Origin of the sequence: Klebsiella sp. 141153, assembly GCF_032601995.1 — a bacterium.
In the GTDB taxonomy this organism is placed as follows: Bacteria; Pseudomonadota; Gammaproteobacteria; order Enterobacterales; family Enterobacteriaceae; genus Klebsiella; species Klebsiella aerogenes.
The window spans coordinates 1-115,343 of the sequence record NZ_JAQIRJ010000011.1 but is presented as its reverse complement, the minus strand read 5'-3'; the positions used below and the strand labels follow the sequence as shown (position 1 = coordinate 115,343).

Annotated in this window: 100 protein-coding genes (1 of these 100 running past the window's edge); 55 read left to right on the top strand and 45 right to left on the bottom strand. The window is 55.9% G+C overall.

What is annotated here, in order from left to right; translation table 11 throughout:
• Together secA and mutT are read left to right on the top strand one after the other, a co-directional pair.
• Positions 1 to 2,331: the 3' portion of a preprotein translocase subunit SecA gene (secA, locus tag PGS10_RS19880; protein WP_316423376.1), read on the top strand. Its footprint begins 375 nt before the window's first position; only the last 2,331 of its 2,706 coding nucleotides appear in the window; its start codon lies beyond the left edge, outside the window; it ends in the stop codon at positions 2,329 to 2,331.
• A gap of 60 nt (positions 2,332 to 2,391) precedes the next feature.
• Positions 2,392 to 2,784 (top strand): 8-oxo-dGTP diphosphatase MutT, encoded by a 393-nt coding sequence (gene mutT / locus PGS10_RS19875; RefSeq protein ID WP_045390019.1) that lies wholly within the window; start codon positions 2,392 to 2,394, stop codon positions 2,782 to 2,784.
• A 67-nt stretch (positions 2,785 to 2,851) separates the two neighbouring features.
• On the opposite strand, the gene yacG is transcribed toward mutT, so the two are convergent.
• The 3 genes from yacG to coaE are packed head-to-tail and all read right to left on the bottom strand — an operon-like array spanning position 2,852 to position 4,419.
• A complete protein-coding gene (gene yacG / locus PGS10_RS19870; RefSeq protein WP_015368237.1) occupies positions 2,852 to 3,046 on the bottom strand; it encodes a DNA gyrase inhibitor YacG in 195 nt (64 codons plus the stop codon).
• A 9-nt stretch (positions 3,047 to 3,055) separates the two neighbouring features.
• The gene (zapD, locus tag PGS10_RS19865; protein ID WP_032709885.1) at positions 3,056 to 3,799 is read right to left on the bottom strand and encodes a cell division protein ZapD; all 744 of its coding nucleotides are present in this window, start codon (positions 3,797 to 3,799) and stop codon (positions 3,056 to 3,058) included.
• Complete coding sequence (gene coaE, locus PGS10_RS19860) at positions 3,799 to 4,419, bottom strand: dephospho-CoA kinase (protein WP_045390022.1); 621 nt, start codon at positions 4,417 to 4,419, stop codon at positions 3,799 to 3,801. Before coaE ends, zapD begins: the two co-directional genes overlap by 1 nt.
• A 337-nt stretch (positions 4,420 to 4,756) precedes the next feature.
• Between coaE and PGS10_RS19855 the strand changes: the two genes are divergently transcribed.
• Positions 4,757 to 5,800, top strand: a complete 1,044-nt coding sequence (locus PGS10_RS19855) for a GMP reductase (protein WP_047042678.1) — start codon at positions 4,757 to 4,759, stop codon at positions 5,798 to 5,800.
• A gap of 30 nt (positions 5,801 to 5,830) precedes the next feature.
• On the opposite strand, the gene hofC is transcribed toward PGS10_RS19855, so the two are convergent.
• The 4 genes from hofC to nadC all read right to left on the bottom strand — a co-directional run bounded on the left by hofC (position 5,831) and on the right by nadC (position 9,927).
• Positions 5,831 to 7,036 (bottom strand): protein transport protein HofC, encoded by a 1,206-nt coding sequence (gene hofC / locus PGS10_RS19850; protein ID WP_047078138.1) that lies wholly within the window; start codon positions 7,034 to 7,036, stop codon positions 5,831 to 5,833.
• Positions 7,026 to 8,411 carry a type II secretion system protein GspE gene (gspE, locus tag PGS10_RS19845; RefSeq protein WP_316423375.1) on the bottom strand — a complete coding sequence of 462 codons (1,386 nt, stop codon included), beginning with the start codon at positions 8,409 to 8,411 and terminating at the stop codon, positions 7,026 to 7,028. The genes hofC and gspE overlap by 11 nt, the downstream gene beginning before the upstream one ends.
• Before the next feature lie 10 nt (positions 8,412 to 8,421).
• Complete coding sequence (gene ppdD, locus PGS10_RS19840) at positions 8,422 to 8,853, bottom strand: prepilin peptidase-dependent pilin (RefSeq protein ID WP_020079603.1); 432 nt, start codon at positions 8,851 to 8,853, stop codon at positions 8,422 to 8,424.
• A 180-nt stretch (positions 8,854 to 9,033) separates the two neighbouring features.
• Positions 9,034 to 9,927, bottom strand: a complete 894-nt coding sequence (gene nadC, locus PGS10_RS19835; RefSeq protein ID WP_015368230.1) for a carboxylating nicotinate-nucleotide diphosphorylase — start codon at positions 9,925 to 9,927, stop codon at positions 9,034 to 9,036.
• 137 nt (positions 9,928 to 10,064) lie between these two features.
• Between nadC and ampD the strand changes: the two genes are divergently transcribed.
• Together ampD and ampE are read left to right on the top strand one after the other, a co-directional pair.
• Positions 10,065 to 10,628 carry a 1,6-anhydro-N-acetylmuramyl-L-alanine amidase AmpD gene (gene ampD, locus PGS10_RS19830; protein WP_047042669.1) on the top strand — a complete coding sequence of 188 codons (564 nt, stop codon included), beginning with the start codon at positions 10,065 to 10,067 and terminating at the stop codon, positions 10,626 to 10,628.
• A complete protein-coding gene (ampE, locus tag PGS10_RS19825) occupies positions 10,625 to 11,479 on the top strand; it encodes a beta-lactamase regulator AmpE (protein ID WP_047050168.1) in 855 nt (284 codons plus the stop codon). Before ampD ends, ampE begins: the two co-directional genes overlap by 4 nt.
• A 177-nt stretch (positions 11,480 to 11,656) precedes the next feature.
• Here the strand turns inward: ampE and PGS10_RS19820 are convergent, their stop codons facing one another.
• The 3 genes from PGS10_RS19820 to aroP form a co-directional block, all read right to left on the bottom strand.
• Positions 11,657 to 12,607 (bottom strand): glycoside hydrolase family 43 protein, encoded by a 951-nt coding sequence (locus PGS10_RS19820; protein WP_316423374.1) that lies wholly within the window; start codon positions 12,605 to 12,607, stop codon positions 11,657 to 11,659.
• Positions 12,607 to 14,013, bottom strand: coding sequence for a glycoside-pentoside-hexuronide (GPH):cation symporter (locus tag PGS10_RS19815; protein ID WP_015704413.1), 1,407 nt, complete (start codon positions 14,011 to 14,013; stop codon positions 12,607 to 12,609). The genes PGS10_RS19820 and PGS10_RS19815 overlap by 1 nt, the downstream gene beginning before the upstream one ends.
• Positions 14,014 to 14,184: 171 nt before the next feature.
• On the bottom strand, positions 14,185 to 15,558 hold the full coding sequence (gene aroP, locus PGS10_RS19810; protein ID WP_161801884.1) for an aromatic amino acid transporter AroP: 1,374 nt from the start codon (positions 15,556 to 15,558) through the stop codon (positions 14,185 to 14,187).
• A 645-nt stretch (positions 15,559 to 16,203) separates the two neighbouring features.
• Here aroP and pdhR point away from each other — a divergent pair.
• The 5 genes from pdhR to PGS10_RS19785 all read left to right on the top strand — a co-directional run bounded on the left by pdhR (position 16,204) and on the right by PGS10_RS19785 (position 23,769).
• Complete coding sequence (pdhR, locus tag PGS10_RS19805) at positions 16,204 to 16,983, top strand: pyruvate dehydrogenase complex transcriptional repressor PdhR (protein WP_015368223.1); 780 nt, start codon at positions 16,204 to 16,206, stop codon at positions 16,981 to 16,983.
• A 140-nt stretch (positions 16,984 to 17,123) separates the two neighbouring features.
• Complete coding sequence (aceE, locus tag PGS10_RS19800) at positions 17,124 to 19,787, top strand: pyruvate dehydrogenase (acetyl-transferring), homodimeric type (RefSeq protein ID WP_015368222.1); 2,664 nt, start codon at positions 17,124 to 17,126, stop codon at positions 19,785 to 19,787.
• A gap of 14 nt (positions 19,788 to 19,801) precedes the next feature.
• Positions 19,802 to 21,688, top strand: coding sequence for a pyruvate dehydrogenase complex dihydrolipoyllysine-residue acetyltransferase (aceF, locus tag PGS10_RS19795; RefSeq protein WP_047042662.1), 1,887 nt, complete (start codon positions 19,802 to 19,804; stop codon positions 21,686 to 21,688).
• Between the two features lie 206 nt (positions 21,689 to 21,894).
• The gene (gene lpdA, locus PGS10_RS19790) at positions 21,895 to 23,319 is read left to right on the top strand and encodes a dihydrolipoyl dehydrogenase (protein WP_015368220.1); all 1,425 of its coding nucleotides are present in this window, start codon (positions 21,895 to 21,897) and stop codon (positions 23,317 to 23,319) included.
• A gap of 165 nt (positions 23,320 to 23,484) precedes the next feature.
• Positions 23,485 to 23,769, top strand: a complete 285-nt coding sequence (locus tag PGS10_RS19785) for a hypothetical protein (RefSeq protein ID WP_045390053.1) — start codon at positions 23,485 to 23,487, stop codon at positions 23,767 to 23,769.
• Positions 23,770 to 23,813: 44 nt separating this feature from the next.
• Here the strand turns inward: PGS10_RS19785 and PGS10_RS19780 are convergent, their stop codons facing one another.
• A complete protein-coding gene (locus PGS10_RS19780) occupies positions 23,814 to 24,620 on the bottom strand; it encodes a DUF2950 family protein (RefSeq protein WP_316423373.1) in 807 nt (268 codons plus the stop codon).
• Between the two features lie 10 nt (positions 24,621 to 24,630).
• The gene (locus PGS10_RS19775; RefSeq protein WP_316423372.1) at positions 24,631 to 26,277 is read right to left on the bottom strand and encodes a DUF3300 domain-containing protein; all 1,647 of its coding nucleotides are present in this window, start codon (positions 26,275 to 26,277) and stop codon (positions 24,631 to 24,633) included.
• A 355-nt stretch (positions 26,278 to 26,632) separates the two neighbouring features.
• Here PGS10_RS19775 and acnB point away from each other — a divergent pair, with 355 nt between their 5' ends.
• Together acnB and yacL are read left to right on the top strand one after the other, a co-directional pair.
• Positions 26,633 to 29,230 carry a bifunctional aconitate hydratase 2/2-methylisocitrate dehydratase gene (gene acnB / locus PGS10_RS19770; protein WP_072201386.1) on the top strand — a complete coding sequence of 866 codons (2,598 nt, stop codon included), beginning with the start codon at positions 26,633 to 26,635 and terminating at the stop codon, positions 29,228 to 29,230.
• Between the two features lie 186 nt (positions 29,231 to 29,416).
• Positions 29,417 to 29,779 carry a protein YacL gene (gene yacL, locus PGS10_RS19765; RefSeq protein WP_015368214.1) on the top strand — a complete coding sequence of 121 codons (363 nt, stop codon included), beginning with the start codon at positions 29,417 to 29,419 and terminating at the stop codon, positions 29,777 to 29,779.
• A gap of 72 nt (positions 29,780 to 29,851) precedes the next feature.
• On the opposite strand, the gene speD is transcribed toward yacL, so the two are convergent.
• The 5 genes from speD to PGS10_RS19740 form a co-directional block, all read right to left on the bottom strand.
• Positions 29,852 to 30,646: an adenosylmethionine decarboxylase gene (speD, locus tag PGS10_RS19760; RefSeq protein WP_015368213.1), complete on the bottom strand. Its 795-nt coding sequence runs from the start codon at positions 30,644 to 30,646 to the stop codon at positions 29,852 to 29,854.
• Positions 30,647 to 30,670: 24 nt separating this feature from the next.
• Positions 30,671 to 31,531, bottom strand: coding sequence for a polyamine aminopropyltransferase (speE, locus tag PGS10_RS19755; protein WP_045390062.1), 861 nt, complete (start codon positions 31,529 to 31,531; stop codon positions 30,671 to 30,673).
• A 122-nt stretch (positions 31,532 to 31,653) separates the two neighbouring features.
• Positions 31,654 to 32,937 carry an FKBP-type peptidyl-prolyl cis-trans isomerase gene (locus PGS10_RS19750; protein WP_063413995.1) on the bottom strand — a complete coding sequence of 428 codons (1,284 nt, stop codon included), beginning with the start codon at positions 32,935 to 32,937 and terminating at the stop codon, positions 31,654 to 31,656.
• An 8-nt stretch (positions 32,938 to 32,945) separates the two neighbouring features.
• On the bottom strand, positions 32,946 to 33,359 hold the full coding sequence (locus PGS10_RS19745) for a hypothetical protein (RefSeq protein WP_045390068.1): 414 nt from the start codon (positions 33,357 to 33,359) through the stop codon (positions 32,946 to 32,948).
• Between the two features lie 261 nt (positions 33,360 to 33,620).
• Positions 33,621 to 33,968 (bottom strand): YacC family pilotin-like protein, encoded by a 348-nt coding sequence (locus tag PGS10_RS19740; RefSeq protein ID WP_015704423.1) that lies wholly within the window; start codon positions 33,966 to 33,968, stop codon positions 33,621 to 33,623.
• Positions 33,969 to 34,113: 145 nt separating this feature from the next.
• On the opposite strand from PGS10_RS19740, the gene cueO reads away from it, so the two are divergent.
• Positions 34,114 to 35,715, top strand: a complete 1,602-nt coding sequence (gene cueO / locus PGS10_RS19735) for a multicopper oxidase CueO (protein WP_316423371.1) — start codon at positions 34,114 to 34,116, stop codon at positions 35,713 to 35,715.
• Between the two features lie 75 nt (positions 35,716 to 35,790).
• On the opposite strand, the gene PGS10_RS19730 is transcribed toward cueO, so the two are convergent.
• Positions 35,791 to 38,181, bottom strand: a complete 2,391-nt coding sequence (locus tag PGS10_RS19730) for a glucose/quinate/shikimate family membrane-bound PQQ-dependent dehydrogenase (protein ID WP_045390074.1) — start codon at positions 38,179 to 38,181, stop codon at positions 35,791 to 35,793.
• Between the two features lie 78 nt (positions 38,182 to 38,259).
• Between PGS10_RS19730 and PGS10_RS19725 the strand changes: the two genes are divergently transcribed.
• The gene (locus PGS10_RS19725; protein ID WP_161801955.1) at positions 38,260 to 38,364 is read left to right on the top strand and encodes a hypothetical protein; all 105 of its coding nucleotides are present in this window, start codon (positions 38,260 to 38,262) and stop codon (positions 38,362 to 38,364) included.
• 19 nt (positions 38,365 to 38,383) lie between these two features.
• Positions 38,384 to 38,920 carry a hypoxanthine phosphoribosyltransferase gene (gene hpt / locus PGS10_RS19720; RefSeq protein ID WP_015368206.1) on the top strand — a complete coding sequence of 179 codons (537 nt, stop codon included), beginning with the start codon at positions 38,384 to 38,386 and terminating at the stop codon, positions 38,918 to 38,920.
• A 57-nt stretch (positions 38,921 to 38,977) separates the two neighbouring features.
• Here hpt and can read toward each other — a convergent pair whose 3' ends face one another.
• Positions 38,978 to 39,640, bottom strand: a complete 663-nt coding sequence (can, locus tag PGS10_RS19715; RefSeq protein ID WP_045390077.1) for a carbonate dehydratase — start codon at positions 39,638 to 39,640, stop codon at positions 38,978 to 38,980.
• A gap of 106 nt (positions 39,641 to 39,746) precedes the next feature.
• Between can and PGS10_RS19710 the strand changes: the two genes are divergently transcribed.
• The 4 genes from PGS10_RS19710 (at position 39,747) to PGS10_RS19695 (ending at position 43,313) form a co-directional block, all read left to right on the top strand.
• On the top strand, positions 39,747 to 40,673 hold the full coding sequence (locus tag PGS10_RS19710; protein WP_015368204.1) for an ABC transporter ATP-binding protein: 927 nt from the start codon (positions 39,747 to 39,749) through the stop codon (positions 40,671 to 40,673).
• The gene (locus PGS10_RS19705) at positions 40,670 to 41,440 is read left to right on the top strand and encodes an ABC transporter permease (RefSeq protein WP_045390083.1); all 771 of its coding nucleotides are present in this window, start codon (positions 40,670 to 40,672) and stop codon (positions 41,438 to 41,440) included. Before PGS10_RS19710 ends, PGS10_RS19705 begins: the two co-directional genes overlap by 4 nt.
• A 122-nt stretch (positions 41,441 to 41,562) precedes the next feature.
• Positions 41,563 to 42,003: a PTS sugar transporter subunit IIA gene (locus PGS10_RS19700; protein ID WP_015368202.1), complete on the top strand. Its 441-nt coding sequence runs from the start codon at positions 41,563 to 41,565 to the stop codon at positions 42,001 to 42,003.
• Between the two features lie 56 nt (positions 42,004 to 42,059).
• Complete coding sequence (locus PGS10_RS19695; RefSeq protein WP_045390088.1) at positions 42,060 to 43,313, top strand: polysaccharide deacetylase family protein; 1,254 nt, start codon at positions 42,060 to 42,062, stop codon at positions 43,311 to 43,313.
• Between the two features lie 34 nt (positions 43,314 to 43,347).
• Here PGS10_RS19695 and panD read toward each other — a convergent pair whose 3' ends face one another.
• The 9 genes from panD to thpR all read right to left on the bottom strand — a co-directional run bounded on the left by panD (position 43,348) and on the right by thpR (position 50,393).
• On the bottom strand, positions 43,348 to 43,728 hold the full coding sequence (gene panD / locus PGS10_RS19690) for an aspartate 1-decarboxylase (RefSeq protein WP_015368200.1): 381 nt from the start codon (positions 43,726 to 43,728) through the stop codon (positions 43,348 to 43,350).
• 80 nt (positions 43,729 to 43,808) lie between these two features.
• Entirely contained in the window at positions 43,809 to 44,663 is an 855-nt protein-coding gene (gene panC / locus PGS10_RS19685; protein ID WP_045390090.1) for a pantoate--beta-alanine ligase, read from the bottom strand.
• 11 nt (positions 44,664 to 44,674) lie between these two features.
• Positions 44,675 to 45,466, bottom strand: coding sequence for a 3-methyl-2-oxobutanoate hydroxymethyltransferase (gene panB, locus PGS10_RS19680; protein WP_047042642.1), 792 nt, complete (start codon positions 45,464 to 45,466; stop codon positions 44,675 to 44,677).
• 120 nt (positions 45,467 to 45,586) lie between these two features.
• Positions 45,587 to 46,066, bottom strand: coding sequence for a 2-amino-4-hydroxy-6-hydroxymethyldihydropteridine diphosphokinase (gene folK, locus PGS10_RS19675; protein WP_045390092.1), 480 nt, complete (start codon positions 46,064 to 46,066; stop codon positions 45,587 to 45,589).
• Positions 46,063 to 47,460: a polynucleotide adenylyltransferase PcnB gene (gene pcnB / locus PGS10_RS19670; RefSeq protein ID WP_072056452.1), complete on the bottom strand. Its 1,398-nt coding sequence runs from the start codon at positions 47,458 to 47,460 to the stop codon at positions 46,063 to 46,065. The genes folK and pcnB overlap by 4 nt, the downstream gene beginning before the upstream one ends.
• Before the next feature lie 119 nt (positions 47,461 to 47,579).
• Positions 47,580 to 48,461 carry a tRNA glutamyl-Q(34) synthetase GluQRS gene (gluQRS, locus tag PGS10_RS19665; RefSeq protein WP_047078124.1) on the bottom strand — a complete coding sequence of 294 codons (882 nt, stop codon included), beginning with the start codon at positions 48,459 to 48,461 and terminating at the stop codon, positions 47,580 to 47,582.
• A 60-nt stretch (positions 48,462 to 48,521) separates the two neighbouring features.
• Positions 48,522 to 48,977, bottom strand: a complete 456-nt coding sequence (gene dksA / locus PGS10_RS19660) for an RNA polymerase-binding protein DksA (RefSeq protein ID WP_007373199.1) — start codon at positions 48,975 to 48,977, stop codon at positions 48,522 to 48,524.
• Positions 48,978 to 49,140: 163 nt separating this feature from the next.
• Positions 49,141 to 49,857 carry a DNA/RNA nuclease SfsA gene (gene sfsA, locus PGS10_RS19655; RefSeq protein WP_045390098.1) on the bottom strand — a complete coding sequence of 239 codons (717 nt, stop codon included), beginning with the start codon at positions 49,855 to 49,857 and terminating at the stop codon, positions 49,141 to 49,143.
• Positions 49,857 to 50,393 (bottom strand): RNA 2',3'-cyclic phosphodiesterase, encoded by a 537-nt coding sequence (gene thpR / locus PGS10_RS19650; protein WP_047078123.1) that lies wholly within the window; start codon positions 50,391 to 50,393, stop codon positions 49,857 to 49,859. Before thpR ends, sfsA begins: the two co-directional genes overlap by 1 nt.
• 72 nt (positions 50,394 to 50,465) lie before the next feature.
• On the opposite strand from thpR, the gene hrpB reads away from it, so the two are divergent.
• The 6 genes from hrpB (at position 50,466) to fhuB (ending at position 61,983) form a co-directional block, all read left to right on the top strand.
• Positions 50,466 to 52,895 (top strand): ATP-dependent helicase HrpB, encoded by a 2,430-nt coding sequence (gene hrpB / locus PGS10_RS19645; RefSeq protein WP_063414002.1) that lies wholly within the window; start codon positions 50,466 to 50,468, stop codon positions 52,893 to 52,895.
• Between the two features lie 370 nt (positions 52,896 to 53,265).
• Positions 53,266 to 55,818 carry a bifunctional glycosyl transferase/transpeptidase gene (gene mrcB, locus PGS10_RS19640; protein ID WP_045390106.1) on the top strand — a complete coding sequence of 851 codons (2,553 nt, stop codon included), beginning with the start codon at positions 53,266 to 53,268 and terminating at the stop codon, positions 55,816 to 55,818.
• Positions 55,819 to 56,060: 242 nt separating this feature from the next.
• Positions 56,061 to 58,271, top strand: a complete 2,211-nt coding sequence (gene fhuA / locus PGS10_RS19635; RefSeq protein ID WP_045390109.1) for a ferrichrome porin FhuA — start codon at positions 56,061 to 56,063, stop codon at positions 58,269 to 58,271.
• A 45-nt stretch (positions 58,272 to 58,316) separates the two neighbouring features.
• Complete coding sequence (gene fhuC / locus PGS10_RS19630; RefSeq protein WP_045390112.1) at positions 58,317 to 59,114, top strand: Fe3+-hydroxamate ABC transporter ATP-binding protein FhuC; 798 nt, start codon at positions 58,317 to 58,319, stop codon at positions 59,112 to 59,114.
• Positions 59,114 to 60,004: a Fe(3+)-hydroxamate ABC transporter substrate-binding protein FhuD gene (fhuD, locus tag PGS10_RS19625; protein WP_316423368.1), complete on the top strand. Its 891-nt coding sequence runs from the start codon at positions 59,114 to 59,116 to the stop codon at positions 60,002 to 60,004. Before fhuC ends, fhuD begins: the two co-directional genes overlap by 1 nt.
• Positions 60,001 to 61,983, top strand: a complete 1,983-nt coding sequence (fhuB, locus tag PGS10_RS19620) for a Fe(3+)-hydroxamate ABC transporter permease FhuB (protein ID WP_316423367.1) — start codon at positions 60,001 to 60,003, stop codon at positions 61,981 to 61,983. The genes fhuD and fhuB overlap by 4 nt, the downstream gene beginning before the upstream one ends.
• Before the next feature lie 310 nt (positions 61,984 to 62,293).
• Here fhuB and hemL read toward each other — a convergent pair whose 3' ends face one another.
• Complete coding sequence (hemL, locus tag PGS10_RS19615) at positions 62,294 to 63,574, bottom strand: glutamate-1-semialdehyde 2,1-aminomutase (RefSeq protein ID WP_045376565.1); 1,281 nt, start codon at positions 63,572 to 63,574, stop codon at positions 62,294 to 62,296.
• Positions 63,575 to 63,753: 179 nt separating this feature from the next.
• Here hemL and clcA point away from each other — a divergent pair, with 179 nt between their 5' ends.
• Both clcA and erpA read left to right on the top strand, forming a co-directional pair.
• Positions 63,754 to 65,172 (top strand): H(+)/Cl(-) exchange transporter ClcA, encoded by a 1,419-nt coding sequence (clcA, locus tag PGS10_RS19610; RefSeq protein WP_072251481.1) that lies wholly within the window; start codon positions 63,754 to 63,756, stop codon positions 65,170 to 65,172.
• 81 nt (positions 65,173 to 65,253) lie between these two features.
• On the top strand, positions 65,254 to 65,598 hold the full coding sequence (erpA, locus tag PGS10_RS19605; protein ID WP_008807363.1) for an iron-sulfur cluster insertion protein ErpA: 345 nt from the start codon (positions 65,254 to 65,256) through the stop codon (positions 65,596 to 65,598).
• 78 nt (positions 65,599 to 65,676) lie between these two features.
• On the opposite strand, the gene PGS10_RS19600 is transcribed toward erpA, so the two are convergent.
• The 3 genes from PGS10_RS19600 to mtnN are packed head-to-tail and all read right to left on the bottom strand — an operon-like array spanning position 65,677 to position 67,829.
• Positions 65,677 to 66,303, bottom strand: a complete 627-nt coding sequence (locus PGS10_RS19600; protein ID WP_032709911.1) for a TRIC cation channel family protein — start codon at positions 66,301 to 66,303, stop codon at positions 65,677 to 65,679.
• A gap of 34 nt (positions 66,304 to 66,337) precedes the next feature.
• On the bottom strand, positions 66,338 to 67,138 hold the full coding sequence (btuF, locus tag PGS10_RS19595) for a vitamin B12 ABC transporter substrate-binding protein BtuF (RefSeq protein WP_047046976.1): 801 nt from the start codon (positions 67,136 to 67,138) through the stop codon (positions 66,338 to 66,340).
• Positions 67,131 to 67,829 (bottom strand): 5'-methylthioadenosine/S-adenosylhomocysteine nucleosidase, encoded by a 699-nt coding sequence (gene mtnN, locus PGS10_RS19590; RefSeq protein ID WP_015704439.1) that lies wholly within the window; start codon positions 67,827 to 67,829, stop codon positions 67,131 to 67,133. Before mtnN ends, btuF begins: the two co-directional genes overlap by 8 nt.
• An 83-nt stretch (positions 67,830 to 67,912) precedes the next feature.
• Between mtnN and dgt the strand changes: the two genes are divergently transcribed.
• From dgt to PGS10_RS19575, 3 genes are all read left to right on the top strand, one after another.
• A complete protein-coding gene (gene dgt / locus PGS10_RS19585) occupies positions 67,913 to 69,427 on the top strand; it encodes a dGTPase (RefSeq protein ID WP_045390125.1) in 1,515 nt (504 codons plus the stop codon).
• Between the two features lie 141 nt (positions 69,428 to 69,568).
• Positions 69,569 to 71,002: a serine endoprotease DegP gene (gene degP / locus PGS10_RS19580; protein ID WP_045390127.1), complete on the top strand. Its 1,434-nt coding sequence runs from the start codon at positions 69,569 to 69,571 to the stop codon at positions 71,000 to 71,002.
• A 175-nt stretch (positions 71,003 to 71,177) separates the two neighbouring features.
• A complete protein-coding gene (locus tag PGS10_RS19575) occupies positions 71,178 to 72,335 on the top strand; it encodes a CdaR family transcriptional regulator (protein WP_045390129.1) in 1,158 nt (385 codons plus the stop codon).
• 37 nt (positions 72,336 to 72,372) lie between these two features.
• On the opposite strand, the gene PGS10_RS19570 is transcribed toward PGS10_RS19575, so the two are convergent.
• The 5 genes from PGS10_RS19570 to map all read right to left on the bottom strand — a co-directional run bounded on the left by PGS10_RS19570 (position 72,373) and on the right by map (position 80,423).
• Entirely contained in the window at positions 72,373 to 75,360 is a 2,988-nt protein-coding gene (locus tag PGS10_RS19570; protein ID WP_316423366.1) for a putative mucin/carbohydrate-binding domain-containing protein, read from the bottom strand.
• 197 nt (positions 75,361 to 75,557) lie between these two features.
• Positions 75,558 to 75,944: a DUF3461 family protein gene (locus PGS10_RS19565; RefSeq protein ID WP_015368173.1), complete on the bottom strand. Its 387-nt coding sequence runs from the start codon at positions 75,942 to 75,944 to the stop codon at positions 75,558 to 75,560.
• Between the two features lie 107 nt (positions 75,945 to 76,051).
• The gene (gene dapD / locus PGS10_RS19560; protein WP_015368172.1) at positions 76,052 to 76,876 is read right to left on the bottom strand and encodes a 2,3,4,5-tetrahydropyridine-2,6-dicarboxylate N-succinyltransferase; all 825 of its coding nucleotides are present in this window, start codon (positions 76,874 to 76,876) and stop codon (positions 76,052 to 76,054) included.
• Between the two features lie 31 nt (positions 76,877 to 76,907).
• A complete protein-coding gene (gene glnD / locus PGS10_RS19555; protein ID WP_316423365.1) occupies positions 76,908 to 79,571 on the bottom strand; it encodes a bifunctional uridylyltransferase/uridylyl-removing protein GlnD in 2,664 nt (887 codons plus the stop codon).
• Between the two features lie 57 nt (positions 79,572 to 79,628).
• Positions 79,629 to 80,423, bottom strand: a complete 795-nt coding sequence (gene map, locus PGS10_RS19550) for a type I methionyl aminopeptidase (protein ID WP_045390135.1) — start codon at positions 80,421 to 80,423, stop codon at positions 79,629 to 79,631.
• Between the two features lie 322 nt (positions 80,424 to 80,745).
• On the opposite strand from map, the gene rpsB reads away from it, so the two are divergent.
• The 21 genes from rpsB (at position 80,746) to tilS (ending at position 106,391) form a co-directional block, all read left to right on the top strand.
• Positions 80,746 to 81,471, top strand: coding sequence for a 30S ribosomal protein S2 (gene rpsB / locus PGS10_RS19545; RefSeq protein ID WP_004858107.1), 726 nt, complete (start codon positions 80,746 to 80,748; stop codon positions 81,469 to 81,471).
• Between the two features lie 119 nt (positions 81,472 to 81,590).
• Positions 81,591 to 82,442, top strand: coding sequence for a translation elongation factor Ts (tsf, locus tag PGS10_RS19540; protein ID WP_015368168.1), 852 nt, complete (start codon positions 81,591 to 81,593; stop codon positions 82,440 to 82,442).
• A gap of 150 nt (positions 82,443 to 82,592) precedes the next feature.
• Complete coding sequence (gene pyrH, locus PGS10_RS19535; protein WP_004098747.1) at positions 82,593 to 83,318, top strand: UMP kinase; 726 nt, start codon at positions 82,593 to 82,595, stop codon at positions 83,316 to 83,318.
• Positions 83,319 to 83,468: 150 nt separating this feature from the next.
• Complete coding sequence (gene frr / locus PGS10_RS19530) at positions 83,469 to 84,026, top strand: ribosome recycling factor (protein WP_015368165.1); 558 nt, start codon at positions 83,469 to 83,471, stop codon at positions 84,024 to 84,026.
• Positions 84,027 to 84,255: 229 nt separating this feature from the next.
• Positions 84,256 to 85,440: a 1-deoxy-D-xylulose-5-phosphate reductoisomerase gene (ispC, locus tag PGS10_RS19525; protein WP_045390136.1), complete on the top strand. Its 1,185-nt coding sequence runs from the start codon at positions 84,256 to 84,258 to the stop codon at positions 85,438 to 85,440.
• 266 nt (positions 85,441 to 85,706) lie between these two features.
• Positions 85,707 to 86,468: a (2E,6E)-farnesyl-diphosphate-specific ditrans,polycis-undecaprenyl-diphosphate synthase gene (gene ispU / locus PGS10_RS19520; RefSeq protein WP_045390181.1), complete on the top strand. Its 762-nt coding sequence runs from the start codon at positions 85,707 to 85,709 to the stop codon at positions 86,466 to 86,468.
• A 12-nt stretch (positions 86,469 to 86,480) separates the two neighbouring features.
• Entirely contained in the window at positions 86,481 to 87,338 is an 858-nt protein-coding gene (gene cdsA, locus PGS10_RS19515) for a phosphatidate cytidylyltransferase (RefSeq protein ID WP_045390139.1), read from the top strand.
• Between the two features lie 11 nt (positions 87,339 to 87,349).
• Positions 87,350 to 88,702: a sigma E protease regulator RseP gene (gene rseP, locus PGS10_RS19510; RefSeq protein ID WP_045390141.1), complete on the top strand. Its 1,353-nt coding sequence runs from the start codon at positions 87,350 to 87,352 to the stop codon at positions 88,700 to 88,702.
• A 31-nt stretch (positions 88,703 to 88,733) separates the two neighbouring features.
• Positions 88,734 to 91,151, top strand: coding sequence for an outer membrane protein assembly factor BamA (gene bamA, locus PGS10_RS19505; RefSeq protein ID WP_045390143.1), 2,418 nt, complete (start codon positions 88,734 to 88,736; stop codon positions 91,149 to 91,151).
• A gap of 122 nt (positions 91,152 to 91,273) precedes the next feature.
• Positions 91,274 to 91,759 carry a molecular chaperone Skp gene (gene skp, locus PGS10_RS19500; RefSeq protein WP_045390145.1) on the top strand — a complete coding sequence of 162 codons (486 nt, stop codon included), beginning with the start codon at positions 91,274 to 91,276 and terminating at the stop codon, positions 91,757 to 91,759.
• A gap of 3 nt (positions 91,760 to 91,762) precedes the next feature.
• Complete coding sequence (gene lpxD / locus PGS10_RS19495; RefSeq protein WP_045390147.1) at positions 91,763 to 92,788, top strand: UDP-3-O-(3-hydroxymyristoyl)glucosamine N-acyltransferase; 1,026 nt, start codon at positions 91,763 to 91,765, stop codon at positions 92,786 to 92,788.
• A 105-nt stretch (positions 92,789 to 92,893) separates the two neighbouring features.
• A complete protein-coding gene (gene fabZ, locus PGS10_RS19490) occupies positions 92,894 to 93,349 on the top strand; it encodes a 3-hydroxyacyl-ACP dehydratase FabZ (RefSeq protein ID WP_004145858.1) in 456 nt (151 codons plus the stop codon).
• Positions 93,350 to 93,352: 3 nt separating this feature from the next.
• On the top strand, positions 93,353 to 94,141 hold the full coding sequence (gene lpxA, locus PGS10_RS19485; RefSeq protein WP_316423363.1) for an acyl-ACP--UDP-N-acetylglucosamine O-acyltransferase: 789 nt from the start codon (positions 93,353 to 93,355) through the stop codon (positions 94,139 to 94,141).
• Positions 94,141 to 95,289, top strand: a complete 1,149-nt coding sequence (lpxB, locus tag PGS10_RS19480) for a lipid-A-disaccharide synthase (protein ID WP_316423362.1) — start codon at positions 94,141 to 94,143, stop codon at positions 95,287 to 95,289. The genes lpxA and lpxB overlap by 1 nt, the downstream gene beginning before the upstream one ends.
• Complete coding sequence (gene rnhB / locus PGS10_RS19475) at positions 95,286 to 95,885, top strand: ribonuclease HII (RefSeq protein ID WP_015368153.1); 600 nt, start codon at positions 95,286 to 95,288, stop codon at positions 95,883 to 95,885. The genes lpxB and rnhB overlap by 4 nt, the downstream gene beginning before the upstream one ends.
• 17 nt (positions 95,886 to 95,902) lie before the next feature.
• On the top strand, positions 95,903 to 99,385 hold the full coding sequence (gene dnaE, locus PGS10_RS19470) for a DNA polymerase III subunit alpha (RefSeq protein ID WP_045390151.1): 3,483 nt from the start codon (positions 95,903 to 95,905) through the stop codon (positions 99,383 to 99,385).
• A gap of 12 nt (positions 99,386 to 99,397) precedes the next feature.
• The gene (gene accA, locus PGS10_RS19465; RefSeq protein WP_045390153.1) at positions 99,398 to 100,357 is read left to right on the top strand and encodes an acetyl-CoA carboxylase carboxyl transferase subunit alpha; all 960 of its coding nucleotides are present in this window, start codon (positions 99,398 to 99,400) and stop codon (positions 100,355 to 100,357) included.
• Between the two features lie 191 nt (positions 100,358 to 100,548).
• Positions 100,549 to 102,330, top strand: a complete 1,782-nt coding sequence (locus PGS10_RS19460; RefSeq protein ID WP_047078116.1) for a chitinase — start codon at positions 100,549 to 100,551, stop codon at positions 102,328 to 102,330.
• Between the two features lie 100 nt (positions 102,331 to 102,430).
• Complete coding sequence (locus tag PGS10_RS19455; RefSeq protein ID WP_045390157.1) at positions 102,431 to 104,569, top strand: lysine decarboxylase LdcC; 2,139 nt, start codon at positions 102,431 to 102,433, stop codon at positions 104,567 to 104,569.
• 62 nt (positions 104,570 to 104,631) lie between these two features.
• Positions 104,632 to 105,021 carry a VOC family protein gene (locus PGS10_RS19450; protein ID WP_015704453.1) on the top strand — a complete coding sequence of 130 codons (390 nt, stop codon included), beginning with the start codon at positions 104,632 to 104,634 and terminating at the stop codon, positions 105,019 to 105,021.
• A gap of 68 nt (positions 105,022 to 105,089) precedes the next feature.
• Positions 105,090 to 106,391, top strand: a complete 1,302-nt coding sequence (gene tilS / locus PGS10_RS19445) for a tRNA lysidine(34) synthetase TilS (protein ID WP_047078115.1) — start codon at positions 105,090 to 105,092, stop codon at positions 106,389 to 106,391.
• Positions 106,392 to 106,406: 15 nt separating this feature from the next.
• Here the strand turns inward: tilS and rof are convergent, their stop codons facing one another.
• Positions 106,407 to 106,667, bottom strand: coding sequence for a Rho-binding antiterminator (gene rof, locus PGS10_RS19440; RefSeq protein WP_045390162.1), 261 nt, complete (start codon positions 106,665 to 106,667; stop codon positions 106,407 to 106,409).
• Positions 106,654 to 106,854 carry a YaeP family protein gene (locus PGS10_RS19435; protein ID WP_015368145.1) on the bottom strand — a complete coding sequence of 67 codons (201 nt, stop codon included), beginning with the start codon at positions 106,852 to 106,854 and terminating at the stop codon, positions 106,654 to 106,656. The genes rof and PGS10_RS19435 overlap by 14 nt, the downstream gene beginning before the upstream one ends.
• Before the next feature lie 196 nt (positions 106,855 to 107,050).
• Between PGS10_RS19435 and PGS10_RS19430 the strand changes: the two genes are divergently transcribed.
• Genes PGS10_RS19430 through nlpE form a run of 3 tightly spaced genes read left to right on the top strand, consistent with a single transcriptional unit; the run spans position 107,051 to position 108,747 of the window.
• Positions 107,051 to 107,596: a YaeQ family protein gene (locus PGS10_RS19430; protein ID WP_045390165.1), complete on the top strand. Its 546-nt coding sequence runs from the start codon at positions 107,051 to 107,053 to the stop codon at positions 107,594 to 107,596.
• Positions 107,593 to 108,006 (top strand): alternative ribosome rescue aminoacyl-tRNA hydrolase ArfB, encoded by a 414-nt coding sequence (gene arfB, locus PGS10_RS19425; protein ID WP_045390167.1) that lies wholly within the window; start codon positions 107,593 to 107,595, stop codon positions 108,004 to 108,006. Before PGS10_RS19430 ends, arfB begins: the two co-directional genes overlap by 4 nt.
• A gap of 42 nt (positions 108,007 to 108,048) precedes the next feature.
• Positions 108,049 to 108,747, top strand: coding sequence for an envelope stress response activation lipoprotein NlpE (nlpE, locus tag PGS10_RS19420; protein WP_080957228.1), 699 nt, complete (start codon positions 108,049 to 108,051; stop codon positions 108,745 to 108,747).
• 62 nt (positions 108,748 to 108,809) lie between these two features.
• Here the strand turns inward: nlpE and proS are convergent, their stop codons facing one another.
• The 6 genes from proS to metN form a co-directional block, all read right to left on the bottom strand.
• Positions 108,810 to 110,528, bottom strand: a complete 1,719-nt coding sequence (gene proS / locus PGS10_RS19415) for a proline--tRNA ligase (protein WP_047065175.1) — start codon at positions 110,526 to 110,528, stop codon at positions 108,810 to 108,812.
• A 112-nt stretch (positions 110,529 to 110,640) separates the two neighbouring features.
• Positions 110,641 to 111,348: a tRNA (N6-threonylcarbamoyladenosine(37)-N6)-methyltransferase TrmO gene (gene tsaA, locus PGS10_RS19410; protein ID WP_316423361.1), complete on the bottom strand. Its 708-nt coding sequence runs from the start codon at positions 111,346 to 111,348 to the stop codon at positions 110,641 to 110,643.
• Positions 111,345 to 111,752 (bottom strand): Rcs stress response system protein RcsF, encoded by a 408-nt coding sequence (rcsF, locus tag PGS10_RS19405; protein ID WP_015704458.1) that lies wholly within the window; start codon positions 111,750 to 111,752, stop codon positions 111,345 to 111,347. The genes tsaA and rcsF overlap by 4 nt, the downstream gene beginning before the upstream one ends.
• A gap of 107 nt (positions 111,753 to 111,859) precedes the next feature.
• Positions 111,860 to 112,675: a methionine ABC transporter substrate-binding lipoprotein MetQ gene (metQ, locus tag PGS10_RS19400; protein WP_015368138.1), complete on the bottom strand. Its 816-nt coding sequence runs from the start codon at positions 112,673 to 112,675 to the stop codon at positions 111,860 to 111,862.
• Between the two features lie 43 nt (positions 112,676 to 112,718).
• On the bottom strand, positions 112,719 to 113,372 hold the full coding sequence (locus PGS10_RS19395; protein WP_045390177.1) for a methionine ABC transporter permease MetI: 654 nt from the start codon (positions 113,370 to 113,372) through the stop codon (positions 112,719 to 112,721).
• The gene (gene metN / locus PGS10_RS19390; RefSeq protein WP_045390179.1) at positions 113,365 to 114,396 is read right to left on the bottom strand and encodes a methionine ABC transporter ATP-binding protein MetN; all 1,032 of its coding nucleotides are present in this window, start codon (positions 114,394 to 114,396) and stop codon (positions 113,365 to 113,367) included. The genes PGS10_RS19395 and metN overlap by 8 nt, the downstream gene beginning before the upstream one ends.
• A gap of 188 nt (positions 114,397 to 114,584) precedes the next feature.
• Between metN and gmhB the strand changes: the two genes are divergently transcribed.
• Positions 114,585 to 115,151, top strand: coding sequence for a D-glycero-beta-D-manno-heptose 1,7-bisphosphate 7-phosphatase (gmhB, locus tag PGS10_RS19385; protein ID WP_047047013.1), 567 nt, complete (start codon positions 114,585 to 114,587; stop codon positions 115,149 to 115,151).
• Positions 115,152 to 115,343: the final 192 nt, after the last annotated feature.

The window sequence follows — 115,343 nt, the reverse complement described above, 5'->3', positions numbered from 1 at the left end:
GTTCACGTCGTTACCGTCAACGACTATCTGGCGCAGCGTGACGCCGAAAACAACCGTCCGCTGTTCGAATTCCTCGGTATGAGCGTGGGCATCAATATGTCCGGCCTGCCTGCGCCGGCGAAGCGTGAAGCCTACGCGGCCGACATCACCTACGGTACCAACAACGAATACGGCTTCGATTATCTGCGCGATAACATGGCGTTCAGTCCGGAAGAGCGCGTACAGCGTAAACTGCACTATGCGCTGGTGGATGAGGTGGACTCCATCCTGATCGACGAAGCGCGTACCCCGCTTATCATTTCCGGCCCGGCTGAAGACAGCTCCGAAATGTATCGCAAGGTGAACAAAATTATTCCGCACCTGATCCGCCAGGAAAAGGAAGACTCCGACACCTTTACCGGTGAAGGCCACTTCTCCGTGGATGAGAAAGCTCGCCAGGTTAACCTGACCGAACGCGGTCTGGTATTGATCGAAGAGCTGCTGGTGCAGGAAGGCATCATGGAGGAAGGCGAATCGCTGTATTCTCCGACCAACATCATGCTGATGCACCATGTTACCGCCGCGCTGCGCGCCCACGCGCTGTTTACCCGCGACGTTGACTACATCGTGAAAGATGGCGAAGTCATCATCGTCGATGAACACACCGGCCGTACGATGCAGGGGCGTCGCTGGTCCGATGGCCTGCACCAGGCGGTAGAAGCCAAAGAAGGCGTGGAGATCCAGAACGAGAACCAGACTCTGGCATCCATCACCTTCCAGAACTACTTCCGTCTGTACGAGAAGCTGGCGGGGATGACCGGTACCGCGGATACCGAAGCCTTTGAATTCAGCTCCATCTATAAACTGGATACCGTTGTCGTCCCGACTAACCGTCCGATGATCCGTAAGGATATGGCGGATCTGGTCTATATGACCGAAGCGGAAAAAATTCAGGCGATTATCGAAGATATTAAAGATCGTACCGCCGCCGGTCAGCCGGTGCTGGTCGGTACTATCTCAATCGAAAAATCTGAAGTGGTTTCCCGCGAACTGACGAAAGCCGGCATCAAGCACAACGTCCTGAACGCCAAGTTCCACGCCAGTGAAGCGGATATCGTCGCCCAGGCGGGTTATCCGGCTGCGGTCACCATCGCTACCAACATGGCGGGTCGTGGTACCGATATTATGCTCGGTGGTAGCTGGCAGGCAGAAGTCGCCGCGCTGGAAAATCCAACGCCTGAGCAGATTGAAAAAATCAAAGCTGACTGGCAGGTGCGCCACGATGCGGTACTGGCCGCAGGCGGTCTGCACATCATTGGTACCGAGCGTCATGAATCCCGCCGTATCGATAACCAGCTGCGTGGCCGTGCTGGCCGTCAGGGTGATGCCGGTTCTTCCCGCTTCTACCTGTCGATGGAAGATGCCCTGATGCGTATCTTCGCCTCCGATCGCGTATCCGGCATGATGCGTAAACTGGGGATGAAGCCGGGCGAAGCTATCGAGCACCCGTGGGTGACCAAAGCGATTGCTAACGCTCAGCGTAAAGTGGAAAGCCGCAACTTCGATATCCGTAAACAGCTGCTGGAATATGATGACGTCGCCAACGATCAGCGTCGCGCTATTTACACCCAGCGTAACGAGCTGCTGGATATCTCCGACGTGAGCGAAACCATCAACAGCATCCGCGAAGATGTCTTCAAAGCCACTATCGATGCGCACATTCCGCCGCAGTCGCTGGAAGAGATGTGGGATATCGAAGGCCTGCAGGAACGTCTGAAAAACGACTTCGACCTTGATCTGCCAATCAAAGAGTGGCTGGATAAAGAGCCGGAGCTGCACGAAGAGACCCTGCGCGAACGTATTCTGCAGAACGCGGTAGAAACCTACCAGCGTAAAGAAGAAGTGGTTGGCGCCGAAATGATGCGTCACTTCGAGAAAGGCGTCATGCTGCAAACGCTGGATTCCCTGTGGAAAGAGCACCTGGCGGCGATGGACTACCTGCGCCAGGGTATTCATCTGCGCGGCTATGCGCAGAAAGATCCGAAGCAGGAGTACAAGCGCGAATCCTTCTCAATGTTCGCAGCCATGCTCGAATCGCTGAAGTATGAAGTCATCAGCACCCTGAGCAAGGTACAGGTGCGGATGCCGGAAGAAGTCGAAGAGATGGAACAGCAACGTCGCGAAGAGGCAGAGCGTCTCGCGCAGATGCAGCAGCTGAGCCACCAGGATGACGATACTCTGGCTGCCGCTTCGCTGGCGGAACAGACCGGCGACCGTAAAGTTGGCCGTAACGATCCGTGCCCGTGCGGTTCCGGTAAAAAATATAAACAGTGCCACGGCCGTCTGAGCTAAGGGCTGATAAAAAGCAAACCAGGGCGCAGATTTCTGCGCCTTTTTTATGGAGCTGATTCAATGAAAAAACTGCAAATCGCCGTCGGGATAATTCGCAATCCGCAAGGCGAAATTTTTATTACCCAGCGTGCCGCAGACGCGCATATGGCTAATAAACTGGAATTCCCCGGCGGCAAAATAGAATCAGGTGAGACGCCGGAACAGGCGCTGGTACGTGAACTGCAGGAAGAGGTCGGGATTACGGTGACGACGTCCACGTTGTTCGACAAACTGGATTATCAGTTCCCTGACCGCCATATCACGCTATGGTTCTTCCTGGTGGAAAACTGGCAAGGCGAGCCGTGGGGCAAAGAAGGGCAACCGGGGCAGTGGATGGCGCAGCAGGCGCTGGATCCGCAGGCATTTCCGCCGGCGAACGAGCCGATTATCAATAAACTTATTACGCTTGCCTGAGCGCCGTGCAACCCGGCGCCAGCCTGAAATGCTAATCCGGATCGTCCCGGATTAGCGATAGGGAAGGTTACTGCTGCGGCTCGCTCCAGTCATCGCTATCAGACAAGTCGCCGGAACTGGGTATACGTTTCTCTTCCGCCGCCCACTCGCCAAGATCGATAAGCTGGCAACGCTTCGAGCAAAACGGGCGAAACGGGCTTTGTTCGCTCCAGACGACGTTTTTACCGCAGGTTGGGCAGTTAACGATAGTCTCTTCTGACATAGTATCTCCTTAGCAACAAGCCAGTTCAAAATCAAAGCGTTCCGGAACGATGCCATGCTCGCTGTCCAGCGGCAGGAAACGGATAGCGAAGCGGCTTTTATGGCCGGAAATTTGCGGATACAGCTGGCTTGCGAGATCCAGGCGCAGGCGCAGCAGATCGGCATCGTCGCCGTTATCCTGATAAAAGCCATTGAGGCTGGTTTGCTTACGGAAAGGCGCAGAGTTACGAATCAAATCAAGGATCAGCTCCAGCGACTGCATCAGCGGCGTCAGGCTCGCTAACCATCTCGCCACCTGCTCATCACGATATTCCTGCGGCATATGCAGCCAGATATGTAGCGTTGGTAAATCAAAGCCGCAACAGCCGCCGGGGATGCTCAGACGCTGGCGCACCAGGCCAATCAATCGATCTTCACGAAGAAACTGGCCAATGCGCGGAGCGGAAATCAAGGTGCTGCCGGACTGTTTAAGCTGCTGACGCAGAGCATCAATACGCTGCTGGTCGACACCGGGCACTTCGGCCCAGGTTTGTAATTTCCGCTGTTGTCGCTCCAGCTCTTTCAGCAGATCGGTACGCACTTCACCGCGTTCCAGCACGTCCAGGAGATCGCCGGTATTGCGGAAAAAATGGAGGGCGTCCGCGTAGCTGGCGATGGTGGGGCGAGAAGAGAGCTGCTGAAATAAAAATTCAATGCGCAGCCAGGTGCGCATTTTCTCATTGAGCGGATGTTCGAAGAGAACAGGGGTATGCATTACGATTTTTCCTGTGAGGCGGCCTGCGATGCCAGCATTAAATACTTTTCGTGCAGGCGGGCGACGTGGGATGCGACGGCATCCGCGGAGCCCATGTTTTCAATAACATCATCCGCTGCGGCAAGACGCTGTTCGCGCGTCGCCTGGGCGGCAAGAATATGTTCAGCGTGTTCGCGACTGACCCCATCGCGGCGCATGGTGCGCTCGATTTGCGTCTCTTTCGGCACATCGACAACCAGCACGCGATCGGCTTTATCGGTCAGGCGGTTTTCGACCAGCAAGGGTACGACCCAGAGGAGATAAGGCGAGGTTGAGGCCTGCATCTGACGGCGCGTTTCTTGCTGAATCAGCGGATGCAGCAGCGCGTTAAGCCAGGCCTTGTCCTCGCTATGAGCAAAAATACGCTCGCGCAAGCGGCGGCGATTCAGGCAGCCATCGTCGTTGATCATCTGTGGACCAAATCTTTCGGCGATGGCGAGCAGGGCAGGTGTACCGGGTTCTACAACCTGGCGCGCAATAATATCGGCGTCGATAACGGTTACGCCCAGGTGAGCAAATTCGTCGGCAACGGTACTTTTACCGCTACCGATGCCGCCTGTTAACGCTACCGTATACCCCATACACTTCAATCCCGATGTCACATTATTGTTCAAAACCCTGGCGATTCACCACGCCCGTCAGGCGCCGGGGATAGCTTAATCGAGATTTTGCTAAATCGAAAAAGTATCCATAATGTGAATCGTTACTTTCTTTATATATGAAAATCAATTGGTTAAAAATGATGCACTGGTAAGGAAAGCACACGAGCGTGTTTTTCGCTATTCACCAGGTAAATTTAAACGATTGTAGCGTAAAAAAAGTGAAAATCGCAGTCTTGCGCGGCTATGATTCGTGCGTATGATAGCGTCACTGGAGTTGTGCTCTCACATTAATGCAATTAACCCCAGGAATTCGCACATGCGTATTGAAGAAGATCTGAAGCTAGGTTTTAAAGACGTTCTTATCCGCCCGAAGCGCTCTACCCTCAAAAGCCGTTCTGATGTTCAGCTGGAACGTGAATTCACCTTTAAGCATTCAGGCCAGACCTGGTCCGGCGTACCGATTATCGCTGCTAACATGGATACCGTCGGCACCTTCAGCATGGCGAAAGCCCTGTCCGCTTTTGGAATTCTGACCGCCGTGCACAAGCACTACAGCGTTGAAGAATGGCAGGCGTTTGTGCAGAGCGAATCCGCAGAAGTGCTGCAGCATGTGATGGTGTCCACCGGCACCTCTGACGCGGACTTTGAAAAAACTCAGCAGATCCTGGCGCAGAATCCGCAACTGAACTTTGTGTGCATCGACGTGGCTAACGGCTACTCTGAGCACTTTGTTCAGTTCGTGGCGAAAGCCCGCGCCGCCTGGCCGCAAAAAACCATTATTGCCGGCAACGTAGTGACCGGTGAGATGTGTGAAGAACTGATTCTTTCCGGCGCTGATATCGTTAAAGTCGGCATCGGCCCTGGCTCCGTCTGTACTACCCGCGTGAAAACCGGCGTTGGCTACCCGCAGCTGTCTGCGGTGATTGAATGCGCCGATGCCGCGCACGGTCTCGGCGGCCAGATCATCAGCGATGGCGGCTGTACTATGCCGGGCGATGTCGCGAAAGCTTTTGGCGGCGGCGCCGATTTCGTGATGCTCGGCGGGATGCTGGCGGGCCACGAAGAGAGCGGCGGTACCGTGGTTGAAGAGAACGGCGAAAAATTCATGCTGTTTTACGGTATGAGCTCTGAATCGGCGATGACTCGCCACGTCGGCGGCGTCGCGAAGTACCGCGCGGCGGAAGGCAAAACCGTTAAGCTGCCGCTGCGCGGCCCGGTTGATAATACCGCGCGCGACATCCTCGGCGGCCTGCGTTCAGCATGCACCTATGTCGGCGCTTCCCGCCTGAAAGAGCTGACCAAACGCACAACCTTTATCCGCGTCCAGGAACAAGAGAACCGCGTGTTCAACAGCCTGTAAGGACGATGGCTGGCGCTTTAGCGCCAGCCATTAACTTCCCATCCCGCCGAGCGCGTCTCCCAAATGAAAAATGGGGAGATACATCGCTACCACCAGTACGCCAACGATCGTTCCGGTCACCGCCAGCAGTAATGGCTCCAGCAGCGTCGCCAGATTATCCGCCTGTTGATGAGTTTGCTCGCTATGATGGCGCGCCAGGTTATCGAGCATCGTATCCAGCGCTCCCGATGCCTCGCCGGTACGAATGAGCTGCAGACACAGTAAGGTGAATCCGCCGCAATTCGTTAGCGCCTGCCAGATTGGTTGGCCGTGGATGATATCTGCGCGCGCCTGTGCAATCCGCTGCCGCCACAGCGGGCACCCCATGGTTTCCTCCACGCTCTCCAGCCCTTGTACAAAGCTGATGCCCGCGCTTTGGGTCAGTGAAAGAATGGTAAATATCTGGCTCAGCTGTTGGCCGTTGATTAGCCGACCGGCAATCGGAATCGCGTGTAGTAACTTTTGCCTTAACAGCAGCCAGCGTGGCCGATGCCGGGCCAGTCGGTTGAGAAATAGCGGAATAGCAAAAAGCGGCGGCAGCAACGGCCAGTAGCGGGCCAACGCATCGCCGATGTGAATGACCATTTGCGTCAGCAAGGGGAGCGGTGTATTGAAGGTCCGATAGATAGCGGTGAATTCCGGCAGCACGAAAAACAACATTGCCATGACCACCGCCAGCGCCAAAGTCAGAATCACCATTGGGTAGCGCAGCGCCTTCTTTACCTTTTTTGTCAGACGCTGCTGTTCCTGCTGCTGTAGCGCGAGCTGAAAGCAGCAGCGTTCCAGCTTACCGGTGAGCTCGCCGGTGCGGATCATCGCCAGATAGAGCGGCGGAAAGACCCGCGGCCATTGCGTCAGGGCGCTGGAGAGAGAAACACCCTGCGCCAGTTCCTGCGCCAGCATTCGCAGCAGCGCCTGCCACTGTTTGTACGGCTGTTGTTGGGCCAGCAGCTCCAGCCCTTCGGCCAACGGTAAGCCAGCCTGCAGCAGCGTGGCAAGCTGGCGGATAATCTCGCAGCTATAGCGCGGACGCCACAGTGAACCCTGTACCGTTTGGCGCCGCAGCGCCAGCAGCAGTATCCGCTGCTGTTCCAGTGATGCCAGCGCCTGTGCGCGCGTCTCTTGCCAGAGTGCCCCTTCGCACGGCATTCCTTGCTTATCCATCCCGCGCCACTGCCAAAGCTGCTTAGTCGCCATGTGGGATCCCCAGAACGCGCACGACTTCTTCCAGGCTGGTCAACCCGCGCTCCACCGCGTCACAGCCGCTTTCAAACAGCGTCATCATGCCAGCTTCGCGGGCCAGCGTTTCGATTTCCGCCGCGCTGAGATCGCGATTAATGGCCTCGCGTAGCGCGCTATCCACCGGCAGCAGTTCGAATAAGGCCAGGCGGCCGTAGTAACCGTGGTAGCACTGCGGACAGCCAACCGCCAGCCAGCCGGGCAATGGGCGTGGCCAAAGACTGTGCGGCACTTCGGTAGGGCGGCCGCCATCGCGCCGGCAGTGGGGACACAGTTTTCGCACCAGCCGCTGGGCGACCACCAGCGAAAGCGCTGAGGAGATCATCCAGCGCGCCACGCCCATTTGTTGCAGGCGAATCAACGTTTCGCTGGTGGAGTTAGTATGTAATGTAGAGAGCACCAGATGCCCGGTTTGTGCGGCCTTAATGGCGATTTCCGCGGTCTCGGCATCGCGAATTTCTCCGACCATGACGATGTCCGGATCCTGACGCAGTAGCGCCCGCAGGACGCTCTGAAAGGTGAGGCCGGATCGCGGATTGATCTGCGTTTGGTTGAGACCGATTAGCGGGATCTCCAGCGGATCTTCCACGCTGCAGATATTAACCTCTTCGCGATTCCGCGCCTGCAGCGCGCTATACAGGGTGACGGTTTTGCCGCTACCTGTCGGCCCGGTAACCAGTAGCAACCCCTGCGGCTGGTTCAATGCGGCGCGGAAAAAAGCAAGCTGACGAGAGGAGAGCCCCAGAGCTTCCAGATCCAGCGCCTGCTCCACCTGGTGTAATAAACGCAGGACGATTTTCTCCCCGCCGCGGCAGGGGAGGGTTGCAATGCGAAAGGAGACCGTGCGCCCGGCCAGCGTCAGAGTGAACTGTCCATCCTGCGGTAGACGATGCTCGGCAATATCGAGGTTGCCCAGCACCTTAAGCCGTGCGGCCATTGGCGCAGCCAGCGCGGCCTCAAGTAACGGCAGGGCATGCAACACGCCATCGACACGCAGGCGTATCCGCAGCTGTTTTTCCGCCGGCTCAATATGAATATCAGAGGCACGCTGGCGCAGCGCCTGCTCCAGAATTTGATTCAGCAGATCGGTTACGCCCCGGGTGTTACCCGTGGCGGACTCTGATGCTGACTGTTGCGCCTCGTGCTGATGCTTATCCATTCGATCCTGGCTCCAGCATTCAATATCGATACGCTTTTGGGTAGCGAAGCGCAGCGCTTCCATCAGTTCTGGCGCCGGCGTATCCACGACGGCGATAACGATGGTCTGCTCATCGCTCTTCAATAAAATGGCGTGATGGCGCTGACAGAGTGAGAGTAGCTGTTCGCTTTTCATGGCTGTCACCTCAGTTAAAGCGGAAGACATCTTCGCAGGCCTGCTTTAGCGCGCTGTCATCGCCGATGGCGCAGACGCGCTGCCAGCCGGTGATGCCGTTGGCATTATCCCAGGAAGGGGTCAGGGTGACGGCCAGTCCGTTCAGACTCTCCTGCCCGGTCAGGGTGACCACGCCCTGGGCGACGCTCATCGCCGATACATAGCGGGTAGTCGACGGCGAGGGAATACCGTTGCTGCCGCCATCGCAGCTGGTTAGTCCGCCGTGGTCCAACGCGCACAGTTCTATTGCCGTACGGTAGGGCACAAAGGTTTGCAGCATATCGGTGAGGGCGGCTTTGCGTAGGTAGTTCTGGTAGGCGGGAATGCCGATGGCGCTGAGGATGGCGATAATGCCGATAACCACCATTAATTCGATCAGGGTAAAACCACGTTGCTTATCCATAAGTCACTCCTTGTTGGTTGTGGGGTGACTTTGGCGCGATTACGTTGCGGCGGCGAGGAGGAAAAATACGCTTAGGATGCAGGCATCCAGCTTTTCGGTAGTGCTTTCAAAGATGCATGCGAAGCGTGCGAGGCGTCTCGCAAAAATAGCCCCGATACCCGGTGGATATCGGGTAGAGAATTAACGAAAACGCATGGACAGGTCGAGCGCCCGCACGTGCTTAGTGAGTGCGCCGACGGAAATATAGTCAACGCCGGTTTCCGCGAATTCGCGAATGGTATCGAAGGTGACGTTGCCGGAGACTTCCAGCGCCGCCTGGCCGTTGGTACGTTTCACCGCCTCGCGCATCAGGTCGGTGGTGAAATTGTCGAGCATGATGATATCAGCGCCGGCTTTTAACGCTTCGTCCAGCTCATCCAGCGTTTCGACTTCGACTTCCACCGGTACGTCCGGATGCAGCCAGAAGGCTTTTTCCACCGCCTGGCGTACCGAACCGGAGGCAATGATGTGGTTTTCTTTGATCAGGAAAGCGTCAAAGAGGCCCAGACGGTGGTTCGCGCCGCCGCCGCACAGCACCGCATACTTCAGCGCGGTACGCAGGCCTGGTAACGTTTTACGCGTATCAAGCAGCTGCGTTTTGGTGCCTTTGAGCAGGTCGACGTAGCGGCGCACTTCGCTTGCTACCCCAGAGAGGGTCTGCACGAAATTTAGCGCGGTGCGCTCGCCGGTCAGCAGCACCCGCGACGGGCCATCCAGTTCGAACAGCGGCTGATCGGCTTTAACCGTATCGCCGTCAGCCACGTGCCAGGTGATGCTGACATCGTCGCCGGCAAGCTGAATGAAAACTTCTTCTACCCAACGCTTACCGCAGAATACCCCATCTTCGCGGGTGATGACGACGGCGTGAGAGCGCGCGTCCGACGGCAATAATTGCGCGCTAATATCGTTGTTAGCGTCAACTTCGCCGCCCAGATCTTCGCGTAGTGATTGCGCGACGGCGTCGGTAATATCGAGATTAATACGTTCCAGCAGCGCGTCACGGCGGCGGTCGGGGCTGTAGCGACGAGGCGTCATGATAAAGCTCCAGATAGATAAGATTCAGAAGTGGGAAACATGCTAACCTGAACCACGTTTCTGTACCACACATACCCAATGGATTTCGCGTCGCCTGTGGGGCCGCCGGGATCCACGTTTGCGAAAGGAGATTCCCCATGCAGTTGAATGGCGGATGGCTGGTGGGCGCGCGTCGGGTGCCTTCGCCGCATCACGATTGCCGTCCGGACGATGAAAACCCTTCTTTACTGGTGGTACACAATATCAGCCTGCCGCCGGGGGAGTTTGGCGGCCCGTGGATTGACGCGCTATTTACCGGTACGTTGGATGCCGACGCGCATCCTTACTTCGCCGGGATTGCTCATCTGCGCGTTTCGGCGCATTGTCTGATTCGCCGCGATGGCGAAATAGTCCAATATGTGCCCTTTGATAAGCGCGCATGGCATGCGGGCGTCTCAAGCTATCACGGCCGCGAGCGCTGCAATGATTTTTCGATAGGCATTGAGCTGGAAGGGACGGATACTCAGGCCTACACCGAGGCGCAGTACCAGCAGCTAGCGGCGATTACCCGGGCGCTTATCCAGCGTTATCCTGGTATTGCTGATAATATTACCGGCCATTGCGATATCGCGCCGGTACGCAAAACGGATCCCGGCCCGGCCTTTGATTGGGCAAAATACCGCGGTATGTTGGCCGCATCGTCACATAAGGAGATACCATGACGTTGTTTACTACGCTGCTGGTTCTCATCGCCGAGCGTCTGTTCAAGCTTGGCGAGCACTGGCAGCTCGATCATCGCCTGGAGGTACTGTTCCGCCGCGTGAAGCATTTCTCGCTGTTCGGCACCGTGCTGATGACCGTCGTCGCGGTGGCGGTGGTATATGTTATTCAACGCCTGCTACAAGGGCAGCTATTTAACGTACCGCTGCTGGTGTTCTGGATTTTGCTTGGCCTGCTGTGTATTGGCGCGGGTAAGGTGCGCCTGCATTATCATGCCTATCTGAAGGCGGCGGCGAACAACGATAGCCACGCCTGCGATTCGATGGCCAGCGAGCTAACGCTTATTCACGGCGTGCCGCCGGGCTGCGATCGCCAGGAGTATCTTCGTGAACTGCAGAACGCGCTGCTATGGATCAACTATCGCTACTATCTCGCGCCGCTGTTCTGGCTGGTGGTCGGCGGCCCGTGGGGGTTATTGACGCTGACGGCCTATAGCGTCCTGCGCGCCTGGCAGACCTGGCTTGCGCGCTATCAGACGCCGCGCCATCGTTTACAGTCCGGCATTGACGGTATTCTGCATATTATCGATTGGGTGCCGGTGCGCCTGGTTGGCGTGGTATACGCGCTGCTGGGTCACGGCGAAAAAGCGCTGCCGGCGTGGTTTGCCTCGTTAGGCGACCGTCACTCTTCACAGTATCAGGTATTAACTCGTCTGGCCCAGTTCTCGCTGGCCCGCGAGCCGCACGTTGATGCGGTTGAGACGCCAAAAGCGGCGGTTTCCATGGCGAAGAAAACTTCGCTGGTGGTGGTGGTGATTATGGCGCTGCTGACCATCTACGGGACTTTGATTTAACAGCCCGAAGCCAGGCGCTGCCGGGCTTGGCGCACTCATGTCGCCGGATGGCGCTGCGCTTATCCGGCCTACGGTCCGCGGCCCGGTAAGCCAGAAGCGGTAGCCCTGCTAAGCGCAGCGCAAGCAGGGAAAATCCCAGCGGTGGCGTTGGATCCCGGACGGCTTGCTGTTCATTCTCTACAGCGTATCAGCAGGCGGGATGCCGAAATCGGGCATCCCGTTTTCTTGCCAGCGTACCAGCTTTAGCCGGGTGTGACGGTTAGGATCGTACAGCGGGTCGCCTTCGATTTCGGTGTAGTTGCGCGCGTGGTACACCAGCACATCTTCCCCCTCCGGCGTTTGCGTAAAGCTATTATGGCCGGGACCATACTGGCGGTTTTCATAGCTGGTACGAAATACCGGCTGTGGGGATTTATGCCAGTTTTCAGCCACCAGCGGGTCGGCTTCACGGTCGATCCATAATAATCCCATGCAGTAGTTTTCATCGGTCGCGCTGGCGGAATAGCTGATAAACAGCTTATCGCCGTGTACCAGCACCGCAGGCCCCTCATTGACCATAAATCCCCGGCATTCCCAGGCGAACTCCGGCTTGCTCAGCATGAGCGGCGCGCCTTTTAGCGTCCACGGGTTTTCCAGCTCCGCCAGATAGAGATTGGTATTGCCGGCGATCTGCGGGTCTTTCTGCGCCCATAAATACCAGCGTTTCCCTTGATGGCAGAAGGTGGTGGCGTCGAGGGCGAAGGTATCGAACGGGGTGACGATTTGTCCTTTTTCCTGCCAGCGGCCGCTGAGCGGATCGCTGTCGGTACACTCAAGGGCGAACATCCGGTGCTGGAACATCCCCTGGGCGTCGAGGTCATGGGTCGGGGCGGCGGCGAAATAGATATACCACTTGCCGTCGATGTGGTGGAGCTCCGGTGCCCAGATCAGCTGGCTCATCGGACCGCTTTGCGGCTTGCGCCAGACGGTCACCGGCTCGGCTTCACGCAGGCCTTCCAGCGTAGCGGCGCGGCGGATCTCCAGCCGATCGTATTCCGGTACGGAGGCAATAAAATAGTAGTGGTCTTGATGGCGCAGAATAAAAGGGTCCGCGCGTTGTTCAATAAAGGGGTTAGGCCAGTTGTTCATCAGGCTTTCCTTACGTGTTCACTGGTTTTCAATTCCTGGAGTTCATTCAGTTCGCTGTAGTTACTGCGGCGTTTTTCCAGATCGCTCTGGATTTGGCGCATCAGATTGCGGTCAACTTTCAGCAGGCGTACGACGCCTGCGGTAATCAGGTAGCCAACGCCGGGGATCACAGAGAACAGCAGCACGATACCATTCAGCGCCGAGGCGCTTTGCTGCTTCGCGCCGGCATCGTAGCCGTACCACGACAGCAGGAAACCCACCATGGCCCCGGCGACCGCCAGCCCCACTTTCAGGAAGAACAGATTGCCGGAGAAGCTGATGCCGGTGATCCGTTTACCGGTTTTCCACTCGCCGTAGTCATCAACGTCGGACATCAGCGACCAGTGCAGCGGCGACGGGATTTGATGCAGGATATTGAGCAGGAAGTAGAGTGCCAGAATCAGCGTCGTGGCATGCGGATTAAAGAAGTAGAATGCGCAGGAGAAGACCGCCAGTACAATGTTGGTCCAGAAAAAGACCTGCAGTTTACACCAGCGGTCAGTCAGCACTTTCGCCAGCATGCTGCCGATCATCATGCCGACCACGCCAAGGCTGATAAACAGGGTGGCGAAGTGGGTAGTTTGCCCCATCACCCAGGTGACGTAGTACATGGTGGCGGCCATGCGGATAAAGCCGGGGCAAACGTTGCACAGGGTTAAGAGCAAAATGCGAACCCACTGGTCGTTTTTCCACACGTCCTTGAGATCTTTTTTCAGCTCGTCGTTGGTTTGGACCGCCGGGCGGATGCGCTCGCGTACAGTGGCGAAGCAGAACAAAAACATACACATGCCGATGAACGCCAATACGGTCATCGCCATTTGATAACCTTTAGCTTTATCAGCGCCGCCGAACCACTCCGCCATAGGCAGCAGAGTCAGCGAGAGCAGAAGCGTCGCGATACCGACCAGCACAAAGCGGTATGACTGGCAGGCGACACGTTCTTGCGGGTCGGATGTCATCACCGTCCCCAAAGAGCAGTAGGGGATGTTAATCGCGGTATAGGTTATCGACAGCAGGAAGTAGGTGACGAAGGCATAGATAACCTTGCTGTTGTAGGTCCATTCCGGGGTGGTGAACATCAGCACGCTGAACAGGGCGTAGGGGAAAGCCATCCACAGCAGCCATGGGCGAAAGCGGCCATATTTACTGCGAGTGCGGTCGGCCATCGCCCCCATGATCGGGTCGGTGACGGCGTCGATGACTCGCACCGAAAGCAGCAACACCCCAACCAGCGCCGGGGCAAGACCAAAAATATCCGTATAAAAATAGTTAACGAACAACATGATGGCGCCAAAGATAATGTTACATCCGGCATCGCCCATCCCGTAGCCAATCTTTTCTTTCAGCGAAAGTTTATTGCCTGTCATCCTGGAACTCTCCATTGCAGTCTGGAGAGAATTATTGGTCTTAGCGTCGGGAATTACGTTGCAGTAATCCGTCATCGATATGGATAAAACTGTTACAGGAAGGAAAGTGTGAAGCAGATAACAATGCGCCGTGCCCGTCGCTAAAGGACGGACACGGCGTGACGAGATGTATTATTGTGCTTTTACGACGCCGGCGCTTTTCTGTTTAAACAGATAGCCAACGCCGAGAACGGCAATCCATACCGGTATCAGCCACACCGAAATCGCCATCCCCGGGGTCATCAGCATGATGGCCAGTACCGCGACCATAAACAGCAGGCATACCCAGTTACCCAACGGGTAGAACAGCGCCGGGAAACGTGTTTTCACGCCTTCCTGCTGCTTGGCGCGACGGAATTTGATGTGCGCGAGGCTAATCATCGCCCAGTTAATCACTAGCGCGGAGACAACCAGCGCCATCAGCAGTCCGAACGCCGATTCCGGCGCCAGGTAGTTGATCAGCACGCACAGCGCGGTGACTACGGCGGATACCATAATGGTGTTGACCGGTACGCCGCGTTTATCGAGGGTCAGCAGCGCTTTCGGCGCATTACCCTGCTGCGCCAGGCCGAACAGCATACGGCTGTTACAGTATACGCAGCTGTTGTAAACCGAGAGCGCGGCGGTCAGCACCACGATGTTGAGGGCGTTTGCCACCAGCGTGTCGCCGAGTTCGTGGAAGATCAGGACGAACGGGCTGGTATCGGCGGTGACGCGCGTCCACGGCAGCAGTGAGAGCAGCACGGCCAGGGAGCCTACATAGAAAATAAGGATACGGTAGATAACCTGGTTGGTGGCTTTCGGGATGCTCTTTTCCGGGTTGTCCGCTTCCGCCGCGGTGATACCCACCAGTTCCAGGCCGCCGAAGGAGAACATAATGATCGCCATCATCATTACCAGCCCGGTGAAGCCGTGCGGCAGGAAACCGCCCTGATCCCACAGGTTACTGACCGTCGCCTGCGGGCCGCCGTTGCCGCTGAACAGCAGCCAGGCGCCGAACAGAATCATGGCCACTACCGCGACGACTTTAATAATCGCGAACCAGAATTCCATTTCGCCGAACACTTTTACGTTGGTCAGGTTAATGGCGTTAATGGCGATGAAGAAGACTGCTGCCGAAGCCCAGGTAGGGATTTCCGGCCACCAGAACTGGATATATTTGCCGACGGCGGTCAGCTCCGCCATGGCGACAAGCACATACAGCACCCAATAGTTCCAACCGGAGGCAAAGCCTGCAAAGCCGCCCCAGTACTTATACGCAAAATGGCTGAATGAACCGGCTACCGGTTCTTCGACGACCATTTCGCCGAGTTGACGCATGATCAGGAAGGCGATAAACCCGGCGATAGCATAGCCGAGAATAATACCAGGACCTGCAGATTGAATCACTGACGCACTACCCAGGAATAAGCCCGTACCGATAGCGCCTCCTAGCGCAATGAGCTGTATATGGCGGTTCTTCAAGCCGCGCTTGAGTCGATCGCCATGCTGTTGACCTTCCATCATGAAACCTCGTGTGTGGTTATTATGTTTATACGCTTCATCCTTCAGGTTGCTGCTTTGCTGTCCGTCTCTGCCAAATAGCATAGTTAGCTAATTTCAAGGCGTTTGAGGCCAGTTTTTACCCGAGTGACGCAACGCACACATTGTTGTGTTTGTGTAATTATGAAATTCCATTTTTGTATTGATTTCTTTACGGAAAGAAAAGCGGAAATTCCCTCAAAGACCTTTCGCCTGATGAAGAATAATGGTAAGGGCGTGCGAATGCACCTGCTTTATGAAGGGATGATGACGGAACGAACAAAAAGACACCGTTTGTCATTTTTTCTTACCACCGCCGCCGCTACCCTTAATTGGTTATCTATTCACTTTATTGGTTTATAAATGCACTTTTTTGCTTCTTGAATCGGTTCAGAAAGCGTAATTTTTCGTTTATATAAAGTTAATGCTACCCCTTGCTGGGTAAATGTAAGTTTTGTGCAAGGTTACATTTCTGAAACGTTATTTCTGTAAGGTTGTTAAAAAAGGCCAGGTTTACTGATTTCAATCAAAACCTGTATGGACAGGAGGTGAATACTTTGTTACTTTAGCGCTACGAACTTTAAATTGGTAAGACCAATTGACTCCGGGCGAATGGCAGAGACAGGGAATATGGCCTACAGCAAGATCCGCCAACCAAAACTTTCTGATGTGATAGAGCAGCAGCTGGAGTTTCTGATTCTTGAGGGGACGTTGCGCCCCGGTGAAAAACTCCCGCCTGAACGCGAACTGGCAAAACAGTTCGACGTTTCCCGTCCCTCGCTCCGTGAGGCGATTCAACGCCTCGAAGCCAAGGGCCTGTTGCTTCGTCGCCAGGGCGGTGGAACCTTTGTACAAAGCAGCCTGTGGCAGAGCTTTAGCGACCCGTTGGTCGAGCTCCTGTCCGACCACCCTGAATCCCAATTCGATTTGCTGGAAACCCGTCACGCGCTGGAAGGCATCGCGGCTTATTACGCGGCGCTGCGCAGCAATGATGAAGATCGCGACCGTATTCGCGAACTGCATCAAGCCATTGAGCGGGCCCAACAGTCCGGCGACCTCGACGCCGAATCCGGCGCTGTCGTCCAGTACCAAATCGCCGTCACCGAAGCGGCGCACAATGTGGTGTTGCTCCATCTGCTAAGGTGTATGGAGCCGATGCTGGCACAGAACGTTCGTCAGAACTTTGAATTGCTGTATGCCCGCCGGGAAATGCTCCCGTTGGTCAGCAACCATCGTACTCGCATTTTCGAGGCGATAATGGCCGGGGAGCCGGAGCAGGCGCGTGAGGCGTCGCACCGTCACCTGGCGTTCATTGAGGAAATTTTGCTGGATCGTAGCCGTGAACAGAGTCGTAGAGAACGTTCATTGCGTCGTTTACAGCAACGAAAGGACGAGAACTCCGGTTCTTAAGCGCCATTTTTTAGAGCGCGGCAACTAAACGCAGAACCTGTCTTATTGAATTTTTGGTTGTTCATCAGAGTGAAACACTAAAGAGTTCAATGGGACAGGTTCCAGTTAAATCAACGATTAGATAGATAAGGAATACCCCCATGTCAGAACGTTTCCAGAATGACGTGGATCCGATCGAAACTCGCGACTGGCAACAGGCGATCGAATCGGTCATCCGTGAAGAAGGTGTTGAGCGTGCTCAGTATCTGATCGACCAGCTTCTTTCTGAGGCCCGCAAAGGCGGCGTGAAAGTAGCGGCCGGTGCGGCAGCGCATAATTACGTCAACACTATTGCCGTTGAAGATGAACCGGAATACCCGGGCAATCTGGAGCTGGAACGCCGTATTCGTTCAGCGATCCGTTGGAACGCCATCATGACCGTTCTGCGCGCATCGAAGAAAGATCTGGAACTGGGTGGCCACATGGCATCCTACCAGTCTTCCGCTACCTTCTACGAAGTCTGCTTCAACCACTTCTTCCGTGCGCGCACTGAGAAAGACGGCGGCGACCTGGTTTACTTCCAGGGCCACATCTCTCCGGGCGTATATGCACGTGCCTTCCTGGAAGGTCGTCTGACTGAAGAGCAGATGAACAACTTCCGTCAGGAAGTTCACGGTAATGGTCTGTCCTCTTATCCGCACCCGAAACTGATGCCGGAATTCTGGCAGTTCCCGACCGTATCGATGGGTCTGGGGCCGTTGGGCGCTATCTATCAGGCTAAATTCCTGAAATATCTGGAACACCGTGGTCTGAAAGACACCTCTGCGCAAACTGTTTACGCCTTCCTGGGCGATGGCGAGATGGATGAGCCGGAATCTAAAGGCGCTATCACCATCGCGACCCGTGAAAAACTGGATAACCTGGTCTTCGTCATCAACTGCAACCTGCAGCGTCTGGACGGCCCGGTCACCGGTAACGGTAAAATCATTAACGAACTGGAAGGCATCTTCGGTGGTGCTGGCTGGAACGTTATCAAGGTTATCTGGGGCGGTCGTTGGGATGAGCTGCTGCGTAAAGACACCAGCGGTAAGCTGATTCAGCTGATGAACGAAACCGTTGACGGCGACTACCAGACCTTCAAATCCAAAGACGGCGCCTACGTTCGTGAGCACTTCTTCGGTAAATATCCGGAAACCGCCGCACTGGTTGCCGACTGGACTGACGAGCAGATCTGGGCCCTGAACCGTGGCGGCCACGATCCGAAGAAAGTCTACGCTGCACTGAAAAAAGCGCAGGAAACCAAAGGCCAGCCGACCGTGATTCTGGCGCATACCATCAAAGGTTATGGTATGGGCGACACCGCGGAAGGTAAAAACATCGCGCACCAGGTTAAGAAAATGAACATGGACGGCGTTCGCTACGTCCGCGATCGTTTCAACGTGCCGGTGGCTGATGCCGATATCGAAAAACTGCCGTACGTAACCTTCCCGGAAGGTTCCGAAGAGCACACTTACCTGCACGCTCAACGTGAAAAGCTGAACGGCTACCTGCCGACTCGTCAGCCGAAATTCACTGAAAAACTGGAGCTGCCGACCCTGGCCGACTTCAGCGCGCTGCTGGAAGAGCAAAACAAAGAAATCTCTACCACTATCGCTTTCGTTCGCGCCCTGAACGTGATGCTGAAGAACAAGTCGATCAAAGATCGTCTGGTGCCGATCATCGCCGATGAAGCGCGTACTTTCGGTATGGAAGGTCTGTTCCGTCAAATCGGTATCTACAGCCCGAACGGCCAGCAGTACACCCCGCAGGACCGTGAGCAGGTTGCATACTACAAAGAAGACGAGAAAGGCCAGATTCTGCAGGAAGGTATTAACGAGCTGGGCGCAGGCGCATCCTGGCTGGCTGCTGCGACCTCCTACAGCACCAACGACCTGCCGATGATTCCGTTCTACATCTACTACTCGATGTTCGGCTTCCAGCGTATCGGCGATCTGTGCTGGGCGGCTGGCGATCAGCAGGCTCGCGGCTTCCTGATCGGCGGGACTTCCGGTCGTACTACGCTTAACGGCGAAGGTCTGCAGCACGAAGATGGTCACAGCCACATTCAGTCGCTGACTATCCCGAACTGCATTTCCTACGACCCGTCTTACGCGTACGAAGTCGCTGTCATCATGCATGACGGTCTGGTTCGTATGTACGGCGAAGCGCAAGAGAACGTTTACTACTACATCACTACGCTGAACGAAAACTACCACATGCCGGCCATGCCGGAAGGCGCCGAGGAAGGTATCCGTAAAGGTATCTACAAACTCGAAACCCTCGAAGGTAGCAAAGGTAAAGTTCAGCTGCTGGGCTCCGGTTCTATCCTGCGTCACGTTCGTGAAGCAGCGCAGATCCTGGCGAAAGACTACGGCGTGGGTTCTGACGTGTATAGCGTCACTTCCTTCACCGAACTGGCGCGTGATGGCCAGGATTGCGAACGCTGGAACATGCTGCACCCGCTGGAAACTCCGCGCGTACCGTACATCGCTCAGGTGATGAACGACGCTCCGGCTGTGGCATCCACTGACTATATGAAACTGTTCGCCGAGCAGGTTCGTACTTACGTACCGGCTGATGACTACCGCGTACTGGGTACCGATGGCTTCGGTCGTTCCGACAGCCGTGAAAACCTGCGTCACCACTTCGAAGTCGATGCTTCCTACGTGGTCGTTGCGGCGCTGGGCGAACTGGCTAAACGTGGTGAAATCGATAAGAAAGTTGTGGCTGACGCCATTGCTAAATTCGACATCGATGCAGAAAAAGTTAACCCGCGTCTGGCGTAAGAGGTAAGAGAATAATGGCTATCGAAATCAAAGTACCGGACATCGGGGCTGATGAAGTTGAAATCACCGAGATCCTGGTCAAAGTTGGCGACAAAGTGGAAGCTGAACAGTCGCTGATCACCGTAGAAGGCGACAAGGCCTCTATGGAAGTTCCGTCTCCGCAGGCTGGCGTCGTGAAAGAGATTAAAGTCTCCGTCGGCGACAAAACCGAGACTGGCAAACTGATCATGATTTTCGATTCCGCCGAGGGTGCAGCAGCCGCTGCACCTGCGCAGGAAGAGAAAGCAGCTGCTCCGGCACCGGCAGCAGCGCCGGCGGCAAGCGCAGCGAAAGAAGTTCACGTACCGGATATCGGCGGCGATGAAGTTGAAGTCACCGAGATCATGGTTAAAGTGGGCGACACCATCGCCGCTGAGCAATCCCTGATCACCGTCGAAGGCGACAAAGCTTCTATGGAAGTTCCGGCGCCGTTCGCGGGTACCGTTAAAGAGATCAAAATCAACACCGGCGACAAAGTGTCCACCGGCTCCTTGATCATGATCTTCGAAGTGGCGGGCGCTGCGCCTGCAGCCGCTCCGGCACAGGCTGCCGCTCCGGCTGCAGCGGCACCGGCTGCTGCGGCTGGCGTGAAAGATGTTAACGTACCGGATATCGGCGGCGACGAAGTTGAAGTCACCGAAGTGATGGTAAAAGTCGGCGATAAAGTTGCCGCTGAGCAGTCACTGATCACCGTCGAAGGCGACAAAGCTTCTATGGAAGTTCCGGCGCCGTTCGCGGGTACCGTTAAAGAGATCAAAATCAGCACCGGCGATAAAGTGTCTACCGGCTCTCTGATCATGGTCTTCGAAGTGGAAGGCGCTGCGCCTGCTGCTGCTCAGGCTGCGGCACCGGCACCGGCTGCTGCACCTGCACCGGCTCAGAAAGCTGCCGCGCCGGCTGCGAAAGCAGAAGGTAAAACCGAATTCGCTGAAAACGAAGCTTACGTTCACGCGACTCCGCTGATTCGCCGCCTGGCGCGCGAGTTCGGCGTAAACCTGGCGAAAGTGAAAGGGACCGGCCGTAAAGGTCGTATCCTGCGCGAAGACGTTCAGGCTTACGTGAAAGAAGCGGTTAAACGCGCTGAATCCGCACCGGCTGCTGCCGCAGGCGGCGGTCTGCCGGGCATGCTGCCATGGCCGAAAGTTGACTTCAGCAAGTTTGGCGAAATCGAAGAAGTGGAACTGGGTCGTATCCAGAAAATCTCTGGTGCTAACCTGAGCCGTAACTGGGTGATGATCCCGCACGTTACGCACTTCGACAAAACCGATATCACCGATCTGGAAGCGTTCCGTAAGCAGCAGAATGCCGAAGCTGAGAAGCGCAAACTGGATGTGAAATTCACCCCAGTGGTCTTCATCATGAAAGCCGTTGCCGCTGCGCTTGAGCAGATGCCGCGCTTCAACAGCTCGCTGTCCGAAGACGGTCAGCGCCTGACGCTGAAGAAATACATCAACATCGGTGTGGCGGTAGATACTCCGAACGGTCTGGTGGTTCCGGTCTTTAAAGACGTGAACAAGAAGAGCATCACCGAGCTGTCTCGCGAGCTGACCACCATCTCGAAGAAAGCGCGCGATGGCAAGCTGACTGCTGGCGAAATGCAGGGCGGTTGCTTCACCATCTCCAGCATCGGCGGCCTGGGTACTACCCACTTCGCGCCGATTGTTAACGCGCCGGAAGTGGCCATCCTGGGCGTGTCTAAGTCCGCGATGGAGCCGGTATGGAATGGTAAAGAGTTCGTTCCGCGTCTGATGATGCCGATCTCTCTGTCCTTCGACCACCGCGTCATCGACGGTGCTGATGGTGCCCGCTTCATTACCATCATTAACAACACCTTGAGCGACATTCGCCGCCTGGTGATGTAAGCGAAAAAGCCGGCCTGACGGCCGGCTTTTTTCTGATAACCTCAGGCTGTTGGGGATTATCAGCAACAAAGGACAAAATCGTTTGCCGTTTGTTGTTTAAAAATTGTTAACAATTTTGTAAAATACACGCGGATAGAACGTCCCGGTGGACTTGGGCGTAATAATAAAAGCGTCAGACCCGCCGGATATAAATTACAGAGGTCATGATGAGTACTGAAATCAAAACTCAGGTCGTGGTACTTGGGGCAGGTCCTGCAGGCTACTCTGCAGCCTTCCGTTGCGCTGATTTAGGTCTGGAAACCGTCATCGTAGAACGTTACAGCTCGCTGGGCGGCGTTTGCCTGAACGTGGGTTGTATCCCTTCTAAAGCACTGCTGCACGTTGCAAAAGTTATCGAAGAAGCGAAAGCGCTGGCCGAACACGGCATCGTTTTCGGCGAACCGAAAACCGACATTGACAAGATCCGCACCTGGAAAGAAAAAGTCATCACTCAGCTGACCGGTGGTCTGGCTGGCATGGCCAAAGGTCGTAAAGTGAAGGTGGTTAACGGTCTGGGTAAATTCACCGGCGCTAACACCCTGGAAGTTGAAGGCGAAAACGGCAAAACCGTGATTAACTTCGACAACGCGATCATCGCGGCGGGCTCCCGTCCGATTCAGCTGCCGTTTATCCCGCATGAAGATCCGCGCGTTTGGGATTCCACCGACGCTCTGGAACTGAAATCTGTACCGAAACGCATGCTGGTTATGGGCGGCGGTATCATCGGTCTGGAAATGGGTACCGTATACCATGCGCTGGGTTCAGAGATTGACGTGGTTGAAATGTTCGACCAGGTTATCCCGGCTGCAGACAAAGACGTGGTTAAAGTCTTCACCAAGCGTATCAGCAAGAAATTCAACCTGATGCTGGAAACCAAAGTGACTGCCGTTGAAGCAAAAGAAGACGGTATTTACGTTTCCATGGAAGGCAAAAAAGCCCCGGCGGAAGCGCAGCGTTATGACGCGGTGCTGGTAGCTATCGGCCGCGTGCCGAACGGTAAAAACCTCGACGCAGGCAAAGCCGGCGTGGAAGTTGACGATCGCGGCTTCATTCGCGTTGACAAACAAATGCGCACCAACGTGCCGCACATCTTTGCTATCGGCGATATCGTCGGTCAGCCGATGCTGGCGCACAAAGGCGTACATGAAGGTCACGTTGCCGCAGAAGTTATCTCCGGCCTGAAACACTACTTCGATCCGAAAGTGATCCCGTCTATCGCCTACACCGAGCCAGAAGTGGCATGGGTTGGCCTGACTGAGAAAGAAGCGAAAGAGAAAGGCATCAGCTACGAAACCGCCACCTTCCCGTGGGCTGCTTCCGGCCGTGCTATCGCTTCCGACTGCGCAGACGGTATGACCAAACTGATCTTCGACAAAGAGACCCACCGTGTTATCGGCGGCGCGATTGTCGGCACCAACGGCGGCGAGCTGCTGGGTGAAATCGGTCTGGCTATCGAAATGGGCTGCGACGCGGAAGACATCGCGCTGACTATCCACGCTCACCCGACTCTGCACGAGTCCGTTGGCCTGGCGGCAGAAGTCTTCGAAGGTAGCATTACCGACCTGCCAAACGCGAAAGCGAAGAAAAAGTAACTTTTTCTTTCAGCTAAAAATGCGTAAGCGGCTCTGAGAGCCGCTTTTTTTATCGCTAATGTTTAGAACTATGTCCCTGTTCACAAACCGCTACACCTCATACATACTTTGAAAATAGTCACTCAGTAAACTAATAGGCAGTTAATTATGTATCTGAGGTGTGAGATGAAACGCTTATTGACCACGGCGCTGTTAGCCACGACGTTAGTATCCGGTATGGCCTGCGCGGCTGATGCGACAATTCCATGGGCGGCGAACAGCGGCGGTACCGAAAGTACCCATATTGCGGCGATGGGTCAGGATCTGAATGCGCAGCATCAGTTGGTGACGAAGACGAATGAAGGGGTGTGGGCGGCGAATTCCGGGAGCATCAGCTCGGATGAAGCGGCGCTGACCAGTCAGAAACCTGCTTTTGCCGGTTATCCGGAGCTGATGCCGCACCAGGGCTAAGCACCAGAGAGTGCCCGGTTGCTATTGCGCAACCGGGCATTTTTTTATTGATTGACCGGCTGCCATCCCGCCGCTGAATCGGGGGCAAAATGCGTAATTGCCTGCGCTTTCGTCGCGCTCTCTTCGCCCAGGTTTGCCTGCCAGACCTTATCGTTCTGATCGATCATAAAGCTCATCACCCCGGTTTCTCCCCACTCTACCGGCCATGCCAGTAAGGCGACGCCTTGACTATCGCTATCGGCGATAATGCGGAAACGGTAGCCATGATAACCGGCGCCGGGCTCAGTCGGGCTAAAGGCCGGCCCCAGCGGGCTTGGCGTTTCGCCCGGTGAGGTTGGCCAGTACAGACCATCTTTTTTGCCTTCGCTGCTGATGATTTTTTGCGCCCAGCGATGATTCAGTTGATAGTAATCCTGCTGGGCATCAACGTAGGCGTGCATGGCGGCAATTGCCGACAGTTCATTGCGGCCGATGGCGCGTGTGAGAATTTCATCTTCCCCGGCCGCCATATCAAATCGCCAGCCCTGTTCATCTTTGACAATCGGAATTGGCAATCGCCACGCTTCACTGCCGACATCAAGCCAGGCGTTATTACCCTGCTGCACAATGACGTGTTTCACCTGCCAGTCGCGCTGAAAGCGGTCGACGGCATTGGGATCAATACCATCGGTGGGTAAAAACTGCTGCCAGTTATCGCCGAGCAGATTATTGAGCGCGGATTTATCACGATGATTGAGCGCATCGGCCAGCGCGCTTGCGGCTTTCTCCGGCGTGGGAAACTGTTGCTGGGCGAAGGCGGCGAGCGGCGACAGCATTAGCGTTAATAGGGCGATCTGTAATGGTTTTCTCATCTGCTCATCCTCAGCGACGACGCAATTCATGGTGTTCGGAAAGGCGCTCTCTGGCGGCGCCGCGCTGTTCGCTACTCAAGCCGGAAATATTACGGCTTTGCAGCCCGCGCGCCTGCTGCGATTGCCAGGAGGGGGAGCGACTTTCGTTGCCGCTTAAGGCATTGGCGCGGGCCGTGCTTACCGCTTGCTGACGCTGGGCCGGCGTCGCGGAGTGAATCTGCTGACGGCGCTGTTGTTGCTGAGGCGTAGGATTTTGCACGTGGCTCTTCACGGCCTCGCGATGCTGTTGCTGCTGCGGCGTTGGGTGTTGCAACTGCGTTTTCGCCGCTTCGCGACGCTGCTGTTTGGCAGGTGTCGGCGTGCTGTCGTAGCCACGGTAGCTGCTGCGCTGGGTGGCCTGCTTCAATTGTTGAGAGGCCGCCTGACGCTGCGCATCGCGCGAGGCGCTAGTGGCCGCCAGCGTGCCTGCGCTGGCTGCTGGCGCGTTGGGATGCTGAAGCTGCGTCATCGCCGCTTGCCGTTGAGCGTTGCGATCGACCGGCGCATGCTGGGTCGCGCTGAGTCCGCCGGGCACATTGGTCTGATGATAGCGCTGGGCGACATTATTATTCGGATAAGGCACGTTGCCGCGATAGGCGGGGTTATGCTGCCAGTTAACGCGGTTACCCGGTAGGTTCTGCCCGGTAATGTGGTTGAAATTATTCACATTAATATTGATGTTATCGCCATTGTGCTGGTAACCGCCGTGATGGTAATCGTCATCATGATGATGGTCATCATCATCCCAGTCGATGCTGCTGAAGAGCGCCCAGGTGGTGGCGACGCCAAGACTGTAGCCAAAACCTTTGACAAAGCTATCGGTGAACTGCTCTCCGGGAGGCGGCGGCAGATAGACCGGGGGATAGGCGCTATTCGGCCAACTGCCGTAGACGGTCGAAGGGTTATAGCTTGGAACGTATACCACTTGCGGGTTGGTCGGTTCAATTTTGATGATCTGCGAAGGCGCTGGAGAAGCCGTTGAGGTTGTCGAGGTTGATACCGCGCTGCTATTCGATGACCTCGAAGAGGCTGGCGCCGCGGCCGTGACGGTCACTTTCTGTTGCGGCGTGGATTTTAATGTCCCGGTTTGCTGGGCAATGGCGCGCAGGCGCTGTACGGAGTCCATGACGTCGTGGGGTTGGGCTAAAAATGCGTCGCCAAGGTTTTCCACCCACGGCGGATTTTCGCCCATCATTGCCAGCAGGGCGGGAAAGGCGACGAGGGATTTGACGCTCGGATCCCACGGCTGGCTGGCAACGGCCTGAACGGCCGCGTCGCCTTTCATCGACGGGTTATCCTGCGACCACTGTACCGCCTGCATAACGTTGTCCGGATAGGTGGAGGCCATCAGTACCTGCGAGAGTAAACTGTCCGGATAGAGCGCGATTGGCGCGACCCATTGGTCGATTTGCGCCTGTGTGTAGGTGGCTGTGACCGCTTGTCCCGCCGCCGGCGCAGTCGGGGACGCCGGCGCGGGTACCGTTGTGGGCTGTGCCGTCACCGGCGCTTCCGCGATAGTCTCTGGGGTACGACTTTTAACATAGAGCGTTCCTGCCGCTGCGAGTAAGCCTGCGCTGCAGAGCAGGGCGATAATATGGGGTTTGAACGGTAGTGACATGGAAGCTCCTGACACAGAAATGTTACCCATCTCGCTAAAGTATCGGCGAAAACGGTACGTTAGGGGAGTATATGAAGACGATATTGTTTTTTTTGATTTTTGTTGGGATCCTGACATTAAATCTGTAACAGAAATAAATTTATCTACCAGCATTTGAACAGAAAGCCTGCAATATCCTGCCCTTAACGATTCAGCTAAATTTTAATGTTGCTTTTTTGTAAACAGATTAACACCCTTCAAAAATCCTGCTATGCTGCCCTCGCGGTATCGGGCATTTACCCTACAAACTGCTGTCTCACAGGAGCGTGAAGAAAATCGCCTACCGCATTTTACAATGAGAGCGAGGAGAACCGTCGTGCTAGAAGAATACCGTAAGCACGTAGCTGAGCGTGCCGCCATGGGGATTGTTGCCAAACCCTTAGACGCAACCCAAATGGCCGCGCTGGTAGAACTGCTGAAAAACCCGCCAGCGGGTGAAGATGAATTCCTGTTAGATCTGCTTACCAACCGTGTACCGCCGGGCGTCGATGAAGCCGCCTATGTTAAAGCCGGATTCCTTGCCGCTATCGCCAAAGGCGAAGCGACCTCCCCACTGGTTACCCCTGAAAAGGCCGTTGAACTGCTGGGCACCATGCAGGGCGGTTACAATATTCACCCCCTGATTGAAGCGCTGGACGATGCCAAACTGGCGCCGATTGCCGCGAAAGCGCTGTCCCATACCCTGCTGATGTTCGATAACTTCTATGACGTAGAAGAGAAAGCCAAAGCGGGTAATGAGTACGCTAAACAGGTTATGCAATCCTGGGCTGATGCCGAGTGGTTCCTGAACCGTCCGCAACTGGCGGAAAAAATCACCGTTACCGTCTTCAAAGTTACCGGCGAAACCAATACCGATGACTTGTCTCCGGCACCTGATGCCTGGTCCCGTCCGGATATCCCACTGCACGCTCTGGCGATGCTGAAAAACGCTCGCGAAGGAATTGAGCCGGATCAGCCGGGCGCGGTCGGCCCGATTAAACAAATTGAAGCGCTGCAGCAGAAAGGCTTCCCGCTGGCCTACGTTGGCGACGTTGTTGGTACCGGTTCTTCGCGTAAATCCGCCACCAACTCGGTGCTGTGGTTCATGGGCGACGATATCCCGAACGTACCGAACAAGCGCGGCGGCGGCCTGTGCCTGGGCGGCAAAATTGCGCCTATCTTCTTCAATACCATGGAAGATGCGGGCGCGCTGCCTATTGAAGTGGACGTGAGCAACCTCAACATGGGCGACGTCATTGACGTTTACCCGTTCAAAGGTGAAGTGCGTAACCACGAAACCAACGAGCTGTTGGCAAGCTTTGAACTGAAAACCGATGTACTGATCGACGAAGTGCGCGCCGGCGGCCGTATTCCGCTGATCATCGGTCGCGGCCTGACGACCAAAGCGCGCGAAGCGCTGGGGCTGCCGCACAGCGACGTTTTCCGTCATGCGAAAGATGTGGCGGAAAGCAACCGCGGCTTCTCTCTGGCGCAGAAAATGGTTGGCCGCGCCTGCGGCGTTGCCGGTATCCGTCCGGGCGCTTATTGCGAGCCGAAAATGACCTCCGTCGGTTCTCAGGACACCACCGGTCCAATGACCCGCGATGAGCTGAAAGACCTGGCGTGCCTGGGCTTCTCCGCGGACCTGGTGATGCAGTCCTTCTGCCACACTGCGGCTTATCCGAAGCCGGTTGACGTCACCACGCACCACACTCTGCCGGACTTCATCATGAACCGCGGCGGTGTTTCACTGCGTCCGGGCGATGGCGTTATCCACTCCTGGCTGAACCGTATGCTGCTGCCTGATACCGTAGGTACCGGCGGCGACTCCCATACCCGTTTCCCAATCGGTATCTCCTTCCCGGCGGGTTCTGGTCTGGTGGCCTTCGCCGCCGCGACCGGCGTGATGCCGCTGGATATGCCGGAATCAGTACTGGTGCGCTTCAAAGGTAAAATGCAGCCGGGTATTACCCTGCGCGACCTGGTTCACGCCATCCCGCTGTATGCCATTAAGCAGGGCCTGCTGACCGTTGAGAAGAAAGGTAAGAAAAACATCTTCTCTGGCCGCATCCTTGAAATCGAAGGTCTGCCGGATCTGAAAGTCGAGCAGGCATTTGAACTGACCGATGCTTCCGCTGAGCGTTCTGCTGCTGGTTGTACCATCAAGCTGAACAAAGAGCCGATCGTTGAGTATCTGAACTCCAACATCGTCCTGCTGAAGTGGATGATCGCGGAAGGTTACGGCGATCGCCGTACGCTGGAGCGCCGTATCCAGGGCATGGAAAAATGGCTGGCGGATCCGCAGCTGCTGGAAGCCGACGCTGATGCGGAATACGCGGCAGTGATCGACATCGATCTGGCGGATATCAAAGAGCCTATTCTGTGCGCGCCGAACGATCCGGACGATGCGCGTCTGCTGTCGGACGTGCAGGGTGAGAAGATCGACGAAGTGTTTATCGGTTCCTGCATGACCAACATTGGCCACTTCCGTGCTGCCGGTAAACTGCTGGACAGCCACAAAGGCCAACTGCCGACTCGCCTGTGGGTGGCGCCGCCAACCCGTATGGATGCCGCGCAGTTGACTGAAGAAGGCTACTACAGCGTGTTTGGTAAGAGCGGCGCGCGTATCGAAATCCCTGGCTGTTCCCTGTGTATGGGCAACCAGGCGCGCGTGGCTGACGGCGCGACCGTCGTGTCGACCTCTACCCGTAACTTCCCGAACCGTTTAGGTACCGGCGCCAACGTTTATCTGGCCTCTGCCGAACTGGCGGCGGTCGCTTCTCTGCTGGGCAAACTGCCGACGCCGGAAGAGTACCAGACCTTCGTCGCTCAGGTTGATAAGACGGCGGAAGATACCTATCGCTATCTGAACTTTAACCAGCTGGATCAGTACACTGAAAAAGCTGACGGCGTGATTTTCCAGACCGCTGTGTAATCCGTTCGGTCAGCCTGGCTGACCGTTTGGCTACAAACTCTCCAATGCCCGCTGAACATTGCATCAGCGGGCATTTTTATTTTTAAACCTCCCACCCGTTGCGCTTTTTTTCTTCCTGTCTGCTGCGATAATTAGGTTATGGGTACAGTGCAGCGGTGACGCATTGCCCTTGCAGAGGAAAAGATTATGGATTACGAATTTCTGCGCGATATTACCGGTGTGGTAAAGGTGCGAATGTCGATGGACCACGAGGCGATTGGTCACTGGTTCAACGAAGAGGTGAAAGATAACCTGGCTCTTCTGGATGAAGTGGAACAGGCAGCGCGCACCGTGAAAGGCAGTGAACGTTCCTGGCAGCGAGCCGGCCATGAATATACGTTGTGGCTGGATGGCGAAGAAGTGATGATCCGCGCCAACCAACTGGAATTTTCCGGCGATGAAATGGAAGAGGGGATGAACTACTACGACGAAGAGAGCCTCTCTCTTTGCGGCGTGGAGGATTTCCTGCAGGTGGTTGCCGCATACCGTGAATTTATGCAGCAGCGTTAATGATTCGTTTTGTGCCGGGCGGCGCGGAACCGTAGGCCCGGCAGGCAAAAGCGCCGCCGGGCATTTCAGATGTTACACCGCAGGTATATTGCGGGCGTAATAAATTTCCCGCATCTCTTTCCACAACAGGTCGGTAATCACCTTGCGCTCTTGTTCGCTTAACTCTTCCGGTTTGGTATGGAACATGTAGTGCTTCAGATCGAACTCTTTCAGCATCATTTTGGTATGGAACATATTTTCCTGATAGACGTTCACGTCCACCATGTCATAGAGCGACTTCATATCTTCTGACATGAAGTTCTGAATTGAGTTGATTTCATGATCGATAAAATGCTTCATGCCGTTGATATCACGAGTGAACCCACGCACGCGATAATCAATGGTTACGATATCGGATTCCAGTTGGTGAATCAGGTAGTTCAGCGCCTTCAGCGGTGAAATCACCCCACAGGTGGAGACTTCAATATCGGCGCGGAAGGTGCACAGGCCGCCTTCCGGATGGCTTTCCGGATAGGTATGCACGCAGATGTGGCTTTTATCGAGATGTGCGACCACGGTCTCAGGCAGCGGGCCCGGATGCTCGCTCTGATCGATAAGCTGCGGGTCGATAGGCTCTTCGCTAACCAAAATGGTGACGCTTGCGCCCTGCGGTTCATAATCCTGGCGTGCAATGTTGAGTATGTTGGCGCCAATGATTGAACAGGTCTCGGAGAGGATTTCCGTCAGGCGATTGGCATTATAGAGTTCATCGATATAGGCGATATAGCCATCGCGCTCTTCGGCGGTTTTAGCGTAGCAGATATCGTAAATACAAAAACTCAGGCTTTTAGTCAGGTTGTTGAAGCCGTGCAGCTTAAGCTTTTTCAATTTGGTTCACCTCCTCGTTTCAGGTTAGCTGGCGGTCAGCGCATCCAGCAGGTACTGCGGTAGCGCGAAAGCCGCGGTATGAATTGCCGGATTGTAATAACGGCATTTCAGCCCGGCGCTATGGAAGCGGGCCTGAATAATTTCCGTCGACAAATGACGCAGTGCTTCATTATCGGTCGCCCAGGCAAAGGTCATGATGCCGCCATAGTAGGTCGGGATCGCCGCCTGGTAGAAGCTGACATCGGTGAAATAGTGGCTGAGCTTGCGATGGCTGCCGACCGCTTCATCCTGCTGCAGGAAGCTTACGCCGTTCTGGGCAACGAAAATTCCGCCGGGATTCAGGCAACGTTTACAACCGGCATAAAATGCCGAAGTAAAGAGGCTCTCACCGGGGCCGATCGGGTCGGTACAGTCGGAGATAATGACATCAAAGGTTTGTGACGTTTGGTTGACGAAGTTCACGCCGTCATCAATCACCAGCGTAAAGCGCGGGTCGTCATAGGCGCCGGCATTATGGTTTGGTAGATACTGACGGCAGAACGAGACCACCCCGGCGTCGATTTCCACCATGGTAATGGTTTCGATATGTTGGTGGCGGGAGACTTCACGCAGCATCGCGCCATCGCCGCCGCCGATGATCAGCACGTGCTTTGCGTGACCATGCGCCAGCAGCGGAACGTGGGTCATCATTTCATGATAAATAAACTCATCGCGCTCGGTGGTTTGCACCACGCCATCAAGCGCCATCACGCGGCCAAATGCCGCATTTTCGAAGATGATTAAATCCTGATGATCGGTCTTCTCATGGTACAGCACGTTATCAACGGTAAAATATTGACCAAAATGGTCGTGCAGCGTCTCATGCCAGTGATTACTCTCGGCCATGGCTTACTCCTCCTTTGTTAACTTCTGTCGCGCCCGCAACGCGGGCACCACATCATAGCCAACTATAGATAGAGATTGATATGGCGAATAGTAAACCTTCTATTGTTTAGATGAACTCTCGCTTAGCGTGAGGTTTTCGGCGCAAATGCTCTGGATTGTTGGTCGCTGTTGGGTCTGGCGTCAACAATTCGCACGCTATACACCATCGTCGCGCCAGGCGGAATTTTTCCGGGGATTCCTTTGCTGCCGTAGGCCCGCTCCGGCGGAACAACAATAGTGATGGCGCCATGGTTACTAAGACGTTTAAGCGGTTCACGGAAGGTTTCGGGATATTGACTTAGCGCCTGGGTCCAGACCTTATCTTCGGCTTCCATATCGTTTATCACGGTACCGTCGATCAGGCTTTCTTTGATAACGACGGTGACGATATCGTTATCAGCGACCTTACCTTTACCGGGGTAGTCTATACGGCTGTAAATACCTTCTTTAAGCACTGCGCCTTTCTGCGCGGCAAATTGCTGCTGATACTTTTTACCTTCACGGAGAGTTTGCTGTTCTAGCTTATCAATGTTTTTGTATAACCGCTGTGAGACGTCGAAAAGCGCCTTATTGCGTGCTTTGTCATCCAGCGCCGGCTGACCGGCAAAAACATCGTTAATCCCCTTAAGAACGGTTTCCTGTTGCAGGTTTAACCCTTTCGCTGCCTGACTGGACAGCGTGTTAAGCGCATCTTGCCCTATCGACACACCAACCGAATATGCCTGCCGCTGTGGGGCGCTGCTGAGGTTTAGCGTGGGGGATTTGGCTGTCGTGGCGGCGGTGGTTTTTACGCCGGCGAGCTCGGCGCTCAGTTTCTGCTGCTCCGCCATTGCCGCAGCCAGCTTATCGCTCAGGGCCTGCTTGTCTCTCTCCAGCGCGTTGAGCTTTACCGTTTGCGCCTGCAGAGCGGCGGCAGAGCGTTTGAGATTATCCGCGCCGTCGGCTTTTTCCTGCTGAACGGTACCGACTTGCTGAACAAGCCGCTTGTTTTCCGTGTCCAAAGCAGCGATCCGGCTCTGGAGTTGTGCGATGGTTTTATTTAATGCTGCATTATCTACCGGCGCTGGCATCGTGGCGGGAGGTGGCGATTTCAGCTGTGCCTGCAGTTGGCGGATGATCTTATCTTTGTCGGCGATGAGACTTTTTTGCGCGGCCAGCTTTTTTTGCAGCGCTGCGGTGTTGTTCTCGCGGGCTCTGGAGGGTTTACTGACCTCCGGCGCCGGAGATATCTCTTTCTTCTCTTTTTTCTCCTGCTGCTGGACATAGTTGAGAAATGCAGGCGCATCGTCATCCGCTTGCGCATAGGCAATAAAAAGGGACGCCAGCAAAATGAAGGCCAGCGTCAATATATTAAGGCGATTTATCATGGCGCCTGTCACTTCACCGCATTATCGCCGCGCATGACCAGGCTATCGATCAGCGACTTTTCAATATCGGCGCAAAGCTTAATAGATTTAAATTGATACATAGAATCTATGCCCTGACGGGTGGGATCGGCGACTTTCGTACGCACTGAGTTATATTGCGACGCCGCACCTATCAGAGCGGTGAATTCACTACCCAGTCTTGAGGCTTCTTTCGGATTGACTTCTTTTAACGAATCCAACGCCTGGCGGCAGGCATTAAGTCGCTCCTGCTCAGCGGCCAGCCTCAGCTTTTCATTCTGTTGCGCGTCGGTGGCAATGGCGATTGGTGGCGTTATGGGAGCGTTAGCCTGACGATGCGCCTGGCAGCCAGCTAACATGAGAACAGCGAACGGAAGTAAGCGAAAAACAGGTGAGATATTCAAAATGTCATTCCATTGCAATAAGAGAGGTTGCAGGCGATTTTAATTAGCCAGCAGGTCTTTGCAATAAACGATGAGTTGAATTATTCACTCCTGAATGTGATTTTTTTTGGATAAATTAAGCCGTCGTCTAATTAATGAATATAAAGCATATTAGCTGCATGTGAAATAAAAAGTATCGCGCAATGAATTCATAGTAAATGAATCATAGGGGAAAGAATAATATAGCATTCTGCAACCGCATCGCGGCGGCTGCAGATGCGTTTACTTCACATAGGCCAGCAGGCTAAGGGAGTCACGCGCCAGAGCTTTGCACTTTTTGGCGGTCGGGATTTTGATACCGCTGAGATCGCGATAGCTGTCCTCACCTAATGCTTTCATATTAAAGCTATCGTAGTTGCTGAGGTCCCATTGGTTTTGCTGGGCAAAAAAGACCAGCGCGCGGCGAATTTGCGTATTTGGCAAATTTTGATAGCCGCAATCATTTTTCAGGAATACAAATACCGCCGTTAAATCAGCCATATCTTCCGCTTCGGACTCGCTTAATGCATAGCTATTGGCGGAGAGGGCGAGCAGGCTGCCAAACAGCATTGTTCTGAAAAACGTCTTCATTTTTTCTACCATTGAAACACGGACAATCAAAGTTAGCATACTTCTTTACACCACGCAGAGCTTTATTCACAAGCTTCTGCTTGACCTTCCCGTTGCGGGAGGGTTTAAGCTTAAATATTCACCAGCAGAATAAAAGGATGTGAAAATGCAACGTCGTGAGTTTATCAAATTAGGCGCCGCGCTTGGCGCGGTCAGCGCCTTACCGCTCTGGAGCCGTTCGGTATTCGCTGCCGGCCGTCCGGCTTTGCCGGTTCCGGATTTATTGACCGCTGACGCGCGCAATCGCATTACGCTGACGATTCAAGCCGGAAAGACGCAGTTTGGCCCGCATCTTGCGACGACCTGGGGCTATAACGGTAACCTCCTCGGGCCCGCGTTGAAGCTGAAGCAAGGTGAAGCGGTGACGGTAGATATTCACAACCGCCTGGCGGAGGAGACCACGGTCCACTGGCACGGGCTGGAAGTGCCTGGCGAAGTCGATGGCGGTCCGCAGGGCGTCATCGCCGCAGGAGCCTCAAGGACGGTGAGTTTTACGCCGACGCAGCGAGCGGCGACCTGCTGGTTCCATCCTCATCAGCATGGTAAAACCGGACGTCAGGTTGCCATGGGGCTGGCGGGTTTGGTGCTGATTGAAGATGTCGAAAGCGGGCAATTACTGCTTCCGAAGCAATGGGGAATCGATGATGTTCCGGTGATCGTGCAGGACAAAAGATTCAATGCCAATGGCGAAATAGATTATCAGCTCGATATCATGAGCGCCGCCGTTGGCTGGTTTGGCGATACCCTGTTGACGAACGGCGCGCTGTATCCCGAACACGCTCCGCCGCGCGGTTGGTTACGACTGCGTCTACTTAATGGCTGTAATGCCCGCTCGTTGAATTTCGCTACCAGCGATCGCCGCCCAATGTACGTAATAGCAAGCGACGGCGGCCTGTTGGCGGAACCGGTCAAAGTGAGCGAACTGCCGGTGCTGATGGGCGAGCGCTTTGAGGTTTTAATTGATACCCGCGACGGGAAGGCATTTGATCTCCTGACGATGCCGGTGAGCCAAATGGGGATGGCGATTGCGCCATTTGATAAGCCGCAGCCGGTGCTCCGTATACAGCCGCTATTGATCCCGGCCTCCGGTAAGTTACCCGATACTTTGGCCGCGATACCCGCGCTGCCGTCACTGGAGGGGCTGACGCAGCGCACGCTGCAGCTGTCGATGGATCCTATGCTCGACATGATGGGTATGCAGGCGCTAATGAAGAAATATGGCGACCAGGCGATGTCCGGTATGAATCATGGAATGATGGGGCATGGCGACATGAACAATATGGGAAATATGAATCATGGTGAAATGAAGAATATGAACCATGGCGGTGGCATGGGACATGGCGCTTCATCAGACAAGGGTTTTGATTTCCATAGCGCCAACCGCATCAATGGCAAGGCCTTTGATATGAATGTGCCGATGTTTGCCGCGGCCAGGGGGCAGTACGAGCGCTGGCTGATCTCCGGTAAGGGCGACATGATGCTGCATCCTTTCCATATTCATGGCACGCAATTCCGTATTCTGAGTGAAAATAGCCAGGCGCCGGCGGCGCATCGGCGCGGCTGGAAGGATACGGTAAGAGTGGAGGGCGGGGTGAGCGAAGTGCTGGTGAAGTTCGATCATCAGGCGCCAAAGGAGTTCGCCTATATGGCGCACTGTCATCTGCTGGAGCATGAAGATACCGGGATGATGTTGGGATTCACCGTGTAGGACTGTACAGCCTGCCGCCCACTCCCATGGGGAGTGGGGCAAAAAAAACGGCAACTTTCGTTGCCGTTTTGCGTTTTACTTCGCGTCATCCGGTAACGCGTAGGCAACGATGTAGTCGCCCATTTTAGTACCGAACGAGCCATGACCGCCGGCAGAGATGACAACGTACTGCTTGCCATTCACTTCATAGGTCATCGGCGTCGCCTGGCCACCTGCCGGCAGACGCGCCTGCCACAGTTTTTCGCCATTGCTCATGTTGTAAGCGCGCAGATAGTTATCGGCGGTGGCGGCGATAAACAGCACGTTACCGGCGGTTGAGATCGGACCGCCCAGCATCGGCATACCCATATTGAACGGCAGCGGGACAGGCAGCGGGAACGGCAGACTATCCTGCGGCGTACCGATGCGTTTTTTCCACACCACTTCGTTGGTCTTCAGATCCAGCGCCGAGATATAACCCCATGCCGGTTGTTTACACGGCAGGCCAAACGGCGACAGGAACGGGTTCAGCGTAACGCCGAACGGCACGCCATACTGCGGCTGAACGCCAGACTCGGTACCGGAGCCTTTCGCGTCTTTTGGCGGTTCCATCGGGTTGCCCGGGCCGCGTGGGATCAGTTTAGAGACGAACGGTAGCGCCATCGGGTTGGCGATAGCCACCTGACGGTTAGGATCGACGGAGATGCCGCCCCACTCAAACATCCCCAGGTTACCCGGGAATACCAGCGTGCCCTGTTCGGACGGCGGCGTGAAGATACCTTCATAGCGCATCTGATGGAAGATAACGCGGCACACCAGCTGGTCAAACATGGTGGCGCCCCACATATCCGCGCCGGTCAGGTCTTTCTTCGGACGGAAGCTCAGCTCGGAGAACGGCTGGGTTTTGGCAACATAGTCGCCCTTCGCCGCACCCTGCGGAACCGGTTTTTCCGGCGCCGGGACCACCAGTTCGCCATTACGACGATCCAGCACGAAGATGTTGCCGGTTTTGGCCGGAGCGTAAATCACCGGTACGGTTTTACCGTTCACATCAATGTCGGCCAATGTCGGCTGCGACGGCATATCCATATCCCACAGATCGTGGTGTACGGTTTGGTAGCTCCACGCGAGTTTACCGGTGGTTGCGTTCAGCGCCACGATAGAGCTGGCGTAACGTTCCTGTTCCGGCGTGCGGTTGCCGCCCCAGATATCCGGCGTGGTAACGCCCATCGGCAGATAGACTAAATCCAGCTTCGCGTCATAGGCGGCAGGCGCCCAGGAGTTAGGTGAATTGAGTGTGAAGTGATGCTCATCGCTCGGGATCGCATTAGGGTCTTTCGCACCCGGGTCGAAGGCCCACAGCAGTTTACCGGTATTCACATCAAAGCCGCGGATCACACCTGATGGCTCGCGGGTGGAGAAGTTATCGGTTACCGCGCCGGCAATGACGATAGTCTTGTCGGTGATAATCGGCGGCGACGTCGGTTCATACATGCCCGGCGTGGTCACCGGCATGTTGGTCTGCAGGTTGAGAATGCCTTTATTAGCAAAGGTTTCGCACAGCTTACCGTTGTCGGCGTTCACCGCGAACAGACGGCCATCGTTGACCGGCAGAATAATACGGCGCGGGCAGTCGGCGACGACGTCGGCAGGGGCGTTATCCGCTTTTGCTTCATGATAGGAGACGCCACGGCAGGTCACGTGCTGGAACGACGGATCGGCGTTCAGCTGCGGGTCAAAATGCCACTTCTCTTTACCGGTGGCCGCGTCGAGCGCGAACAGACGCTGGTGCGCGGTACACAGATACAGCGTGTCGCCAACTTTAATCGGCGTCACTTCATTAGTGATTTCACCCGGATCGTTCGGCTGCTTCAGGTCGCCGGTGCGGAATACCCAGGCTTCCTTCAGGTTCTTCACGTTGTCAGCGTTAATCTGTTTCAGCGGCGAATAACGCTGGCCTTCCTGGTTACGGCCATAGGCCGGCCAGTCGCTATCGGCGACGGTAGAAATCGGCGCGGCCGGCGTCGCGTCAGCGCTCAACGTACCGTTCACTTCCTGCGGATCGTTGAAACCGGCCCAGGTCAGGATCCCGCCGCTAATCAACAGGGCGATAACCAGACCGCCCACGGCGCCAGCGGAGGGTACCGGCAGGCGACGCCAGACAAATGGCAGAATCAGCCAAATGCCGAAGAAGACCAGGATGTCGCTGCGCGGCGTCAGCGCCCAGAAGTCGAAGCCGACTTCCCATACCCCCCAAATCATGGTTGCCAGCAACAGGGCGGCATACAGCCACAGCGCTGCGCGCTTGCCGCGGAACAGCATGACGGTGACGGCCAGCATCACCAGGCCTGCGATAGGGTAGTACCAGGAACCGCCGATAGCGGCCAGCCATACCCCACCGATTAACAGATACAGGCCACAGAAGGCGGCAAACAGCGCCGTCAGCGTGACAAGTAACCGTGATTGTTGAGATTTTGTTTCTGCCATAGAAAGACACTCTTCAGTTGTTAATTTTTTAACTGCAATTAATTATAGGATTTAACAACTGTGATCGGAATCACAAATATGGCTTTATTATTCACTGCACCGAAGATTTCGTTTTGCTGGTATACTGTATCGCTTGCCGGTCAACGTCGGTGTGAAAGCAGCGGCTTTGAAGATTTATCCTAAGAATCAAATGGTTAGTTTAATGAAACATACTGTAGAAGTGATGATCCCGGAAGCCGAGATCAAAGCGCGTATCGCCGAACTGGGTCGTCAAATTAATGAACGCTATAAAGACAGCGGCAGCGAAATGGTGCTGGTGGGTCTGTTGCGCGGTTCATTTATGTTTATGGCTGACCTGTGCCGTGAGGTTCAGGTGCCGCATGAAGTCGACTTTATGACCGCCTCTAGCTATGGCAGCGGCATGTCCACCACCCGTGATGTCAAAATCCTTAAAGATCTTGATGAAGACATTCGCGGTAAGGACGTACTGATCGTCGAAGACATCATCGATTCCGGCAACACCCTGTCTAAAGTGCGCGAAATCCTCAGCCTGCGCGAGCCGAAATCGCTGGCTATCTGTACGCTGCTGGATAAACCAAGCCGTCGTGAAGTGAACGTCCCGGTTGAGTTTGTCGGTTTTGCCATTCCGGATGAGTTCGTGGTGGGCTACGGCATCGACTATGCTCAGCGCTATCGCCACCTGCCGTACGTCGGTAAAGTGATCCTGCTGGACGAGTAATTATTGTTGCGGTCCCGGATAGGGTGAACGCCTTATCCGGGGCGGTGAGCGCGGCGGCTATTTATGGTTGGCGTGCTTGCTCTTGAGATTGGAAATCCCGTGGCGATAGCGCTGCTCGAGGGTTTCCCGGCTGACGGCGGTGACATCAAGATCGCGCAGCAGTCCGTCGTGAATACCATAAGCCCAGCCGTGGATCGTCACCTTTTGGCCACGTTTCCACGCCGACTGCATGATCGTCGAGTGTCCCAGGTTGTATACCTGCTCCATCACGTTCAGTTCGCAAAGCGTATCCAGACGCCGATCTTCCGGCATCTCACCGAGCAGCGAGCTGTGTTTAAACCAGATATCGCGAATGTGCAGCAGCCAGTTATCAATGAGCCCCAGCTCCGGGTTCTCGACCGCCGCCTGTACGCCGCCACAGCCGTAGTGGCCGCAGATAATAATGTGTTCGACTTCCAGCACGTCAACGGCGTATTGCACCACCGACAGGCAGTTCAGGTCGGTATGGATCACCAGATTGGCGACGTTACGGTGTACGAATAATTCACCGGGTTCCAGGCCGGTTAAGCGCTCCGCGGGGACGCGGCTATCGGAGCAGCCAATCCACAGAAAGCGCGGTTTCTGCGCCTGCGACAATTTCGCAAAGAAGCCGGGGTCCTCTTCCACCAGCATTTTTGACCATAGTGCATTATTGCTGATGAGTGTATCTATATCATTCATGGACGTTTACGGCCTGTAACCAAGTAAGTGCGTTGCGCTAATATAGGGTAAGCTCACCTTTTTGAAAACATTACATCACGTGTGATAACACGAGAAGAGATATTTAATGACCATTGCTCTGGAATTAAAACAGCTCAAGAAAACCTATCCCGGCGGGGTTCAGGCGCTGAAAGGCATCGACCTGCAGGTTGAAGCCGGCGACTTTTATGCGCTGCTGGGCCCTAACGGCGCGGGGAAATCCACGACTATCGGCATCATTAGTTCGCTGGTTAATAAAACCTCCGGCCAGGTTAACGTATTTGGCTACGACCTGGAAAAAGATGTGGTGAACGCCAAGCGCCAGTTAGGGCTGGTGCCGCAGGAGTTCAACTTCAACCCATTCGAAACCGTACAGCAGATCGTGGTTAACCAGGCGGGTTACTATGGCGTTGAGCGTAAAGAAGCAATTTTGCGTAGCGAAAAGTATCTGAAACAGCTCGATCTGTGGGAAAAGCGCAATGAACGCGCGCGTATGCTCTCCGGCGGGATGAAGCGCCGCCTGATGATAGCCCGCGCGCTGATGCATGAGCCGAAGCTGCTCATTCTTGATGAGCCCACAGCTGGCGTTGATATCGAACTACGTCGCTCGATGTGGGGTTTCCTCAAAGATCTTAACGATAAAGGCACCACCATTATCCTCACGACCCACTATCTGGAAGAGGCGGAAATGCTGTGTCGTAATATCGGCATTATCCAGAGCGGCGAGCTGGTGGAAAACACCTCAATGAAGGCGCTGCTGGCTAAGCTGAAATCGGAAACCTTTATCCTCGATCTAGCGCCGAAAAGCCCGCTGCCAACCCTCGACGGGTATCAGTACCGGCTGGTTGATACCTCGACGCTGGAAGTTGAAGTGTTGCGCGAGCAGGGGATTAACAGCGTTTTCGCCCAGCTAAGCGCCCAGGGCGTGCAGGTATTAAGTATGCGTAACAAGGCCAACCGTCTGGAAGAGTTGTTTGTCACGCTGGTGCACGACAAAAAAGGAGAATCAGCATGATGCAGCTTTACTGGGTCGCGCTGAAAAGCATCTGGACCAAAGAGATCCACCGGTTTATGCGTATCTGGGTTCAGACGCTGGTACCGCCGGTGATCACCATGACCCTCTATTTCGTCATCTTTGGCAACCTGATCGGCTCGCGGATCGGCGAGATGCACGGTTTTACCTACATGCAGTTTATTGTGCCGGGGCTGATTATGATGGCGGTGATCACCAACGCCTACGCCAACGTCGCCTCGTCATTCTTTAGCGCCAAGTTCCAGCGCAATATTGAGGAACTGCTGGTGGCGCCGGTGCCAACCCACGTGGTGATCGCCGGTTACGTCGGCGGCGGGGTGGCGCGCGGGCTGTGTGTCGGCATTCTGGTGACGGCAATCTCGCTGTTCTTCGTCCCGTTCCAGGTTCATTCCTGGCTGTTTGTCGCCCTGACGCTGATTTTGACGGCAATTCTGTTCTCGCTGGCGGGCCTGCTCAATGCGGTGTTTGCGAAAACCTTCGACGATATCAGCCTGATCCCGACTTTCGTGCTGACGCCGTTGACTTACCTTGGCGGGGTGTTCTATTCGTTGACGCTGCTGCCGCCGTTCTGGCAAGCGCTGTCGCATCTCAACCCCATCGTCTACATGATTAGCGGCTTCCGTTTTGGTTTCCTCGGCATTCATGACGTCCCGCTGGCGACCACCTTTGGCGTACTGGTGGTGTTCATCGTGGTCTTCTATATTCTGTGCTGGTACCTGATCCAGCGCGGGCGCGGCCTGCGTAGCTAACCTCTCTACAAGCGCCCCCGCTAATTTCACTTTGCCGGGGCGCTATGCGGTAATTTTTGATACCCATCACCCTACCTCAACGCTTGCCCTGCTAAATTGTTTGCCTGCTAAGGAGGTAGGCGATGTTAGGTTGGGTAATTACCTGCCATGATGAGCTGGCGCAGGAGATGCTGGATCGTCTGGAGAAAAAGTTTGGCCCGCTGGCGCAATGCCGGGCGGTGAATTACTGGCGTAATCTGAGCGTCAATATGCTGAGCCGCATGATGTGCGACGCGCTGCATGCCACAGACTGCGGCGATGGGGTGATTTTTCTCACCGATAAAACCGGTGCCGCGCCGTATCGCGCCGCCGCGCTGATGAGCCACAAGCATACTCACTGTGAAGTCATTTCCGGCATTCGCTATCCATTGCTGGAAGAAATGTATTTACAGCGCTATACCCTCAGCAGCGACGCCTTCCGTAATGCTATTGTTAGCGCTGGAGGCCCCACGGTGAGCAGCCTGTGGCATCAGCAGCAAAAAAATCCGCCTTTTCGTCTCCTGCATGACACGTTCGGAAATTAGGCATTAGCATTGATGCCGCTTTTGTTACAATGGCGGCATTCAGGTTTACCGGTTCGATGCGCATGTTTGCCCGAGTCATAACACTATTCCTTTTGCTGACGTCAGTCAGCGTTTCCGCCAGCCTGCTCAGCCAACAGGGCGTCCCCGCACGCTATATGCAAATCACGGAAGATGCCGATATCTGGGCGCAGGTCGGCAACCATGTAGTGAGCGTCGGCAACGTTCGCGCCGGGCAAATCCTTGCCGTGGTACCGACTACCGCAGACTATTACGAATTCAATTTTGGTTTCGGTACCGGCTTTATTGATAAAGGGCACCTGGGGCCGGTGCAGGGCGCAAAGCGGGTTGAGGATAACCTGGGCGATTTACACCAGCCATTGAGCAACCAGAACCTGCTGACCTGGAAAGATACGCCGGTTTACGATGCGCCGTCAGCGGGCAGCCCGCCGTTTGGCACATTAGCCAATAACCTGCGCTATCCCATTATCAGCAAGCTGAAAGACCGCCTTAATCAGACCTGGTATCAAATTCGTATCGGCAACCGGCTGGCGTGGGTAAGCAGCCTGGACGCGCAGGAAGATAACGGCATTCCGGTACTGACTTATCACCATATTCTGCGTGATGAAGAAAATAGCCGTTTCCGCCATACCTCGACCACCACCTCGGTGCGCGCTTTCAGTAACCAGATGACCTGGCTGCGTGACCAGGGCTATACCACGCTGACGATGTATCAACTGGAAGGGTATTTACGTAACAAGGTTAATCTGCCTGCGCGCTCGGTGGTGATTACCTTTGATGACGGCCTCAAGTCGGTGAATCGTTACGCTTATCCGATCCTCAAGCAGTACGGATTCCACGCTACGGCATTTATTATCTCATCGCGGATCAAACGTCATCCGCAAAAGTGGGATCCGAAATCGCTGCAGTTTATGAGTATCTCTGAGCTCAGACAGATTCAGGACGTGTTTGATGTGCAGTCGCATACCCATTTTCTGCACCGGGTCGATGCCGCCCGTCACCCGATATTACTTAGCCGTAATTACCACAATATTCTCTTTGATTTCGAGCGTTCACGGCGGGCGCTGAGCCAGTTTAATCCACATGTGCTGTATCTTTCGTATCCATTCGGCGGCTATAACGCCACGGCGGTCAAAGCGGCGAACGATGCCGGTTTTCATCTGGCGGTAACGACGGTGAGAGGGAAGGTGAAACCGGGGGATAATCCGTTCTTGCTGAAGCGGTTGTATATCTTACGCACCGATTCGCTGGAGACGATGTCGCGGCTTATCAGCAACCAGCCGCAGGGATAAACCGGCGCTGCGGCTGAGCGCAGCGCCGTAAGAATCAGGCGACCTGCACCGGGATGGCTTTCGCCTGGCGCTTCATTTCGTTATCGCCTTCGAAATAGGCCACTTTCGGCTGCCAGGTGCGGGCTTCTTCGTCAGACATGGTCACGAAGCTGGCGATAATGAGGATATCGCCGACGCTAGCGCAGTGCGCCGCAGCGCCGTTGACAGAGATAATCTTCGAACCACGCTCGGCGGCGATCGCATAAGTCGAGAAACGGTTTCCGTTGGTCACGTTCCACAGATGAATGGCTTCATTTTCCAGAATACCGGCCGCTTCGAGGAAATCCTGGTCAATGGCGCAGGAACCTTCGTAATGCAGGTCAGCCTGCGTGACTTTAACGCGGTGGAGCTTGCCCTGCAGCATATTACGCATCATAACTTCTACCTTCCAACCTTTAAGTAGCAAAGCGGACACGGCATCCGCTTTGAGAAAATAACCCGATTTTTCGTTCCGGACTACTGGCCCAGCTCGACGATTTTGTTATCAATCAGACGCGCCTGGCCCAGCCATGCCGCCATCAGGATCACCGCGCGTTTGCTGGCATCCGTGAGCTCCAGCAGGGTGTCGGCATCGCGGATCTGGATATCGTCGGCGCGAAAACCTGATTCGTTGAGCTCCTGCTCGGCGATGGCGATGATTTCCTCAAGATGACGTTCGCCCGCGGCAAGTTTTTCCGCCACCGAGCTCAGCACTTTATACAGACCCGGGGCGATTTTACGCTGCTCGGCGGTCAGATAACCATTACGCGAGCTCAGCGCCAGGCCGTCTTTCGCGCGGATAATCGGCACGCCGACGATCTCGATGTCATAACCCATATCGGCGACCATTTTGCGGATCAGCGCCAACTGCTGGAAATCTTTCTCGCCGAAGCAGGCGACATCTGGCTGCACCAGGTTGAACAGCTTGCTGACAATGGTCGAGACGCCGCGGAAGTGGCCAGGGCGGCTGGCGCCTTCCAGCATGGTCGACAGGCCCGGGACATCAACGAAGGTTTGCCCTTCGGTACCCTGCGGATAAATTTCCGCCGGCGCCGGAGCAAAGACAAAATCGACCTTGCGCTTGTTCAGCTTTTCGCAATCTTCCTGCAGGGTACGCGGATAGCGCGCCAGATCGTCCGGGCGGTCAAATTGCATGGGATTCACGAAGATACTGACCACCACGACATCCGCGCAGGCTTTGGCTTCATCAACCAGCTTCATATGACCATCGTGCAGGTTGCCCATGGTGGGAACCAGCGCAATGCGCTTGCCTTCCTGGCGTAAACGACGGATATGCTGGCGCAGCAGCGGCAGGGTTTCAATTATCAGCACAACAAGACTCCTTAATGGAAACTATGTTCTTCGCCCGGATAGGTCCCGGATTCGACTTCGGCAATATACTGCCGTACCGCGGCGCGGATGTCGCCCGCTTCTGCGAGGAAATTTTTCGCGAATTTAGGAATGTGGCCGCCGGTGATCCCGAAAGCGTCATGCATCACCAGGATTTGCCCATCGGTCACGTTGCCTGCGCCGATGCCGATAACCGGGATCGTCAGCGCTTCGGTAATGCGTTTTGCCAGCTCTACCGGCACGCACTCCAGCACCAGCAGCTGGGCGCCGGCGGCTTCCAGGGCTAATGCGTCATCAAACAGCGCCTGCGCTGCATCGCCGCGACCTTGTACTTTATAGCCGCCGAACACGTTCACCGATTGCGGCGTCAGACCGAGGTGACCGCAAACCGGTACCGCGCGCTCCGCCAGCATCCTGACGGTATCAGCCAGCCAGGCGCCGCCTTCGAGCTTGACCATATTGGCGCCGGCGCGCATCACGACGGCGGCATTTTCAAAGGTTTGTTCCGGCGTGGCGTAGGCCATGAACGGCAGGTCGGCGAGCAGCAGGCTGTTCGGCGCGCCGCGGCGCACCGCGCGGGTGTGGTAAGCGATATCGTCAACGGTCACCGGCAGCGTGGAGTCGTGGCCCTGTACCGTCATCCCTAGCGAATCGCCCACCAGCAGGACGTTAATGCCTTCATCGGCAAAAAGCTTAGCGAAGCTGTAGTCGTAGGCGGTGATAGTGGCGAAGCGCTTTTTCTCCTGTTTGCATTTCTGCAGCAGGGCAATGGTGGTCGGTTTCATAACGTTTCCTGATGATGAAAGTCATATTAACCGGCATTCTAACAGCAGCATTCAGGGGGGCAATGATTTTGGGCAACCGATTACCACTATCGCCGGAAATGCTAAAAAAGGGAGTAGGGGTTACCAGAGAGCGGGTTTTTCGGCGCCCAGATTTTCCAGCGCGGCGCGAAGGGCGAGGCCATCGGGGAAGTGGAGCTGTGGGGCGATTTCAAACAGCGGCCAGAGCATAAAACCGCGATTTTTCATATCGTAGTGCGGCACCGTCAGACGCTCGCTGTTAATGACCGCATCGCCGAATAGCATAATGTCGAGGTCCAGCGTTCGCGGTCCCCAGCGTTCGGCTTTCCGCTCCCGTCCCTGCTGCAGTTCGATGCGCTGAGTGTGATCGAGCAGCGCTTCCGGCGCGAGCGCGGTTTCAAGCGCGACGGCGGCATTGAGATAGTCGGGCTGATCCTGCGGCCCCAGCGGCGGCGTACGGTACAGCGAAGACACGCTCGCCACGCGGCTGTCCGGAATGTCGGCCAGCGCGCGGATAGCCGCATTCACCTGTTCGAGCGGCGAAGCGAGATTACTGCCAATGGCGATATAGACCAGGGTCATGCGTTACCCTGACGCGGCGCGCGTTTCCGCGGGCGGCGATGGCGGCGGCGCGGAGCCGGATCGTCGCCGAGGTCGTTGAGCATATCTTTCTGTTCCGGCGGCGCGGCTACCTGGAACTCGCCCCACCATTTGGTCAGGCGCTGCAGTTCGTGGTTGTTCTCGGCGCCTGCGCGCAGTTCAAGCAGATCATAAGCGGCGCGGAACTTCGGATGCTCCATGAGTTTCCACGCGCGTTTGCCCTGACGGCGGGACATACGAAGCTGCAGCTGCCAGATATCGCGCACCAGGGTGGTGATGCGTTTAGGAATCGCCAGCGTCCGGCAGGCTTCATCCAGCACGTCATTCATTGCCAGCGCGAAGGCGTCGTAATAGGCCAGCCCGCTCTCCTGCGCGATTTTCTGCGCCATTTCCAGCAGCGGATACCAGAACATGACCGCGAACAGGAATGCCGGGTTAACGCGCATGTCGTTATGCAGGCGGTTATCGGTATTCTTCAGCACCTGAATGATGATGCGTTCCATCGGGCTATCGCCGCGCTCGGTAAAGTAGCGGGTGATCGTCGGGAACAGCGGCTGGAACAGGCTGTATTCGCGCAGCAGCTGGTAGGTTTCATAACCATAACCCGCCTGCAGTAGTTTCAGCACTTCTTCAAACAGACGCGCCGGGGGGACGTCGTGAAGAAGGGTGGCCAGACGCGGAATTGGCTCGGCGCTTTCGGCGCTGATGCGCATATGGAGTTTGGCGGCGAAACGTACCGCGCGCAGCATGCGCACCGGATCTTCACGGTAACGGGTTTCCGGGTCGCCAATCAGGCGAATCACCCCTTCCTGCAGATCGCGCATTCCACCAACGTAGTCGCGTACGGTGAAGTCCGCCACGCTGTAATAAAGGCTGTTGATGGTGAAGTCGCGGCGCTGGGCATCCTCTTCGATAGAACCGAAGATGTTATCGCGCAGCAGCATGCCGTTCTGGCCGCGCTGGGAGGTGACGCGGTCGTTAGTGTGGCCTTCGTGATGGCCGCGGAAGGTGGCGACCTCAATGATTTCCGGCCCGAACATCACGTGCGCCAGGCGGAAACGACGGCCAACCAGGCGGCAGTTGCGGAACAGTTTACGTACCTGGTCCGGGGTCGCGCTGGTGGTGACGTCAAAATCTTTTGGTTTCTTGCCCAGCAGCAGGTCGCGAACGCCGCCGCCGACCAGGTAAGCTTCGTAGCCCGCCTTATTCAGTCGATAGAGCACCTTGAGCGCGTTTTCACTGATATCTTTGCGGGAAATTGCATGCTGTTCACGCGGGATCACCGTCATATGCGTTTGTTCGACGGCGGCAGCCTCTGCCTCGCGCTCTTCACGGCTTAGCACCTTGCGGCAAAAATTAGCGACTCGGGTAAAAATGGTGCACCTCGTAGTGTCAGACGAACTTCGGATAAAACATTACTCTATGGGCTTCAGGTTGCATTTAAACGGCAAATTCAGGGGCAACCTGAAGGGCGACGAGCAAAAATAGCGGCTAATCATAGCTCAGCGGGAGCCATTTGAGAATGCTGGATTTTTGCAGGTTGCCAGTTGGCTACCGCTTGTTTGAGTAAATCTTCAATACTCAGCGCTTGCCAATCCTCGATGACATCCTGATTCAAAAATGTTAATGCCCGCACAATTTCCGGGCGCGGATCGCCCTCCGGCAGGGACGGGGCGTGGTTTTGTTTTGAGAGCTTATTACCTTCGGCGTTCAGCGCCAGCGGCAGGTGCACGTAGTCTGGCACAGGCCAGCCAAAGTGCTGATACAATGAAATTTGTCGTACCGTTGGCTCGATGAGATCGGCGCCGCGGACGATTTCGCTGACCCCCTGAAAATGGTCGTCAACCACTACCGCCAGGTTATAGGCGAACAGCCCGTCGCGACGATGGATGATGAAATCTTCCCGCGCCAGCGGTTCGTCGGCGACGATGGTTCCGCGCAACTGGTCATAAAATTCCAGTACCGGACGGGTCTGACGCAGGCGCAGCGCGGCATTTTCGCCGCCAAGGCGCAAATCGCGACAGTGGCCGTCGTAGATCCCGCCGACGCTATGAATGCGCGCGCGGGTGCAGGTGCAGTAGTAGCAGAGATCCCGATCGTGCAGCCAGGCGAGGCGCTCGCGATAGGCTTCGTGCCGCTGGGATTGCCACAGTACCTCGCCGTCCCAGTGCAGGCCGTAGCGATCGAGCTGTCGCAAAATAGTGTCGGCGGCGCCGGGAACTTCCCGCGGCGGGTCGATATCTTCAATGCGTACGCGCCAGATACCGCCTTTCGCCCGCGCCTGTAGATAGCTGCCGAGGGCGGCGATTAATGAGCCGAAGTGGAGTTCGCCGGAAGGTGAGGGAGCAAAGCGCCCGATATAGTCTGAGTCGGTCATGTTAAACACAAGGGGAATCAGGCGGGAGAAACTCCCGCCAGAGAGTGAGGTAGCAGGGAATTAACCCGCCATCTGTTTTTCGCGAATTTCCGCCAGCGTCTTGCAGTCGATGCACAGGTCAGCTGTTGGACGCGCTTCCAGACGGCGAATGCCAATCTCCACGCCACAGGATTCGCAGAAGCCGAAGTCTTCGTCTTCGACTTTTTTCAGTGTTTTCTCAATCTTCTTGATGAGTTTACGTTCGCGGTCGCGGTTACGCAGCTCCAGGCTGAACTCTTCTTCCTGCGCGGCACGGTCGACCGGGTCCGGGAAGTTAGCTGCTTCATCCTGCATATGCGTTACGGTGCGATCCACTTCATCCCTGAGTTGATTACGCCATGCTTCAAGAATGCGCTTGAAGTGCGCCAGCTGGGCTTCGTTCATATACTCTTCGCCCGGCTTCTCTTGGTACGGCTCCACCCCAGCGATGGCGAGAATACTCAGGGACGATGTTTTACGGTTTTGCCCTTCTTGCATGTTGCTTCTCCTTAACACGCACTATCGATCCCCATGTGGGGGAAAAATCAGGCCGCTATAAATAGCAGATGCTTTTCCGGATAGCAATTATCTAAACGTTACACTTGACAACGCTGTGAAGAAAAGCGTATTTGCGCTCGCGAACCGGACACAATTTAGCCTTTTAATTACCGGGGGTTAACGCCACGGCAATCGGCTTATTCAGAGTCATCATTTTGGTAGAAAGTTCCGCTTTCCAGGCGAGAATTTCTACCCCCTTTTCCTGCGCCTCTATCAACAGCTGTGCGTATTTGGCATCAATATGATGCGCGGGTGAGAAACGGTCTATCGCCGAATGCAGCACGGCGAATAAAATCACGGCCCGATGGCCCGCGGCCGCGACGCTCATGAGTTCCCGCAGGTGCTTCTGACCGCGTGCGGTAACGGCATCGGGAAAATAACCGTACTCTTTTTCCGCCAACGTAACCGATTTCACTTCAATATAGCAGTTACGGCGGCCTTCTGCCTGTAACATAAGGTCGATTCGGCTATTTTCTTCGCCATATTTTACTTCGCTTTTCAGAATGTTATACCCGGCAAGCTCAGGGATATTTCCGGCGAGTACCGCCTCTTTCGCGAGGGTATTGGCCCGCAGCGTGTTGACGCAGATGACCGCGCCCTGTTGGGTTTCAGTTAATTCCCAGGTATGCGCATATTTACGTTTAGGATTATCGGAAGTGGAATACCAGACGGTATCGCCCGGCGCGGCGCAGCCGGTCATGGCGCCGGTATTCGGGCAGTGCAGCGTCAGCTCCTGGCCCTCCGGCGTGACGACATCGGCCAGAAACCGTTTGTAACGTTTAATTAAAGTGGCGGACTGCAAAGGCGGAGTGAACAGCATCAGAGTTCCCTGGTAAATGGATAACGTTCCAGCACGTTGTAGCGGGTGCGCCCGCGGAGAAAGCTGGACTCATAAAGCACAAATTCGTTGACCGGCATCTGCCAGCAAAAACCCGGCGGCGGGATCGGCACCGCGTGGCGGGCGTCGCGCAGGAGGGTGATATGCGGATGAAACGGCTGCGGGCTTTGATAGCAGCCGCTCCGCGCTGCCTGAGCGCGCAGCATATTTGCCAGCTGCAGCATGCCGCGCGGCGGCTGGCGGGTACCGAGCCACACTACGCGCGAACGCAGCCACTGGCCGGCGTCGTCGAGCGTCAGGGTAAATGGCGGTTGTTGAATGCGTCCGGCCATTGCCGACAGCGCGCGCTGTTTTTCAGCGCTGACGTCGCCGAGAAACGCCAGCGTCAGATGTAGGTTATCGGCGGCGACCGGCCTTCCGGCATCGTCGGCAAAATGGGCGGCGCGCCAGTGAATAATCTGTTTCTGTATCGCTTTCGGCAGTTCAAGAGCGAAAAACAGCCGTTTCGGCTCGGACATGATAGAGACTCGGTAATGAATTACGGGGATGCTACAATGCTTGCCCTCGAATGTTAACCTCCGGAGCCTTTCGTGTCCTCATTGCCGGTTGCCGCAATTCTTCCCGAACTTCTTTCCGCCCTGCAGCAGGCGCCGCAGGTGCTGCTTAACGCGCCTACCGGCGCGGGTAAATCAACCTGGCTGCCGCTACAGATCCTCGCCGATGGCAACATTGATGGCCGGATTATTCTGCTGGAGCCGCGGCGGCTGGCGGCGCGTAACGTCGCTCAGCGTCTGGCGGAGCTGCTGGGAGAAAAACCGGGAGAAACGGTAGGCTACCGGATGCGCGCCGAAAGCTGCGTTGGGCCAAATACCCGTCTGGAAGTGGTTACTGAAGGGATCCTAACCCGCACTTTGCAGCACGATCCGGAACTTTCCGACGTGGGACTGGTGATCCTCGATGAATTTCATGAACGTAGCCTGCAGGCCGATCTGGCGCTGGCGTTGTTGTTGGACGTTCAGCAGGGGCTGCGTGACGATCTCAAGTTATTGATCATGTCGGCGACCTTGGATAACGATCGTCTGCAGCGCCTGTTGCCGGAAGCGCCGGTGGTAGTTTCCGAAGGGCGTGCATTCCCGGTTGAACGTCGCTTTACGCCGCTGGCGACCCATCAGCGTTTTGCCGAAGCGGTAGCGATCGCCGCCGCGGATCTGCTGCGTGAGGAGCAGGGATCGATGCTGTTATTCCTGCCGGGCGTTGGCGAAATTCAGCGCGTACAGGAACAATTGAGCGAGCGCGTAGCCAGCGATGTGCTGTTATGCCCGCTGTACGGCGCGCTGCCGCTGAGCGAACAGCGCAAAGCGATTCTCCCGGCGCCCGCTGGGATGCGCAAAGTGGTGCTGGCGACCAATATCGCTGAAACCAGTTTGACGATCGAAGGCATTCGCCTGGTGGTCGACAGCGCTCAGGAGCGGGTCGCGCGCTTCGATCCGCGCACCGGCCTGACCCGGCTAATCACCCAGCGGATAAGCCAGGCGTCAATGACCCAGCGCGCCGGTCGCGCCGGGCGTCTGGAGCCGGGGATCTGCCTGCATCTGCTGGCGAAAGAGCAGGCGGAGCGCGCGGCGGCGCAGAGCGATCCGGAAATTCTGCAAAGCGATCTATCGGCTCTGCTGCTGGAGTTGCTGCAGTGGGGCTGCCGCGATCCGGCCGAGCTTCGCTGGCTGGACCTACCGCCGGCGATCAATCTGGCGGCGGCGCGGCGTCTGTTGACGGCGCTATCGGCGCTGGAGGGCGAACGCCTTTCGGCTCACGGGCGCCAAATGGCGGTGCTGGGTAACGACCCGCGTCTGGCAGCCATGCTGACGGCGGCCGATTCCGCGGATGACGCGGCGACGGCGGCGAAACTGGCGGCTATTCTTGAGGAGCCGCCGCGCGGCGGCAATAGTGACTTAGGCGCCGCGTTTACGCGCCAGCAGGGCAACTGGCAGCAGCGGGCGCAGCAGTTATTGAAGCGGCTGGCCAGCCGCGGCGGTCAGCCTGATGCTGAGCGGATGGCGGCGTTGCTGGCCCCAGCGTTTGCCGACCGGATCGCCCGTCGACGCGGCCAGGAAGGGCGCTATCAGTTGGCTAACGGCATGGGGGCGATGCTGGATGCCGATGACGCGCTCGGCCGTCACGAATGGCTAATTGCGCCGCTGCTACTACAGGGCAGTTCGGCGCCAGATGCGCGAATTTTGCTGGCGCTGCCGCTGGATATTGACCAACTGGTGGCGCAGCGTCCTGAGCTGATACAACGCTCCGATACCGTGGAGTGGGATGAAGCGCAGGGGACGCTAAAAGCCTGGCGGCGTAGCTGCATTGGCCAGCTGGTGATAAAAACTCAGCCGTTGGCGAAACCGTCGGAGGCGGAGCTGCACCAGGCGATGCTCAACGGAATCCGCGATAAGGGGCTCGGGGTATTGAACTGGACGCCGGAGGCTGAACAACTGCGCCTGCGGCTGCACTGCGCCGCGCAGTGGCTGCCGGAAGCGGACTGGCCCGCCGTTGATGACGCATCGCTGTTAGCTTCGCTGGAGGCGTGGCTGTTGCCGCAGATGACCGGGGTGCATTCGCTTCGGGCGCTCAAGGCGGTAGACCTGCGACAGGCGCTGCAAAACTGGCTGCCGTGGACGTTACGCCAGAAGCTGGATAGCGAGCTGCCGACCCATTACACGGTGCCGACCGGCAGCCGTATCGCTATTCGCTATCATGAAGATAACCCGCCGGCGCTGGCGGTACGGATGCAGGAGATGTTTGGCGAGGCGACGACGCCGCGCATTGCCGAAGGGCGGGTTCCCCTGGTGCTGGAATTACTTTCGCCGGCGCAGCGACCGTTACAAATTACCCGCGATTTGAGCGCCTTCTGGCAAGGGGCGTACCGCGAGGTGCAAAAAGAGATGAAAGGACGCTATCCGAAACATGTCTGGCCGGATGACCCGGCGAATACCGCGCCGACCCGGCGGACGAAAAAATACTCCTGAGGCGCCGCGCCCTTGCTGTGGGCGCGGTTCTGAAAATCGGCGGCCTGAGTCACACGGCGCAATATTTATGTTATTAAAAAACATCATATTTTACCGTTTATCGCGTTTTGCGGTTGTAAAATGCTGGTTAAGAATGTCGCGGATTAGTGCTATTCTCTGTGGCCTGGACAATTCGTGCTATGTCCGGAGATATTCTTCAGCTTAAACAGATAATTATATGATTTGTTTAATGAATTATTCTTCGAAGATGATATGAAAGACGTCGGCCGCGGCAGCGCGGCGGGTGTTAAATTGAGAGATATCTTCTTCCTCCTTCAAGAGGAAGTATTGAGAATCAGGCCTTTACGCCTGAAAGTTGCGGAGAAAAAGCATGGCGGGAGATGACCGCGAGCCTATCGGACGTAAAGGGAGACCTTCACGCCCGGCAAAACAAAAAGTCACCCGTCGCCGGGTCCGGGAAGAGGACTACGACGATGATTACGATGACGATTATGAGGATGAACGACCGATGCCGAAGAAAGGAAAGGGCAAAGGCAATAAGCCTCGTCGTAAGCGCAGCTGGCTGTGGCTGCTGGTTAAGCTGGGGATTGTCTTTGCGGTAATTATCGCCGCCTATGGCGTCTACCTCGACCAGAAAATTCGCAGCCGCATTGACGGTAAAGTCTGGGAACTGCCGGCGGCAGTGTATGGCCGGATGGTCAACCTTGAGCCGGATATGCAGATCAGCAAAAACGAGATGGTGCGCCTGCTTAATGCGACCCAGTACCGTCAGGTCAGCGCAATGACGCGTCCTGGCGAATACACCGTACAGGCTAATAGCATCGAGATGATCCGTCGTCCGTTCGATTTCCCGGATAGTAAAGAGGGGCAGGTGCGCGCGCGTCTGACCTTCGATGGCGATCATCTGGATACCATCGAGAATATGGATAACAACCGTCAGTTCGGTTTCTTCCGTCTCGATCCGCGCCTGATCACCATGCTGCAGTCGGCGAACGGCGAGCAGCGCCTGTTCGTTAAGCGTAGCGGTTTCCCGGATCTGCTGGTGGATACGCTGCTGGCGACCGAAGACCGCCACTTCTATGAGCATGACGGTATCAGCCTGTACTCAATGGGCCGTGCGGTGCTGGCGAACCTGACGGCGGGGCGTACGGTGCAGGGGGCAAGTACCCTGACCCAGCAGCTGGTGAAGAACCTGTTCCTGTCCAGCGAGCGTTCCTACTGGCGTAAGGCCAACGAAGCCTATATGGCGCTGATCGTTGACGCCCGTTACAGCAAGGATCGTATCCTTGAGCTGTACATGAACGAAGTGTATCTCGGCCAGAGCGGCGACAACGAAATCCGCGGCTTCCCGCTGGCGAGCCTGTACTACTTTGGCCGCCCGGTAGAAGAGCTGAGCCTCGATCAGCAGGCGCTGCTGGTCGGGATGGTCAAAGGGGCGTCAATCTATAACCCGTGGCGTAACCCGAAACTGGCGCTGGAGCGGCGTAACCTGGTGCTGCGTCTGCTGCAGCAGCAGAACATTATCGACCAGGAGCTGTACGATATGCTGAGCGCCCGTCCGCTGGGCGTGCAGCCGCGCGGCGGGGTGATTTCTCCGCAGCCGGCGTTCATGCAGATGGTGCGCCAGGAGCTGCAGGCGAAACTGGGCGATAAAGTAAAAGATCTCTCTGGCGTGAAGATCTTCACCACCTTTGACCCGGTGGCTCAGGATGCGGCGGAAAAAGCGGCCATCGAAGGTATCCCGGCACTTAAGAAACAGCGTAAGCTGCCGGATCTGGAAACCGCCATGGTGGTGGTCGATCGCTTCACCGGCGAAGTCCGGGCGATGGTCGGCGGCGCGGAGCCGCAGTTTGCCGGCTACAACCGCGCGATGCAGGCGCGTCGTTCGATTGGTTCGTTGGCAAAACCGGCCACTTATCTGACCGCGCTGAGCCAGCCGAACCAGTATCGGTTGAATACGTGGATTGCCGATGCGCCGGTGACGATTCGCTTGTCGAACGGCCAGACCTGGTCGCCGCAGAACGACGATCGTCGCTTTAGCGGTCAGGTGATGCTGGTGGATGCCCTGACCCGTTCGATGAACGTGCCGACGGTTAACCTCGGGATGTCGCTGGGTCTGCCGGCGATCACCGATACCTGGCAGAAGCTGGGCGTGCCGAAAGACCAGTTGAATGCGGTTCCTGCGATGATCCTTGGCGCCCTTAACCTGACGCCAATTGAAGTCGCGCAGGCATTCCAGACCATCGCCAGCGGCGGTAACCGCGCAACGCTGTCGGCGCTGCGTTCCGTTATTGCTGAAGATGGTACGGTGCTGTACCAGAGCTACCCGCAGGCGGAACGCGCCGTTCCGGCGCAGGCGGCCTATATGACCCTGTGGACCATGCAGCAGGTGGTGCAGCGCGGTACCGGCCGTCAGCTTGGTGCCAAGTATCCTGGCCTGCATCTGGCGGGTAAAACCGGGACCACCAACAACAATGTGGATACCTGGTTTGCCGGTATCGATGGCAGCCAGGTGACGATTACCTGGGTTGGCCGCGATAACAACCAGCCGACCAAGCTGTACGGGGCCAGCGGCGCGATGTCGATTTATCAGCGCTACCTGGCTAACCAGACCCCGACGCCGCTGGCGCTGACGCCGCCGGAAGATGTCGTGGACATGGGCGTGGACAGCAACGGTTACTTCCAGTGCAGCGGCGGTATGCGTACGCTGCCGGTGTGGACTACCTCGCCGGATGCGCTGTGCCGCCAGGGCGAAGCCCTGCAGCAACAGCAGCAACAGCAGCAGGAAGCCAATAACCCGTTCAACCAGTCCGGGCAGCAGCAGCCTGCTAACCAACCGCAGCAGCAACAGCAGCAGCCTGCGAAGCAGGAAAAGAGCGATGGCGTGGCCGGCTGGATTAAAGATATGTTTGGCGGCAACTAAAACCGTTTAAGCTGAACGTCTGAACAGCCCCTTAATACGAAGGTATTAGGGGGCTTTTTTATTTAGGGTATCTGCTTAACACGGTGATAACTCCTTAATAACCGTCTGGTTATTTATTAATCCCTTGGCGCTTCCTGTTCGGCATAGCGCTTGCCTTGGATTCCGCGTTTCGCCTATTATGTCACCCGTCATAATAATAATTCTCGTTTACGTTATCATTCACTTTCATCAGAGATATACCAATGGCGCGTCTTAAAACTGCTCAGCCAAATCACTCGCTGCGTAAAATCGCAGTCGTAGTAGCCACGGCGGTTAGCGGCATGTCTGTTTATGCACAGGCTGCGGAACAACCGAAAGAAGAAACCCTCGTCGTTACCGCGGCGCCAGCCAGCCAGGAGAGCGCCTGGGGACCGGCACCGACTATCGCCGCGAAGCGTTCCGCCACGGCCACCAAAACCGATACTCCCATTGAAAAAACGCCGCAGTCTATCTCCGTGGTGACCCGCGAAGAGATGGACATGAAGCAGCCGACAACGGTCAAAGAAGCGCTCTCTTACACGCCGAGCGTTTTCTCCACTCGCGGTAGCTCGACCACTTATGATGTGGTCACCATTCGTGGATTCACCACCTCCAGCACGGTGAACACCAACCAGTATCTGGATGGCATGAAGCTGCAGGGTAACAACTACTCTGAAGTCTCGATGGACCCGTATTTCCTGGAACGCGTGGAAGTGATGCGCGGGCCAACCTCGGTGCTGTACGGCAACAGCAACCCGGGCGGTATCGTCAGCATGGTCAGCAAGCGTCCGACCACCGAGCCGCTGAAAGAAGTACAGTTTAAGATGGGCACGGATAACCTGTGGCAAACCGGTTTCGACTTCAGCGACGCCATTGATGATGACGGCGTGTGGTCATACCGTCTGACCGGTTTAGGCCGCAGCCAGGATGCGCAGCAGCAGATGGCGAAATCGACCCGTTACGCCGTCGCTCCGTCCTTCAGCTGGCGTCCGGATGATAAAACCGATTTCACCTTCCTGAGCAACTTCCAGAATGACCCGGATGCGGGTTACTACGGCTGGCTGCCGCGCGAAGGCACCGTGGTGCCGTATTACGATGCCAACGGTAAGGCCCACAAGCTGCCGACCGACTTCAACGAAGGCGAGTCCGATAACAAGATGTCGCGTCGCCAGCAGATGGTTGGCTATAGCTTCTCCCATCAGTTCGATGACACCTTTACCGTGCGTCAGAACCTGCGCTATGCCGATGTGCATACGCTGTATCGTTCGGTCTACGGCAATGGTTACCAGGAGCCGGGGAAAATCAATCGTGCCTACGTGCGTTCCGATGAGCACCTGAATACCTTTACCGTTGATACGCAACTGCAGTCTGATTTTGCTACCGGCGCGGTGAACCACACGCTGCTGACCGGCGTGGACTACTCGCGGATGCGTAACGACGTTGATGCGGACTACGGTACGGCCGATGCCATTAGCATGACCAATCCGCAGTACGGCAACCCGAACGTGAACGTCAACTTCCCGTACGCGGTCCTTAACCGTATGGAGCAGACGGGCCTGTACGCGCAGGATCAGATGGAGTGGGACAAATGGGTGATGACCTTAGGCGGCCGCTACGATTACGCCACCACGTCTACCTTCACCCGTTCCACCAGCAGCATGGCGGAAAATCACGACCAGCAGTTCAGCTGGCGCGGCGGGATCAACTATCTGTTCGATAACGGTATCTCCCCGTACTTCAGCTACAGCGAATCGTTCGAACCGGTATCGGGTTCCAATAGCACCGGCAAGCCGTTCGATCCGTCGCGCGGTAAGCAGTATGAAGCCGGCGTGAAATACGTGCCGAAAGATATGCCGGTGGTGGTGACCGCGGCGGTCTATCAGCTGACTAAAGATAAGAACCTGACGGCAGACCCGAACGATCCGACCGGACTGTTCAGCGTACAAACCGGCGAAATCCGCTCCCGCGGCTTTGAGCTGGAGGCGAAGGCGGCGGTCAATGCCAATATCAACCTGACCGCGGCATACAGCTATACCGATGCCGAATACACTCACGACACCGTCTTCGAAGGCAAGCGTCCGGCGGAAGTGCCGCGTAATATGGCCTCGCTGTGGGCGGATTACACCTTCCACGAAACCGCGCTTAGCGGGCTGACGATTGGCGCGGGCGCGCGTTATATCGGTTCGACGGTCAGCTACTACAAAAATGACACCAGCACCGGTAAGAAAAATGACTCCTTCAATGTGGCCGGTTATGCGCTGATGGATGCGACGGTGAAATACGATCTGGCGCGCTTTGGCCTGCCGGGGTCCTCGGTCGGCGTCAACGTCAACAACCTGTTTGACCGCGAATATGTCTCCAGCTGCTATAGCGAGTACGCATGCTACTGGGGGGCGGAACGTCAGGTTGTTGCTACCGCAACCTTCCGCTTCTAACTACTCACGGGCGCGGTTCGCCGCGCCCAATATCAGGTTGTTGCTATGCAGGAACAGACTCCGCACTCTGAGACGACGTTTGCGTTAAATCGCGTGACCTTTCGCGTGCCTGGCCGCACGCTGCTTCATCCCCTTTCGTTGACCTTCCCGGCAGGAAAAGTCACTGGCCTGATTGGCCATAACGGTTCCGGCAAATCCACGTTACTCAAAATGCTTGGCCGCCATCAGCCGCCTTCCGAAGGCGATGTGCTGCTGGATGGCCAGCCGCTGGACAGCTGGAGCAGCAAGGCGTTTGCCCGCAAAGTGGCCTATCTGCCGCAACAACTGCCGGCGGCGGAAGGGATGACGGTGCGCGAACTGGTGGCGATTGGCCGCTATCCGTGGCACGGCGCGCTGGGGCGCTTCGGCGTGGCGGATCGCGAAAAAGTAGAAGAGGCCATTGCGCTGGTGGGGCTGAAACCGCTGGCGCATCGGCTGGTGGACAGCCTTTCCGGCGGCGAACGCCAGCGCGCGTGGATCGCCATGCTGGTGGCGCAGGATAGCCGCTGTCTGCTGCTCGATGAACCGACGTCGGCGCTGGATATCGCCCACCAGGTCGATGTGCTGGCGCTGGTGCATCGTCTCAGCCAGCAGCGTGGCCTGACGGTGATCGCGGTCCTGCACGATATTAATATGGCCGCCCGCTATTGCGATTATCTGGTGGCGCTGCGCGGCGGCGAAATGATCGCCCAGGGGACGCCGGCGGAACTGATGCGCAGCGAAACGCTGGAACAAATCTACGGCATCCCGATGGGGATCCTGCCGCACCCGGCGGGCGCAGCGCCGGTAAGTTTTGTCTATTGATGGAAAATTCGAACTTCTTCTCACGCCGACGCCTGTTGACGGCAATGGCGCTGTCGCCGCTGCTGTGGCAGATGCGCGGCGCGCAGGCGGCGAACGTTGACCCGCAGCGCGTCGTCGCGCTGGAGTGGCTACCGGCCGAGCTGCTGCTGGCGCTCGGCGTTACGCCCTACGGCGTAGCCGATATTCCCAACTACAACCTGTGGGTCAATGAGCCGGCGTTACCCGCTTCGGTGATTGATGTCGGCCTGCGCACTGAACCCAATCTTGAATTACTGACGCAGATGAAACCGTCGTTTATCGTCTGGTCGGCAGGCTATGGCCCGTCGCCGGAAAAGCTGGCGCGCATTGCGCCCGGTCGCGGCTTCACCTTCAGCGACGGCAAACGGCCGCTGGCGATGGCCCAGCGTTCGCTGCTGGAAATGGCCGACCTGCTGGGTAAGCAACAGCAGGCGAAGCGTCATCTGGCGGAGTTCGACGGGTTGATGGAAAGCCTGCGTCCGCGATTTGCCGAGCGTGGCGATCGCCCGCTGCTGATGATTTCGCTACTTGATGCTCGCCATGTGCTGGTCTTCGGCGAGAACTGCCTGTTCCAGGAAGTGCTCGATCGTTTTGGCATCAAAAACGCCTGGCGCGGTGAAGCGGCATTCTGGGGCAGTATCACCGTAGGCATCGATCGGCTGGCGGAATTTAAAGAGGCCGATGTTATCTGTTTCGATCACGGCAACGATCGGGAGATGGCCCAGATGATGGCGACCCCGCTGTGGCAGGCGATGCCTTTCGTGCGCGCGGGGCGTTTCCAGCGTCTTCCGGCGGTATGGTTCTATGGCGCGACGCTGTCGGCGATGCATTTCGCCCGCGGACTGGCCGATGCGCAGGGGAGGGCGGTATGAAGGCGCGTTTCTCGCCGTTAGCCATTATCCTGTTGGTCGTGTTGCTGGTTGCCGCTTTCGCGCTGAGCATCATCAACCTTCAGGTTGCTTTACCTTACGCGCAGTGGCGTCAGGCGCTGTGGCAGCCGGATAGCGATAATATCGCCCAGATGCTGTTCCATTACAGCTTGCTGCCGAGGCTGGCTGTATCGTTGCTGGTCGGTGCCGGACTGGGGCTCGTCGGCGTACTGTTCCAGCAGGTGCTGCGTAACCCGCTGGCGGAGCCGACCACGCTCGGCGTCGCCACCGGCGCGCAGCTTGGAATGACGGTGACGGCGTTATGGGCGATCCCCGGCGTGCTGGCGTCGCAGTTTGCTGCGCTGGCAGGCGCTTGTCTGGTCGGCGCGCTGGTGTTCGGCGTTTCGTGGGGCAAACGTCTGTCGCCGGTGACGCTGATTCTGGCCGGTCTGGTGGTGAGTCTCTATTGCGGCGCGGTCAATCAGCTGATGGTGATTTTCCATCACGACCAGTTGCAAAGCATGTTCCTGTGGAGTACCGGGACGTTGACGCAGACCGACTGGAGCGTGGCGCAGCGCCTGTGGCCGCAGCTGCTTGGCGGCGTAATATTGACGCTGTTGTTGCTACGCCCGTTAACGTTGATGGGGCTGGATGATGGCGTGGCGCGAAATCTCGGGCTGGCGCTTTCTCTGGCGCGCCTTGGCGTCTTGACTCTGGCGATAGTAATAAGCGCGCTGCTGGTCAACGCGGTCGGCATTATCGGCTTTATCGGTCTGTTCGCGCCGCTGCTGGCGAAAATGCTCGGCGCCCGCCGCCTGCTATCGCGGCTGGTACTGGCGGCTCTACTTGGCGCGCTGATCCTGTGGCTTTCCGACCAAATTATTCTCTGGCTCAGCCGGGTATGGCGGGAAGTGTCGACCGGGTCAGTCACCGCGCTGATTGGCGCGCCTTTATTACTGTGGCTACTGCCGCGGCTGCGTAGTATCAGCGCGCCGGTGATGAACGGCGGCGATAAGGCGTTGATTGAGCGCCGCAACGTGCAGTGGTTCGCGCTGGGCGGACTGGCGCTGATGTTGTTGGCGGTAACCGCCGCGCTGACCTTTGGCCGTGATGCGCAGGGGTGGCAATGGGCCAGCGGCGATCTGCTGGAGCAATTAATGCCATGGCGCTGGACGCGGGTGCTCTCGGCGCTGTTCGCCGGGGTGATGCTGGCCGTCGCGGGTTGCATTATTCAACGCCTGACCGGTAATCCGATGGCCAGCCCGGAAGTGCTGGGTATCAGCTCTGGCGCGGCGTTCGGCGTGGTGTTGATGCTATTCTTCGTACCAGGCAACGCTTTTGTCTGGCTGCTGCCAGCCGGCAGTCTTGGCGCGGCGGCGACGCTGCTGGTCATCCTGGTCGCCGCCGGGCGCGGGGGGTTCTCGCCACACCGGATGCTGCTGGCGGGGATGGCGCTGAGCACCGCTTTCACCATGCTATTGATGATGCTACAGGCCAGCGGCGATCCGCGAATGGCGCAAATCCTGACGTGGATGTCCGGTTCGACCTATAGCGCGACGCCGGAGATGGTGCTGCGTAGCGGGGTGGTAATGTTGGCGCTATTGGCGCTGGCGCCGCTCTGCCGCCGTTGGCTTACCATCCTGCCGCTCGGCGGCGAGGCGGCGCGGGCGGTGGGGATGGCATTAACGCCGTCGCGTATCGGGTTGCTGCTGCTGGCGGCGAGCCTGACGGCAACGGCGACGCTAACCATTGGGCCGTTAAGTTTCGTTGGTTTAATGGCGCCGCATATTGCGAGGATGATGGGATTCCGCCGGACGATGCCGCATATGATCATTTCCGGACTAACTGGCGGGATGCTGCTGGTGTTCGCCGACTGGTGCGGGCGAATGATCATGTTCCCCTACCAAATACCGGCGGGGCTGTTATCGACGTTTATCGGCGCGCCGTACTTTATCTATTTGCTGAGAAAGCAGAGCCGCTAACGATCCCGAATGGCCTCAACATCCCCGGTGGCGCTAGCGCTTACCGGGGCTACAAGGCTGCGCGATTTGCTAGCCCGGACAAGGCGCAATGCGCCGCCTCCGGGAAAATCCCCGGTGGCGCCAGCGCTTACCGGGGCTACAGCGCCGCGCGATTTGGTAGCCCGGACAAGGCGCAATGCGCCGCCTCCGGGAAAATCCCCGGTGGCGCTAGCGCTTACCGGGGCTACAGTGCTGCTCGATTTGGTAGCCCGGACAAGGCGCAGCGCGCCGCCTCCGGGAAAATCCCTGCGCCACCAGGCATTCAAGTACCTTACAGTTTGGCAAACACCCGGCGCGCGGCGTCGATAGTGTTGTTGATATCCTCTTCGCTATGGGCGACGGACATAAAGCCGGCTTCAAACGCCGACGGGGCGAGGTAAACCCCTTCTTCCAGCATCAGGTGGAAGAAACGCTTGAAACGTTCAACATCGCACTTCACCACGTCCTGATAGCAGGTGACGGTTTCGGCATCGGTAAAGAAGATACCGAACATGCCGCCGACATTATTCACCACCAGCGGGATCCCGGTTTCGCGCGCCGCGTTCAGCAGGCCATCCGCCAGTTGATTGGTCAGCTCGGTCAGGGTTTCATGCACGCCCGGCTGCGCCACTTCGCTTAAGCAGGCGAAGCCTGCGGCCATGGCGATAGGGTTGCCTGACAGCGTACCGGCCTGGTACACCGGACCAGTCGGCGCCAGCGCGTCCATGACCTCGCGGCGACCACCGAAAGCGCCCACCGGCATACCGCCGCCGATGATTTTACCCAGACAGGTCAGATCCGGCTCCACGCCGTAATAGGACTGAGCGCCCGCCAGCGCGACGCGGAAGCCGGTCATCACTTCGTCAATAATCAGCAGCGCGCCAAACTCGTCGCACAGCGCGCGCAGGCCCGGCAGGAACTCCGGCTGTGGCGGAATGCAGTTCATATTGCCGGCCACCGGTTCGACGATGATACAGGCGATATCCTGCGGATACTGTTCAAACGCCGCGCGTACCGAGGCAAGATCGTTATAGGTGCAGGTCAGGGTATGCTTCGCGAAATCGGCCGGTACGCCCGGCGAGTTCGGCTGGCCGAGAGTCAGCGCGCCGGAACCGGCTTTCACCAGCAGGCAGTCGGCGTGACCGTGGTAGCATCCTTCGAACTTGATGATTTTGTCGCGGCCGGTGAAGCCGCGCGCCAGGCGAATGGCGCTCATGGTGGCTTCGGTGCCGGAGTTCACCATGCGCACCATATCCATGGTCGGTACCAGTTCAGTAACCAGTTCCGCCATTTTGACTTCCATTTCGGTTGGCGCGCCGAAGCTTAACCCGCGCTCTGCCGCTTCAATCACCGCGTTACGAATGGCCGGATGGTTGTGACCCAGCACCATTGGCCCCCAGGAACCGACATAATCGATATAAGCTTTACCATCGACATCGTACAGGTAGGCGCCATCCGCACGTTCAATAAACAGCGGGGTGCCGCCGACGCCCGTAAAGGCGCGGACCGGCGAGTTGACGCCGCCGGGGATAAGTTCGCGGGCGGCGTTATACAGATTTTCAGATTTGCTCATGGCCAGGATCCTGGTTCGTGAATAAAGTTATCGGGCTATTCTAAGTTATTCCATGAAGGTTATGAAAGTTTTGCCCAATTGAAACATTAAGCAGACGAAACAATTTTTTGACGACGCGCGGCGCGGAGGCGGCTAGAATGCCTCTCTTCTCATTTGTATTACCAATAAATGATAATGGCATGAAATCTGAAACTCCCTCTTTTGAAGCACATCAGTTTGTTCGCGTGCGCCGTAGCGATGCGGTCCGCCGGTTAATTCAACGCGATAAAACGCCGCTGGCGGTATTGTTGATGGCGGCGGTGGTCGGCACGCTGGCCGGGCTGGTGGGCGTGGCGTTTGAAAAGAGCGTGAACTGGGTACAGAACCAACGTATCGGGGCGCTGGTGCAGGTGGCGGACCACTGGTACCTCGTCTGGCCGCTGGCCTTCATCCTGTCGGCGCTGCTGGCGATGGTCGGCTATTTTCTGGTGCGCCGCTTTGCGCCGGAAGCCGGCGGTTCCGGGATCCCGGAAATCGAAGGCGCGCTGGAAGAGCTGCGTCCGGTACGCTGGTGGCGCGTGCTGCCGGTAAAATTCATTGGCGGCATGGGGACGCTGGGCGCCGGGATGGTGCTGGGGCGCGAAGGGCCGATGGTACAGCTTGGCGGTAATATCGGGCGCATGGTGGTGGATGTGTTTCGTCTGCGTAGCCCGGAAGCGCGGCATACGCTGTTGGCCACCGGTGCGGCATCGGGCCTCTCCGCTGCCTTCAACGCGCCGCTGGCGGGCATTCTGTTTATCATCGAAGAGATGCGCCCGCAGTTCCGCTACAACCTGATTTCGATTAAAGCCGTGTTTACCGGCGTGATCATGTCGAGCATCGTGTTCCGTATTTTTAACGGCGAAGGGGCGATTATCGAAGTCGGCAAGCTGAGCAATGCGCCGGTGAATACCCTGTGGTTGTACCTGGTGCTGGGCATGATTTTCGGCTGTTTCGGGCCATTGTTTAATACCCTGGTGCTGCGGACGCAGGATATGTTCCAGCGCCTCCACGGCGGCAATATCAAAAAATGGGTGTTGATTGGCGGGCTTATCGGCGGGCTGTGCGGCCTGCTGGGTCTGATGCAGCCGACCGCGGTGGGCGGCGGTTTTAACCTTATCCCGATCGCCGCTGCCGGCAACTTCTCGGTTGGGCTGCTGCTGTTCATTTTTATTGCCCGCGTCATCACCACGCTGCTGTGCTTCTCTTCCGGCGCGCCGGGGGGGATTTTCGCCCCGATGCTGGCGCTCGGCACGCTGCTGGGGACGGCATTCGGCATGGCTGCCATTCCGCTGTTTCCGTCCTATCATCTGGATGCCGGTACCTTCGCTATCGCCGGGATGGGGGCGCTGCTGGCGGCTTCGGTGCGCGCACCGCTCACCGGGATTGTGCTGGTGCTGGAGATGACCGATAACTATCAGCTCATTTTGCCAATGATTATTACCTGCCTTGGGGCAACACTATTGGCACAGTTCCTCGGCGGTAAACCTTTGTATTCGACCATTCTGCAGCGTACCCTGGCAAAGCAGAAGGCCGAAGAGGCGGCGAAAGCGCAGCAGGTACCCCGGGAGAATACTTGAACGATTTACCAGGGTATTAGATAATGGCTCAAAAGGTCCGGTTATTCTTTAATCGGCCGGAAGTATCAATGGGAGCAAAAAATGAGTGATGACGTAGCGTTGCCGCTGGAGTTCACCGAAGCCGCAGCGAACAAAGTAAAACATCTGATTGCGGATGAAGACAATCCGAACCTGAAACTGCGCGTGTACATCACCGGCGGCGGTTGCAGCGGTTTCCAGTATGGCTTCACCTTTGACGATCAGGTTAACGAAGGCGATATGACCATCGAGAAACAGGGCGTCGGCCTGGTGGTTGACCCAATGAGCCTGCAGTATCTGGTTGGCGGCGCCGTCGATTATACCGAAGGCCTGGAAGGGTCACGTTTCATCGTGACTAACCCGAACGCGAAAAGCACCTGCGGCTGCGGCTCCTCGTTCAGCGTTTAACGCAAGCGACTCCAGCCCTCTCCCACAAAGAGAGCGGCAAACACGAAAAACGGTAACCTCAGGGTTACCGTTTTGCTTTTATGACCGTCCGTTATCATCCAATGCAAAGGTCGGCAGCTTCAGGTGCCAGCGAATCGCCGCCAGGCGTATCCCCAGCGTCACCACCATGCCTAACATCGCCGAGTTTTCCAGCGACAACTGAAAGGTGTAGTGCGCCGTTGCGTGCACGATACCGCCGACAATGCAGGCGGTGGCGTAGATTTCGGTGCGCAGAATCATCGGTACTTCTCGCGCCAGCACGTCGCGGATAATCCCGCCGCCGACGCCGGTGACCACGCCCATGCAAATAGCCACCAGCGGGCCGGTATGGGCAATAAAGGCTTTATTCACGCCGATGCCGACAAACACCGCCAGGCCGACGGCATCCAGTACCGGCAGTACCCATTTCGGCATGCGCCGCGGTTGGCGGACCAGCAGAATCGTTAACATACTGGTGACCATCGCCACGACCAGATCGGTAGGGTCCTTAACCCAGAACACCGGGCCGTTGGCCAGCGCCATATCGCGAATCGTCCCGCCGCCCACGGCGGTCACTACGCCTAATACCAGCACGCCGAAAGGGTCCATGCGTAATTTCCCCGCCAGCAATACGCCGGAGATAGCAAATACGGCTGTGCCAATAATATCCAGCCAATAGACAAGCATCGTCAGTTCCCGCTAAAAGCCTGCTGCCAGGCGGTTATTTTACCTGCTCAAGCGCAGTACAGAGTTGTTTTGCGGCAAGGATAATACGTGGGCCCGCGCGTTCAAACCAGTCGCTATGTAAGGCGATGAGCGAAATTGTGAGCTGATTTTGCCAATAGCGGTCCACGGCGGGAATTTTATCCGGATCGCCGGTGATGACGATTGCCTGCGGATGCCGTGACAGCACCTGTTCGCGGCTAACCTGCGGCCAGGGAACGCGGCTGGCGGCAAAAATATTCTCTCCGCCGCACAGGCGTAATACTTGATTCTGGATCGAGGCGCTGTTGCTGGTGAACAGCGGGTTGGCGCCAAACTGCAGAAATACGCGTTTTTTCGGCGCGTTGGCATAGCGGGCTTTTAGCGCCTCGTAATCGTCTTGCATCTTCTGGGTAGCCTGCCGGGCTGTTTCCGGCTGCGGGCTCCACGGCGCAAGCATCTGCAAAGCATGGATGATTTGCTCAATCGAACCGGTTTCAACCCAGATAACCTTGATTCCCAGCGAGCTGAGCTGATTCACCTGGCGTTCGGCATTGCCGCCGCGCCACGCCAGTACCAGATCGGGTTTCAGGGCGACGATACGTTCAAGGTTCATTCCCTGCCAGCTGGCGACTTGTTCGATTTTAGCCGCGGCGGGAGGGTAATCGGAATAACTGCTGACGCCGACCGGCGTAATGCCGGCAGCAAAGGCCAATTCAGTGTTGGCCGGGGAGAGCGTCACCACCCGCGGCGCGGCGAAAAGCCACGCCGGGGCGAGCAACAGCAGGGCGGTTAACGCCTTCTGTAACGACTTAGCCACGCGCCAGGTTCTGCACCAGATTTTCCACCATCAGGGTGGACTGCTTGGCGGCGACGGCGAGGAACTCGTCGAAGCTGAGATGCGACTGCTGGTCAGCGACGTCAGAGATTGCGCGCACCACCACAAAAGGAATGCTGAAGTTATGGCAGACGTGGGCGATGGCGGTGGCTTCCATTTCTACGGCAACGGCCTGCGGGAAGTTGTGGCGGATTTTCGCCAGTCCTACCGAGCCGTTGATGAAAGCGTCGCCGCTGACGATCAGCCCGCGAACGGCGTTAAGATTCAGCGCCTTGATGCAGGTTTCCGCGGCGGCAATCAGTTTGTCGTCAGCTTTGAAACCGGCCGGACAGCCCGGCAGTTGGCCGTATTCGTAGCCAAACGCGGTGACGTCGGCATCATGGTAGCGCGCTTCGTCAGAGACCACGATGTCGCCAACTTTCAGCGTCGGCGCCAGACCGCCGGCGGAACCGGTATTGATAATCACATCCGGCTTGCAGCGCTCCAGCAGCAGAGTAGCGCCCATGGCGGCGGCCACTTTACCAATGCCGGATTTCAGCAGAGCAACCTCGGTACCGTGAAGTTGGCCGGTATAGATTTCGCTACCGCCGATAGAGATAGTCTGGCGGTTCTCGATTTTGTCGCGCAGAAGGGTAACTTCTTCTTCCATGGCGCCAATAATGCCAATTTTCATAGATTTACTCGCGATGTGTCAGGATTAGCTGCATAGTCTATCATGCGCTTAAGGGGAAGCGTATTGCTCGCGCGGGAGAGGCTATGGCAAATATTGATTTTCGCAACAAGATTCACTGGCGTCGGCGCTACCGTTCGCCGCAGGGGGTAGAGACGGAACGCGAGATCCTGCGGGTGTTTGAAAGCGATCGCGGGCGCATTATCAATTCACCGGCCATCCGCCGCCTGCAGCAAAAAACCCAGGTCTTTCCACTTGAGCGCAACGCGGCGGTCCGCACCCGGCTCACCCATTCGCTCGAAGTCCAGCAGGTCGGGCGCTACATCGCCAAAGAGGTGTTAAGCCGCCTGAAGGAGCAAAAGCTGCTGGAACGCTACGGACTGGATGAACTGAGCGGCCCGTTTGAAAGCGTCGTGGAGATGGCCTGCCTGATGCACGATATCGGCAATCCGCCATTTGGCCATTTTGGCGAAGCGGCAATTAACGATTGGTTCAGCAAACGGCTGGCGCCGAAAGATGCCGCCAGCCAGCCGTTAAGTCAGGATCGCTGCCAGGTTGACGCGCTGCGTCTGCACGATGGCGAAGGGTTGCTCAACGAACTGCGGCGTAAAGTGCGTCAGGATTTGTGCTGCTTTGAAGGCAATGCGCAGGGGATCCGTCTGGTGCACACGCTGATGCGTATGAACCTGACCTGGACCCAGGTCGGCTGCATTCTGAAATATACGCGACCGGCGTGGTGGCGGGGAGAGACGCCAGCCAGCCATAGCTATTTAATGAAAAAGCCTGGTTATTATTTAGCCGAAGAAGAGTATATCGCGCGGCTGCGTAAAGAATTGGATCTGGCGCCTTACAATCGCTTTCCATTAACGTGGATTATGGAAGCTGCCGATGATATCTCATATTGCGTTGCTGACCTTGAAGATGCGGTAGAAAAACGGATATTCAGCGCGGAACAATTGTATCAGCATCTGTATGACGCATGGGGGGCTCATGAAAAAGGATCGTTGTTCGCTCAAGTCGTAGAAAATGCCTGGGAGAAATCGCGCGCTAATTCACTCAGCCGCAGCACTGAAGATCAGTTCTTTATGTATTTACGGGTCAATACGCTGAATAAACTGGTGCCTTATGCGGCGCATCGATTTATCGAAAACTTACCGGCCATTTTTAGCGGCGACTTTAATCACGCGCTGTTAGAGGATGATAGCGATTGTAGTCAGCTACTTGAACTTTATAAAAACGTCGCCATAAAACAGGTGTTTAGCCATCCTGATGTTGAACAGCTGGAATTACAGGGTTACCGCGTTATCAGCGGGCTGCTTGATATCTACGAGCCGCTACTGAAATTATCGCTGGAGGAGTTCAGCCAATTGGTGGAACAAGAGCGGGTACGCAGTTTACCTATTGCCTCGAGGTTGTTCCAGAAACTCTCGACCCGACATCGGTTGGCCTATGTGGAGGCGGTAAATAAGCTTTCGCGCGATACCGAAGAATATCCCGTGCTGGAGTATTATTACCGCTGTCGATTGATTCAGGACTATATCAGCGGAATGACGGATTTGTATGCGTGGGATGAATATCGCCGTCTGATGGCGGTGGAATAAGTCTGAGTTTTGTAAAGACGGACAATAAATTTTTACTTTTACCGAAACTTAACTCTGGAACTTCGCGCTATAAAATGACTCTGAGAGTGCGTACACAGCAACTTTTTCGTTATCCGAAATTTGAAATTGAGATTGAAACCTATGAAAAAAACCACGTTAGCAATGAGTGCTCTGGCTCTGAGTTTAGGTCTGGCGTTGTCCCCGCTCTCTGCGAGCGCGGCTGAAACGGCTTCCTCGGCGACCACTGCGCAGCAGATGCCGAGCCTGGCGCCGATGCTGGAAAAAGTGATGCCGTCGGTGGTGAGCATCAACGTTGAAGGCAGCACGACTGTTAACACGCCGCGGATGCCGCGTAACTTCCAGCAGTTCTTCGGTGACAACTCGCCGTTCTGCCAGGACGGTTCGCCATTCCAGAGCTCCCCATTCTGTCAGGGCGGCGGCCAGGGCGCGCCTGGCGATAATGCGCAGCAGCAGAAATTTATGGCGCTCGGTTCCGGGGTCATCATTGATGCGGCCAAAGGCTACGTAGTGACCAACAACCACGTGGTCGATAATGCCACCACGATTAAAGTTCAACTGAGCGATGGTCGTAAGTTTGACGCGAAAGTCGTAGGTAAAGATCCGCGCTCCGATATCGCGCTGATTCAAATTCAGGATCCGAAAAACCTGACGGCGATTAAGCTTGCCGACTCTGACGCGCTGCGCGTCGGCGACTACACCGTGGCGATCGGTAACCCGTTCGGCCTCGGCGAAACCGTGACTTCCGGTATCGTCTCCGCATTGGGCCGCAGCGGCCTGAACGTGGAAAACTATGAAAACTTTATCCAGACCGATGCGGCTATTAACCGCGGTAACTCCGGCGGCGCGCTGGTGAATCTCAACGGTGAGTTGATCGGTATCAACACCGCGATCCTTGCTCCGGACGGCGGCAACATCGGTATCGGTTTTGCTATTCCGAGCAATATGGTGAAAAACCTGACCGAGCAGATGGTCAAGTTTGGCCAGGTGAAACGCGGTGAACTGGGGATCATGGGTACCGAGCTGAACTCCGAGCTGGCGAAGGCGATGAAAGTCGATGCCCAGCGTGGCGCGTTCGTAAGCCAGGTGATGCCGGGCTCGGCGGCGGCGAAAGCGGGTATTAAAGCCGGCGACGTGATTACTACCCTCAACGGTAAGGCGATCAGCAGCTTTGCGGCGCTGCGTGCGCAGGTTGGTACGATGCCTATCGGCAGCAAAGTCGAGCTGGGACTGCTGCGCGACGGCAAGCCGGTTAACGTTACCGTTGAACTACAGCAGAGCAACCAGAACCAGGTTGACTCCAGCAGCATCTTTAACGGTATTGAAGGCGCGGAAATGAGCAATAAAGGCCAGGATAAAGGCGTCGTGGTGAGCAACGTGAAAGCGGGCACCCCGGCGGCGCAAATTGGTCTGAAGAAAGGCGACATTATTGTCGGCGCTAACCAGCAGCCGGTGAAAAACATCGCCGACCTGCGCAAAATCTTCGACGCGAAACCGTCCGTACTGGCGCTGAATATTCAGCGTGGTGATACTTCTATCTATCTGCTGATGCAGTAACTGATACTAGCGTGAATGCCCCTTTCCCGGTAAGGGAAGGGGGCTTTTTTATTCTGCCCGCCGGTTCTGTGATTCCCGCCACAACTCCATACTTCTTTGTCATGCTTTGTGCATATGCACAGTGCGTCCTCTTCGTCACTCTTTTATGCTGATGCCCTGCTCAGGGGAGGGGTTTATGGCTGGCTGGCATCTTGATACCAAAATGGCGCAGGATATCGTGGCGCGTACGATGCGCATCATTGATACCAATATTAACGTAATGGATGCCCGCGGGCGCATTATCGGCAGCGGCGATCGCGAGCGTATTGGTGAATTGCACGAAGGCGCGCTGCTGGTGCTGTCGCAGGGACGGGTGGTTGATATCGATGATGCGGTTGCTCGCCATCTGCACGGCGTGCGCCAGGGGATCAACCTGCCGCTGCGTCTCGAAGGGGAAATCGTCGGCGTAATCGGGTTAACCGGCGAGCCAGAATCGCTGCGCAAGTACGGTGAGCTGGTGTGTATGACCGCTGAGATGATGCTCGAACAGTCGCGGCTGATGCATTTGCTGGCCCAGGATAGCCGCCTGCGTGAAGAACTGGTTATGAACCTGATTCAGGCGGAAGAGAATACCCCGGCGCTGAACGAATGGGCGCAGCGACTGGGTATCGATCTCAATCAACCGCGGGTGGTGGCGATGATTGAGGTCGATAGCGGTCAGCTCGGCGTCGATAGCGCGATGGCGGAGCTGCAGCAGCTGCAGACGGCGCTGACCACGCCGGATCGCAACAACCTGGTGGCGATTGTCTCGTTGACCGAAATGGTGGTGCTGAAACCGGCGTTAAACGCCTTTGGTCGCTGGGATGCCGATGACCACTGCAGACGCGTTGAGCAACTGATTGCCCGTATGAAAGAGAATGGCCAACTGCAGTTCCGCGTTGCGTTAGGCAATTTCTTCACCGGCCCCGGCAGTATTGCGCGTTCTTACCGGACCGCGCGTACGACAATGATGGTTGGTAAGCAGCGGATGCCGGAGAGCCGCTGCTATTTTTATCAGGATCTGATGCTGCCTGTGCTGCTGGATAGTCTACGGGGCGGCTGGCAGGCTAACGAGCTGGCGCGCCCGCTGACGCGGCTAAAGGCGATGGATAACAATGGTCTGCTACGGCGTACTCTGCAGGCGTGGTTTCGCCATAACGTGCAGCCGCTGGCGACCTCAAAGGCGTTGTTTATTCATCGTAATACGCTGGAGTATCGGCTCAATCGGATTTCGGAACTGACCGGGTTAGACCTCGGTAGTTTTGACGACCGCTTGTTGCTGTACATTGCGCTGCAGCTGGATGAGCAACGCTAAAACTCCCGCCGCAGGCGGCGGGAGAGGAAATGGCGGGCTACAGGCGCTGTAGTCCGCGAGCGGTCACTTGCCAGGTAACAGTATTGGGCTGGTGCCAGCTATTGCCATTGAGCGGATTAATAATGACGGAGCGATTCCCCGCTTCGGCATGGAAGACTTCAATGGTATAGCCCTCATCCAGGATAGCGGTATCAATATAGTCGCCAAGCTGCGACGATCCTTTAATCGACTGGCGATACACCACCGAACCACGCGTATTGTAGACATTGACCGTGGCGTAAGTGGTCGTGAAGTGCTTGTTCGGCACCACTGGACTCGCGGTAAAGGTCAACGCGCCGCTGCCAATATCCATCTCCATCGCGGCAAAGCAAACATCACCATCGCCAAGCAGTTGCCAGCTGAAGCTATCGCCATACAGTGCGGTGGCATCCTGAGTGTCCTCTTCTGTATCAGCGGCTTCCTCATCCGGTTCATCAAGCGCGAGCGCAAAGGCTTCGAGGCCCGTTTTCACCACGCGCCAGCGGTTGTGCTGCTTAAGGGGAACGGCGTTTTGGCTCGTGCCATTCGTGGCGCTGGAGCGGAATGGTTCATCATGGAAAATATCGATGATCATTCCCTCTGCGAGGGCGATAGTTTCACTGTTTGCCAGATTACTGGTGGCGCCGGCGTAGCTGCGTTGATAAACAACAGTATCGTCCGCGCCGGTAACCATAATGCTGGCGTAGGTATGGGAGGTGTAATACGAGTGCGGCGTGCCGGCGCGCGTGGCGACCGTCATCGCACGTTGTTGATTATCAATAACGATCTGGCAAAACTCGTTATTGTCCTGACCGCGGAGATTGAGGGTTACGCTCTTGCCCGTCAACTCCCCCGGATCGCTATTATCCTGAGGCAGGACATCGGCATAGGTTTTCCGCAAGCTGCTGCGTTGGGGTTCTTCAATATGGGGGAGCATCAGCCAGAGGTCGTTTTTACAGACGCACTCTTCCTGCGCGAGCAGCGAGGGCTGAGTACGGATCGCCTGAGCGTTATGCTCGAAAATAGCCTGTAAATCAGCCGCCGGATTATTATTGAGGATAAAGTTATACACGCCATTATCATCAATGCGTATCAGCTGGTATTTCTCGCGAGCGACTAACGTTAAATATCCGAGAGAGGCTTTCAGCCGTCCGGGCTCCACGTGAGTGATGTATAGGTGATAGTGGGGGCTGAATGGAATGACCACTTTTCCGGTAGCGCAATTGGTGCCGGTCATTTTGCGTTCAAATACTTTTTCCCCACTGGCGGAAAGTACGTTTACTGCGGCATACAACGCGCCTGGGTAGTAGGTGTGCGGCGTGGCGCTGGTGACATTAAGAATAAGCTGCTGATTTTCGTAGTCGATATCAAGGCGCGCGAAAGGCGCATCATTCAGCCCTAAAAAGGTGATCGTCACGTTACGTTCGCTGGTATCGTTTTGCCGAGCGTAGTTAACGGCAACCGCATTGGCGCCTTCTTTTACGGTGATATAGTTGATATCCGGGCGATATTTTTGCGAACGACCTTTAGGCAGTACGAGCTGGTATACACCCATTGACATGTTATTCAGGACAAAAGTGTCACCATCAACAATCAGTGAATAATGCGTACCGCAATTATCCTGAATAGTCAGCGTTTGTCCGTAAATTTGTTGCAGCTGATCGATATTCAACGTCAGGGTCAGGTTACCCGTTTTGTTCAATTTCGCCAGTTCGCTGTTATCCACCAGCCAGAAGAAGGAATCCAGCCCTAACTGCTGGCGCGCGCTATCCCATTCGCTTTGTGGCAGAAAGCGATACAGTGGATAGAGCGGTTTTGTCGTCAGCGAGACGATATTTTCCCGGGTGGCATGTTTCAGCGTTAAGCCGCAGAGCTCGATAAACGGCGTGACATCATATCCAGCGGTAGCGGCAATAGCGGTTGCCAGCATATCGGCAAGCTGATGATCGGTCGGCTGGAAGCCCTCGCTATTGGCGAGTTGGCGATAATTCTGGTTAAAGACGCGGAAGGATGCGACACCAGCTTTCAATAACATCAGCATCAGGAATTGCAGGCGCGAACGCAGGCTCCAACTGGTGACCGGCGTCTTATCGGTAATATAGTTAACCAACTGTGCTTCCTGCGCGGCCAGCTTGCCATAGTTGTATAACCAGCCATCGGTATACAGATGATTATCCTGGCTTAGCGTGAGCTGCTGATAGAAAGAGGCGTAGATATTGTTCCACACTTCGCTGACCGACAGCGTGGAGTCCTGCATAAATTTACCCTGATAACCGTGGCCAATTTCATGCAGGATAACCCACTGCGTGGCAACGTTATCCAGCCAGCCTTCGCCAACCGTGGCGGCAGTTTGCGCGCACCAGGTGCTATTGTAATAAGCTGATCCGACGCCATGTTTATCCGGCCGTAGAAAATAACGGTTTGCAACATTCTGATTCCATTGCGAATCTGAATTATCGCTTAATCCGGCCCAATCGTTATAGCAGGTGAAAAGGTGGTTATAAAAACGGTGTAATGACGCTAATCCCGCTTTCATCGCATTGTCGCGGTCGGCATAAGGCAGCAGCAGGTTGATAACATCCAGATCCACCAGTGCGAACGACGATTTATTATTCTCCCAGTCGAGGAAAAACGTTTCTTCAGACTGTCCTGATTTCCAGCAGGGGAGCGGTTTCGTCGCCGCAGGTTGTTGGTAAATCACGGAGAACTCGCAGGGGCTGTCGGTAAACAACGTATCGACAAACGGCACAGAATCGACGGTGGTGCTAATCGTTGTCCAGGAGGTGGTCAGAGCGCTGGTTTTCTCCAGAGCGCTATCATCACACATCAGGCGCAGGGTCGAGATGCCGTTACTGAGGTCCGTTTGCCGAATTTTCAGCACCGTGTTGGCGGGCAGAATAAAGCCAAGCGCCTGACGATCGTGTTTTCGTCCTTTTTCAAAGCCTGCGTTATCCAGCCAGGTTGCGGATTGCAGGGTATAACATTTTTGTTCAATTTCCTGTGTCATAGAGCTATCTCCTTTTTCGCGGAAACTGAACATAAACGAAATAAAATAGTAAGTAATTCATATTGATAGGGTTGTGATGTGAAATGATATCAGTGAGGGATAACTGAGGTTTGCTGATGGCGAAGATGATCTATGGCTGAGGAAATAGAGGTTGAGGCAGGGGAAGAGGGCCAGTAGCTGGCCCGTAGCAGTCTGGGTTATTTACGCGTCAGTTTTTCCAGATCGGCTTCAATTTCGCTGATCTTATTGGTGACAACGCTTTCCAGATGGCGTAAATCGTCAAGGATCTTACGCTTGAGGTCGATTTCGGTACGGTCGCGCTGGCAGAGCTGGTCCAGCTCGTCGATCACATAGCGCAGGTTTGGGCTTATCTCCTGCACTTCTTTGTAACCCTGACCGACGCCGTCGGCGACCACGGTTTTACGCTGGCGTGGGTATTTAAACTTCACGCTTTTGGCGAAGAACTCGCCCTTATCTTTCTGGAAATAGATCTTCAGGATGTCGTTGTTAGCTTCCTGGCGCAGGCTATAGCGATCGATTTCATCAGGATTGGTAATGCCAAGACTTTTCAGATTATCGTACATAACGGTACCTTTGATATCATCATAACCATTGAATAATTAACGAAAAAATCCATCTTCGCCAGCGTCAGATATAAAAAAAGCGGGATATCTCCCGCTTTTTGTTCTGCTTAGTCGATGGTACGCAGCAGTTCGTTGATGCCGACCTTACCGCGGGTCTTCGCATCAACCTTTTTCACGATCACCGCACAGTACAGGCTGTATTTGCCATCTTTCGACGGCAGGTTGCCGGAAACGACAACCGAGCCCGCCGGCACGCGGCCGTAATGGACTTCGCCGGTTTCGCGATCGTAGATTTTGGTGCTCTGGCCGATGTACACGCCCATGGAGATCACCGCACCTTCTTCAACGATAACGCCTTCAACGATTTCAGAGCGCGCGCCGATGAAGCAGTTATCTTCGATGATGGTCGGGTTAGCCTGCAGCGGTTCGAGAACGCCGCCGATGCCGACGCCGCCGGACAGGTGAACGTTTTTACCGATCTGCGCGCAAGAACCGACGGTGGCCCAGGTATCAACCATGGTGCCTTCATCAACGTAAGCGCCGATGTTGACGTAGGACGGCATCAGCACGGTATTGCGCGCGATGAACGCGCCCTGGCGAACGGCCGCCGGCGGCACTACGCGGAAGCCTTCTTTCTGGAAGCGCGCTTCGTCGTAGTCGGCGAATTTCATCGGAACTTTATCGAAGTAGCGGCTTTCCGCACCATCGATAACCTGGTTATCGTTAATACGGAAAGAGAGCAGTACCGCTTTCTTCAGCCATTGATGCGTCACCCATTGACCATCGATCTTCTCAGCGACGCGCAGCGCGCCGGAATCCAGCAGGGCAATAACCTGGTTCACCGCTTCGCGGGTGACGGTATCCACATTTGCCGGCGTGATGTCGGCGCGACGCTCAAAGGCGGACTCAATAACGTTCTGTAACTGCTGCATTGTTTCTTTCCATTCACTTAAAAAAAATACGTTACCCTTTATCGTTTGGATTGAGGGCCTCTGTCAACCGTTGTTGCACTTCTTGTTGCAGCTCATTATTAAGGGCACGCCGGTCGGCGGTGGCGATTATAAATAAATCTTCTACTCGCTCACCAATTGTCGTAATTCGCGCTCCGTGAAGCGATATTCCGAGGTCGGCGAACACCTGACCGACGCGGGCGAGCAGCCCCGGCTGATCGAGCGCAATGAGCTCAAGAAATGATTTCCGGTCGGTGTGGGTCGGCAGGAAATTCACCTCAGTAGCGACAGAAAAGTGACGCAGTTTCGCCGCCTGACGACGCGGGGCCGGCGGCTCCCAGCTGCGCTGCGTTATCGTCTGCTCCAGACCGTGGCGAATCGCCTCGTGGCGATCGGCGGAAAGCGGGCTGCCGTCGGGTTCAAGGACGATAAAGGTATCCATCGCCATGCCGTCGCGGGTAGTAAATATCTGCGCATCATGAACGCTGAGGTTGCGGCGGTCCAGTTCGCCGCAGACGGCGGCGAACAGGTAAGGGCGGTCCGGGCTCCAGATGAAGATCTCGGTGCCGCCGCGGGTGGCCCGCGAACTCAGCAGGATCATCGGTTTACTGAGATCGTGTTTCAGCAGGTTGCGGGCGTGCCAGGCGAGCTGATTCGGCGTATGCCGCACAAAGTAGTTCGCCCGGCAGCGGTTCCAGATCTGATGCAGCGCCTCTTCATTGATATTGTCCATGCGCAACAGCGCCAGCGCCTGCAGCTGATGGTGGCGTACGCGTTCGCGCATATCCGGCGTGCTCTGCATACCGCGACGCAGCTGTTTTTCGGTGGCGAAATAGAGCTCGCGTAGCAGGCTTTGCTTCCAGCTATTCCACAGCGTTTCGTTGGTGGCGCAGATATCGGCGACGGTCAGGCATACCAGATAGCGCAGGCGATTTTCCGTCTGTACCTCTTCGGCGAACTGTTTAATTACCTCCGGGTCCTGAATGTCGCGGCGCTGGGCGGTTACCGACATCAATAGATGCTGGCGTACCAGCCAGGCGACCAGCTGCGTCTCCCGCGAATTGAGCCCGTGGAGCTCGGCGAATTTCAGCACGTCTTCGGCGCCGAGAATCGAATGGTCGCCGCCGCGGCCTTTAGCGATATCGTGAAACAGGGCGGCGATGAGGATAAGTTCAGGATGGGCCAGCCGCGGCCACAGCTCAACGCACAACGGATGGCGGCTGCGGGTCTCTTCTTTCGCGAAGCTTTCCAGTTTTAACAAGACGCGTATGGTGTGTTCGTCGACGGTATAGGCGTGAAACAGGTCGAACTGCATCTGACCGACAATATGCGACCACTGCGGCATATAGGCCCACAGCACGCTGTGGCGATGCATCGGCAGCAGACCACGACTCACCGCGCCCTGATGACGGAGCATGCTGAGGAAGAGGGTTCGTGCCTCCGGGATATAGCACAGCGGCTGCGTCAGGTGGCGGCGCGCGTGGCGCAGGTGGCGCAGGGTGGTGGAGTAAATACCGGTGATGCTGCTGTTACGCACCATGATAAAGAACATCCGCAGAATCGCCTGCGGCTCGCGAATAAACAGGGTGTCGTCGCGCAGGTCTATCAGAGTACCGCGCAGTTGGAAATCATCATCAATAGGCCGCGGCTTTTCATTCTCGGTGAGAGCGAGGATCGCCTCATCAAACAGCTGCAGCAGCATATTGTTGAGTTCGCTTACCCGACGGGTAACGCGGAAGAAATCCTTCATCATATGTTCGATCGGCTGATTGCCTTCGCCTTCATAGCCGAGGCGATGGGCGACATTCAGCTGACGATCGAAAAGCAGGCGGTTATCGTAGCGATTTACTTCAAGATGCAGGGCAAAACGGATGCGCCAGAGCTGGTGCAGGCACTCGTTAAGCTCGTTGCGCTCGGCTTCGGTGAGGAAGCCGAAACCGACCATTTCATCAAGCGAGGTTGCGCCGAAGTGGCGGCGAGCCACCCACTGCAGGGTATGTATATCGCGCAGGCCGCCGGGGCTGCTTTTGACGTCCGGCTCCAGGTTGTAACTGGTGCCGTGGTAGCGCTGGTGGCGGACATTCTGCTCTTCAACCTTGGCGGCGAAGAACTTCTCCGACGGCCAGAAGCCGTCGCTAAAAATATGTTTTTGCAGTTCAAGGAACAGCGCGACGTCGCCGACTAGCAGGCGGGATTCGATTAAGTTGGTGGCGACGGTGAGATCCGAAAGCCCTTCTAGCAGACACTCTTCGAGGGTGCGCACGCTATGGCCCACCTCCAGCTTGACGTCCCACAATAGCGTCAGCAGTTCGCCGACCTTTTGCGCCTGCTCGTCCGGCAGCTTTTTACGGCTCAGAATCAGCAGGTCGACGTCGGAGAGCGGGTGCAGCTCGCCGCGCCCATAGCCGCCGACGGCTACCAGCGCCATATCGCTCTGCGCGCCAAAACCGTAGTCGACCCACAGCCGCTGCAGCAACTGGTCGATAAACTCGGTGCGCGCCGCTATCAGCCGTTCCGCGGCGATACCGCGATCGAAAGCCTCGCCCAGCCAGCGTTGGAAGGTATCGAGATGCGTCTTGATGGCGGCACAGTTCAGATCGCCCTGCGGCCAGCTCACGGGATGTTCCGGCGGGATGGGCAGAAGAGGGGAGGCTGTGTCAGGTAAAGAGTTGCTCATCGCGTCACCATAAGAAAAAACTATCTAATAAAAAAGCCGGCGGGCGCCGGCTTTTCATTATGCTTCGTGCGAGATTATCGCCGGGATGGTGTCATCCTTGCGTAGCGTCAGAATTTCGCAGCCGTTATCAGTTACCACAATAGTATGCTCATACTGCGCAGACAAGCTACGGTCTTTGGTTTTCACCGTCCAGCCGTCCTTCATGCTGCGGATCTCTTTCTTACCGGCGTTGACCATCGGTTCGATAGTGAAGGTCATACCCGGCTTGAGCACCACGTCGGTTTCCGGCGAATCATAGTGCAGTACCTGTGGTTCCTCGTGGAAGCCGCGGCCGATACCGTGGCCACAGTATTCACGTACCACGGAGAAACCTTCCGCTTCGACGAATTTCTGGATCGCCGCGCCGATCGCACGCAGGTTAATCCCCGGCTTGACCATCTTCAGCGCCAGATAGAGGCTTTCCTGGGTGATGCGGCACAGGCGCTCGCCGAGGATAGTCGGTTTGCCGACGATGAACATTTTTGAGGTATCGCCGTGGAATTCATCTTTAATCACGGTCACGTCGATATTGACGATGTCGCCGTCTTTCAGCAGTTTGCCGTCATCCGGGATGCCGTGGCACACCACTTCATTAATAGAGATACAGACCGATTTCGGGAAGCCGTGATAGCCGAGGCAGGCGGAGACCGCTTTCTGTTCATTAACAATGTAGTCGTTGCAGATGCGATCCAGTTCGCCGGTGCTGACGCCCGGTTTAACGTAGGGTTCGATCATTTCCAGCACTTCGGCGGCCAGGCGGCCGGCAACGCGCATTTTTTCGATGTCTTCAGATGTCTTGATAGAGATAGCCATGGAATATGTCCAGCAGTGTCGATTTTTTCGACAATAATAGATTAAGTCCTGTCAATGGTAACAGTCCGGGTACGCTGGTGCCAAATTGAGAATCATTAACAGCACGCGACGTCAACAAGAGTTGGTGTCTGGCCAGGTTTTGTGGTATAAAGCGCGCCGGACTTCCGTTCCATCTCAGATACACAAGGATGGACGTAAGCGACATACTCATATTGTGTAAATAACACACACGTATCGGCACATATTCCGGGGTGCCCTTTGGGGTCGGTAATATGGGATACGTGGAGGCATAACCCCAATTTAATCTATAGAGGTTTTAAACATGGCAACTGTTTCCATGCGCGACATGCTCAAGGCTGGTGTTCACTTCGGTCACCAGACCCGTTACTGGAACCCGAAAATGAAGCCTTTCATCTTCGGCGCGCGTAACAAAGTTCACATCATCAACCTTGAGAAAACTGTACCGATGTTCAACGAAGCTCTGGCTGAGCTGAACAAAATCTCTGCCCGTAAAGGCAAGATCCTGTTCGTTGGTACTAAGCGCGCTGCAAGCGAAGCGGTAAAAGAAGCTGCTAACAGCTGCGACCAGTTCTTCGTGAACCATCGCTGGCTGGGCGGTATGCTGACTAACTGGAAAACCGTTCGTCAGTCCATCAAACGTCTGAAAGACCTGGAAACTCAGTCCCAGGACGGTACTTTCGAGAAGCTGACCAAGAAAGAAGCGCTGATGCGCACTCGTGAGCTGGACAAGCTGGAAAACAGCCTGGGCGGTATCAAAGACATGGGCGGCCTGCCGGACGCACTGTTCGTTATCGACGCTGACCACGAGCACATCGCTATCAAAGAAGCAAACAACCTGGGTATCCCGGTATTTGCTATCGTTGATACCAACTCTGATCCGGACGGCGTAGACTTCGTTATCCCGGGTAACGACGATGCAATCCGCGCAGTTAGCCTGTACCTGGGCGCTGTTGCTGCTACCGTTCGTGAAGGTCGCTCTCAGGACCTGGCTTCTCAGGCGGAAGAAAGCTTCGTAGAAGCTGAATAATAAGGTTTAAGCCCTTATTAGTACCGTGTATGAATAGGGGCCAATTTTAGGCCCCTTTTTTCAATTTATGCTGTTTGGCCGCAGGCCGGGCAGTTTCCACATCTCCCGAGGATTTTAGAATGGCTGAAATTACCGCTTCCCTGGTAAAAGAGCTGCGCGAACGTACTGGCGCAGGCATGATGGATTGCAAAAAAGCACTGACTGAAGCTAATGGCGACATCGAGCTGGCAATCGAAAACATGCGTAAATCCGGCGCGATCAAAGCGGCGAAAAAAGCAGGCAACGTTGCTGCTGACGGCGTGATCAAAACCAAAATCGACGGCAACTACGGTTACATTCTGGAAGTTAACTGCCAGACTGACTTCGTTGCTAAAGATGGTGGTTTCCAGGCATTTGCTGACAAAGTACTGGACGCCGCTGTTGCTGGTAAAATCTCCGACGTTGAAGTTCTGAAAGCGCAGTTCGAAGAAGAACGTGTTGCCCTGGTTGCTAAAATCGGCGAGAACATCAACATCCGTCGTATCGCTATCCTGGAAGGCGACGTTCTGGGCAGCTACCAGCACGGTGCTCGCATCGGCGTTCTGGTTGCCGCTAAAGGCGCTGACGAAGAGCTGGTTAAGCAGCTGGCAATGCACGTTGCTGCAAGCAAGCCGGAATTCGTTAAGCCGGAAGACGTTTCTGCTGAAGTAGTAGAAAAAGAGTACCAGGTTCAGCTGGACATCGCGATGCAGTCCGGTAAGCCGAAAGAAATCGCAGAGAAAATGGTTGAAGGCCGCATGAAGAAATTCACCGGCGAAGTTTCTCTGACTGGTCAGCCTTTCGTGATGGAACCGAGCAAATCTGTTGGTCAGCTGCTGAAAGAGCACAACGCCGACGTTACTGGCTTCATCCGCTTTGAAGTGGGCGAAGGCATTGAGAAAGTTGAGACTGACTTTGCAGCAGAAGTTGCTGCGATGTCCAAGCAGTCTTAATTTTTAAAAAAAGGAGCCGCCTGAGGGCGGCTTCTTTTTGCGCCTCTCTTGTAAAATCAGCCAATCGCTTATAGTGACTGCGCTGAACGATGACATACAATGTCGTCAGAATTAACTCATCTCAATCGTTGACAGTCTCAGGAAAGAAACATGGCTACCAATGCAAAACCCGTCTACAAACGTATTCTGCTGAAGTTAAGTGGCGAAGCTCTGCAGGGTTCAGAAGGCTTCGGTATTGATGCAAGCATACTTGACCGTATGGCTCAGGAAATCAAAGAACTGGTTGAACTGGGTATTCAGGTTGGCGTAGTGATTGGTGGCGGTAACCTGTTCCGTGGTGCTGGTCTGGCGAAAGCGGGTATGAACCGCGTTGTGGGCGACCACATGGGCATGCTGGCAACGGTCATGAACGGCCTGGCAATGCGTGATGCGCTCCATCGCGCCTATGTGAACGCTCGCCTGATGTCCGCAATCCCGCTGAACGGCGTGTGCGACAACTACAGCTGGGCGGAGGCGATTAGCCTGCTGCGTAACAATCGCGTGGTGATCCTCTCCGCGGGTACCGGCAACCCATTCTTTACCACCGACTCCGCAGCCTGCCTGCGCGGTATTGAAATCGAAGCCGACGTGGTACTGAAAGCGACCAAGGTTGACGGTGTGTTTACCGCTGACCCGGCGAAAGATCCTTCCGCTACCATGTACGATCAGCTCACCTACAGCGAAGTGCTGGATAAAGAGCTGAAAGTGATGGATCTTGCCGCCTTTACCCTGGCGCGCGACCACAAACTGCCGATTCGCGTATTTAACATGAACAAGCCAGGCGCGCTGCGTCGCGTGGTCATGGGCGAAAAAGAAGGCACATTGATTACGGAATAATTCCCGTCGGCGCTAATTCCGGGTAATATTCCGCTTTACTTTAGCGGGGAAGTTGCCCGGTTAATAGAATTAATCCGGACTATACTTAGCTCACTTTTGCAGTGGGCGACCGTGTGGTCTGTCTGAGACAAGTTTTCAAGGATTCGTAACGTGATTAGCGATATCAGAAAAGATGCTGAAGTACGCATGGAAAAATGCGTAGAAGCATTCAAAAACCAAATCAGCAAAATTCGCACGGGCCGTGCTTCTCCAAGCCTGCTGGATGGCATCATCGTGGAATACTACGGCACGCCGACCCCGCTGCGCCAGCTGGCAAGCGTTACGGTAGAAGATTCCCGTACGCTGAAAATCAACGTCTTCGACCGCTCCATGAGCCCGGCCGTTGAAAAAGCGATTATGGCGTCTGACCTGGGTCTGAACCCGAGCTCTGCGGGTAGCGATATCCGCGTTCCGCTGCCGCCGCTGACTGAAGAACGTCGTAAAGATCTGACTAAGATCGTGCGTGGCGAAGCTGAGCAGGCGCGTGTTGCCGTGCGTAACGTTCGTCGTGATGCGAACGACAAAGTTAAAGCTCTGCTCAAAGAGAAAGAGATCAGCGAAGATGACGATCGCCGTTCTCAGGACGACGTGCAGAAAATGACTGACGCCGCCATTAAGAAAGTTGATGCGGCGCTGGCAGAGAAAGAAGCGGAACTGATGCAGTTCTGATTTTCTGCCGCTACGCAGGCCCGGGGTATTCGGGGCTGCGTAAAGTCTGAAACGCCGTACAGAAGACCGTACGCTCAATATTTGGGATTGCGTTAAAATAGCTGGCCTTGTAGCCTTCCGGTTTATACCGAAGGTCATTCGCCGCCGTTTTAGCCCCGAGAATTGATGCGTAAAGGGCTTGCTGGCGGCGTTTTGCTTTTTATCCTGTCACAATTCTTCTGGACGTCTCATGAAGCAATTAACCGTTCTCGGTTCGACCGGTTCAATCGGCTGCAGCACGCTGGACGTGGTGCGCCATAATCCCGAAAGCTTTTCCGTCGCCGCGCTGGTCGCGGGGAAAAATGTCGACCGTATGGTTGAACAATGTCTGGAATTTTCCCCCCGATTCGCGGTGATGGATGACGCGCAAAGCGCTGAGCGTTTACGTACGCTGCTGCGCGAACAGGGCTGCCGCACGGAAGTGCTGAGCGGCAAGCAGGCGGCGGCCGACGTCGCGGCGCTGGATGAGGTCGATCAGGTGATGGCGGCCATCGTTGGCGCGGCAGGCCTGGCGCCGACGCTGGCGGCAATTCGCGCCGGCAAAACGGTATTGCTGGCGAACAAAGAGTCTCTGGTGACCTGCGGCCGCCTGTTTATGGATGCGGTTCAGCAGTATGGCGCTCGCCTGTTGCCGGTTGATAGCGAACATAACGCTATTTTTCAGAGTATGCCGGAAACAATTCAAAATCATCTGGGATACGCTGACCTGACGCAGAACGGCGTCTCGTCGATTCTGCTGACCGGTTCCGGTGGTCCTTTCCGGGAAACGGCGATTTCAGAGCTGGCGGCAATGACGCCGGATCAGGCTTGCCGCCATCCGAACTGGTCAATGGGACGCAAAATTTCCGTTGATTCCGCCACGATGATGAATAAAGGGCTGGAGTATATCGAAGCCCGCTGGCTGTTTAATGCTTCTGCTCGGCAGATGGAAGTCATAATTCATCCGCAATCGGTGATTCACTCCATGGTTCGCTATCAAGACGGCAGCGTGCTGGCGCAATTGGGCGAGCCGGATATGCGCACGCCGATCGCCCATACCATGGGCTGGCCGCAGCGCCTGAACTCTGGCGTTAAACCGCTGGATTTCTGCCAGTTGAGCAACCTGAGCTTCTCGGCGCCGGATTACGATCGCTATCCGTGCCTCAAGCTGGCGATGGACGCTTTTGATGTCGGCCAGGCGGCGACGACGGCGTTGAATGCCGCTAACGAAGTCTCAGTGGCGGCGTTTCTGAATAGTGAAATCCGCTTTACCGATATTGCGGCGGTGAACCAGGCAGTGCTGGATAGTATGGCGCTCAATGAACCGCAAAGTATTGATGAAGTGGTTGCAATTGATGCCGAAGCGCGCGTCGCCGCACAGCGACAACTTCGATAACACATGGCGCAGGGGAGCCCCTACAACGCGTTGTGATATTTGTGGGCGCTGGGCTTCAGTGATATAGTCTGCGCCACCCGATCGTTGCATTTTGTTGTGAAAGATTACGGTGGCCGTGGCAAGACACGGCTTTTTTGCGTAAAGCTTTTGGTTGTTCTCTGCGATTGGCTGTAGCTCCGGCGCCGGATAAAAATGCGTATTCAGCGCTGCCCGGCGGCGTGTGTGATGTGGCTTAGCTAATCCTTATTATGGACTTAAAACGCGTTATGTTGTCTGCTAATCAAACTGTCAGCAAAATGTCGCCTGCACATGGTTGTCGCCATGTCGCCATTATCATGGACGGCAACGGTCGTTGGGCGAAACAACAAGGTAAAATTCGCGCCTTTGGCCATAAAGCTGGAGCGAAATCTGTTCGTCGCGCGGTCTCCTTCGCGGCGAATAATGGTATTGAAGCATTAACGCTTTACGCATTCAGTAGTGAAAACTGGAACCGTCCGGCGCAGGAAGTGAGCGCGCTGATGGAACTGTTTGTCTGGGCGCTGGATAGCGAAGTCAAAAGCCTGCATCGTCACAATGTCCGCCTGCGGATTATCGGCGAGACGACGCGCTTTAATGCCCGGCTGCAGGAGCGTATCCGTAAGGCGGAAGCGCTAACGGCAAACAATACCGGGTTAACGCTGAATATCGCCGCTAATTACGGCGGCCGCTGGGATATTGTCCAGGGCGCGCGTCAACTGGCCGAACAGGTACAAAACGGGTTGTTAAAACCTGAAGAGATCACGGAAGAGATGCTTAGCCAGCGGGTGTGTATGCATGAACTGGCTCCCGTTGATTTAGTTATTAGGACCGGGGGAGAGCACCGAATAAGTAACTTTTTGATTTGGCAAATTGCCTATGCCGAACTTTACTTTACGGATGTTCTTTGGCCCGATTTTGCTGAACAGGACTTTGAAGGTGCACTCCATGCATTCGTTAGTCGAGAGCGTCGTTTTGGCGGCACAGAAGAGCCGGGTGGCAGTCATGCCTGATGGGGGTCACTTTTGCTGAAGTATCGCCTGATTTCCGCTTTCGTTTTAATTCCCGTCGTTATTGCGGCGCTTTTTCTATTGCCGCCCGCGGGTTTTGCCATCGTCACCCTGGTCGTTTGTATGCTCGCCGCGTGGGAGTGGGGGCAATTAAGCGGTTTTACCTCAACGACGCAGCGCGTGTGGCTTGCGGTGCTTTGCGGCCTGCTGCTGGCGCTGATGCTCTTTATGTTGCCTGAATACCACTATGACGCGCATCAACCGATGGTTGAAGGATCGTTATGGGCCTCATTTGGCTGGTGGATTGTCGCGCTGTTGCTGGTGCTCTCTTATCCGGCCTCGGCGGCGCTGTGGCGTCATTCCAAAGCGTTACGTCTGATCTTCGGCCTGCTGACTATCGTCCCGTTTTTCTGGGGCATGCTGGCGCTGCGCGCATGGCATTATGCCGATAACCACTACAGCGGCGCGGTGTGGCTACTGTACGTCATGATTCTGGTGTGGGGCGCGGATTCCGGCGCCTACATGTTTGGTAAAATGTTCGGTAAGCATAAGCTGGCGCCGAAGGTTTCTCCGGGTAAAACCTGGCAGGGTTTCTTCGGCGGCCTGTTGACGGCAGCTGTTATCTCCTGGGCTTATGGCGTGTGGGCTCATCTGGATGTCACCCCAACCGTGTTGCTGATCTGCTCGGTGGTGGCGGCGCTGGCTTCAGTGCTGGGTGATTTGACGGAAAGTATGTTTAAGCGTGAAGCCGGCATTAAGGATAGCGGGCATCTGATCCCTGGACATGGCGGTATTTTAGACCGTATCGACAGCCTGACGGCTGCGGTACCGGTGTTCGCTTGTCTGCTGTTGTTAGTCTTCAGGACGATTTGACGGAAGGTTTTATGCTGAGCGTTCTCTGGAATTTGGCCGCTTTTATTATTGCGCTTGGCGTACTGATCACCGTGCACGAGTTCGGCCATTTCTGGGTGGCTCGTCGCTGCGGCGTGCGCGTTGAACGATTCTCCATTGGTTTTGGTAAAGCGCTGTGGCGCCGCGTGGATAAGCAGGGGACCGAGTTTGTTATCGCGCTGATCCCGCTCGGCGGTTATGTGAAGATGCTCGACGAACGCGTCGAACCGGTGGCGCCGGAAATGCGTCACTACGCTTTCAATAATAAAACCGTCGGTCAGCGCGCGGCCATCATCGCCGCAGGCCCTATTGCCAACTTCATTTTTGCCATCTTTGCCTACTGGCTGGTGTTTATCATCGGCGTCCCTGGCGTGCGTCCGGTTGTTGATGAAATATCGCCCAATTCCATCGCTGCGCAAGCACAAATTGCAAAAGGAATGGAACTTAAAGCGATAGATGGCATCGAAACGCCTGATTGGGATGCAGTACGTATGGCGTTAGTCGCGAAGATTGGCGACCAACAAACAATACTTACCGTCGCCCCTTTCGGGACGAACCAACGTCAGGATAAAATCCTCGATCTGCGGCACTGGGCGTTTGAGCCGGATAAGCAAGATCCGGTGGCCTCGTTAGGCATCAAGCCGCGTAGCGCGCAGATTGATACCGCGCTGGCTGAGGTTCAATCTCAGTCGGCCGCGCAGAAAGCAGGTTTGCAAGCGGGAGACAGGATCGTTAAAGTCGATGGTCAACCGTTAACGCAGTGGATGACGTTTGTTAATCTGGTGCGTGATAATCCGGGCAAGGCGCTGGCTCTGGAGGTCGACAGACAAGGTACGCCGCTGTCGTTGACCCTGACTCCGGATACGAAGTCGGTGAAAGGCAAGGCTGAAGGGTTTGCAGGGGTAGTGCCAAAAGTTATCCCGCTACCTGATGAATACAAGACAGTGCGTCAGTACGGGCCGTTTGCCGCCATCGCCGAAGCCACGGATAAAACCTGGCAACTGATGTCGTTAACGGTCAGGATGCTGGGCAAATTGATAACCGGTGATGTCAAACTGAACAACCTCAGTGGGCCGATTTCTATCGCTCAGGGGGCTGGAATGTCAGCGGAATTTGGGTTGATTTACTATCTGATGTTCCTTGCGCTGATTAGCGTGAACCTTGGAATAATCAACTTGTTCCCGTTACCCGTCCTCGACGGGGGGCATCTGCTGTTTTTGGCGATTGAAAAGCTGAAGGGCGGGCCGGTATCCGAGCGAGTTCAAGACTTTAGTTATCGCATTGGCTCAATACTGCTGGTGCTGTTAATGGGGCTTGCACTTTTCAATGATTTCTCTCGGTTGTAAGAGAGTTTGTTAGGAAGAACGCATAATAACGATGGCGATGAAAAAGTTGCTCATAGCGTCGCTGCTGTTTAGCAGCGCGACTGTATACGGTGCTGAAGGGTTCGTGGTGAAGGACATTCATTTCGAAGGCTTGCAGCGTGTCGCTGTTGGTGCGGCCCTCCTCAGCATGCCAGTGCGTCCTGGCGATACGGTGACCGATGATGATATCAGTAACACCATTCGCGCTCTGTTTGCCACTGGCAACTTTGAGGACGTCCGCGTCCTGCGCGATGGTGATACCCTGCTGGTGCAGGTGAAAGAGCGCCCAACAATTGCGAGCATTACCTTCTCCGGCAACAAGTCGGTGAAGGATGACATGCTCAAGCAAAACCTTGAGGCATCCGGCGTTCGCGTTGGGGAATCTCTCGATCGCACCAAGCTTGCCGATATCGAAAAAGGGCTGGAAGATTTCTACTACAGCGTCGGTAAATATAGCGCCAGCGTAAAAGCTGTCGTGACGCCGCTGCCGCGTAACCGCGTCGACCTGAAACTGGTTTTCCAGGAAGGCGTCTCGGCGAAAATCCAGCAGATTAACATTGTCGGTAACCACGCGTTCACCACTGACGAACTGATCTCTCACTTCCAACTGCGCGATGAAGTGCCGTGGTGGAACGTGGTCGGCGATCGCAAATACCAGAAACAGAAACTGGCGGGCGACCTTGAAACCCTGCGCAGCTACTATCTGGATCGCGGTTACGCGCGTTTCAACATCGATTCGACGCAGGTTAGCCTGACGCCGGACAAGAAAGGCATCTACATCACCGTTAACATCACCGAAGGCGAGCAGTACAAGCTCTCCGGCGTGCAGATAACGGGCGATCTGGCGGGCCATTCTGCGGAAATCGAATCGCTGACCAAAATTGAGCCGGGCGAGCTGTATAACGGCACCAAAGTGACCAAAATGGAGAATGACATTAAGAAACTCCTCGGTCGCTATGGTTACGCTTATCCGCGCGTCCAGTCGCAGCCGGAAATCAACGACACGGATAAAACCGTGAAGCTGCACATTAACGTTGATGCTGGTAACCGTTACTACGTGCGTAAAATTCGCTTCGAAGGTAACGACACCTCCAAAGATTCCGTTCTGCGCCGCGAAATGCGCCAGATGGAAGGGGCGTGGCTGGGCAGCGACCTGGTTGACCAGGGTAAAGACCGTCTTAACCGTTTAGGTTATTTCGAAACCGTCGATACCGATACCCAGCGCGTGCCGGGTAGCCCGGATCAGGTCGATGTCGTTTACAAGGTGAAAGAGCGTAACACCGGTAGCCTGAACTTCGGTATCGGTTACGGTACCGAAAGCGGCGTCAGCTTCCAGGCGGGCGTACAGCAGGATAACTGGTTAGGTACCGGCTACTCCGTCGGCATCAACGGGACCAAAAACGACTACCAGACCTACGCTGAACTGTCGGTCACTAACCCGTACTTCACCGTAGACGGCGTGAGCCTCGGCGGCCGCCTCTTCTATAACGACTTTGATGCGAATGACGCGGATCTGTCTGACTATACCAACAAAAGCTATGGTACAGACGTCACCCTCGGCTTCCCGATCAACGAATACAACTCGCTGCGCGCAGGCTTAGGTTACGTTCATAACTCCCTGTCCAACATGCAGCCGCAGGTGGCGATGGATCGTTACCTTGACTCTGTAGGTTCAGACAGCACCGGCAGCTTTACCGCGAATGACTTCACCTTTAACTACGGCTGGACCTATAACAAGCTGGACCGTGGTTACTTCCCGACGGAAGGTTCGCGCGTCAACCTGAACGGCAAAGTGACCATTCCGGGGTCTGACAACGAATACTACAAAGCGACGTTGGATACCGCGACGTACGTGCCGATCGATGACGATCACCAGTGGGTTGTGTTGGGACGTACCCGGCTGGGCTATGGAGACGGTATCGGCAGCAAAGAGATGCCGTTCTATGAGAACTTCTACGCCGGTGGTTCAAGTACCGTGCGTGGCTTCCAGTCGAACACCATCGGTCCGAAAGCGGTCTATAAATCCGGGGCTTATGCCGGAGATAATAACGACTACGAAGAATGTTCCAACTCTGACGGTTCATACTGTAAATCAGACGATGCGGTCGGCGGTAACGCCATGGCGGTCGCCAGTCTTGAGCTGATTACCCCGACGCCGTTTATCAGTGATAAATACGCGAACTCGGTACGTACCTCCATTTTCTGGGATATGGGTACCGTATGGGATACAAACTGGGAAAATACTGCGGCGACTCGAGCAGCAGGCGTGCCTGACTACAGCGATCCGAACAACATTCGTATGTCTGCGGGTATCGCGGTACAGTGGATGTCGCCGTTGGGGCCGTTGGTCTTCTCCTACGCCCAACCGTTTAAAAAGTACGATGGAGACAAAGCCGAGCAGTTCCAGTTTAACATTGGTAAAACCTGGTAATTGTTGGCAACAACGGAATGTAAGTGCAGTATAGCGCTGACTGTAGGCGATAGCGGATGCTATCGCCTGGCCACGCAAATAACGGTACCCCTGGGTACTCATGGGATGGTAAGGAGTCAATTGTGAAAAAGTGGTTATTAGCTGCAGGTCTGGGTTTAGCAATGGTAACTTCCGCTCAGGCGGCAGATAAAATTGCAATGGTTAACATGAACAACCTGTTCCAACAGGTAGCCCAGAAAACTGGCGTTTCCAACACGCTGGAAAACGAGTTCAAAGGCCGCGCTAGCGAACTGCAGCGTATGGAAGGCGATCTGCAGTCCAAAATGCAGCGTCTGCAGTCTATGAAACCGGGCGCAGATCGTAGCAAGCTGGAAAAAGACGTGATGTCTCAGCGTCAGTCCTTCGCGCAGAAAGCACAGGCTTTTGAGCAGGATCGCGCACGTCGTTCCAACGAAGAACGTGGCAAACTGGTTACCCGTATCCAGACCGCCGTTCAGAGCGTAGCGAAAGATCAGAGCATCGATCTGGTTGTTGACTCTAATGCCGTGGCATACAACAGCAGCGATGTTAAAGACATTACCGCTGATGTACTGAAACAGGTTAAATAAGTAATGCCTTCAATTCGACTGGCTGACTTAGCACAGCAGTTGGATGCAGAGTTACACGGTGATGGCGATATCGTCATCACCGGCGTTGCGTCCATGCAGAGCGCTAAAGCAGGCCAAATTACTTTCATGGTAAATCCTAAATACCGTGAACACCTGGCCGCTTGCCAGGCCTCCGCCGTTGTGATGACGCCGGACGATTTACCCTTTGCCCATAGCGCCGCGCTGGTAGTGCGTAATCCCTACCTGACCTACGCGCGCATGGCTCAAATTTTAGATACCACGCCGCAGCCGGCGAAAGACATCGCGCCAAGCGCGGTGATCGATCCCACGGCGAAGCTGGGTAACAACGTCTCCGTTGGCGCGAACGCCGTTATCGAATCCGGCGTGGTGCTGGGCGATAACGTGGTTATCGGCGCGGGCTGCTTCGTTGGCAAAAATAGTAAAATCGGCGCCGGCTCGCGTTTGTGGGCTAACGTTGCCGTTTACCATGAGATTGAGATCGGTGAAAATTGCCTGATCCAGTCCAGTACGGTGATCGGCGCGGACGGTTTCGGTTACGCTAACGATCGCGGTAACTGGGTGAAGATCCCGCAGCTTGGTCGCGTTATTATTGGCGATCGCGTGGAGATCGGCGCCTGTACCACTATCGATCGCGGCGCGCTGGACGATACCGTGATCGGTAACGGCGTTATCATTGATAACCAGTGTCAGATTGCGCATAACGTGGTGATTGGCGACAATACCGCCGTCGCTGGCGGCGTGATTATGGCCGGCAGCCTGAAAATTGGCCGTTACTGCATGATTGGCGGCGCCAGCGTGATTAACGGCCATATGGAAATCTGCGATAAAGTCACCGTTACCGGGATGGGGATGGTTATGCGTCCTATCTCTGAACCTGGCGTCTATTCCTCAGGTATTCCGCTACAGCCGAACAAGGCGTGGCGTAAAACCGCGGCGCTGGTGATGAATATTGACGAGATGAGCAAGCGCCTGAAAGCCGTTGAGCGCAAGGTTAATCAACAAGACTAATTTCTCATTTGGTCACGTACATTCCCGGCCTGTTGCATTCGTTAATAAGATTGCCGCAGGCCGTGTTATTATTGCCTTTTAGTATATTTAGACAGGAAGAGTATTTTGACTACTGACACTCATACTCTGCACATTGAAGAGATTCTGGAACTTCTGCCTCACCGTTACCCGTTCCTGCTGGTAGACCGCGTGCTGGATTTTGAAGAAGGTCGTTTTCTGCGCGCAGTAAAAAATGTTTCCGTAAACGAGCCGTTTTTCCAGGGGCATTTCCCTGGTAAGCCGATTTTACCTGGCGTTCTGATTCTGGAAGCGATGGCGCAGGCCACCGGTATTCTGGCATTTAAAAGCGTTGGAAAACTTGAGCCGGGCGAGCTGTACTACTTCGCGGGTATCGATGAAGCGCGTTTCAAACGTCCGGTAGTACCAGGCGATCAGATGATTATGGAAGTCACTTTCGAGAAAACCCGCCGCGGCCTGACCCGTTTCAAAGGCGTTGCGCTGGTTGACGGTAAAGTGGTTTGCGAAGCGACGATGATGTGTGCGCGTAGCCGGGAGGCCTGATACGTGATTGATAAAACCGCCTTTATTCATCCTACCGCCATTGTAGAAGAGGGCGCCGTCATCGGCGCTAACGTCCACATTGGTCCGTTTTGTATCGTGGGCGCCAACGTCGAAATTGGCGAGGGCACCGTACTGAAGTCTCATGTCGTTGTGAATGGCCACACTAAAATTGGTCGCGACAATGAGATCTATCAGTTCGCTTCTATCGGCGAAGTCAACCAGGATCTGAAATATGCTGGCGAGCCGACCCGAGTGGAAATTGGCGATCGCAACCGCATTCGCGAAAGCGTGACCATTCATCGCGGTACAGTACAGGGCGGTGGATTAACGAAGGTGGGCAGCGATAACCTGCTGATGATCAACGCCCACGTGGCGCATGATTGCACGCTTGGCGACCGCTGTATTCTGGCCAACAACGCGACGCTGGCCGGTCACGTATCTCTGGATGATTTCGTCATCATCGGCGGCATGACTGCAGTACATCAGTTCTGCATCATCGGCGCGCACGTAATGGTTGGCGGCTGCTCCGGCGTCGCTCAGGACGTTCCGCCGTTCGTGATTGCCCAGGGCAACCACGCCACGCCGTTTGGCGTCAACATCGAAGGGCTGAAACGCCGCGGCTTTAGCCGTGAAGCGATTACCGCGATTCGTAACGCCTACAAACTGCTGTACCGCAGCGGCAAAACGCTGGACGAAGCCAAACCGGAAATTGCCGAGCTGGCGGCTCAGCACCCTGAAGTTCAGCCGTTTTTCGATTTCTTCGCCCGTTCAACTCGCGGCTTGATTCGTTAATGGCCGAACAGCGTCCCCTGACGATTGCCCTGGTCGCCGGAGAAACTTCCGGCGATATTCTTGGCGCTGGTCTCATTCGCGCCCTCAAAGCTCGCATCCCTGATGCGCGCTTTGTCGGCGTGGCGGGGCCGCTGATGCAGGCGGAAGGATGTGACGCCTGGTACGAAATGGAAGAGCTGGCGGTGATGGGCATTGTTGAAGTGCTTGGTCGCCTGCGCCGCTTACTGCATATTCGCGCCGATTTAACGCGCCGCTTCGGCGAGCTGCGTCCCGATGTCTTCGTTGGCATCGACGCCCCTGATTTCAATATTACCCTCGAAGGTAATCTGAAAAAGCAGGGCATCAAAACCATTCATTACGTCAGCCCGTCCGTTTGGGCATGGCGACAAAAACGCGTTTTCAAAATTGGCAGATCCACCGATCTGGTCCTGGCATTCCTGCCTTTCGAAAAAGCGTTTTACGACAGATTTAACGTTCCCTGCCGCTTTATCGGCCATACCATGGCGGATGCGATGCCGCTGGATCCTGATAAAGGCGCGGCGCGCGATCGTCTGGGCATCCCGCATGATGTTCACTGTCTGGCTTTACTGCCCGGTAGCCGCGGCGCGGAGGTCGAAATGCTCAGCGCCGACTTCCTGAAAACCGCGCAGCTTCTGCGTAACACCTATCCCGACCTGCAGGTCGTGGTGCCGCTGGTCAACGCCAAACGGCGGGAACAGTTTGAGCGAATTAAAGCTGAAACGGCGCCCGACATGACGGTACATATGCTGGATGGTCAGGCGCGCGATGCGATGATCGCCAGCGATGCCGCGCTGCTGGCCTCTGGGACGGCGGCGCTGGAGTGCATGCTGGCGAAATGCCCGATGGTCGTTGGCTACCGCATGAAGCCGTTTACCTTCTGGCTGGCGAAGCGGCTGGTGAAAACCGATTATGTCTCCTTGCCAAATCTGCTGGCCGGGCGCGAGCTGGTGAAAGAGCTGCTGCAGGATGAATGCGAGCCGCAGGCGCTGGCCGCCGCGTTGAAGCCGCTGCTGGCCGACGGCAAAACCAGCCACGATATGCATGATACTTTCCGCGCGCTGCATCAGCAGATCCGCTGCAACGCGGATGAGCAGGCGGCGGACGCAGTACTGGAGTTAGCAAAATGATGGAGTTCGTCTATCCACATACCCATCTGGTCGCCGGCGTCGATGAGGTTGGCCGTGGGCCGCTGGTCGGCGCAGTGGTCACTGCGGCGGTGATCCTTGATCCGCGCAAGCCGATTGTTGGGCTGAATGACTCAAAGAAATTGAGCGAAAAGCGCCGCCTGGCGTTGTTCGATGAAATCAAAGACAAAGCGCTATGCTGGAGCCTGGGCCGCGCCGAGCCGCATGAAATCGACGAGCTGAACATCCTGCATGCCACGATGCTGGCAATGCAGCGCGCCGTCGCTGGCCTGAGTATTACCCCCGAGTTCGTGCTTATCGATGGCAACCGCTGTCCATCGCTACCGATGCCGTCGCAGGCGGTGGTGAAAGGCGATAGCCGGGTGGCGGAAATCAGCGCAGCGTCTATTCTGGCTAAAGTCACTCGCGACGCCGAAATGGCTACGCTGGATATCGCATTTCCGCAATACGGCTTTGCCCAGCACAAAGGCTATCCTACCGTTGTACATCTGCAAAAGCTGCAGGAACACGGCGCAACAGAGCACCACCGGCGTAGCTTCGGCCCGGTGAAACGCGCGCTGGGTCTGGCGTCCAACTAAGTCACTGGGATCTAAAGATGTCTGAACCACGTTTCGTACACCTGCGGGTGCACAGCGACTATTCCATGATCGATGGGCTGGCGAAAACCGGGCCGCTGGTGAAAAAGGCGGCCGCTTTGGGCATGCCTGCGCTGGCGATCACCGATTTTACCAACCTCTGCGGTCTGGTTAAGTTCTACGGAACGGGCCATGGCGCCGGGATTAAGCCCATTGTCGGCGCTGACTTCCATGTTCAGTGCGATCTGCTGGGCGATGAATTCACTGAACTGACGGTTTTAGCGGCCAACAATACCGGCTATCAGAATCTGACTCTGCTCATTTCTCGTGCCTATCAGCGCGGCTATGGCGCGCTGGGGCCGTGGATCGATCGCGACTGGCTGGTTGAGCATCAGGAAGGGCTGATTCTGCTGTCCGGCGGCCGTAAAGGCGATGTTGGCGTCAGCCTGATCCGCGGAAATATGCCGCTGGTCGAACAGTGTCTCGCCTTCTATGAACAACATTTCCCGGATCGCTACTATCTGGAGCTGATCCGTACCGGTCGTCAGGACGAAGAAAGCTATCTTCACGCCGCGGTTCAACTGGCGGAGGAGCATGGTTTGCCGGTAGTGGCGACCAACGATGTGCGTTTCCTGGAAACCGGCGACTTCGACGCCCATGAAATTCGCGTCGCCATTCACGATGGCTTCACCCTCGACGATCCGAAGCGACCGCGCAACTATTCGCCGCAGCAATATATGCGTAGCGAAGAGGAGATGTGCGAGCTATTTGCCGATATCCCGGAAGCGCTGGAAAACACCGTTGAGATCGCCAAACGCTGCAACGTTACCGTGCGCCTTGGCGAATACTTCCTGCCGCAGTTCCCGACCGGCGACATGACCACCGAAGACTTCCTGGTAATGAAGTCGAAAGAGGGGCTGGAGGAACGTCTCGAATTCCTGTTCCCGGATCCCGAAGAGCGCGCTAAGCGTCGCCCGGAATATGACCAACGTCTGGATGTCGAACTGCAGGTTATCAACCAGATGGGGTTCCCGGGCTACTTCCTGATCGTCATGGAATTTATCCAGTGGTCGAAGGATAACGGCGTGCCGGTAGGGCCGGGACGTGGTTCCGGCGCCGGCTCGCTGGTGGCCTACGCGCTGAAAATTACCGACCTTGACCCGCTGGAGTTTGACCTGCTGTTCGAACGTTTCCTTAACCCGGAACGTGTTTCGATGCCCGACTTCGACGTCGACTTCTGCATGGAGAAACGCGACCAGGTTATTGAGCACGTTGCGGATATGTATGGCCGCGACGCGGTATCGCAGATCATCACCTTCGGTACTATGGCGGCGAAGGCGGTTATTCGCGACGTGGGCCGCGTGCTGGGTCACCCGTACGGCTTTGTTGACCGTATCTCCAAGCTGGTGCCGCCGGATCCTGGCATGACGCTGGCGAAAGCCTTTGAAGCGGAACCACAGCTGCCGGAAATCTACGAAGCGGACGAAGAAGTTAAAGCGCTGATTGATATGGCGCGTAAGCTGGAAGGCGTGACGCGTAACGCCGGTAAGCATGCGGGCGGCGTGGTTATCGCGCCGACCAAAATCACCGATTTCGCGCCGCTGTACTGCGATGAGCAGGGGCTACACCCGGTTACCCAGTTTGATAAGAACGACGTCGAATACGCCGGGCTGGTAAAATTCGACTTCCTCGGCCTGCGTACGCTGACCATCATCAACTGGGCGCTGGAGATGATCAACAAGCGGCGGGCGAAGAACGGCGAAGGGCCGCTGGACATCGCCGCGATCCCGCTGGATGACAAGAAAAGCTTCGACATGCTGCAGCGCTCGGAAACCACCGCGGTCTTCCAGCTTGAATCGCGCGGCATGAAAGATCTGATTAAGCGTCTGCAGCCTGACTGCTTCGAAGATATGATCGCGCTGGTGGCGCTGTTCCGTCCGGGCCCGCTGCAGTCGGGGATGGTAGATAACTTTATCGACCGTAAGCACGGCCGTGAAGAGATTTCCTACCCGGACGTCCAGTGGCAGCATGAATGTCTGAAACCTGTACTGGAGCCGACTTACGGCATCATCCTGTACCAGGAACAGGTCATGCAGATAGCCCAGGAGCTCTCCGGTTATACCCTCGGTGGCGCGGATATGCTGCGTCGTGCGATGGGTAAGAAAAAGCCGGAAGAGATGGCCAAGCAGCGCGGCACCTTCGAAGAAGGGGCGAAAAAGCGCGGCGTTGATGGCGAACTGGCGATGAAAATCTTTGACCTGGTGGAAAAATTCGCCGGTTACGGATTTAACAAGTCCCACTCCGCCGCCTATGCGCTGGTCTCCTACCAGACGCTGTGGCTGAAGGCGCACTATCCGGCCGAGTTTATGGCGGCGGTGATGACCGCCGATATGGACAACACCGAGAAGGTGGTGGGTCTGGTCGATGAATGCTGGCGCATGGGTTTGAAAATCCTGCCGCCGGACATTAACTCCGGCCTGTATCATTTCCACGTCAATGATGACGGGGAAATCGTGTATGGTATCGGCGCCATTAAAGGTGTCGGCGAAGGCCCGATTGAAGCGATCATTGAAGCACGTAACAATGGCGGCTATTTCCGCGAGCTGTTTGATCTGTGCGCCCGTACCGATATTAAAAAACTCAATCGCCGGGTACTGGAAAAGCTGATTATGTCCGGGGCGTTCGACCGCCTCGGCCCGCATCGCGCGGCGCTGATGAACTCGCTCAACGATGCGCTGAAAGCCGCCGATCAGCACGCCAAAGCCGAAGCCATCGGCCAGGCGGATATGTTCGGCGTGCTGGCGGAAGAGCCGGAACAAATTGAGCAATCCTACGCCAGCTGCCAGCCGTGGCCGGAGCAGGTGGTGCTGGATGGTGAAAGGGAAACGCTGGGGCTGTATCTGACCGGCCACCCGATTAACCAATACCTGAAAGAGATCGAACGCTACGTTGGCGGCGTGAGACTCAAAGACATGCACCCGACCGATCGTGGTAAAGTGACCACGGCGGCGGGTCTGGTTATTGCTGCGCGGGTAATGGTCACCAAGCGCGGCAATCGTATCGGCATCTGTACGCTGGATGACCGTTCCGGGCGTCTGGAGGTGATGTTATTCACCGACGCGCTGGATAAATACCAGCAGTTGCTGGAAAAAGACCGCATACTTATCGTCAGCGGACAGGTCAGCTTTGATGACTTCAGCGGGGGCCTTAAAATGACCGCCCGTGAAGTCATGGATATTGACGAAGCCCGGGAAAAATATGCTCGCGGGCTTGCTATCTCGCTGACGGACAGGCAAATTGATGACCAGCTTTTAAACCGACTCCGTCAGTCTCTGGAACCCCACCGTTCGGGAACCATTCCAGTACACCTCTATTATCAGAGGGCGGATGCGCGCGCGCGGTTGCGTTTTGGCGCAACATGGCGCGTCTCTCCGAGCGATCGTTTACTCAACGATCTGCGTGGCCTTATCGGCTCGGAGCAGGTGGAACTGGAGTTTGACTAATACAGGAATACTATGAGTCTGAATTTCCTAGATTTTGAACAGCCTATCGCAGAGCTGGAAGCGAAAATCGATTCCCTGACTGCAGTAAGCCGTCAGGATGAGAAACTGGATATTAACATCGATGAAGAAGTGCATCGTCTGCGCGAAAAAAGCGTAGAGCTGACGCGCAAAATCTTCGCCGATCTTGGCGCATGGCAGGTAGCCCAGTTGGCGCGCCATCCACGTCGTCCCTATACCCTGGATTATGTCCGCCTGGCTTTCGACGAGTTTGACGAGCTGGCAGGCGATCGCGCCTACGCTGACGATAAAGCTATCGTTGGCGGTATTGCGCGTCTTGATGGTCGCCCGGTGATGATCATCGGCCATCAGAAAGGCCGTGAGACCAAAGAGAAGATCCGTCGTAACTTTGGTATGCCGGCGCCGGAAGGCTACCGCAAAGCGCTGCGTCTGATGGAAATGGCTGAGCGTTTCAAAATGCCGATCATTACCTTCATCGACACCCCTGGCGCCTATCCGGGCGTTGGCGCGGAAGAGCGCGGCCAGTCGGAAGCGATTGCCCGCAACCTGCGTGAAATGTCGCGTCTGAGCGTGCCGGTTATCTGCACCGTCATCGGCGAAGGCGGCTCCGGCGGCGCGCTGGCGATTGGCGTAGGTGATAAGGTCAACATGCTGCAGTACAGCACCTATTCGGTTATCTCGCCGGAAGGCTGCGCGTCTATTCTGTGGAAAAGCGCGGATAAAGCGCCGCTGGCCGCGGAAGCGATGGGTATCGTTGCGCCGCGCCTCAAAGAGCTGAAGCTGATTGATTCCATCATTCCGGAACCGCTGGGCGGCGCCCACCGTAACCCGGAAGCGATGGCGGCGAGTCTGAAGGCACAGCTGTTGGCCGACCTGGCTGACCTGGATACTCTCAGCGAAGAAGAGCTGCGTAACCGCCGCTATCAGCGTCTGATGAGCTACGGCTACGCCTGATTATTCAGCATCATATTTTCTCTAAGGGGCCGGATTTCCGGCCCCTTTTTTTATCATTTTTTTACTGAGGCAAGATGATGCACCAATGAGGTGATGTGATTAGCCGATGATGTTCTTCTCCCGCGACACTGCGCTAACTGCCGGGGACAACGCCTGGGCAGACCGTTCACAAGGAAAAGGAGAATAATATTATGGCAATTCATAAAACTGTCGCCTTGAGCGCCGTGGCCGCAGGGATCATGTTAAGTCTGAGCGCCGCACAGGCCGCGCCGCTGCTCAGCGCTACTGAAGCCACCACCATGACAGCCAGCGAGCTGGCGGCAAAAGAAAAAGCATTAACCGATTTTCCATTAATGGATGCGGTGAAGTCTTCCATTCGTACCCTCGATAACGCTTCAGTCGAAAAGATTGAGCCTGGCAGGGCGGCTAACCCGGAAAACGTTAAACGCGTCGAAGGCATGCTCAGCGAGCAGGATTGGGATTATCTGTTCCCGATGCGCGCGCCGGAATATACCTACAGCAACTTCCTGAAGGCGATCGGTAAATTCCCGGCGGTCTGCGGCACCTACACCGATGGCCGTGACAGCGATGCTATCTGTCGTAAATCGCTGGCCACCATGTTTGCCCACTTCGCCCAGGAAACCGGCGGCCACGAAAGCTGGCGCGATATCCCGGAATGGCGCCAGGCGCTGGTCTATCTGCGCGAAGTTGGCTGGACCGAAGGACAAAAAGGCGGCTATAACGGCGAATGTAACCCGGATGTCTGGCAGGGACAGACCTGGCCTTGCGGTAAAGATGCCGATGGCGATTTCCTCAGCTACTTTGGTCGAGGGGCTAAACAGCTCTCCTATAACTACAACTACGGCCCGTTCTCCGAGGCAATGTATGGCGACGTCCGCCCGCTGCTGGATAAACCTGAGCTGGTGGCGGACTCATGGATGAACCTCGCCAGCGCGGTCTTTTTCTTTGTTTATCCGCAGCCGCCGAAACCTTCCATGCTGCACGTCATTGATGGCACCTGGCAGCCGAACGATCGTGATAAGAGCAATGGCCTGGTGCCGGGGTTTGGCGTGAGCATCCAGATCATCAACGGCGGCGTCGAGTGCGGCGGCGCAACGGAAAACGCCCAGTCGCTTAACCGTATTGCCTATTACAAAGAGTTCGCCAACTACCTCAAAGTGCCTATTGCCGATGATGAAGTGCTGGGTTGTAAGAACATGAAGCAGTTTGATGAAGGCGGAGCCGGCGCGCTGCCCATCTACTGGGAACAGGATTGGGGATGGGATCCGAACAGCGCAGACGGCAAAACCAATGCCTGCCAGCTGGTGAGCTATCAGACACCGTACAGCGCGTTCAAAGAGGGGGATTACAGCAAATGCGTTCAGCATTACTTCAACGTGACCGTGGTTGATGATGCGGGCAGTGATGGCGCGTCTGATAAGACAGATGACACGACACCAGCGCCTCAAGTGAACGTCGCGCCGGTGGCGCGTATTGCCGGCCCGGTGGGCGCTGTTGAAGCTGGCAACCTGGTGTCGCTGAGCGGGGAAGGGTCTACCGATGCTAACGGCGACAAGCTGAACTATCGCTGGATGTCGCAGGATGGACAGACGTTAAGCGGCGCGGATAAAGCGGTGATCAATTTCAGCGCCCCACAGAGCGATAAAGATGCCCAGTATGTGGTTAGCCTGACCGTTAGCGATGGCAGTTTATCCAGTACGGCCACCTATACTCTCAATGTGAAGGCGAAGGCGGCGGATGAAGCGAAGGATGAGCCGGCTGGCGACAGCGGCGCCATCAGTTATCCGGCATGGAGCGCCAGCCAGAGCTGGAAACCGGGTGATATCGTCAATAACCACGGCGCGCTTTTCCAGTGTAAACCGCTGCCGGAAGGGGCCTGGTGCAACGTGGCGCCAACCTACTACGAACCGGGCGCAGGTCTGGCCTGGGGGGATGCGTGGAAGGCGCTGTAATTATCGTTTTACTCTGATTCAGGACTAAGATAAATCCGCCAGTGCTAAGCACTGGCGCGATTGATATTATGCTTACCTTAGGTAAATCCAGGAGGAAAGCGTGAATATCATCGCCATCATGGGGCCCCACGGCGTCTACCATAAAGACGAACCGATCAAAGAGCTGGAAGCCGCTCTGCGGAAGCAAGGATTCCAGACTATCTGGCCGCAAAACAGCGCCGACCTGCTGCAGTTTATCGAACACAATCCGCGCATCTGCGGCGTTATCTTCGATTGGGATGAGTACAGCGTTGATTTATGTAGCGATATCAATCGTCTGAACGAATACCTGCCGCTGTATGCTTTTATCAATACGCACTCGACGATGGACGTCAGCAGCCAGGACCTGCGCATGGCGCTATGGTTCTTTGAATATGCGCTGGGGCTGGCGGAAGATATCGCTACTCGTATTCGTCAGTATACCAACGAGTATCTGGACAACATCACGCCGCCATTTACCAAAGCGTTATTTAACTATGTGCAGGAGGGAAAATATACCTTTTGCACTCCCGGACACATGGCGGGAACCGCCTACCAGAAAAGCCCGGTCGGCTGCCTGTTTTATGATTTCTTCGGCGGTAATACGCTGAAGGCCGATGTTTCTATCTCCGTTACCGAACTGGGGTCGCTGCTGGACCATACCGGCCCGCATCTGGAAGCGGAAGAGTATATCGCCCGCGCCTTTGGCGCCGAGCAGAGCTACATGGTGACCAACGGTACCTCGACTTCAAATAAAATTGTCGGCATGTATTCGGCGCCTGCCGGCAGTACGCTGCTTATCGATCGTAACTGTCATAAATCGCTGGCGCATCTGCTGATGATGAGCGATATCGTGCCGCTATGGCTAAAACCGACGCGTAACGCGCTGGGGATCCTCGGCGGCATTCCGAAACGGGAATTTACCCGCGACAGCGTCAAGCGCAAAGTTGAGACAACTCGCGGCGCGCAGTGGCCGGTGCATGCGGTGATCACCAACTCCACCTATGACGGCCTGTTGTATAACACCACCTGGATTAAACAGACTCTCGACGTGCCGTCGATCCACTTTGATTCCGCCTGGGTGCCTTATACCCACTTCCACCCGATTTATCAGGGCAAAAGCGGCATGAGCGGCGACCGCGTACCGGGGAAAGTGATCTTCGAAACCCAGTCGACGCATAAAATGCTGGCGGCGCTGTCGCAGGCTTCGCTTATCCATATTAAAGGCAGCTACGATGAAGATACCTTCAATGAAGCCTTTATGATGCATACCTCTACCTCGCCAAGCTATCCGATCGTCGCCTCGATAGAGACCGCGGCGGCGATGCTGCGCGGTAACTCCGGAAAACGCCTGATTCAGCGCTCCATCGAGCGTGCGCTGCACTTCCGTAAGGAGGTGCAGCGCCTGCGTGAAGAGGCCGACGGCTGGTTCTTTGATATCTGGCAACCGGAAGAGGTTGAGGAGGCGCAGTGCTGGCCGGTTTCGCCGGGAGAAACGTGGCACGGTTTCCAGGACGCCGATGCCGACCATATGTTCCTCGATCCGGTCAAAGTTACCATTCTTACGCCGGGGATGGACGAGCAGGGCAATATGGCGGAAGAGGGGATCCCGGCGGCGCTGGTGGCGAAATTCCTCGACGAGCGCGGCGTAGTGGTGGAGAAAACCGGGCCGTACAATCTGCTGTTCTTGTTCAGTATCGGTATCGATAAAACCCGGGCGATGGGCCTGCTGCGCGGCCTGACCGAGTTTAAACGCGCCTACGATCTCAACCTGCGGGTGAAAAATATGTTGCCGGATCTCTATGCTGAGGATCCGGACTTCTACCGCAATATGCGCATCCAGGATCTGGCGCAGGGGATCCACCGCCTGATCCGCCAGCATCAGCTCTCACAGCTGATGCTGCGGGCCTTTGACGTGCTGCCGGAGATGAAAATGACTCCGCATCAGGCCTGGCAGCGACAGATTAAGGGCGAAGTCGAAACCATCGAACTAGAGAATCTGGTGGGGCGTATTTCGGCAAACATGATCCTGCCGTATCCGCCTGGCGTGCCGCTGCTGATGCCGGGGGAGATGATCACCGAAGAGAGCCGCGCGGTGCTCGACTTCCTGTTGATGCTCTGTTCGATCGGTCGCCACTACCCAGGTTTTGAAACCGATATCCACGGGGCCAAACGCGACGAAGACGGCGTCTACCGTGTACGAGTCTTAAAAAATAATTAGGGGCTTGCGCGGCGGCGGGCGGCGCGAGTAACGTGTTGGGCTTCAACAGGAGGAGAGCAACCATGCTGGGTTTAAAACGAGTTCACCATATTGCCATCATCGCGACAGATTACGCGAAGAGCAAAGCGTTCTATTGCGACATCCTCGGGTTTACGCTGCAGAGCGAGTTCTACCGCGCCGAGCGTGATTCGTGGAAGGGCGACCTGGCGCTGAACGGCGAGTATGTCATCGAGCTGTTTTCGTTCCCGTTCCCTCCTGCGCGCCCCAGCCGTCCGGAGGCCTGTGGTCTGCGCCACCTGGCGTTTAGCGTCGACGATATTGATGCCGCGGTTGCGCATCTGCAGGCGCACGGCGTCGCCTGCGAGGCTATCCGCATCGATCCGTTTACCGATAAGCGCTTCACCTTCTTCAACGATCCCGACGGCCTGCCGCTGGAGATTTACCAACAGTAATACTTGCCAGAACCAGCCCTGGCGCGTAACGTGCCGGGCTATCTCTTCTTAGCTGCGTACGCACGATCATGACGCCGGATATTGCCTCATCGCTTCGACCACATCGTCAGTTTCTGCTGGCCTTCAGCGGCGGCCTGGACTCAACCGTCCTGCTGCACCGGCTGGTACGCTGGCGCCAGCGCGAGCCAGCGATTCAGCTGCGCGCGATTCACATTCACCACGGCCTGAGCGCCAACGCTGACCATTGGGTTGAGCATTGCGAACAGATTTGCCAGCAATGGCAGGTACCGTTACAGGTGGTGCGCGTGACGCTGGCGGATGAGGGGTTGGGGATCGAAGCGCATGCTCGCCAGGCGCGCTATCAGGCTTTCCGTGAGGCGCTGCTGCCAGGCGAGGCGTTATTGACGGCACAACATCTCGACGACCAATGCGAGACCTTCCTGCTGGCGCTTAAGCGCGGTAGCGGCCCGACCGGCTTGTCGGCGATGGCCGCCAGTAGCGAGTTCGCTGGCGGAAAATTGCTGCGTCCGCTGCTCAATGAGAGCCGTGAATCCCTGCATCAATGGGCGCTGACTCATCAACTGCGGTGGATTGAAGACGAGAGTAATCAGGACGATGCGTACGATCGTAACTTTCTGCGTCTGCGTGTGGTACCGCTGCTGAGCGAGCGCTGGCCGCATTTTGCCGAGGCTGTCGCCCGCAGTGCCAGCTTATGTGGCGAACAGGAACGGTTGCTCGATGAAATGCTGTCGGCAGAACTTGCCGCGCTGGTTGATGAGCGTGGTTCTCTGGCGATAGAACCGCTGAGCGCGATGAGCGCGCCGCGTCGTGCGGCGTTGCTGCGCCGCTGGCTGGCTTCCCAACAGGCGCCGATGCCGTCGCGCGAAATGCCGGAGCGCATCTGGCAGGAAGTGGCGCTGGCGCGTGAAGACGCCGCGCCTTGCCTGCGGTTAGGCGGTTTTGCCGTCCGGCGCTACCAGCAGCGCCTGTTTTGGGTAAAGCATCTGGCAAGTCTGGCGGAACGGGAAATACCCTGGGGCGATGCGGCTAAAGCGCTGACGCTACCGGAAGCGCTGGGAGAACTGGCATTGCAGTCCGGCGGGCCGCTACGCGCGCCACGCGCGGATGAGCCGGTATCGATACGTTTTCGCGCCAGCGGTAATCTGCACATTGTTGGGCGTCAGGGCGGCCGTAAGCTTAAGAAAATCTGGCAGGAAATGGCGGTCGCACCCTGGCGTCGCGACGCCACGCCGCTGCTGTTTTATGGCGAAACCTTGATTGCCGCAGCCGATGGGCTGTTTGTCACCAGAGAGGGGCAAGTACAGGAAGGCGAAGGGTTACAGCTGATATGGCGGAAAACGGGCGGCTAAGCCGCCCGGTGGGCTTCAGGATTCGCTGACCACCACGGTGCCGATTTCCGGGTGGCTGAAACTGGCGATTTTATCCAGGCGTAGCTCGCGGACGTTACCGGCAAGTTCTACCACCAGATACTCGACATTTTTACGCGAGATAAGATCGCTCGCTTTGGCCTGTAGCTGTTCACCATCTTTCAGGGCCAGCGCCAGCACCAGGTGATGCTGACAGGCAAGTTCGAGGTTGTCATAATCATCGCAGTTAATGGGTTGATAAGTATCATTCATTGACATAATCGCTCACCAATAAGTTTGCCGCCGCATAAGCGGCCTTTTCCCTGACTGACTCCGAAAGGGCCTGATCCGCCGCAACCTCATTTAATACTTTCAACACGCAGCCCAGCGCATCCGGGATATACCCTAAGTCTCCGCTGGCTATTTCCGCATACCGCTTGCGTATTAACTCACAATATTGATCCACATGCCCTCCTGTCAGCGTTCTGACTTAACCGTGGGATGCAAGTTTAAGCCTACGAAGATAAACTCTGTTTAGCAAGGTGACTATACCATAGTCATCTAAGCAATATCAGCAGGATGAAAGGAGTACCTGCGATTGCCGACAGCCTTTTGTCGCTAGTTTCGCTACAATGTACGCCATTTTTTTCAGGAGTTTATTCATGGCGCTGAAAGCGACGATTTATAAAGCTGTGGTTAATGTTGCCGATTTAGATCGCAACCAGTTTCTGGATGCTAACCTGACGCTGGCGCAACATCCCTCAGAAACCCAGGAGCGTATGATGCTGCGTCTGCTGGCGTGGATTAAATATGCCAACGAACGTCTGCAGTTTACCCGCGGGTTGTCCTCGGATGATGAACCGGAGCTGTGGCAGTTGAACGACCATTTGGGTGTTGATCTGTGGATTGAGCTGGGGCTGCCGGACGAGAAGCGCCTCAAGAAAGCCTGCTCGCGGGCGCAGGAGGTGGCGCTGTTTGCCTATAATAGCCGGGCGGCTGAAATCTGGTGGCAGCAAAATCAGAACAAGCTTGCGGCGTATCCGAAGCTGACTATCTGGTATCTTGATGATACGCAGCTGGCGCAGCTAAGTGCTTTTGCCGATCGCACTATGACGCTGCAGGCAACCCTGCAGGACGGCGGTATCTGGTTATCCGACGATCGGAATAATCTGGAAATTCATTTAACGGCCTGGCAGCAGCCGGCATGATAACGATTAGCCGCAGCGTTTCCATCCCGGATGAGGAGATCTCGCTTACCGGGGTCCGCGCACAGGGGGCGGGCGGTCAGCATGTGAATAAGGCCTCGACGGCGATTCACTTACGTTTTGATATTAAAGCATCGAGCCTGCCTGAGTTTTATAAAGAACGCCTGCTCGCCGCCAGTCACCACTTAATTTCTGCTGACGGTGTGGTTATCATTAAGGCTCAGGAATATCGTAGCCAGGAGATGAACCGCGAAGCGGCGATCTCGCGACTGGTTACGCTGATAAAAGAATTAACCGCAGTGCAAAAAAGCCGCCGGGAGACGCGACCGACTCGGGCGTCAAAAGAGCGACGACTTGCCTCCAAGGCGCAAAAGTCCTCAGTCAAAGCGCTGCGTGGGAAGGTTCGCCATTGAGCGGCGTGGCGGACGGGTGGAATGGATTATAAGGAATTCACAGTGAAGAAAATTGTATTTTCGCTCGCAGCGGCCTGTTCGCTCTTTGCGCTGTTTGGCTGCAATCATCGCGCTGAGATGGAGACGGTTCAGCCGGCGGCGATGGAAGAGCTGAAACCGATGCAGCAAAGCTGGCGCGGTATTTTGCCTTGCGCGGATTGCGAAGGGATTGAGACCTCTTTGTTCCTTGAGAAAGATGGCTCCTGGGTTATGAACGAACGTTATCAGGGCGTTAGCCGCGAGCCGTCATCTTTCGCTTCATATGGTACCTGGGCGCGTACCGCCGATAAACTGGTATTGACCAACAGCAAAGGCGAGAAATCTTACTATCGGGCGAAAGGCGACAAGCTGGAAATGCTCGATCGCGACGGCAATCCGATTAAATCAACGCTGAATTATACGCTTGAGCCTGTGAAGGCCAGCCTGCCGACGACGCCAATGGCGATGCGCGGGATGTATTTCTATATGGCGGATGCGGCAACCTTTACCGATTGCGTGACCGGTAAAACGATCGCGGTCGCGAATAACGCCCAGCTTGAGCGCGATTATGCCGCCGCGCGCGGTACCGATACTCGTCCGGTGCTGCTGGTGGTTGAAGGACATTTCACCCTTGAAGCAAACCCGGATACCGGCGAGATGATGAAAACGCTAATGACGGATAAAGACAGTAAATTTATTCCGGGTAAAGACTGCGGTAATTAATTCTTGCAGTTGCTATAAAAAAGGCCTCGCTATTGCGAGGCCTTTTAGCTTTTAAGGGGAAATTAACCCTTAATCTGCTGCACCAGGTAATTCACGATATCCCCGGTCTTAATCAGCTGTTTCTCGCCGTTGCGACGATGTTTGTATTCGATATCATCGTTGTCGAGGTTACGGTCGCCGAGCACGATGGTGTGAGGAATACCGATCAGCTCCATATCGGCGAACATCACGCCCGGACGCTCTTTACGGTCGTCCATCAGCACGTCGATGCCATGCGCACGCAGCTCGGCGTACAGCTTCTCGGCCAGCTCCTGCACGCGATAGGACTTGTGCATGTTCATCGGCAGAATAGCGACCTGGAACGGCGCGATGGCGTCCGGCCAGATAATCCCGCGATCGTCAAAGTTCTGCTCAATAGCGGCGGCCACCACGCGGGTCACCCCAATACCGTAGCAACCCATGGTCAGAATCTGGTTACGGCCATCTTCGCCCTGCACCGCGGCATTCATTGCCTGAGAGTACTTGGTGCCCAGCTGGAAGATGTGGCCGACTTCGATACCGCGTTTGATAAGCAGGGTACCTTTGCCGTCCGGGCTCGGGTCGCCGGCAACGACATTACGAATATCAGCAACTTCCGGAGTCGCGACGTCGCGATCCCAGTTAATGCCGAAATAGTGTTTGCCATCGATGTTAGCGCCGGCGGCGAAATCGCTCATTGCCGCGACGGTACGGTCGATAACCACCGGAATCGGCATGTTAACCGGACCGAGAGAACCAGGTCCCGCGTTAACGATAGCGCGGATCTCTTCTTCGCTGGCGAAGGTCAGCGGGCTCGCGACCTGCGGCAGTTTTTCCGCTTTCACTTCGTTGAGCTCGTGATCGCCGCGTACCAGCAGGGCGACCAGCGGGTAGCTGCTATCTTCCACCGCTTTCACCAGCAGGGTCTTCACGGTTTTTTCGATTGGCAGATTGAACTGCTCAACCAGCTCGGCGATGGTTTTCGCGTTCGGCGTGTCTACCAGCGTCATTTCTTGCGTCGCGGCGGCGCGCGGCTCTTTCGGCGCGACGGCTTCGGCAAACTCAATGTTCGCCGCGTAGTCGGAGCTATCAGAGAAGATCACGTCATCTTCGCCGCTCTGCGCCAGCACCTGGAACTCATGAGAAGCGCTACCGCCGATCGAACCGGTGTCAGCCTGTACCGCGCGGAAATCCAGCCCCATACGGCTGAAGATTTTGCTGTAAGCGGTATACATCGCGTCGTAGGTTTCCTGCAGCGATTCCTGAGAGGTATGGAAAGAGTAAGCATCTTTCATCAGGAACTCACGGGAGCGCATCACGCCGAAACGCGGGCGGACTTCATCGCGGAACTTGGTCTGAATCTGATAGAAGTTCAGCGGCAGCTGTTTATAAGAGTTCAGCTCGTTGCGAATCAGGTCGGTAATGACCTCTTCGTGAGTCGGGCCGAGAACGAACGGGCGATCGCCACGATCGGCAATGCGCAGCAGCTCAGGGCCATATTGCTCCCAGCGACCGCTCTCCTGCCACAGTTCAGAAGGCTGAACTACCGGCATTAACACCTCGATAGCACCGGCGTTGTTCATCTCTTCACGCACGATGTTCTCGACTTTTTTCAGAACGCGCACGCCGGTCGGCAGCCAGGTGTACAACCCTGAGGCCAGCTTGCGGATCATCCCGGCGCGCAGCATCAGCTGATGGCTGATGACTTCGGCGTCGGCAGGTGTCTCCTTCAGAGTGGAGAGCAGATATTGGCTAGTACGCATGTTGTTACGGTTCCATTTGGACGATCGGAACAGGCTGGAGAGCCAGCCTGAAACAAAAAAAGTGGTTTAGTTTACCAGTGTGGCAAAGATGCCAAAAGAGAGGAAAATAAAATTAGCGCGGTTCGAGAGAAAAGACTTCAAAACCGTAGGGGATTACCCGCCAGCGCACGTTGAAATCGAGCAGCCAGACGGCGTAGGTTTTCCCTGCTTCTTCCTCTTTGCGATAAGCCGGACGCGGATCCTGCGCCAGTACTTCACGGATAAACGCTTTGATATGCGGGTAGCGTTTTTCCAGCGTCAGTAACTGTGCTTCTATTTCCGGCGTAAAGCTGACATTCATGCCAGCCAGCGGCGCCTGCTGCGCATAGCTGGCGCTGGCGTCCGGCAGGGCTTCGGCAAAGGGAAGATAAGGTTTGATATCAACCACCGGCGTACCGTCTACGAGATCGAGGCTGCCAAGTTCCAGTATCACCTGATCCTTCTGGCTGCGAACGCCTTTTAGTTCAACCAGCGACATGCCGATAGGGTTGGGGCGAAACGTCGAGCGGGTTGCAAAGACGCCCATGCGCGCGTTGCCGCCAAGGCGGGGAGGGCGCACGGTCGGACGCCAGCCGCCAGCCATGGTCTGATGAAAGACAAACAGGACCCACAGATGGCTGAAGTTTTCCAGCCCACGCACGGCGTCAGCCTGGTTATAAGGCGCGAGCAGATGCAGCTCTCCGCCGCCGTGTTCAACCAGGCCTGGCTGGCGAGGAACGGCAAACTTCTCTTTATACGGCGAGCGGATGACGCCTATCTGCGCGAACTGAAATGCACTCATTGTGCCGAGACGTTAAGCGCTGAACCCAGGCAAACGGCCTGACGGTAGCAGCCTGGCGTACCGCTGGTCACTTCGCAGCTGTGCAGCAGCACGGCGTTGGCCTTCATTTTGGCCGCGTTGATTTGCATGCGTTTACGGGCGGTCGGGATATTCGGCGGGGAGTCCTGGTTTGAAGCCTGGCATGATTCGCCGCTCACTTCACCCAGATCGCGGAAGGGTTTGCCTACCAGCGCGGCGGCATCGGTATAGATTCTGACCGGCGCGGGACGTGAGACTTTTGGTTTAGCCGTTTCCGTCTGGACTGGCGTGGTTGCGGTGCTTTTAACAGGCTCAACGGGGGATCTGCTTAGCATAGAACAACCGCTTAACATGAGTGCTAACAAACAGACCGGTAAAGCACGCATAGTATTTCCTCAATGAATTATAAACAGGGCGCTATTGAATCAGGTGCTTGCATAAATGACAAGACGGGCATAAAGCCCGTCCTGAATGATATTACGCTGAAAACAGATTACCAGCCTTTCACTGCGCCGCCGTTAAAGATTTTGTTAGCGGCTTCGTAAACTTCATCGCTTTGGTAAGCCTGAACAAATTTCTTAACATTTTCCGCGTCTTTATTATCTTCGCGGGCGACGATCAGGTTTACGTACGGCGAGTTTTTGTCTTCAACGAAGATACCGTCTTTCGCCGGGGTCAGGCCAATCTGGCTGGCGTAAGTGGTGTTGATGACCGCCAGAGCGATCTGCGCGTCGTCCAGAGAACGCGGCAGCTGCGGCGCTTCCAGCTCAACAATCTTCAGGTTTTTCGGGTTCTCAACCACGTCCAGAGACGTCGGCAGCAGACCTACGCCTTCTTTCAGTTTAATCAGGCCCACTTGCTGCAGCAGCAGCAGGGAACGGCCGAGGTTGGTCGGATCGTTCGGAACGGCAATCTGTGAGCCCGGCTGCAGTTCGTCCAGAGATTTGATTTTCTTCGAGTAACCAGCGATTGGATAGACGAAGGTGTTGCCGACGGAAACCAGTTTATAACCGCGGTCTTTAATCTGCTGATCGAGATACGGTTTGTGCTGGAAGGCGTTAACGTCGATGTCGCCTTTGCTCAGCGCTTCGTTCGGCAACACGTAGTCGTTGAAGGTCACCAGCTCAACGTCGAGGCCATACTTCTCTTTTGCCACTTTTTGCGCGACTTCAGCAACCTGCTGTTCCGCGCCGACGATTACGCCGACTTTAATATGGTTAGGATCTTTTTCATCCTGACCGCAACCCACCAGAGCCAGAGAACCGATTAATGCGCCAACTGCCGCAAAGGTTTTGAAATTAAAGGCCATGTTATTTCCTTCCTGTAAGAATTAGTGTTGTGTGTCAATAACGTTATTTGTGAGTCACAGCCCGGACGATACGATCGCCTGAGAATTGAATTAAATAAACCAGAATAACCAGCAATACCAGCACGGTATTCATTACCGTCGCGTTATAGCCGATGTAGCCGTACTGATAGCCAATCTGACCCAGACCGCCGGCACCCACCGCACCGCCCATCGCAGAATAGCCCACGAGGGTAATAAGCGTGATGGTAGCGGCGTTCACCAGACCCGGTAATGCTTCAGGTAGCAGGACCTTACGCACGATCTGCAGCGGCGTTGCGCCCATCGCGCGTGAGGCTTCGATAAGCCCGGTCGGGATCTCGAGCAGCGCGTTTTCCACCATACGTGCGATAAACGGCGCGGCGCCGACCGTTAACGGCACAATCGCTGCCTGCAGGCCGATTGAGGTACCGACGATCACGCGGGTAAACGGAATCATCCACACCAGCAGAATAATGAATGGAATCGAGCGGAAGATATTAACCAGCGCCGATAGCGTACGATACAGTCGGGCGTTGGCGGCAATCTGCCCCGGACGGGTAACGTACAGCAGTACCCCGACCGGCAAGCCGAGCACAAAGCCAAAGAAGCCGGAGACAAACGTCATAGCCAGCGTTTCCCACACGCCGCGAACCAGCAGCCAGATCATTGGTTCAGACATATCCCAGTACCTCTACTTTTACATGATGTTCCTGCAGCCAGGCGATCGCCGCCTGGGTATCTTCCGGTGTGCCGTGCATTTCGGTCAGCATGATGCCGAACTTCACTCCGCCGGCGTAATCCATCTGCGCGCTAATAATGTTGTTATTCACATTAAAGCGGCGGGCGGTTTCCGACAGCAGCGGCGCATCGACGGAATGGCCGGTGAACTCCATACGCAGCATCGGCACGCTGTCAGGCAGCGGGGTGGGCTTCAGGCGTGCCTGATAGTCATCCGGAATATCCAGATGCAGGGTAGACTGAATGAACTGCTGGGCCAGCGGCGTCTTAGGATGCGAGAAGACTTCGCTCACGGTGTCCTGTTCGATCAGTTGACCATTACTAATGACCGCCACGCAGTCGCAGATACGTTTAACCACGTCCATTTCATGGGTGATCAACAGAATGGTCAGCCCCAGACGACGGTTGATGTCTTTTAACAGTTCGAGGATCGAACGGGTCGTTGCCGGGTCGAGCGCGCTGGTGGCTTCATCGCACAGCAGCACTTTTGGGTTACTGGCCAGCGCGCGGGCAATCGCCACGCGCTGTTTCTGGCCACCGGAGAGGTTTGCCGGATAGCTGTCGTGCTTATCGCCAAGACCAACCAGGTCCAGCAGTTCATTAACGCGGCGTTTGATTTCCGCCGGCGGCGTGTTGTCCAGCTCAAGCGGCAGCGCCACGTTGCCGAAAACGGTACGTGAAGCAAGCAAGTTAAAGTGCTGGAAGATCATGCCAATCTGACGGCGTGCGCGAGTCAGTTCTTTTTCAGTCAGCGCGGTGAGTTCCTGGTTATCAACCTGCACGCTGCCTTCGGTTGGGCGTTCCAGCAGGTTAACGCAGCGAATCAGCGTACTTTTACCTGCGCCGGAAGCGCCGATCACGCCGTAAATTTGCCCGGCAGGGACATGCAGGCTGACATTGTTCAGCGCCTGTATGGTGCGGTTCCCCTGCTGGAACACTTTGGTAATATTCGAAAGTTTAATCATCAGTTATTTATTATCGTTTAGCCGTTTGCCGTGGCATTTTCTTCTGCCGTGTGCAGGCGATGCCTGTCAATGAAATGGATGTTAAGGCATCCAGACGTCTAAATCAATCTGACTCTTTATAATGAGCACTTTCTTGCATGGCGAAACATGCGATACTAACGGCATTAGCCTTTATCAGGAGCAAACCGGTGGCAAAGTCTGTACCCGCAATTTTTCTCGACCGTGACGGCACGATTAATATCGATCATGGTTACGTCCACGAAATCGACAACTTTGAGTTTATCGACGGCGTCATTGATGCCATGCGTGAACTAAAGGCAATGGGATTTGCGTTAGTGCTGGTGACCAACCAGTCAGGCATCGCGCGCGGTAAATTCACGGAAGCGCAATTTGAGACCCTCACCGAATGGATGGACTGGTCGCTGGCAGACCGCGGCGTGGATCTCGACGGTATCTATTATTGTCCGCATCATCCGCAGGGGAGCGTTGAAGAGTTCCGCCAGACCTGCGATTGCCGCAAGCCGCATCCGGGGATGCTCATTTCCGCACGCGATTTCCTGCATATTGATATGGCTGCTTCTTATATGGTGGGTGATAAACTCGAAGACATGCAGGCGGCTACGGCGGCGAATGTCGGAACGAAAGTGCTGGTGCGTACCGGTAAGCCGGTTACCGCAGAAGCGGAAAGCGCCGCGGATTGGGTGCTAAATAGCCTGGCGGACCTGCCTGCGGCTATCAAAAAGCAGCAAAAATAAGCGTTACGTATAAAAGATGAGCGGTTGAAATAAAAATGTATTTTTCCGCTTGTCATTCCCGGCGGGCTCCCTATAATGCGCCTCCATCGACACGGCGGATGTGAATCACTTCACACAAACAGCCGGTTCGGTTGAAGAGAAAAATTCTGAAATTCAGGGTTGACTCTGAAAGAGGAAAGCGTAATATACGCC

What these genes read in the sequence shown, in the direction of transcription:
- mutT (WP_045390019.1), top strand. Translation starts at nt 2,392, where the DNA reads ATGAAAAAACTGCAAATCGCCGTCGGGATAATTCGCAATCCGCAAGGC.
- yacG (WP_015368237.1), bottom strand. Translation starts at nt 3,046, where the DNA reads ATGTCAGAAGAGACTATCGTTAACTGCCCAACCTGCGGTAAAAACGTC.
- zapD (WP_032709885.1), bottom strand. Translation starts at nt 3,799, where the DNA reads ATGCATACCCCTGTTCTCTTCGAACATCCGCTCAATGAGAAAATGCGC.
- coaE (WP_045390022.1), bottom strand. Translation starts at nt 4,419, where the DNA reads ATGGGGTATACGGTAGCGTTAACAGGCGGCATCGGTAGCGGTAAAAGT.
- PGS10_RS19855 (WP_047042678.1), top strand. Translation starts at nt 4,757, where the DNA reads ATGCGTATTGAAGAAGATCTGAAGCTAGGTTTTAAAGACGTTCTTATC.
- hofC (WP_047078138.1), bottom strand. Translation starts at nt 7,036, where the DNA reads ATGGCGACTAAGCAGCTTTGGCAGTGGCGCGGGATGGATAAGCAAGGA.
- gspE (WP_316423375.1), bottom strand. Translation starts at nt 8,411, where the DNA reads ATGAAAAGCGAACAGCTACTCTCACTCTGTCAGCGCCATCACGCCATT.
- ppdD (WP_020079603.1), bottom strand. Translation starts at nt 8,853, where the DNA reads ATGGATAAGCAACGTGGTTTTACCCTGATCGAATTAATGGTGGTTATC.
- nadC (WP_015368230.1), bottom strand. Translation starts at nt 9,927, where the DNA reads ATGACGCCTCGTCGCTACAGCCCCGACCGCCGCCGTGACGCGCTGCTG.
- ampD (WP_047042669.1), top strand. Translation starts at nt 10,065, where the DNA reads ATGCAGTTGAATGGCGGATGGCTGGTGGGCGCGCGTCGGGTGCCTTCG.
- ampE (WP_047050168.1), top strand. Translation starts at nt 10,625, where the DNA reads ATGACGTTGTTTACTACGCTGCTGGTTCTCATCGCCGAGCGTCTGTTC.
- PGS10_RS19820 (WP_316423374.1), bottom strand. Translation starts at nt 12,607, where the DNA reads ATGAACAACTGGCCTAACCCCTTTATTGAACAACGCGCGGACCCTTTT.
- PGS10_RS19815 (WP_015704413.1), bottom strand. Translation starts at nt 14,013, where the DNA reads ATGACAGGCAATAAACTTTCGCTGAAAGAAAAGATTGGCTACGGGATG.
- aroP (WP_161801884.1), bottom strand. Translation starts at nt 15,558, where the DNA reads ATGATGGAAGGTCAACAGCATGGCGATCGACTCAAGCGCGGCTTGAAG.
- pdhR (WP_015368223.1), top strand. Translation starts at nt 16,204, where the DNA reads ATGGCCTACAGCAAGATCCGCCAACCAAAACTTTCTGATGTGATAGAG.
- aceE (WP_015368222.1), top strand. Translation starts at nt 17,124, where the DNA reads ATGTCAGAACGTTTCCAGAATGACGTGGATCCGATCGAAACTCGCGAC.
- aceF (WP_047042662.1), top strand. Translation starts at nt 19,802, where the DNA reads ATGGCTATCGAAATCAAAGTACCGGACATCGGGGCTGATGAAGTTGAA.
- lpdA (WP_015368220.1), top strand. Translation starts at nt 21,895, where the DNA reads ATGAGTACTGAAATCAAAACTCAGGTCGTGGTACTTGGGGCAGGTCCT.
- PGS10_RS19785 (WP_045390053.1), top strand. Translation starts at nt 23,485, where the DNA reads ATGAAACGCTTATTGACCACGGCGCTGTTAGCCACGACGTTAGTATCC.
- PGS10_RS19780 (WP_316423373.1), bottom strand. Translation starts at nt 24,620, where the DNA reads ATGAGAAAACCATTACAGATCGCCCTATTAACGCTAATGCTGTCGCCG.
- PGS10_RS19775 (WP_316423372.1), bottom strand. Translation starts at nt 26,277, where the DNA reads ATGTCACTACCGTTCAAACCCCATATTATCGCCCTGCTCTGCAGCGCA.
- yacL (WP_015368214.1), top strand. Translation starts at nt 29,417, where the DNA reads ATGGATTACGAATTTCTGCGCGATATTACCGGTGTGGTAAAGGTGCGA.
- speE (WP_045390062.1), bottom strand. Translation starts at nt 31,531, where the DNA reads ATGGCCGAGAGTAATCACTGGCATGAGACGCTGCACGACCATTTTGGT.
- PGS10_RS19750 (WP_063413995.1), bottom strand. Translation starts at nt 32,937, where the DNA reads ATGATAAATCGCCTTAATATATTGACGCTGGCCTTCATTTTGCTGGCG.
- PGS10_RS19740 (WP_015704423.1), bottom strand. Translation starts at nt 33,968, where the DNA reads ATGAAGACGTTTTTCAGAACAATGCTGTTTGGCAGCCTGCTCGCCCTC.
- cueO (WP_316423371.1), top strand. Translation starts at nt 34,114, where the DNA reads ATGCAACGTCGTGAGTTTATCAAATTAGGCGCCGCGCTTGGCGCGGTC.
- PGS10_RS19730 (WP_045390074.1), bottom strand. Translation starts at nt 38,181, where the DNA reads ATGGCAGAAACAAAATCTCAACAATCACGGTTACTTGTCACGCTGACG.
- PGS10_RS19725 (WP_161801955.1), top strand. Translation starts at nt 38,260, where the DNA reads ATGGCTTTATTATTCACTGCACCGAAGATTTCGTTTTGCTGGTATACT.
- hpt (WP_015368206.1), top strand. Translation starts at nt 38,384, where the DNA reads ATGAAACATACTGTAGAAGTGATGATCCCGGAAGCCGAGATCAAAGCG.
- can (WP_045390077.1), bottom strand. Translation starts at nt 39,640, where the DNA reads ATGAATGATATAGATACACTCATCAGCAATAATGCACTATGGTCAAAA.
- PGS10_RS19710 (WP_015368204.1), top strand. Translation starts at nt 39,747, where the DNA reads ATGACCATTGCTCTGGAATTAAAACAGCTCAAGAAAACCTATCCCGGC.
- PGS10_RS19705 (WP_045390083.1), top strand. Translation starts at nt 40,670, where the DNA reads ATGATGCAGCTTTACTGGGTCGCGCTGAAAAGCATCTGGACCAAAGAG.
- PGS10_RS19700 (WP_015368202.1), top strand. Translation starts at nt 41,563, where the DNA reads ATGTTAGGTTGGGTAATTACCTGCCATGATGAGCTGGCGCAGGAGATG.
- PGS10_RS19695 (WP_045390088.1), top strand. Translation starts at nt 42,060, where the DNA reads ATGCGCATGTTTGCCCGAGTCATAACACTATTCCTTTTGCTGACGTCA.
- panD (WP_015368200.1), bottom strand. Translation starts at nt 43,728, where the DNA reads ATGATGCGTAATATGCTGCAGGGCAAGCTCCACCGCGTTAAAGTCACG.
- panB (WP_047042642.1), bottom strand. Translation starts at nt 45,466, where the DNA reads ATGAAACCGACCACCATTGCCCTGCTGCAGAAATGCAAACAGGAGAAA.
- folK (WP_045390092.1), bottom strand. Translation starts at nt 46,066, where the DNA reads ATGACCCTGGTCTATATCGCCATTGGCAGTAATCTCGCTTCGCCGCTC.
- gluQRS (WP_047078124.1), bottom strand. Translation starts at nt 48,461, where the DNA reads ATGACCGACTCAGACTATATCGGGCGCTTTGCTCCCTCACCTTCCGGC.
- dksA (WP_007373199.1), bottom strand. Translation starts at nt 48,977, where the DNA reads ATGCAAGAAGGGCAAAACCGTAAAACATCGTCCCTGAGTATTCTCGCC.
- sfsA (WP_045390098.1), bottom strand. Translation starts at nt 49,857, where the DNA reads ATGCTGTTCACTCCGCCTTTGCAGTCCGCCACTTTAATTAAACGTTAC.
- thpR (WP_047078123.1), bottom strand. Translation starts at nt 50,393, where the DNA reads ATGTCCGAGCCGAAACGGCTGTTTTTCGCTCTTGAACTGCCGAAAGCG.
- mrcB (WP_045390106.1), top strand. Translation starts at nt 53,266, where the DNA reads ATGGCGGGAGATGACCGCGAGCCTATCGGACGTAAAGGGAGACCTTCA.
- fhuA (WP_045390109.1), top strand. Translation starts at nt 56,061, where the DNA reads ATGGCGCGTCTTAAAACTGCTCAGCCAAATCACTCGCTGCGTAAAATC.
- fhuC (WP_045390112.1), top strand. Translation starts at nt 58,317, where the DNA reads ATGCAGGAACAGACTCCGCACTCTGAGACGACGTTTGCGTTAAATCGC.
- fhuD (WP_316423368.1), top strand. Translation starts at nt 59,114, where the DNA reads ATGGAAAATTCGAACTTCTTCTCACGCCGACGCCTGTTGACGGCAATG.
- fhuB (WP_316423367.1), top strand. Translation starts at nt 60,001, where the DNA reads ATGAAGGCGCGTTTCTCGCCGTTAGCCATTATCCTGTTGGTCGTGTTG.
- hemL (WP_045376565.1), bottom strand. Translation starts at nt 63,574, where the DNA reads ATGAGCAAATCTGAAAATCTGTATAACGCCGCCCGCGAACTTATCCCC.
- clcA (WP_072251481.1), top strand. Translation starts at nt 63,754, where the DNA reads ATGAAATCTGAAACTCCCTCTTTTGAAGCACATCAGTTTGTTCGCGTG.
- erpA (WP_008807363.1), top strand. Translation starts at nt 65,254, where the DNA reads ATGAGTGATGACGTAGCGTTGCCGCTGGAGTTCACCGAAGCCGCAGCG.
- PGS10_RS19600 (WP_032709911.1), bottom strand. Translation starts at nt 66,303, where the DNA reads ATGCTTGTCTATTGGCTGGATATTATTGGCACAGCCGTATTTGCTATC.
- mtnN (WP_015704439.1), bottom strand. Translation starts at nt 67,829, where the DNA reads ATGAAAATTGGCATTATTGGCGCCATGGAAGAAGAAGTTACCCTTCTG.
- dgt (WP_045390125.1), top strand. Translation starts at nt 67,913, where the DNA reads ATGGCAAATATTGATTTTCGCAACAAGATTCACTGGCGTCGGCGCTAC.
- degP (WP_045390127.1), top strand. Translation starts at nt 69,569, where the DNA reads ATGAAAAAAACCACGTTAGCAATGAGTGCTCTGGCTCTGAGTTTAGGT.
- PGS10_RS19575 (WP_045390129.1), top strand. Translation starts at nt 71,178, where the DNA reads ATGGCTGGCTGGCATCTTGATACCAAAATGGCGCAGGATATCGTGGCG.
- PGS10_RS19570 (WP_316423366.1), bottom strand. Translation starts at nt 75,360, where the DNA reads ATGACACAGGAAATTGAACAAAAATGTTATACCCTGCAATCCGCAACC.
- PGS10_RS19565 (WP_015368173.1), bottom strand. Translation starts at nt 75,944, where the DNA reads ATGTACGATAATCTGAAAAGTCTTGGCATTACCAATCCTGATGAAATC.
- dapD (WP_015368172.1), bottom strand. Translation starts at nt 76,876, where the DNA reads ATGCAGCAGTTACAGAACGTTATTGAGTCCGCCTTTGAGCGTCGCGCC.
- glnD (WP_316423365.1), bottom strand. Translation starts at nt 79,571, where the DNA reads ATGAGCAACTCTTTACCTGACACAGCCTCCCCTCTTCTGCCCATCCCG.
- map (WP_045390135.1), bottom strand. Translation starts at nt 80,423, where the DNA reads ATGGCTATCTCTATCAAGACATCTGAAGACATCGAAAAAATGCGCGTT.
- rpsB (WP_004858107.1), top strand. Translation starts at nt 80,746, where the DNA reads ATGGCAACTGTTTCCATGCGCGACATGCTCAAGGCTGGTGTTCACTTC.
- tsf (WP_015368168.1), top strand. Translation starts at nt 81,591, where the DNA reads ATGGCTGAAATTACCGCTTCCCTGGTAAAAGAGCTGCGCGAACGTACT.
- pyrH (WP_004098747.1), top strand. Translation starts at nt 82,593, where the DNA reads ATGGCTACCAATGCAAAACCCGTCTACAAACGTATTCTGCTGAAGTTA.
- ispC (WP_045390136.1), top strand. Translation starts at nt 84,256, where the DNA reads ATGAAGCAATTAACCGTTCTCGGTTCGACCGGTTCAATCGGCTGCAGC.
- ispU (WP_045390181.1), top strand. Translation starts at nt 85,707, where the DNA reads ATGTTGTCTGCTAATCAAACTGTCAGCAAAATGTCGCCTGCACATGGT.
- rseP (WP_045390141.1), top strand. Translation starts at nt 87,350, where the DNA reads ATGCTGAGCGTTCTCTGGAATTTGGCCGCTTTTATTATTGCGCTTGGC.
- bamA (WP_045390143.1), top strand. Translation starts at nt 88,734, where the DNA reads ATGGCGATGAAAAAGTTGCTCATAGCGTCGCTGCTGTTTAGCAGCGCG.
- lpxD (WP_045390147.1), top strand. Translation starts at nt 91,763, where the DNA reads ATGCCTTCAATTCGACTGGCTGACTTAGCACAGCAGTTGGATGCAGAG.
- lpxB (WP_316423362.1), top strand. Translation starts at nt 94,141, where the DNA reads ATGGCCGAACAGCGTCCCCTGACGATTGCCCTGGTCGCCGGAGAAACT.
- rnhB (WP_015368153.1), top strand. Translation starts at nt 95,286, where the DNA reads ATGATGGAGTTCGTCTATCCACATACCCATCTGGTCGCCGGCGTCGAT.
- dnaE (WP_045390151.1), top strand. Translation starts at nt 95,903, where the DNA reads ATGTCTGAACCACGTTTCGTACACCTGCGGGTGCACAGCGACTATTCC.
- accA (WP_045390153.1), top strand. Translation starts at nt 99,398, where the DNA reads ATGAGTCTGAATTTCCTAGATTTTGAACAGCCTATCGCAGAGCTGGAA.
- PGS10_RS19460 (WP_047078116.1), top strand. Translation starts at nt 100,549, where the DNA reads ATGGCAATTCATAAAACTGTCGCCTTGAGCGCCGTGGCCGCAGGGATC.
- PGS10_RS19450 (WP_015704453.1), top strand. Translation starts at nt 104,632, where the DNA reads ATGCTGGGTTTAAAACGAGTTCACCATATTGCCATCATCGCGACAGAT.
- tilS (WP_047078115.1), top strand. Translation starts at nt 105,090, where the DNA reads ATGACGCCGGATATTGCCTCATCGCTTCGACCACATCGTCAGTTTCTG.
- rof (WP_045390162.1), bottom strand. Translation starts at nt 106,667, where the DNA reads ATGTCAATGAATGATACTTATCAACCCATTAACTGCGATGATTATGAC.
- PGS10_RS19430 (WP_045390165.1), top strand. Translation starts at nt 107,051, where the DNA reads ATGGCGCTGAAAGCGACGATTTATAAAGCTGTGGTTAATGTTGCCGAT.
- arfB (WP_045390167.1), top strand. Translation starts at nt 107,593, where the DNA reads ATGATAACGATTAGCCGCAGCGTTTCCATCCCGGATGAGGAGATCTCG.
- proS (WP_047065175.1), bottom strand. Translation starts at nt 110,528, where the DNA reads ATGCGTACTAGCCAATATCTGCTCTCCACTCTGAAGGAGACACCTGCC.
- tsaA (WP_316423361.1), bottom strand. Translation starts at nt 111,348, where the DNA reads ATGAGTGCATTTCAGTTCGCGCAGATAGGCGTCATCCGCTCGCCGTAT.
- rcsF (WP_015704458.1), bottom strand. Translation starts at nt 111,752, where the DNA reads ATGCGTGCTTTACCGGTCTGTTTGTTAGCACTCATGTTAAGCGGTTGT.
- metQ (WP_015368138.1), bottom strand. Translation starts at nt 112,675, where the DNA reads ATGGCCTTTAATTTCAAAACCTTTGCGGCAGTTGGCGCATTAATCGGT.
- PGS10_RS19395 (WP_045390177.1), bottom strand. Translation starts at nt 113,372, where the DNA reads ATGTCTGAACCAATGATCTGGCTGCTGGTTCGCGGCGTGTGGGAAACG.
- metN (WP_045390179.1), bottom strand. Translation starts at nt 114,396, where the DNA reads ATGATTAAACTTTCGAATATTACCAAAGTGTTCCAGCAGGGGAACCGC.